The sequence below is a fragment of the Secundilactobacillus yichangensis genome (genome assembly GCF_016861565.1).
Taxonomy (GTDB): domain Bacteria; phylum Bacillota; class Bacilli; order Lactobacillales; family Lactobacillaceae; genus Secundilactobacillus; species Secundilactobacillus yichangensis.
Genome location: NZ_BOLK01000005.1, coordinates 57,672 through 172,291, shown reverse-complemented (window position 1 = coordinate 172,291; position 114,620 = coordinate 57,672). Strand labels below are relative to the sequence as shown.

The 114,620-nt window shown below is 45.2% G+C and carries 105 protein-coding genes, 2 pseudogenes, 1 riboswitch and 1 other annotated feature (1 of these 109 only partly in view); of the genes and pseudogenes, 30 read left to right on the top strand and 77 right to left on the bottom strand.

Features of this window, described 5'->3' with window-relative positions; genetic code table 11:
• Window positions 1–225: 225 nt before the first annotated feature.
• The 10 genes from JUE95_RS06470 to JUE95_RS06425 all read right to left on the bottom strand — a co-directional run bounded on the left by JUE95_RS06470 (window position 226) and on the right by JUE95_RS06425 (window position 12,282).
• Window positions 226–2,196 carry a KxYKxGKxW signal peptide domain-containing protein gene (locus JUE95_RS06470; RefSeq protein WP_203650079.1) on the bottom strand — a complete coding sequence of 657 codons (1,971 nt, stop codon included), beginning with the start codon at window positions 2,194–2,196 and terminating at the stop codon, window positions 226–228.
• A 229-nt stretch (window positions 2,197–2,425) separates the two neighbouring features.
• Window positions 2,426–3,844, bottom strand: a complete 1,419-nt coding sequence (locus JUE95_RS06465) for an NAD(P)(+) transhydrogenase (Re/Si-specific) subunit beta (RefSeq protein ID WP_203650077.1) — start codon at window positions 3,842–3,844, stop codon at window positions 2,426–2,428.
• Window positions 3,844–4,155 (bottom strand): NAD(P) transhydrogenase subunit alpha part 2, encoded by a 312-nt coding sequence (locus tag JUE95_RS06460; protein WP_203650075.1) that lies wholly within the window; start codon window positions 4,153–4,155, stop codon window positions 3,844–3,846. The genes JUE95_RS06465 and JUE95_RS06460 overlap by 1 nt, the downstream gene beginning before the upstream one ends.
• 1 nt (window position 4,156) lies before the next feature.
• Window positions 4,157–5,380 (bottom strand): NAD(P) transhydrogenase subunit alpha, encoded by a 1,224-nt coding sequence (locus JUE95_RS06455; protein WP_203650073.1) that lies wholly within the window; start codon window positions 5,378–5,380, stop codon window positions 4,157–4,159.
• Window positions 5,381–5,646: 266 nt separating this feature from the next.
• Window positions 5,647–7,122: an aldehyde dehydrogenase gene (gene aldA / locus JUE95_RS06450; RefSeq protein WP_268920907.1), complete on the bottom strand. Its 1,476-nt coding sequence runs from the start codon at window positions 7,120–7,122 to the stop codon at window positions 5,647–5,649.
• A 56-nt stretch (window positions 7,123–7,178) separates the two neighbouring features.
• Entirely contained in the window at window positions 7,179–8,300 is a 1,122-nt protein-coding gene (locus JUE95_RS06445) for an NAD(P)-dependent alcohol dehydrogenase (protein ID WP_203650071.1), read from the bottom strand.
• A 417-nt stretch (window positions 8,301–8,717) separates the two neighbouring features.
• The gene (locus JUE95_RS06440) at window positions 8,718–10,004 is read right to left on the bottom strand and encodes an MATE family efflux transporter (protein WP_308440893.1); all 1,287 of its coding nucleotides are present in this window, start codon (window positions 10,002–10,004) and stop codon (window positions 8,718–8,720) included.
• A 180-nt stretch (window positions 10,005–10,184) separates the two neighbouring features.
• Window positions 10,185–10,862: a type 1 glutamine amidotransferase gene (locus JUE95_RS06435; protein ID WP_203650069.1), complete on the bottom strand. Its 678-nt coding sequence runs from the start codon at window positions 10,860–10,862 to the stop codon at window positions 10,185–10,187.
• A 12-nt stretch (window positions 10,863–10,874) separates the two neighbouring features.
• A complete protein-coding gene (locus JUE95_RS06430; protein ID WP_203650067.1) occupies window positions 10,875–11,633 on the bottom strand; it encodes an ABC transporter permease in 759 nt (252 codons plus the stop codon).
• Window positions 11,626–12,282: an ABC transporter ATP-binding protein gene (locus JUE95_RS06425; protein WP_203650065.1), complete on the bottom strand. Its 657-nt coding sequence runs from the start codon at window positions 12,280–12,282 to the stop codon at window positions 11,626–11,628. Before JUE95_RS06425 ends, JUE95_RS06430 begins: the two co-directional genes overlap by 8 nt.
• A gap of 306 nt (window positions 12,283–12,588) precedes the next feature.
• Here JUE95_RS06425 and JUE95_RS06420 point away from each other — a divergent pair, with 306 nt between their 5' ends.
• Window positions 12,589–13,716, top strand: a complete 1,128-nt coding sequence (locus tag JUE95_RS06420) for an aminotransferase (protein WP_203650063.1) — start codon at window positions 12,589–12,591, stop codon at window positions 13,714–13,716.
• 250 nt (window positions 13,717–13,966) lie between these two features.
• Here JUE95_RS06420 and JUE95_RS06415 read toward each other — a convergent pair whose 3' ends face one another.
• Window positions 13,967–16,384 (bottom strand): KxYKxGKxW signal peptide domain-containing protein, encoded by a 2,418-nt coding sequence (locus JUE95_RS06415; RefSeq protein ID WP_203650088.1) that lies wholly within the window; start codon window positions 16,382–16,384, stop codon window positions 13,967–13,969.
• A 251-nt stretch (window positions 16,385–16,635) separates the two neighbouring features.
• The gene (locus tag JUE95_RS06410; protein ID WP_203650061.1) at window positions 16,636–17,253 is read right to left on the bottom strand and encodes a hypothetical protein; all 618 of its coding nucleotides are present in this window, start codon (window positions 17,251–17,253) and stop codon (window positions 16,636–16,638) included.
• Between the two features lie 213 nt (window positions 17,254–17,466).
• Here JUE95_RS06410 and JUE95_RS06405 point away from each other — a divergent pair, with 213 nt between their 5' ends.
• Window positions 17,467–18,369, top strand: coding sequence for a 3-hydroxyacyl-CoA dehydrogenase (locus JUE95_RS06405; protein ID WP_203650060.1), 903 nt, complete (start codon window positions 17,467–17,469; stop codon window positions 18,367–18,369).
• Window positions 18,370–18,482: 113 nt separating this feature from the next.
• Here the strand turns inward: JUE95_RS06405 and JUE95_RS06400 are convergent, their stop codons facing one another.
• The 7 genes from JUE95_RS06400 to trxA (JUE95_RS06370) all read right to left on the bottom strand — a co-directional run bounded on the left by JUE95_RS06400 (window position 18,483) and on the right by trxA (JUE95_RS06370) (window position 24,158).
• Window positions 18,483–19,655 carry an aminotransferase class I/II-fold pyridoxal phosphate-dependent enzyme gene (locus JUE95_RS06400; protein WP_203650059.1) on the bottom strand — a complete coding sequence of 391 codons (1,173 nt, stop codon included), beginning with the start codon at window positions 19,653–19,655 and terminating at the stop codon, window positions 18,483–18,485.
• A 241-nt stretch (window positions 19,656–19,896) separates the two neighbouring features.
• The gene (locus JUE95_RS06395) at window positions 19,897–20,439 is read right to left on the bottom strand and encodes a phosphoribosyltransferase family protein (protein WP_203650058.1); all 543 of its coding nucleotides are present in this window, start codon (window positions 20,437–20,439) and stop codon (window positions 19,897–19,899) included.
• A gap of 233 nt (window positions 20,440–20,672) precedes the next feature.
• Complete coding sequence (locus JUE95_RS06390; protein ID WP_203650057.1) at window positions 20,673–21,626, bottom strand: alcohol dehydrogenase catalytic domain-containing protein; 954 nt, start codon at window positions 21,624–21,626, stop codon at window positions 20,673–20,675.
• Window positions 21,627–21,645: 19 nt separating this feature from the next.
• Window positions 21,646–22,095, bottom strand: coding sequence for a MarR family winged helix-turn-helix transcriptional regulator (locus tag JUE95_RS06385; RefSeq protein ID WP_203650056.1), 450 nt, complete (start codon window positions 22,093–22,095; stop codon window positions 21,646–21,648).
• A 266-nt stretch (window positions 22,096–22,361) separates the two neighbouring features.
• Window positions 22,362–23,321: a ribosome small subunit-dependent GTPase A gene (gene rsgA / locus JUE95_RS06380; RefSeq protein ID WP_235995258.1), complete on the bottom strand. Its 960-nt coding sequence runs from the start codon at window positions 23,319–23,321 to the stop codon at window positions 22,362–22,364.
• 236 nt (window positions 23,322–23,557) lie between these two features.
• A complete protein-coding gene (locus JUE95_RS06375; protein ID WP_203650055.1) occupies window positions 23,558–23,797 on the bottom strand; it encodes a metal-sensing transcriptional repressor in 240 nt (79 codons plus the stop codon).
• A gap of 43 nt (window positions 23,798–23,840) precedes the next feature.
• Window positions 23,841–24,158: a thioredoxin gene (gene trxA / locus JUE95_RS06370; RefSeq protein ID WP_203650053.1), complete on the bottom strand. Its 318-nt coding sequence runs from the start codon at window positions 24,156–24,158 to the stop codon at window positions 23,841–23,843.
• Between the two features lie 174 nt (window positions 24,159–24,332).
• Between trxA (JUE95_RS06370) and JUE95_RS06365 the strand changes: the two genes are divergently transcribed.
• Window positions 24,333–26,804 carry an FAD-dependent oxidoreductase gene (locus JUE95_RS06365; protein ID WP_203650051.1) on the top strand — a complete coding sequence of 824 codons (2,472 nt, stop codon included), beginning with the start codon at window positions 24,333–24,335 and terminating at the stop codon, window positions 26,802–26,804.
• A 73-nt stretch (window positions 26,805–26,877) separates the two neighbouring features.
• On the opposite strand, the gene JUE95_RS06360 is transcribed toward JUE95_RS06365, so the two are convergent.
• The 3 genes from JUE95_RS06360 to JUE95_RS06350 all read right to left on the bottom strand — a co-directional run bounded on the left by JUE95_RS06360 (window position 26,878) and on the right by JUE95_RS06350 (window position 30,015).
• Window positions 26,878–28,221, bottom strand: coding sequence for a PFL family protein (locus JUE95_RS06360; protein ID WP_203650050.1), 1,344 nt, complete (start codon window positions 28,219–28,221; stop codon window positions 26,878–26,880).
• Window positions 28,222–28,234: 13 nt separating this feature from the next.
• Entirely contained in the window at window positions 28,235–28,504 is a 270-nt protein-coding gene (locus tag JUE95_RS06355) for an ACT domain-containing protein (protein ID WP_203650048.1), read from the bottom strand.
• A gap of 77 nt (window positions 28,505–28,581) precedes the next feature.
• Window positions 28,582–30,015 carry an aminotransferase-like domain-containing protein gene (locus JUE95_RS06350; RefSeq protein ID WP_203650046.1) on the bottom strand — a complete coding sequence of 478 codons (1,434 nt, stop codon included), beginning with the start codon at window positions 30,013–30,015 and terminating at the stop codon, window positions 28,582–28,584.
• A gap of 113 nt (window positions 30,016–30,128) precedes the next feature.
• Between JUE95_RS06350 and pdxS the strand changes: the two genes are divergently transcribed.
• From pdxS to JUE95_RS06325, 5 genes are all read left to right on the top strand, one after another.
• Window positions 30,129–31,013 carry a pyridoxal 5'-phosphate synthase lyase subunit PdxS gene (pdxS, locus tag JUE95_RS06345; RefSeq protein ID WP_203650044.1) on the top strand — a complete coding sequence of 295 codons (885 nt, stop codon included), beginning with the start codon at window positions 30,129–30,131 and terminating at the stop codon, window positions 31,011–31,013.
• A gap of 15 nt (window positions 31,014–31,028) precedes the next feature.
• The gene (gene pdxT, locus JUE95_RS06340; RefSeq protein ID WP_203650042.1) at window positions 31,029–31,601 is read left to right on the top strand and encodes a pyridoxal 5'-phosphate synthase glutaminase subunit PdxT; all 573 of its coding nucleotides are present in this window, start codon (window positions 31,029–31,031) and stop codon (window positions 31,599–31,601) included.
• 323 nt (window positions 31,602–31,924) lie between these two features.
• A complete protein-coding gene (locus JUE95_RS06335; protein WP_203650040.1) occupies window positions 31,925–32,755 on the top strand; it encodes a homoserine O-acetyltransferase/O-succinyltransferase family protein in 831 nt (276 codons plus the stop codon).
• A gap of 238 nt (window positions 32,756–32,993) precedes the next feature.
• The gene (locus JUE95_RS06330; protein ID WP_203650038.1) at window positions 32,994–33,509 is read left to right on the top strand and encodes a hypothetical protein; all 516 of its coding nucleotides are present in this window, start codon (window positions 32,994–32,996) and stop codon (window positions 33,507–33,509) included.
• A 2-nt stretch (window positions 33,510–33,511) separates the two neighbouring features.
• Window positions 33,512–34,876, top strand: a complete 1,365-nt coding sequence (locus JUE95_RS06325; protein WP_203650036.1) for a HEPN domain-containing protein — start codon at window positions 33,512–33,514, stop codon at window positions 34,874–34,876.
• A gap of 1,053 nt (window positions 34,877–35,929) precedes the next feature.
• Here JUE95_RS06325 and eutJ read toward each other — a convergent pair.
• Window positions 35,930–36,787 (bottom strand): ethanolamine utilization protein EutJ, encoded by an 858-nt coding sequence (gene eutJ, locus JUE95_RS06320; RefSeq protein ID WP_203650034.1) that lies wholly within the window; start codon window positions 36,785–36,787, stop codon window positions 35,930–35,932.
• Window positions 36,788–37,361: 574 nt separating this feature from the next.
• Between eutJ and JUE95_RS06315 the strand changes: the two genes are divergently transcribed.
• Window positions 37,362–38,084 carry a matrixin family metalloprotease gene (locus JUE95_RS06315; RefSeq protein WP_203650032.1) on the top strand — a complete coding sequence of 241 codons (723 nt, stop codon included), beginning with the start codon at window positions 37,362–37,364 and terminating at the stop codon, window positions 38,082–38,084.
• A gap of 791 nt (window positions 38,085–38,875) precedes the next feature.
• Here JUE95_RS06315 and JUE95_RS06310 read toward each other — a convergent pair.
• From JUE95_RS06310 to helD, 20 genes and pseudogenes are all read right to left on the bottom strand, one after another.
• Window positions 38,876–40,078 carry a tyrosine-type recombinase/integrase gene (locus JUE95_RS06310; protein ID WP_203650031.1) on the bottom strand — a complete coding sequence of 401 codons (1,203 nt, stop codon included), beginning with the start codon at window positions 40,076–40,078 and terminating at the stop codon, window positions 38,876–38,878.
• Entirely contained in the window at window positions 40,065–40,283 is a 219-nt protein-coding gene (locus JUE95_RS06305; RefSeq protein ID WP_203650030.1) for a DUF3173 domain-containing protein, read from the bottom strand. The genes JUE95_RS06310 and JUE95_RS06305 overlap by 14 nt, the downstream gene beginning before the upstream one ends.
• 79 nt (window positions 40,284–40,362) lie before the next feature.
• Window positions 40,363–40,776, bottom strand: a complete 414-nt coding sequence (locus JUE95_RS12905) for a replication initiation factor domain-containing protein (RefSeq protein ID WP_373305670.1) — start codon at window positions 40,774–40,776, stop codon at window positions 40,363–40,365.
• 29 nt (window positions 40,777–40,805) lie between these two features.
• On the bottom strand, window positions 40,806–41,393 hold the full coding sequence (locus tag JUE95_RS12900) for a replication initiation factor domain-containing protein (protein ID WP_203650029.1): 588 nt from the start codon (window positions 41,391–41,393) through the stop codon (window positions 40,806–40,808).
• A gap of 41 nt (window positions 41,394–41,434) precedes the next feature.
• The gene (locus tag JUE95_RS12820) at window positions 41,435–41,569 is read right to left on the bottom strand and encodes a hypothetical protein (RefSeq protein ID WP_268920906.1); all 135 of its coding nucleotides are present in this window, start codon (window positions 41,567–41,569) and stop codon (window positions 41,435–41,437) included.
• A 273-nt stretch (window positions 41,570–41,842) separates the two neighbouring features.
• Complete coding sequence (locus tag JUE95_RS06290; RefSeq protein WP_203650028.1) at window positions 41,843–42,241, bottom strand: DUF3021 domain-containing protein; 399 nt, start codon at window positions 42,239–42,241, stop codon at window positions 41,843–41,845.
• 2 nt (window positions 42,242–42,243) lie between these two features.
• Window positions 42,244–42,495 (bottom strand): annotated as a pseudogene (locus JUE95_RS06285) (LytTR family DNA-binding domain-containing protein); the annotation flags it as partial.
• 4 nt (window positions 42,496–42,499) lie between these two features.
• Window positions 42,500–43,072 (bottom strand): annotated as a pseudogene (locus JUE95_RS12740) (ABC transporter permease); the annotation flags it as partial.
• 18 nt (window positions 43,073–43,090) lie between these two features.
• Complete coding sequence (locus JUE95_RS12735) at window positions 43,091–43,369, bottom strand: hypothetical protein (protein WP_235995248.1); 279 nt, start codon at window positions 43,367–43,369, stop codon at window positions 43,091–43,093.
• Window positions 43,369–44,229 carry an ABC transporter ATP-binding protein gene (locus tag JUE95_RS06275; protein WP_203650027.1) on the bottom strand — a complete coding sequence of 287 codons (861 nt, stop codon included), beginning with the start codon at window positions 44,227–44,229 and terminating at the stop codon, window positions 43,369–43,371. Before JUE95_RS06275 ends, JUE95_RS12735 begins: the two co-directional genes overlap by 1 nt.
• Window positions 44,230–44,540: 311 nt before the next feature.
• The gene (locus JUE95_RS06270; RefSeq protein ID WP_203650026.1) at window positions 44,541–44,939 is read right to left on the bottom strand and encodes a phenylalanine--tRNA ligase beta subunit-related protein; all 399 of its coding nucleotides are present in this window, start codon (window positions 44,937–44,939) and stop codon (window positions 44,541–44,543) included.
• On the bottom strand, window positions 44,940–45,188 hold the full coding sequence (locus tag JUE95_RS06265) for a hypothetical protein (protein WP_203650025.1): 249 nt from the start codon (window positions 45,186–45,188) through the stop codon (window positions 44,940–44,942).
• A 213-nt stretch (window positions 45,189–45,401) separates the two neighbouring features.
• Window positions 45,402–45,965, bottom strand: coding sequence for a response regulator transcription factor (locus JUE95_RS06260; protein WP_203650024.1), 564 nt, complete (start codon window positions 45,963–45,965; stop codon window positions 45,402–45,404).
• A 57-nt stretch (window positions 45,966–46,022) separates the two neighbouring features.
• Entirely contained in the window at window positions 46,023–47,237 is a 1,215-nt protein-coding gene (locus tag JUE95_RS06255; protein WP_203650022.1) for a sensor histidine kinase, read from the bottom strand.
• Window positions 47,238–47,379: 142 nt separating this feature from the next.
• Window positions 47,380–48,099: an ABC transporter permease gene (locus JUE95_RS06250; RefSeq protein WP_203650020.1), complete on the bottom strand. Its 720-nt coding sequence runs from the start codon at window positions 48,097–48,099 to the stop codon at window positions 47,380–47,382.
• Window positions 48,100–48,128: 29 nt separating this feature from the next.
• Entirely contained in the window at window positions 48,129–49,025 is an 897-nt protein-coding gene (locus JUE95_RS06245; protein ID WP_203650018.1) for an ABC transporter ATP-binding protein, read from the bottom strand.
• Window positions 49,026–49,040: 15 nt separating this feature from the next.
• A complete protein-coding gene (locus JUE95_RS06240; protein ID WP_235995246.1) occupies window positions 49,041–50,042 on the bottom strand; it encodes an ABC transporter ATP-binding protein in 1,002 nt (333 codons plus the stop codon).
• 870 nt (window positions 50,043–50,912) lie between these two features.
• Window positions 50,913–52,463 carry a glutamine-hydrolyzing GMP synthase gene (gene guaA, locus JUE95_RS06235; protein ID WP_235995244.1) on the bottom strand — a complete coding sequence of 517 codons (1,551 nt, stop codon included), beginning with the start codon at window positions 52,461–52,463 and terminating at the stop codon, window positions 50,913–50,915.
• A gap of 196 nt (window positions 52,464–52,659) precedes the next feature.
• On the bottom strand, window positions 52,660–53,583 hold the full coding sequence (gene coaA / locus JUE95_RS06230; protein ID WP_203650015.1) for a type I pantothenate kinase: 924 nt from the start codon (window positions 53,581–53,583) through the stop codon (window positions 52,660–52,662).
• A 141-nt stretch (window positions 53,584–53,724) separates the two neighbouring features.
• Window positions 53,725–56,019 (bottom strand): RNA polymerase recycling motor HelD, encoded by a 2,295-nt coding sequence (gene helD, locus JUE95_RS06225; RefSeq protein ID WP_203650013.1) that lies wholly within the window; start codon window positions 56,017–56,019, stop codon window positions 53,725–53,727.
• A 104-nt stretch (window positions 56,020–56,123) separates the two neighbouring features.
• On the opposite strand from helD, the gene JUE95_RS06220 reads away from it, so the two are divergent.
• The gene (locus JUE95_RS06220; RefSeq protein ID WP_203650011.1) at window positions 56,124–57,980 is read left to right on the top strand and encodes a cation:proton antiporter family protein; all 1,857 of its coding nucleotides are present in this window, start codon (window positions 56,124–56,126) and stop codon (window positions 57,978–57,980) included.
• 17 nt (window positions 57,981–57,997) lie between these two features.
• Window positions 57,998–58,660, top strand: coding sequence for a histidine phosphatase family protein (locus JUE95_RS06215; RefSeq protein ID WP_203650010.1), 663 nt, complete (start codon window positions 57,998–58,000; stop codon window positions 58,658–58,660).
• Window positions 58,661–58,757: 97 nt separating this feature from the next.
• Here the strand turns inward: JUE95_RS06215 and JUE95_RS06210 are convergent, their stop codons facing one another.
• Window positions 58,758–59,945, bottom strand: coding sequence for a metal-dependent hydrolase family protein (locus tag JUE95_RS06210; RefSeq protein ID WP_203650008.1), 1,188 nt, complete (start codon window positions 59,943–59,945; stop codon window positions 58,758–58,760).
• Window positions 59,946–59,967: 22 nt separating this feature from the next.
• Window positions 59,968–61,575, bottom strand: a complete 1,608-nt coding sequence (locus tag JUE95_RS06205; protein WP_203650007.1) for a peptide ABC transporter substrate-binding protein — start codon at window positions 61,573–61,575, stop codon at window positions 59,968–59,970.
• 60 nt (window positions 61,576–61,635) lie between these two features.
• Window positions 61,636–61,921: a binding site (T-box leader), on the bottom strand.
• Window positions 61,922–62,139: 218 nt separating this feature from the next.
• On the opposite strand from JUE95_RS06205, the gene JUE95_RS06200 reads away from it, so the two are divergent.
• A complete protein-coding gene (locus JUE95_RS06200; protein ID WP_203650006.1) occupies window positions 62,140–63,918 on the top strand; it encodes an ABC transporter ATP-binding protein in 1,779 nt (592 codons plus the stop codon).
• Window positions 63,919–64,049: 131 nt separating this feature from the next.
• Here the strand turns inward: JUE95_RS06200 and JUE95_RS06195 are convergent, their stop codons facing one another.
• From JUE95_RS06195 to JUE95_RS06175, 5 genes are all read right to left on the bottom strand, one after another.
• Window positions 64,050–65,018, bottom strand: coding sequence for an ABC transporter ATP-binding protein (locus JUE95_RS06195; protein ID WP_203650005.1), 969 nt, complete (start codon window positions 65,016–65,018; stop codon window positions 64,050–64,052).
• Window positions 65,018–66,115, bottom strand: a complete 1,098-nt coding sequence (locus tag JUE95_RS06190; protein ID WP_203650004.1) for an ABC transporter ATP-binding protein — start codon at window positions 66,113–66,115, stop codon at window positions 65,018–65,020. The genes JUE95_RS06195 and JUE95_RS06190 overlap by 1 nt, the downstream gene beginning before the upstream one ends.
• Window positions 66,116–66,128: 13 nt before the next feature.
• Entirely contained in the window at window positions 66,129–67,151 is a 1,023-nt protein-coding gene (locus tag JUE95_RS06185) for an ABC transporter permease (RefSeq protein WP_203650003.1), read from the bottom strand.
• Between the two features lie 15 nt (window positions 67,152–67,166).
• Window positions 67,167–68,096, bottom strand: a complete 930-nt coding sequence (gene opp3b / locus JUE95_RS06180) for an oligopeptide ABC transporter permease (protein ID WP_203650002.1) — start codon at window positions 68,094–68,096, stop codon at window positions 67,167–67,169.
• Window positions 68,097–68,250: 154 nt separating this feature from the next.
• Complete coding sequence (locus JUE95_RS06175; RefSeq protein WP_203650000.1) at window positions 68,251–69,879, bottom strand: peptide ABC transporter substrate-binding protein; 1,629 nt, start codon at window positions 69,877–69,879, stop codon at window positions 68,251–68,253.
• Between the two features lie 481 nt (window positions 69,880–70,360).
• On the opposite strand from JUE95_RS06175, the gene hflX reads away from it, so the two are divergent.
• The gene (gene hflX / locus JUE95_RS06170; protein WP_203650084.1) at window positions 70,361–71,638 is read left to right on the top strand and encodes a GTPase HflX; all 1,278 of its coding nucleotides are present in this window, start codon (window positions 70,361–70,363) and stop codon (window positions 71,636–71,638) included.
• Between the two features lie 197 nt (window positions 71,639–71,835).
• Here hflX and JUE95_RS06165 read toward each other — a convergent pair whose 3' ends face one another.
• The 9 genes from JUE95_RS06165 to JUE95_RS06125 all read right to left on the bottom strand — a co-directional run bounded on the left by JUE95_RS06165 (window position 71,836) and on the right by JUE95_RS06125 (window position 78,328).
• The gene (locus JUE95_RS06165; RefSeq protein WP_203649998.1) at window positions 71,836–72,489 is read right to left on the bottom strand and encodes an amino acid ABC transporter permease; all 654 of its coding nucleotides are present in this window, start codon (window positions 72,487–72,489) and stop codon (window positions 71,836–71,838) included.
• An 11-nt stretch (window positions 72,490–72,500) separates the two neighbouring features.
• Complete coding sequence (locus JUE95_RS06160; protein WP_203649997.1) at window positions 72,501–73,139, bottom strand: amino acid ABC transporter permease; 639 nt, start codon at window positions 73,137–73,139, stop codon at window positions 72,501–72,503.
• Window positions 73,136–73,969, bottom strand: a complete 834-nt coding sequence (locus JUE95_RS06155) for a transporter substrate-binding domain-containing protein (protein ID WP_203649995.1) — start codon at window positions 73,967–73,969, stop codon at window positions 73,136–73,138. Before JUE95_RS06155 ends, JUE95_RS06160 begins: the two co-directional genes overlap by 4 nt.
• Window positions 73,970–73,987: 18 nt before the next feature.
• Window positions 73,988–74,728 (bottom strand): amino acid ABC transporter ATP-binding protein, encoded by a 741-nt coding sequence (locus JUE95_RS06150; protein WP_308440892.1) that lies wholly within the window; start codon window positions 74,726–74,728, stop codon window positions 73,988–73,990.
• Between the two features lie 485 nt (window positions 74,729–75,213).
• Complete coding sequence (locus JUE95_RS06145; protein WP_203649993.1) at window positions 75,214–76,158, bottom strand: DUF6681 family protein; 945 nt, start codon at window positions 76,156–76,158, stop codon at window positions 75,214–75,216.
• 14 nt (window positions 76,159–76,172) lie between these two features.
• Entirely contained in the window at window positions 76,173–76,679 is a 507-nt protein-coding gene (locus JUE95_RS06140; protein WP_203649992.1) for a hypothetical protein, read from the bottom strand.
• 106 nt (window positions 76,680–76,785) lie between these two features.
• The gene (locus tag JUE95_RS06135) at window positions 76,786–77,223 is read right to left on the bottom strand and encodes a Fur family transcriptional regulator (RefSeq protein ID WP_203649990.1); all 438 of its coding nucleotides are present in this window, start codon (window positions 77,221–77,223) and stop codon (window positions 76,786–76,788) included.
• Between the two features lie 104 nt (window positions 77,224–77,327).
• Entirely contained in the window at window positions 77,328–77,891 is a 564-nt protein-coding gene (locus JUE95_RS06130; RefSeq protein ID WP_203649988.1) for an AAA family ATPase, read from the bottom strand.
• Window positions 77,892–77,902: 11 nt separating this feature from the next.
• On the bottom strand, window positions 77,903–78,328 hold the full coding sequence (locus JUE95_RS06125) for a bis(5'-nucleosyl)-tetraphosphatase (protein ID WP_203649986.1): 426 nt from the start codon (window positions 78,326–78,328) through the stop codon (window positions 77,903–77,905).
• 200 nt (window positions 78,329–78,528) lie between these two features.
• Between JUE95_RS06125 and JUE95_RS06120 the strand changes: the two genes are divergently transcribed.
• Complete coding sequence (locus JUE95_RS06120; protein ID WP_203649985.1) at window positions 78,529–79,935, top strand: amino acid permease; 1,407 nt, start codon at window positions 78,529–78,531, stop codon at window positions 79,933–79,935.
• A gap of 62 nt (window positions 79,936–79,997) precedes the next feature.
• On the opposite strand, the gene JUE95_RS06115 is transcribed toward JUE95_RS06120, so the two are convergent.
• Window positions 79,998–81,143 (bottom strand): cation:proton antiporter, encoded by a 1,146-nt coding sequence (locus JUE95_RS06115; protein WP_203649983.1) that lies wholly within the window; start codon window positions 81,141–81,143, stop codon window positions 79,998–80,000.
• Window positions 81,144–81,272: 129 nt separating this feature from the next.
• Here JUE95_RS06115 and JUE95_RS06110 point away from each other — a divergent pair, with 129 nt between their 5' ends.
• Window positions 81,273–83,672 carry a Xaa-Pro dipeptidyl-peptidase gene (locus JUE95_RS06110; protein ID WP_203649981.1) on the top strand — a complete coding sequence of 800 codons (2,400 nt, stop codon included), beginning with the start codon at window positions 81,273–81,275 and terminating at the stop codon, window positions 83,670–83,672.
• 50 nt (window positions 83,673–83,722) lie between these two features.
• Window positions 83,723–84,634, top strand: coding sequence for a proline-specific peptidase family protein (locus tag JUE95_RS06105; RefSeq protein ID WP_203649979.1), 912 nt, complete (start codon window positions 83,723–83,725; stop codon window positions 84,632–84,634).
• A 69-nt stretch (window positions 84,635–84,703) separates the two neighbouring features.
• Here the strand turns inward: JUE95_RS06105 and JUE95_RS06100 are convergent, their stop codons facing one another.
• Window positions 84,704–85,291, bottom strand: a complete 588-nt coding sequence (locus JUE95_RS06100) for a L,D-transpeptidase (protein WP_203649977.1) — start codon at window positions 85,289–85,291, stop codon at window positions 84,704–84,706.
• Window positions 85,292–85,378: 87 nt separating this feature from the next.
• The gene (locus tag JUE95_RS06095) at window positions 85,379–86,926 is read right to left on the bottom strand and encodes an ABC-F family ATP-binding cassette domain-containing protein (RefSeq protein ID WP_203649976.1); all 1,548 of its coding nucleotides are present in this window, start codon (window positions 86,924–86,926) and stop codon (window positions 85,379–85,381) included.
• Between the two features lie 418 nt (window positions 86,927–87,344).
• Between JUE95_RS06095 and JUE95_RS06090 the strand changes: the two genes are divergently transcribed.
• From JUE95_RS06090 to JUE95_RS06070, 5 genes are all read left to right on the top strand, one after another.
• Window positions 87,345–87,728 carry a VOC family protein gene (locus JUE95_RS06090; RefSeq protein WP_373305668.1) on the top strand — a complete coding sequence of 128 codons (384 nt, stop codon included), beginning with the start codon at window positions 87,345–87,347 and terminating at the stop codon, window positions 87,726–87,728.
• A 25-nt stretch (window positions 87,729–87,753) separates the two neighbouring features.
• Window positions 87,754–88,428 (top strand): CPBP family intramembrane glutamic endopeptidase, encoded by a 675-nt coding sequence (locus tag JUE95_RS06085; RefSeq protein WP_203649974.1) that lies wholly within the window; start codon window positions 87,754–87,756, stop codon window positions 88,426–88,428.
• 458 nt (window positions 88,429–88,886) lie between these two features.
• Complete coding sequence (gene trpX, locus JUE95_RS06080; protein WP_203649973.1) at window positions 88,887–89,882, top strand: tryptophan ABC transporter substrate-binding protein; 996 nt, start codon at window positions 88,887–88,889, stop codon at window positions 89,880–89,882.
• Complete coding sequence (locus tag JUE95_RS06075; protein WP_203649972.1) at window positions 89,879–90,787, top strand: ABC transporter permease; 909 nt, start codon at window positions 89,879–89,881, stop codon at window positions 90,785–90,787. Before trpX ends, JUE95_RS06075 begins: the two co-directional genes overlap by 4 nt.
• Entirely contained in the window at window positions 90,780–91,553 is a 774-nt protein-coding gene (locus JUE95_RS06070) for an ABC transporter ATP-binding protein (protein WP_203649971.1), read from the top strand. Before JUE95_RS06075 ends, JUE95_RS06070 begins: the two co-directional genes overlap by 8 nt.
• A gap of 58 nt (window positions 91,554–91,611) precedes the next feature.
• Here the strand turns inward: JUE95_RS06070 and JUE95_RS06065 are convergent, their stop codons facing one another.
• The 6 genes from JUE95_RS06065 to JUE95_RS06040 form a co-directional block, all read right to left on the bottom strand.
• Complete coding sequence (locus tag JUE95_RS06065) at window positions 91,612–92,478, bottom strand: NAD(P)-dependent oxidoreductase (protein WP_203649970.1); 867 nt, start codon at window positions 92,476–92,478, stop codon at window positions 91,612–91,614.
• A gap of 12 nt (window positions 92,479–92,490) precedes the next feature.
• Complete coding sequence (gene trxA / locus JUE95_RS06060) at window positions 92,491–92,811, bottom strand: thioredoxin (RefSeq protein ID WP_203649968.1); 321 nt, start codon at window positions 92,809–92,811, stop codon at window positions 92,491–92,493.
• Window positions 92,786–93,553, bottom strand: coding sequence for a TerC family protein (locus JUE95_RS06055; RefSeq protein WP_203649966.1), 768 nt, complete (start codon window positions 93,551–93,553; stop codon window positions 92,786–92,788). The genes trxA (JUE95_RS06060) and JUE95_RS06055 overlap by 26 nt, the downstream gene beginning before the upstream one ends.
• An 85-nt stretch (window positions 93,554–93,638) precedes the next feature.
• Window positions 93,639–94,265, bottom strand: coding sequence for a glycoside hydrolase family 73 protein (locus JUE95_RS06050; RefSeq protein ID WP_235995237.1), 627 nt, complete (start codon window positions 94,263–94,265; stop codon window positions 93,639–93,641).
• A gap of 85 nt (window positions 94,266–94,350) precedes the next feature.
• A complete protein-coding gene (locus JUE95_RS06045) occupies window positions 94,351–95,328 on the bottom strand; it encodes a linear amide C-N hydrolase (protein WP_203649962.1) in 978 nt (325 codons plus the stop codon).
• Window positions 95,329–95,332: 4 nt separating this feature from the next.
• On the bottom strand, window positions 95,333–95,581 hold the full coding sequence (locus JUE95_RS06040) for a hypothetical protein (RefSeq protein WP_203649960.1): 249 nt from the start codon (window positions 95,579–95,581) through the stop codon (window positions 95,333–95,335).
• A 217-nt stretch (window positions 95,582–95,798) separates the two neighbouring features.
• Between JUE95_RS06040 and JUE95_RS06035 the strand changes: the two genes are divergently transcribed.
• Complete coding sequence (locus JUE95_RS06035; RefSeq protein ID WP_203649959.1) at window positions 95,799–98,513, top strand: MMPL family transporter; 2,715 nt, start codon at window positions 95,799–95,801, stop codon at window positions 98,511–98,513.
• Window positions 98,514–98,574: 61 nt separating this feature from the next.
• Here JUE95_RS06035 and JUE95_RS06030 read toward each other — a convergent pair whose 3' ends face one another.
• The gene (locus JUE95_RS06030) at window positions 98,575–99,012 is read right to left on the bottom strand and encodes a MerR family transcriptional regulator (RefSeq protein WP_203649957.1); all 438 of its coding nucleotides are present in this window, start codon (window positions 99,010–99,012) and stop codon (window positions 98,575–98,577) included.
• A 234-nt stretch (window positions 99,013–99,246) separates the two neighbouring features.
• On the opposite strand from JUE95_RS06030, the gene JUE95_RS06025 reads away from it, so the two are divergent.
• Entirely contained in the window at window positions 99,247–99,735 is a 489-nt protein-coding gene (locus tag JUE95_RS06025; protein ID WP_203649956.1) for a C40 family peptidase, read from the top strand.
• A 79-nt stretch (window positions 99,736–99,814) separates the two neighbouring features.
• Here the strand turns inward: JUE95_RS06025 and JUE95_RS06020 are convergent, their stop codons facing one another.
• Window positions 99,815–100,240, bottom strand: coding sequence for a GNAT family N-acetyltransferase (locus tag JUE95_RS06020; RefSeq protein WP_203649955.1), 426 nt, complete (start codon window positions 100,238–100,240; stop codon window positions 99,815–99,817).
• A gap of 115 nt (window positions 100,241–100,355) precedes the next feature.
• Here JUE95_RS06020 and JUE95_RS06015 point away from each other — a divergent pair, with 115 nt between their 5' ends.
• Complete coding sequence (locus JUE95_RS06015) at window positions 100,356–101,285, top strand: VOC family protein (protein WP_203649954.1); 930 nt, start codon at window positions 100,356–100,358, stop codon at window positions 101,283–101,285.
• 108 nt (window positions 101,286–101,393) lie between these two features.
• On the opposite strand, the gene JUE95_RS06010 is transcribed toward JUE95_RS06015, so the two are convergent.
• Entirely contained in the window at window positions 101,394–102,050 is a 657-nt protein-coding gene (locus JUE95_RS06010; protein ID WP_203649953.1) for a histidine phosphatase family protein, read from the bottom strand.
• Between the two features lie 201 nt (window positions 102,051–102,251).
• On the opposite strand from JUE95_RS06010, the gene JUE95_RS06005 reads away from it, so the two are divergent.
• Complete coding sequence (locus JUE95_RS06005) at window positions 102,252–104,387, top strand: LTA synthase family protein (protein WP_203650082.1); 2,136 nt, start codon at window positions 102,252–102,254, stop codon at window positions 104,385–104,387.
• Window positions 104,388–104,441: 54 nt separating this feature from the next.
• Here JUE95_RS06005 and JUE95_RS06000 read toward each other — a convergent pair whose 3' ends face one another.
• Entirely contained in the window at window positions 104,442–105,443 is a 1,002-nt protein-coding gene (locus JUE95_RS06000; RefSeq protein ID WP_308440891.1) for an NAD(P)/FAD-dependent oxidoreductase, read from the bottom strand.
• Between the two features lie 12 nt (window positions 105,444–105,455).
• On the bottom strand, window positions 105,456–106,475 hold the full coding sequence (locus tag JUE95_RS05995) for a PrsW family intramembrane metalloprotease (RefSeq protein ID WP_203649951.1): 1,020 nt from the start codon (window positions 106,473–106,475) through the stop codon (window positions 105,456–105,458).
• 264 nt (window positions 106,476–106,739) lie between these two features.
• Here JUE95_RS05995 and JUE95_RS05990 point away from each other — a divergent pair, with 264 nt between their 5' ends.
• Entirely contained in the window at window positions 106,740–107,699 is a 960-nt protein-coding gene (locus JUE95_RS05990; protein ID WP_203649950.1) for a nucleoside hydrolase, read from the top strand.
• Window positions 107,700–107,770: 71 nt separating this feature from the next.
• Here JUE95_RS05990 and JUE95_RS05985 read toward each other — a convergent pair whose 3' ends face one another.
• Genes JUE95_RS05985 through pyrF form a run of 4 tightly spaced genes read right to left on the bottom strand, consistent with a single transcriptional unit; the run spans window position 107,771 to window position 110,808 of the window.
• A complete protein-coding gene (locus tag JUE95_RS05985) occupies window positions 107,771–108,571 on the bottom strand; it encodes a Cof-type HAD-IIB family hydrolase (protein WP_203649948.1) in 801 nt (266 codons plus the stop codon).
• A gap of 53 nt (window positions 108,572–108,624) precedes the next feature.
• Complete coding sequence (locus JUE95_RS05980) at window positions 108,625–109,431, bottom strand: Cof-type HAD-IIB family hydrolase (protein WP_203649946.1); 807 nt, start codon at window positions 109,429–109,431, stop codon at window positions 108,625–108,627.
• A gap of 19 nt (window positions 109,432–109,450) precedes the next feature.
• Window positions 109,451–110,095 carry an orotate phosphoribosyltransferase gene (pyrE, locus tag JUE95_RS05975; RefSeq protein WP_203649944.1) on the bottom strand — a complete coding sequence of 215 codons (645 nt, stop codon included), beginning with the start codon at window positions 110,093–110,095 and terminating at the stop codon, window positions 109,451–109,453.
• A 2-nt stretch (window positions 110,096–110,097) separates the two neighbouring features.
• Entirely contained in the window at window positions 110,098–110,808 is a 711-nt protein-coding gene (gene pyrF, locus JUE95_RS05970) for an orotidine-5'-phosphate decarboxylase (protein WP_203649942.1), read from the bottom strand.
• Between the two features lie 270 nt (window positions 110,809–111,078).
• On the opposite strand from pyrF, the gene JUE95_RS05965 reads away from it, so the two are divergent.
• The 4 genes from JUE95_RS05965 to JUE95_RS05950 all read left to right on the top strand — a co-directional run.
• The gene (locus JUE95_RS05965; RefSeq protein WP_203649940.1) at window positions 111,079–112,302 is read left to right on the top strand and encodes an MFS transporter; all 1,224 of its coding nucleotides are present in this window, start codon (window positions 111,079–111,081) and stop codon (window positions 112,300–112,302) included.
• Between the two features lie 67 nt (window positions 112,303–112,369).
• Window positions 112,370–112,459, top strand: a riboswitch (TPP riboswitch).
• Window positions 112,460–112,565: 106 nt separating this feature from the next.
• The gene (locus JUE95_RS05960; RefSeq protein WP_373305669.1) at window positions 112,566–113,138 is read left to right on the top strand and encodes an ECF transporter S component; all 573 of its coding nucleotides are present in this window, start codon (window positions 112,566–112,568) and stop codon (window positions 113,136–113,138) included.
• A 15-nt stretch (window positions 113,139–113,153) separates the two neighbouring features.
• On the top strand, window positions 113,154–114,593 hold the full coding sequence (locus tag JUE95_RS05955) for an ABC transporter ATP-binding protein (RefSeq protein ID WP_203649936.1): 1,440 nt from the start codon (window positions 113,154–113,156) through the stop codon (window positions 114,591–114,593).
• On the top strand, window positions 114,590–114,620 hold the beginning of the coding sequence (locus JUE95_RS05950; protein ID WP_203649934.1) for an energy-coupling factor transporter transmembrane component T family protein. The gene runs 626 nt beyond the window's last position; the window shows 31 of its 657 coding nt (coding positions 1–31); it begins with the start codon at window positions 114,590–114,592; its stop codon lies off the right edge, out of view. The genes JUE95_RS05955 and JUE95_RS05950 overlap by 4 nt, the downstream gene beginning before the upstream one ends.

Genomic DNA, 114,620 nt, shown 5'->3' with positions numbered 1-114,620 from the left:
ACTCGGTGAAATTCCAGATTCCACCAATTGAATACACGCTAGTTTTTCTGCCAGCGTGTATCTGGATCCTTTCTTTCCCATACAAAAACTCCCTCTATAGTACACAAGCTTTAATTATTTGCTTGTCTACTATAGAGGGAGTATAGCCAGCACTAAGATTAGCCCAAAAGAAAACACCATCCCATAATAATTGGAATGATGTCCACTTTCATTGATTAATTTACCTTATTCATCGTGCCCTTTTCGCCGTTTATCTGCTAAGCCGAATAAGCTGAAAAGACTAAAGATTCCCATACCGACTGCTGCCCAAACATTAGAAGGCGCTTCACTAGTTTGTGGCAAAGTTCCCTTCGTAATTTGACTGTTACTCTTAGCTGCTTGATTAGCACCAGTAGTGGTTGCTGAAACTGCCGTACCGCCATTGCTTGCATTGTTCAAAGTTGATACACGGTTACTGCCCGTCGCAGTGGCATTACTATTATCCGAAGAACTGTTTTGAGCACCGCTCTCATTCTTTCCAACTGAAGCGGTACCGGGAACAGTCATCGTTTCAGTGTTAGAAGGGTTGGCTGCTTCGCTATTAGAACTGCTGGTTGCATCGCTGTTAGAATTATTGGCTGCATCAGTATTTGGAGTCGTTGTTGGTTCAGTATTAGAATCCGTATTATTGGTATTGTTATTATTAGTCGCATCATTAGCTGATCCCTGGCCGCCATTGTTTCCAGAGTTTGAGCCGCCTTGATTTGGCTGCCCCGCTACAATGTAAGTAATAACCGTATTCGTTGATTGCTGGTTAACGTTACCATTCAAAAGCGTATCCTTAGTGATGATATTCTTAAATGATGCAGTGTATTGATTACCATTAGCCGTTGATTTAGGCGAAATAAGCTGGTTAACCATTAGCTGCGCCATTTCTGAAACTGTCGCTGGATTTTCCGGATTATCAGCATGTGCTTGTGTGAGGCTTGCGATGATAGCCGGATTCTTTGAGTAATCAGTTGTCACTTTTTCGCCCGTAGCGGGATCAATGCTGGTTGAAACGATATTACCAATCCCAGTACTTGGATCATAGGTTACAGTTGTGACTGTCTGGTCAAGGTTAGTCGTATCCACAAGCTGAATGCCTGTCAAATGGTAACCATCCGGAATGGTATCCGTTAAATCCTTATAATCAGTGGAAGTAACAGAAAGAATCGAGCCATCATCTGAAGCACGGACAACGTAAGTATTAGTCGCATTTTGAGAATTCAAGACGGTACCATCAGTTGTTTTAACTTCTGTTTGATATGGTTGTGATACCGTCTTAGTCTGAGCAGTATCAGCTACGATAAAAGTAAACTTATAGTTGGTATAAACACTGTTCCGAGGATCACTCTGATACGCAATTGTAAATTGCTGACTTCCTTTACCATCAAGGTTTACACCTAAATCGGCAAATAACGCCTCAGCTGCTTCATTAAGTTTGTCCTGCGTGACGTCCCCGGAAACTAAATCAGCAGGGGTAACTGTTGCAGCCTTCTTAATCACATCGTAATCCAGCGTTAAACTCTGATTATCTGCGGTTGTAGCCGTTAGAGAAACGTCCTTAAGGTCGTAACCACCCGGAATGGTAACGGGGATTTGACCAATTTTTGAACTATTAACTGACTGAATAACGTTGTGGTCATCAACAGTCACATTGTATACGTTGCTGGCGTTTTGATTTGATAGAACTTGTCCAGCATCGCCATCGGTTTTAACTGTGGCATTAAAATTAATTGTAGTTTCCTTAGTACTCTCTGGTGCTACTGCTGTTAAAGTCTGTGCTTTACCAGTATCTTCGTAAGCAGCTGTTGCCTTAGTCTTTGCAGCTGCAACTCGTTCTGTAGTCGCATCGCCTAAATTGGTTGTCACTGGTGCAGTTGTCTTTGCTGTCGTTGCAGCAGTATTTTCTGTTTCTGCGGCTGATTGTTCAGTATTAGTATTCGATGTTGAATCAGTCACAGGAGTTGCCGTTTCAGTAGTTGTTTTCTCAGTGGCGGGAGCCGCTACTACCGGTGTTTCAGTCGTTGCAGCTGAAGCTGTCACTGTATTTAGACCCAGCACACCTAAGCCAAGACTGATTACAGTTACCCCTGCAACCAGCCATTGGCGTCCTTTTTTATACATCTTAAAATGAGTCTTTGCCCCATAAAAAACGTTGTTAAACTTATTCATATTTATCCCCTCCAAAGGATTGTAAAAATTCAAACTTACCCCAAAATATTTAATGCTTAAATTCACAAGCTAATATTAACATAACTCAGGTAATTTGTGCTGATTTTTTGAAAGTAATTTCGCAATACCATAACGAAAATCAAAGCAGCCTGCCCGTCATCATTAAATGATAACAGACAGACTGCTTTCGATTAAAGTTTAGAAAACATCGTTAAACCGACACTTAAGGTTATTGATCCAGATACTCCTTAGTAGAAGCAACAATTTCTTGCAGCCCCTTCTTAGCATCCGAGAAGAACATGCTGGTCTTATCGTTAGAGAACAATGGGTTTTGAATACCAGCATAACCAGTACTCATAGAACGCTTGATAACAACGATCGACTTCGACTTATCAACGTCCAGAATAGGCATACCGGAAATTGCGGTATTTGGTTCACGTGCTTCTGGGTTGGTAACATCGTTGGCACCGATAACCAAGGAAACATCCGTATTTTCAAACATGGAGTTCGCTTCTTCAAGCTGCTTCATTTGATCGTAAGGAACATTAACTTCGGCCAACAGCACGTTCATGTGACCAGGCATCCGTCCGGCAACCGGGTGAATGGCATAGTTCACATTGATGCCATTATCAGTCAACAACTTAGCCAATTCAGCAACTTCGTGTTGGGCTTGAGCAGCAGCCAGACCATACCCAGGAACGATCATGACGTTCTTGGCGTAGGCCAGTTGCACCCCAATATCATCAGCAGACGTTTCCTTAACGTTAACGGGAACGTCATCAGCAGCACTAGTACCGCCACTGTCACCAGTACCGAAACCACCGGCAATAATGTTAGCAACAGAACGGTTCATGGCAGCAGCCATTTGTAAGGTCAAAATGGTACCAGCAGCACCAACTAAGGCACCGGCAATGATCAAAACTTGGTTGTCGATAACGAAACCGGCCATGGCAACCGCCAAACCAGTGAAGGCGTTCAACAGTGAGACCACAACGGGCATATCGGCACCACCAATAGGAATGGTCATTAGGATACCGAAAATGAGGCTGGCAATAATTGCTGTAACTAAGGTCCAAACGTTAGTTGGGAAGCCAACCGTCAAAACGATGGCAGCAATAATAATCAAAACAACAATACCGTTTAATAACTTAGCGCCTGGAAAGGTAATTGGCTTACCAGAAACTTTACCGGCCAACTTACCAGTGGCAATCAGTGAACCTGAGAAGGTAACACTACCGATGATCAGGTCCAAAATAACGGGCAGTGAGAACGCAACGGCTAAAGAAGCGCCGTTTGGCTTACTCAAATAATCAAAGGTCCCAATAGCAGCAGCGGCACCACCACCAACGGCGTTAAACAGACTAACCAGTTGCGGCATGTCGGTCATTTTAACGGTTCGAGCGCGGTAAACACCATAACCGACTCCGAGAACCAAGGCAACCAGCAAGACAAGCCATGCAGCCATCGTCGTATGATTCTTTTCCAGAACGATCAGGAAAGTCATGATAACGGCAATGATCATACCGACAAATGATAACCGGTTACCGCTACGGGCCGTCTTAGGCGTCCGCATCATGTGCAGTCCCATAACGTAGCAGATCGCACTGATCAAATAACATAGGGAAACAAGTGTCATTAAACCAGTCATTACTTGTCGCCTCCTTTGTTACCCTTGTCCTTAGGCTTCGAGAACATTTCAAGCATCCGGTCGGTAACCACGTAACCACCGGAAACATTGATGGCACCAAGAAATGCCGCGATAAAGGCAATGACATAAAAGGCTGGCGTATCAGCTTCCAAGGCAACCAAAATGGCACCAACAACAACCACCCCGTGAATGGCGTTTGCACCAGACATCATCGGTGTGTGCAGCGTCGCTGGGATTTTACTGATAACTTCAAAACCAACTAATAAACTTAATACAAAAATGGCAAGATTCGTATATAATTCCTGACTCATTCTACTCAGCTCCCTTCGACTCAGCTGGTTGATCAGCTTTTTCGTCGGTTTCGTCCTTAGCCGGTTCATCCTTTGGCAGCGGATCAAGCTTAAGGGCTTCACGTAACCGTGCGTTAATAATTTCACCATTAGTCGTTGCAGTCAGTCCGCTAAAGACATCGTCCTTAGGATCAATTGCCAGGTTGCCATCTTTATCAACCATGGCATTGATAACCGACTGAACGTTCTTGGCAAAGAGTTGTGAAGCTGAGTTGGAAAGCTCACTGGCTAAGTTGTTACCACCGATAATCGTAACTTGCTTGTCGGTCGTCACCGTTTCGTCAGGTTTGCTGCCGGCAACGTTGCCACCAAGGTCACTGGCGGCTAAGTCAACAAAGACGGTGCCTGGCTTAGCGTTATTCACGTTGTCTTGCGTAACCATCAGCGGTGGCTTATGACCAGGAACTTGGGCAGTGGTGATAATCACATCGTTATCCGCGATAAAGCCGGCTAATTCTTTTTGCTGCGCGGCGGTTTCTTCGGGAGTCAAAGCCCGGGCATAACCACCTGAACCAGCACCGTTAGAAACTGAGCTGGTTAGGAACGTAGCACCCAAGGACTCAACTTCACCCTTAGAAGCAGGCCGAACATCGTAACCGGAAACAATCGCACCTAACCGCTTAGCAGTCCCAATGGCTTGCAAGCCGGCAACACCGGTACCAAGCACGAGTACTTTAGCTGGCTTAACGGTACCAGCGGCAGTGATCATCATTGGGAAATACTTAGAATAAGCATCACTGGCAACTAGGGCAGCTTTATAGCCAGCAACACTAGATTGTGAACTTAACACGTCCATCGTCTGAGCCCGGCTAATCGTTCGCGGCAGGAGTTCAAATGATAACGCGGAAACCTTCTTATCAGCTAACTGCTGCATTTTTTCGGGTTTGATCAACGAACTTAAGAGGCCTAAAAGCACTTGGCCTGATTTCAGTTGATTTAACGTTTCATCACTAGGCAAGTTAACTACAGCAACAATATTAGCTTGTGACACCGCGGTCTGTCGATCAACCACCTCTGCCCCAGCTTGCTGGTAACTGTCGTCATTGTAATAGGAAGCCACTCCGGCACCCTTCTCGATCAAGACTTTCATACCGGCTTTAATCAGTCGTTTGGCAACGTCTGGATCGATGGCAACCCGTTTTTCATGGGGCTGTTCTTCTTTTAAAGCAGAAACCACAATACTCATCAATATTACCTCCACTTCAAAATTTGGAACGTTTTCTGAAAACCTAGCTTCTGGCAATCACTAACTCTGCCCAATAGAAGTTGGCGATTGAAAAAACTGGCTGACACAGAAGCTAAATTCGCCTGTTTATGCCATTCCCACAGTTTTCATCAAATGAAAAATTTGCGGTTATGACATGCAAGCGGTTCCACTTCTAGCTTAACAGAAAAGGTACCTAGAGACAATCACCCCTAGATACCTTTTGTGCATTATTTAACTTGATTGAACTATGCTTTGGTGTTCTCAGGGTGACCCTGTAAGTAAATAACATGAGTGTTCAAGAATTCATCGATACCGTGACGACCATCGTCACCACCGATACCTGATTCCTTCCAGCCTGAGTGAGAACCATTCATAGCTTCGAAGTTGAACCGGTTGATGTAAGTTTCACCATCTTCCAATTCGTTAGCAGCACGTTGTGCAACATCAATGTCCTTAGTGAAGATTGATGAAGTCAAACCGAAGTCACTGTCGTTAGCCATTTCAATGGCATCATCCAACGTCTTGAAGGTAACAACTGGCAGAACTGGTCCGAAGATTTCGTCCTGGATGATTTCAGAATCCTGCTTAACATTAGTGATAACCGTTGGTTCGTAGTAGAAACCATTTTCGATTTGAACTTTGTGACCACCGGCCGTGATCTTGCCGCCTGCTTTAACAGCGCGGTCAACCATACCGGAAACCTTGTCCAAAGCGGCTTGGTTAATCAGAGGACCAATGCCGGAGTCTTTATCAGTGATTGGGTTAGCAACCTTGATAGCAGACATCTTGTCACTGAGCTTCTTGATGAATTCGTCAGCAACCCCTTCTTGAACGTAGATCCGTTCACAGTTGTTGCAAAGTTGACCATTGTTGTCAACACGTGAATCGATAATTGATTGAACGGCCAAATCAATGTCAGCATCATCCATGACAATGGCAGGTGCTTTACCACCTAATTCCAATGATACTTTAGCCATATGGGTAGCAGCTGAAGCCATGACACGCTTACCAGAGTCAACAGAACCGGTCAAACTAATGATACCGACCTTCTTGTTCTTTGATAATTCATCACCAACAACCGAACCTGGTCCAGTAACAAAGTTAACAACACCGTTTGGAATACCAACTTTATCGACGATCTTAGCAAATTCGAGGGCTAAGTTTGGTGTGTCTGAACTTGGCTTCATTACAATGGTGTTACCAGTTACCAAAGCCGGACCCATTTTACGAGCAATCAGGAAGAATGGGAAGTTCCACGGGAGAATCCCAGCTGCAACACCGATTGGTTGCTTTTGAATCATAATGTTTTCGTTAGCGTTGTCAGATTGAAGGATTTCACCTTCATAAGTCCGGGCAGCGGAAGCCATGTAATCGAAGTAGTCTGCTGAGAACATAATTTCAGTCGTTGCTAATGAACGAATCTTACCCTGTTCTTCTTGCAGCATATCGATTAAGTGGTCAGCATCCTTACGAACTTCCGTAGCAACATCATGCAAGTACTGGCCACGGGTTGCGGCTGGTACGAACTTCCATGATTTTTCAGCTTCGTAAGCGTCATCGATGGCCTCTTGGGTTTCCTCACGGGTTGCGCTTGGAACAGTTGAAATCTTTTCCCCGGTTGAAGGGTTGATAACAGTTAATAGCTTACCTGATTTAGAATCCTTAAATTCACCGTTAACGTACATTTGATAATGCTTTAAACCTTTTAACGTTTCTGACACGATTATTGCTTCCTTTCAAAATTAAGGTACATTTTGAAACCCATAATCTGAATCAATTACTTACCTGGTACGTAGTCTGGATCGATAACCAAAACTGGCTTGATGGTCTTACCACTACCTGAATCAGCGTTGGCTTCGTTAATTTGATCGAACTTGTAGAACTTTTCGGTCTTATCAAAGTCGAACATGCCAGCCTGGTAGAACTTGATCAAACGAGGAACATCGATCTGTGGAACAGCATCGCCCATGTTAACACCGATGACTTTACGATCGCTGACACAAAGGTCGTTCCAAGTATCCAAATCAACGTGGTTAGGGGTAACAGCGATGCAAGCTGAAGTCCCGCCTTGATCCAAGGCTTGGATGGAATCTTCCATAACCTTCTTAACACCGGTAGTATCAACAGTAAAGTCAACGCCATAGCCACCAGTTAATGACTTGATCTTTTCAACGGCATCTTCGCTCTTGCTGTTGATGACATCCGTAGCACCTAATTCCTTAGCCAGCTTCAGACGTGAGTCAACAACATCAACGGCAATCACGGTCGTGCAACCAGAAATCTTACCTGCCATCATAGCAGCTAAACCAACGGCACCAGTACCGAAGACGGCAATGGTCTGACCTGGCTTTGGCTTCAACGTATTAAGAACGGTACCACTACCAGTAACATAGCCGCAGCCCAGAGGTCCTAATTTACGTAAGTCAAGATCCTTAGGAACCTTAACCGCGTTACGTTCACGAACAATGGTGGTTGTTGTGAATGATGATTGGTCAAACATATCAGCGACTTGTTTGCCATTTTCAGTGAAGTGAGCACTTCCATCTGGACGAACACCTGACAGGTTATTTGCAGCGTAGTTCAAGCACTGTGTTGGAACACCTTTCAAGCAGTTAACACAATTTCCGCAGCCATAGAAGGAAAGAACTACGTGGTCACCGACCTTGAAGTTTTTAACTTCTGGGCCAACCTTTTCCACGATTCCTGAACCTTCATGACCTAAAATAATTGGGTAACCAATTTCGGCGTCACCTTTACGCAAGGCTTCATCGGAATGACAAATCCCTGAAGCTACCATATGAATCTGCAAGTCATCTGCTTGCATTGGTGCTAATTCGACGTCATCGCGCATTTCAAATGAAGCACCCTTTTTATCAACAACTGCTGCTTTGATACGCATAACTCCATCATCTCCAAATGATTAATTTAAAAATTAAACAAAATAATTTGATGAAAGTTGAAATGAAAAGTAAGTTTGCAAGTTTCTGCTTTTAGCTGATAATTATAATAAAATAATTATAATTCCAGTTGGGCTTTGAATGGCTTGTGAACCTTTTCTCATTTGCTTACAAGTCTGTTATAGTTCTTTTTAATCAAAAAATAAAGCGTTTGCAGTCAATTATTCGATTATATTTTTCTAAGAATTATTTGAAGATTGTTTTTTTAATCACATGATAATTTTCATTTAAAATGAGAATTCCATTTAGTTTATAATTATTGTTTACCTCTAATCACGCTAAAAACAGCCTGTACAGCAAGCCAGAATTGACTTGTTATACAGACTGTTTTCATTATTTTATTATTTTATGAATCTTAATTACCAGTTTCCAATCGCCTTACCATGGGGGCCAAATTGACGATAATATAATCCTAAACCAATGATTGCTGTAATCACGTCAGCAATCGGCTGTGCCACGATAACACCCTGGTACCCCATAATGGCAGCCATGATGAAAATAACGGCGGCAAAAATCACGCCTTGACGGGAAACTGACATGACGAAGGCATCCAGTGGATCATTGATTGACTGAAACATCGTGGTAAAGACCATGGCAGCCCCAATAAACGGCGTCGTAATCAAGAACCAGCGAAGCATGTAGCTAGCCGCATGCACAACACTTTGGTTCTTCATGAACAATCCGCACATTTCTGGTGCGACCACCATTAAACCCAGCGCAATAATAAAGGCGAAAACAACGTTCACCAGCAAATCAAACTGAATGATTTTCTTTAACCGGTCCTTATTCTTAGCACCGTAGTTATAACCAATCAGCGCTTGAGAACCAAAGCAGAAACCAACCAGTACCATGATAACAATCGTTTCAACTTTAATGGCGATCCCAAAACCGGCAACTTGGGCCGCGCCATAAACGATCAAGAAGTTGTTCATCAAGGCTGTTCCAAGCATGGTCATGAGGTTAGTTACCGAAGCTGGCAGACCAATCACCAGCACATCCTTAATCTCCACGGCAGGAATCTTCATCTCATGGATCCGCACGTGAAGGTAACGGGCACGCCGATTGGTGTAGCCAATTAAAATCGTATCCGTCACTATGTATCCCACTACGGTTGCTAACGCGGCACCCGCCGCCCCTAGATGAAAACCGAAAATAAACAGCGGGTCGAGAAAGATTTTCAGAATTGTTCCTGAGGCAGTCCCCAGCATAGACTCCTTAGCCAAGCCTTCAGTCCGCAGCGTGTTGATTGGCACCAGCGAAATAATGATCAAGATACAGGCTGCGGCCATAATTTCGTAATAAATGGAAGCATACCGGTAAGTGCTAGGCGTTGAACCTAATATACTCAGCGCCTGATTTTTAAAGACAAATAAGCAGATCGTAACCACAACGCCCAACGCTAACGCACTGTAAAAACAAAAACTATTGATTCGTCCCGCTAAGTCATACTTTTTCTGTCCCAATAACCGCGAAATTGCGGAACTGCCACCCAATCCAAAGATGTCCCCCAAAGCAATCATCATTGAAAATAGCGGCGTGCAAAGTGTGATCCCAGCAACCAGATCCGTATTTTGAGTCTGGGCAATAAAAAAAGTATCCGTTAAGTTATAAATCATTGAAACGACAGTACCAAAAACAACTGGCAATGCCAGCGTAAAGTAGGCTTTTGGTATAGGCGCTTTTTCAAACAGCTCAATGATACTATCATCCCCCTAAATTTGTTTAATACCATAAATAATATCACAAAATAGCCGTGATATTTCGTAAAAATGACACAAAAAACACGTTTATTCACTAGTCATAAACGTGTTTTCAATGCACTGGTATTAATGCTGCCGTACTAAATAATCAAAAATAGCATCAACAGCAGTTTTATTTTCAAGTGGTACAGCAGCTTTTAAAATTTCATCCGGGGTTTGTTCCAAGGCATTATGGTCATTGGCATAGTTACCGTCATTGACCACCATGGTCCGGACATTAACTGCTTTAGGCTCTAGGTGAAACTGCAAGCCAATCACGTTGTCACCCAAAATGAAGCCTTGGTTACGCACCAGATCACTGGTAAATAAGAGCTGGGCTTCATGAGGAACCTCAAACATTTCTTCATGCCAGTGAAGCGCCGTTAGCTTCGCAGGCAACTCTGGTACAACGTCAGCCTGGCGATACACCGGCGCCCAGCCGACTTCTTTATGCGGGGCTTTCAACACTGAATACCCCAGTGTTTTGGTAATCTGCTGCGCACCAAAACAGGCACCGAAGATCGGCTTATGCCGTGCCAATAGCTGTTTGATAAGCTGTCGTTCAGCATGAATCCAGTCCACGTCATCATTGGGACTCATTGGACCGCCTAGAATGACCAATAAGTCCGTTTCGTCAGCAGTTGGTAACACCCCGTTAAACTGATAAGGATGATAAATATAAAGCTCATGGCCGTGATCTTCCGCCCAATCGGCAATACTGCCTGGCCCTTCACTGGGAGTATGCTGCAAAACGTTTATTCTCATAAAAATTCCCCCCTATCTTAACTGCATGTCACTATTATAATACCGCGGGTAAGCAAGATAACAAGCAATCACGCTGCCGATACTAGTAGCCGCCAGCAGCATAAAGGTCACCATAATTTGATACATAATCGCCTTAGTGGGATCAACACCCGCGAAAATCAAGCCGGACATCATCCCCGGTAAGCTCACGATTCCCACCGTTTTAGCGGAATCAATGGTGGGTGCCATGCCGGTACGAATAGCCATTTGAACAATGTGTTTGGAGGCCTGTTTTAAATTAGCTCCCAGCGCCAATCGTTCCAGTACGCCCTGCCGCTGGTCGTGAAAACTGGTATTCATACTGCGATAAGCCAGCCCAATCGCTACCATGGCGTTACTGGCAATCATTCCTGAAATTGGTACGATTTGACTGGGTGTGAACCGAACTGCACCAGCCAAAACTAGCAGAAAGATTGTAATCAGCGTTGCTGTCGCGATTGCCAGTAAACTGATCACGAAGGCGTGGGGAATTCCATTCGCGCGTTTATTGGCATTCAGTGCCGCATTGAAAATAATGATTGCCACCATTAATCCGGTTAACCAGATACGGTCAATTTTAATAATGTAGGTCAGCACATAGCCCACCACTGTCAGCTGGATAACCGCCCGAATAACACCAATAATCATATCGCGTTCCAGACCGATCTTTTCTTTTAGGTTAATTGCCAGCGCGATTACTACCAGCACGATAGCAAACGCCAGCGCCGTGGGACTTACGATTAAATTATTCATGAGCAGGCACCTCAAGTTTTCCGCCGCGAATTCTCAGTAAATCATCCGCAACCGCAATTTCTGACTCATCGTGGGTCACTGATAAAACGGTGACGCCACTTTCCCGGTACGACTGAATTAAGCGGTGGACGACGCCTTTAGTATCCACATCAAGGCCGGCCGAAATTTCATCCAGTAATAGTACCTTGGGTTTGAACAATAAGTTTCTCACCAAGGCAACCCGCTGTTTTTCACCACCAGATAGCTCAATGATTGGCTGGTCTAACATCTCCGCTGACAACTCCACCGAATCTAAGGCAGCCAGTGCTTTTTGTTCATCAAAAGTTTGATCACGAATCTCAAACGGGAACTGCAGGTTGTCCCGCACCGTTTCACCGAATAGTGTCGGTTGCTGGAAACAGTAAGAGACCTGCTGACGATAAACCGGCTTCGGATACGTGGACTGTTTTTTACCAGCGAACTTCACTACCCCAGCCGTGGGTGTCAGCAACGTCGCCAGAATTCTTAGGAAAGTGCTTTTACCGGATCCTGATGGGCCGGCAATCGTCATGTTAGCACCGGCTTCAATTTGTATCGTAATGTCCCGCAAAATTTGGTGTTCCCCGTTACGATACCCTAGCCCCTGAACGTCAAATATTGGTTCTGTCATATAAATCCCCCCGAATATTATTCTTGGCAATAGTTTATCGTAGATAATTTCAATTTGCTAGCAACTCGCAACGAATGACAGAAAATTTTATTGTGTACAAAGTTTAAAATGCTAATTGACTTTTAAATGAAGCCATGCTAGACTCATTCCAATTAAACAAACTTGGTCGGTATGTCACCGGATATACCAGACTATAAGAATGAAGGTATTCATTATTCTACCCGTAGGTACGGCGCTGTAAAGCGTTACAAGGGTTGAATGGTGGGTACCTTTTTTCCTTTAAACATTTTAGAGGAGGAACAAATTATGAAAATGAAAACCTTTGGTGTTGAACAATGGATGAACGAATACGAAACCAACGCTACCTATAATTTGGGTGAAACTTGTGTCTCTCCACTATCACTGCATGCTTTATTGGACTTAACGCAAACTGACGAAAAAGCCTTTACCGAAAAAATGCTGAATACCCGGCTGACCTATGGCGACATCGTGGGTGCCCCCGAATTACGCGCCGGTATCACACAGCTCTACCAAAATCTAGATCCCAAAAACGTGGTCACCACCCACGGTGCCATTGGTGCTAACAGTCTGGCATTAACCACTTTAGTTGAACCCGGCGATGAAGTGGTGGTCGTTACCCCCACTTACCAGCAGCTGCAATCCATTCCGGAGGCCATCGGCGCTACAGTGCGCTTATTAGCCCTGAAGCCCGAAAACGACTACTTACCTGACATCGACCAATTAAAAGCACTAGTAAACAACAAAACTAAATTGATCGTGCTCAATAACCCCGACAACCCTTCAGGCTCCTTGATGCCCCAAGAACATCTGCAACGGATCATTGACGTAGCCAAATCCGTGGACGCCTACATCCTCTGTGACGAAGTCTACCGTCACTTAACCCAAACCGACGACTATTCACCTTCCATCATTGACCTGTATGACAAGGGCATCTCCACCAGCAGTATGTCAAAGGTCTTCTCACTAGCTGGTTTGCGGTTAGGCTGGGGCGCTACTCACGACGAAGCCTTCATGCAAACGATTTTGTCACACCGTGATTACAACACCATCAGCTGCGGCGTACTGGACGAAATGGTCGCTGAAGTCGCCCTTGACCATAAGGATGATTTACTCAAACGGAACCGCGGTATCGTGCGGAAGAACTTAGCCATTTTAAGCGACTGGACGGACTCACAAGAACATATCAGCTGGGTCAAACCTCAAGCGGGTACTACGGCTTTGCTGCACTACGACTTCGACCTGCCAAGTGAACAGTTCTGCGACCAATTATTTAAACAAACTGGTGTACTCTTGGTACCAGGAGCTGAATTCGACGTGGAACATACTTTACGGATCGGTTACGCCTTTGAGAGCGAAGAACTGCAAAATGGATTAAACAAATTAAGCAATTTTATGGAAACAATTAAATCGTAGATTGTATAAAAGAGGACATGTGACATAAGCCTATATCGACAAGGATTTAATTTAATCGCTCGACTCAAACACATCCTAAAATTTGCTGCAGTTCATTACTTGAATATAGCCTTAACCTGTTCCACAACTCATTCCGGCCATATAACACCAAAAGACGCCACCCCGATAAAACCCATCGGAATGACGTCTTTTGGTGTTATATTCTGAAATCTATCGAGTTGTGTCACAGCTTCCTCAATACCGCAAGTGATCAGTCGCGACGCTTCTTTTTAATTCCTAAAAATCCTAACATTGACATCAACGCAACGCCTAGCATACTCAAAGCACCGTTATGAGGTTCATTTGTTTGGGGTAATTGACCGCTCTTTGTAGTTGAAGACTCTACGCTGGCTTGTTGTGACCCCTGAACAGCACTTACCGTGGTTGCAGCACCAGCCTGCGTCCCTTGAGCTGCGCTAATGGTCGTTGCGACACCAGTTTGAGTCCGTGAACCATTATTGGTTGATACAGCCGTACCATGATTTGTACCAGTTGTAACCGTGGTCTTCCCGCTCTTTCCTGTTGGCGGCGTTGGCACTTTATTGTCAGTAGTGACTTTTGTCGTGCCATCATTGGTTGGTGGCGTAGGCACTTTCCCAAGCACGTCGGTTGGTGTAGTTGGAGCGCTTGGCTCAATCGGCGTACCCGGTGTCCCACCGCCATATTCAGTAGGCAGCTTATCATAGTTAACAGTTACCCTCTCATTATTCGGCATGCCGGTAGTTGCGGGTAACCCTTCTTGTGCCACCACTGTCGCTGGCTGGCCACTAATAGTTGCTGAGTAACCCGGAATAGTTGGAATGACATATTGATCGTAACCATTTTGAGGTGTGTAACCTGACTTACCGGTAACTGAGTTAGTCTGCTTTTTGTACCAAACCGTCTGAGTCACTGGATCCATGTTCACACTGCCATCCGAGCTGGTAAAGTTAATTACTCGAGTCACTGGAACATAGTTAACATCCATTTTTGGCGTGTAGATGTAGTAAACGATTCTGTGCATGGCATCATAGGTACCGGTTGACTGGCCGTATACTTTGTTCGTAAATTCGTAACCTTTTCGCTCCAGCGTTGGCTGAACTGCCGTATTAACATCTGCTGTATTGTATTGCCCAGATGGTAATTTACCATTTTCAGGGTCAAAACCGTTATCTGTCCCATCAGTCGCTCCAGTATACGGCTCTTGCTGAATAACTTGCCCAGTTGAATCATCCAGAAAGACAACTTCAACGGGTTGGTTAGGAATATAGTCTACCCATGCCGCTATGTCGGGACGATCGTCGCTATTCAGACCAGTTGTCCCTACTATCGTGTAATTAGGATACTGAAGGACCCCATAACCGTTCATAGTCGTGCCATCACCATTCACTGGATTGGTCCTTGCAGCTTCGGTAAGTACCACATGGGTATACGCGACACCAGATTTAGTCTTATCCGAAGCGTCCGCTACATCGCTTGCATTCAAAACAGTATGGGCAATATACAGTGCTCCTGGACCTGGATTGGAATCAGAAGCCGACTTCTTATAATAGACATTTAAAATGACCGGCTTTTGATCAGTTTCATCGAGTGACTTAAAACCGTTTCCCTCCAATGCGTTAGTCGCCTGAGTTTTTTGCTCATCATAGGTGTAACCGTTGAAAGTTGGTATAAGGTTAAAGCTATACTCTGCACCACCGCCAATGAAACCATCCGTATCCTGTGCTTCAAATTCCATTTGAAAAAGGACATCAGACGGATCATCCTCGTTCACGTAATTAATATAAACGGGTGCCAGTTTCTCATAGTAAGCTTTAATCGGCGTTGCTGCTTGGCCTAGGGGTGCAAAATTGAGATTGGTCGTATCATTGCCCACAAATTTATAGCCAGCGATTTCAGCCTGAGCAACCTTAGTTGGAACTTTCAGCTGACCAAAATCAGCCACAGGTGCCGTTGTTTGAGCGATATAGCTGCCGTTAATTTGAGTCGGCTTAAGAATAGGAAGTGAAGAGTTTTTACTGTTAAAGTCAATTGGCTGGTTAGTGTCCTTATCCAGATATTGAATCGTCACCTGCCCAGTCACTGCAGCTTTTGGCGTAGTCGCTGATGTTGCCGTTACAACTTGCGGTTGTCCAGTTTGGGCATACTGGGCGCTGGCGGTTGCCTTAGCTTGGGCAATTTGACTACTGTCTGCGTTTCCTAAGTTTGTCACTTTAGGTGTGACAGTCGCAACGTTACCACTTGTTGACTTAACTGTACTTGAACCGTTATTAACAGCCGTGGTCTTAGCCGGCGTCGTTGCTGATGCTGTCTGTTGTGGATTGCTGCTCTTAAGCTGATCAGCAGACGTACTGTTGCCGTTTGCTGCCGGCTTCACGGCTTCAGATGTTTCTGCCGGTACATTATTAGTTGATGCTGTATCTTTCACAGTTGTGCTAGCCGGTACCGTGTTTGTCACAGCGGTACTTGTTGGTGCTGTTTGCGCACTAGCTACTGGCGTTCCCATTAACACCGCAATTCCCAAAACTGCAGTAGTCATACCTGCAACTATCCAAAGCTTTCCGGCCTTATACAGCTTCACGTGATACGCCAGTTTCCTCTCATCCTGAAGAAGGCACTGACGCTTTTGATTCATTTCATCATACTTCATGTTTCTCCCCCCCTAGAGTAATCACTGATGCAGAATCAATTAAATAAAATTTTCCCCAAAAGTAATGTATTATTTAACGAAACCTTATTCCAATCTGTAACTCGTTATCCCTGCAAAACAAGTCTAAATAATTCATTAACCTTTGATTAACCCCATTTTAATATATTTATCGCAAAATGGAAGGACTTTCCTCAAAACAATTAAATTTAACTATTTTAAACGATAGACATAGACAAAGTTTTTTAACTTACTCAACTTAATTCATCAACATTGATGCACCATGCATTCTTGTCATAATATTGCTGTAATTTAGTTGATTCTTCAATCAGGCCATTCTTATAAAGCTGTTCTAAACTAAAGAAAAACAGTGGTGAAGCAGTTGAGAACCGTTTCATTACTTTTCTAATTGTTTGGTATTCTTCATCCGATAATGGCACCAGCTGTTTTTGATGCTTCTTCAAATGAGCCGCTCCAGCAGTACTGGTCAGTAAATTGCTACTCCAGACAATTTGTTTAATCACGTCACAACCGTTTTGTTTCGCGTCCTGAACCAGATCAGTTGCGGTGCCACCGGCCTCAATAAAATTAGCCAGCCAGAACGCATACCGATTGCGGAGAAAAATATTATGTAGTGGCAGCGCACGTAGCTGCTGCAGATAAGCTGACAGCGGAACTGATTGCGACACTAAATGAGCTTTTATAGTCGTCAGGATTTGATTCATAGAAGCATAGGCAGCCTCATTGAATTGTCCCGCGAAAAATCGTTTTTCATCCGCCGGTGCCAGCCCAATTAGTTTAATCAACGCACGATTAGTTAAACCAAGCTGGCGTTGGCTCGTTCTGATCGTTTTAAGGTTTTCAGCCTTCATTCCTATCGCACCTCCTGTCCAGTTGTGCCAAATATACCATAGTGCCGACAGTATTTTACTTCACGGAAATTAATCGCTATTATTTATCAAACATATTAGTTATTTCATCCCATTTTTAGCTTTAAATAGCCATATTCTTTGACTTTGAAATCGCTTCCAAATTATACTTGGCATAGTCAAAAATAACTTTTTTAATTTTAAGGAGACCTGACCATGACAAGCATTACCAATGTAACTGTAGCCGGTTCCGGCGTTTTGGGCAGCCAAATTGCTTACCAATGTGCTTACCGCGGCAAGCAAGTCACCGTCTACGACATCAACGACCAAGCGATTGAGAAAGCCAAGTCACGTATTGCTGGTTTACAGCCAAGCTATAAACGTGATTTAGGCACTTCAGCGCAAGCCTTTGCTGAGGGCCTATCCCGAATCTCATATACTGCCGACTTAAAAGCAGCTGTGAAGGATGCTGATATTATCATTGAAGCGATCCCCGAGAGGCCGCAAATTAAGCATGATTTTTACGTTCAACTATCGGCCATTGCGCCGGCTAAAACGATCTTTGCCAGTAACTCCTCCACGCTGGTACCAAGCCAGTTCATGGCAGATACTGGTCGGCCAGCACAATTCTTGAACCTCCACTTTGCCAACGAAGTTTGGAAAAACAACACTGCTGAAATCATGGGCTCACCTAAAACCGATTCGAATATCTACGATACCGTAGTCGAATTTGCTAAAGAAATCGGCATGCTGCCAATCAAACTTAAAAAAGAACAGCCGCGCTACATCCTGAATTCCATTTTGGATCCTTATCTGGACGCTAGTCTAACTCTTTGGGCCCGTGGCGTTGCCGATCCGCACACCATCGACCAAACCTGGATGAAGGCTACTGGTGCGCCAATGGGTCCCTTCGCTATTATGGACCACGTTGGACTGCGAACTGAATACAATATCCACTCAGTTCTAGCGAAAGAATCAAACAATACCGATTTGATCAAGGCTATGGACATGATCAAGGCAATGGTCGACGATGGCCACCTTGGCGTTGAATCCGGTGAAGGCTTCTACACTTATCCTAACCCATTATACGAACAAGATTCATTTTTAAAAGCTGAATAAACCAAATATCCCGCAACTGTTATGCAGCAGTTACGGGATATTTTTAATGAAAGAAACGCGTGGTTCCGGCAACTGCTCGGTGCTCTAGGACCTGCACGCTTAACACTTTAATTCTACTTAACTAGCGCGCCAACCCTGGTAAGCTCCTTAGTTAACGCGTCTACTGCCACGTGAAGATTTTCGTTACTGGAAGCATAACTGATGCGCAGCGCTTGCGGATCACCAAATGGCGTTCCCGGCATCAGTCCGACATGGTAGGTTCTCGCTAATTGACGTGCGAAGGCAAAGCTTTCTTGGTGACAGGCTTTTGGAATTTTCGCGAAAACATAGAAAGCACCTTTTGGCTCGACGTACGACATCCCTAACTTGGTCAATGAATCGGTCAGGTACTTACAACGCTGTTCGTAAACTTTTCGCATGGCAGCCGCGTCATTTTGACCGTGTGTCAGTGCTTCAACCGCCGCGTATTGAACGATTGAAGTCGGCGTGGTGACCTGGAACTGGTGCGCTTTGGCAATCTGGTCGATCACCCCGGCCGGGCCAAACACGAAGCCAATCCGCCAGCCAGTCATAGCATGAGATTTAGACAGACCATTGATAATAATCGTCTGTTCAGGCAGCCATTGGGATAGTGAGTAATGCTTCACTCCATAAGTCAATTCACCGTATATTTCATCACTGATGATCCAAATCTGATGGTCACGAAATACTGGTACTAGAGCTGACAGTTGTTCCTTCGAATATGCCACGCCAGTTGGATTAGACGGATCAGTAATAACAACCCCCTTGATCTTCACATCCGAATGTGCCGCAATCGTGTCTGTCACTTCTTGAGGTGTCAGAATGCATCCGGTGCCAGTGGTATCCACCATGATTGGTACCAGATGGTTGATGACCGCCAAAGCCTTATAAACGGGATAGGCTGGCGCCGGAATCAAAACCCCGTCACCAGGATGAAAAAGCGTCTTGAAAGTTGCTGCTAAGCCTTCGGTAGCCCCAACGGTACAAACAATTTGATCTGCTGAATACTGATAGCCGAATTTATCACGGTAATAGGTTGAGGCAGCCTCACGTAACTCCTGAATCCCCCAATAATAGGGATAATGCGACTGATCGGCATTGATTGAATCAATGGCCGCCTGCTTAATATGCTCTGGGACATTAAAGTCCGGTTCACCAAGTGTGAGCTTAACCATATCGGGATCCTCACTAATTTCGTGATCAAATGCCCGTAACGCTGATGGCTTAACTGCCAAAACATCCGGGTTGAGTTCATCTATTTCCATAAAACCGACACCTCCAAGTGACTTATGTACACCAATTAACATGATCATATTTTGATCTATTCTGCTTAGCATTAGCAACCGCCCATTATTAAATAGTGATTAAGTTAGCTATAACGGTTACGATTGCTCATCATTATACTAAATATAGCAGTATTTCAGAACTATTTCCAGCTGCTATTCCAATCAAATTTTAATCAAAAAAAAGAATGTACCCTAAAAAGTACATCCCTCAAATAATCATTCAAAATAACGGCAGTATGCCTAAATACCCAATATCATTACGGTCTTTCGCCGAGCCCTCAGCCAACACCGCTAGCCGGTTAACCACTGTAGCACCTGCTTTCGTCAGTAACTGTTCAGCTGCCTGCAACGAACCGCCTGAACTGATCACATCATCCACAATGATCACACGCTTACCCTTCAGTTTGGCAGCATCCGTGCCATCCAAAACCAACTGCTGACTTGCTGAGGTAGTAATGGCCTCCACTGGTACGGTAAGCGGTGAAACCATGTAATCCTTAATTGCCTTACGCAGCACAAAGTACCGCTTCCTACCGCTTAGCCAGGTCATCTCCTGAGCTAACGGAATCCCTTTACTTTCTACCGTCACAAAATAATCAAAATTAGTTTCCCGCACCTTTTCGTTCAATCTTTCAGCCGCTAAATGAGTCAGTTCAGCATCACCTAGCAGAACAAACGACGCGATCGTCACCCCATTGGGCAGCGCCATCACCGGCAAATCACGGACAAGTGGACCAAGTTGCAAGCGGTAAGTCTTTGGCATGAAAATAACTCCTTTGCTAGTACCTGTTTTTATCAATAATTACACCCATAGCGTAAAACATTTATCGGGTAAATTAAACTATTTTCACAAAAAAGGCTCGCAATCGCGAGCCTTTCGACTATTTAAAATTTAAGCTAACGGCACCGGCACTTCCAGTCGAGACCAACCGTTTTCTGGCAAATCAGGATCAGTCTCCCCAGCAATCGTTAATGCCAGCATTAGCAACCGGCTTATTAAGGCAGAACCACCATTTTACCAAAGCTGTCACTGGCCTCTAGTGCGGCCTGTGCGTCACCGGTATGGGCTAAATCAAACGTCTTCGTTGGCTTTACGTCAATGTGGTGCGTTTCGATGATGTTTAACATATCGTTGAACGCTTCAGAGCTGCTTGCCACGCCAGACTCAAACACCGTCAAGCTGGCACCGTTTGGAAGGACAAACGCGCTGAAATCTGGCACGGTCCATTGATCACCTAAACCACCCGTCATGCAGCAGTAACCGAACTGATTGAGATGCGATAACGAATCATTCAGCGTTGCGGGACCAACTAACTCAACAATGGTATCGAAGTGGTCTTCTGTTTGAACTTGATTACTTTTATCTAAAACTGGGTTATCGCAACCGATGGCTTTCAGCTCATCAAATTTTTCCGTATGACGGGTACTACCACTGATTGTAACGGCAGGATTCATGGCCTTAGCTAATTTAATTGCTGCACTGCCAACACCACTGGTAGCACCACGAACCAGCAAGCTTTTAGCTTGGTCGATATGGGCGTTCTTTAACGACCCATAAGCGGTGAAGTAGGTTTCGGGAATGGCAGCCAGTTCAGCCCACGATAAGTTGGTGTTCACTGGGTAGATCTGCTCGTTTGGCAATAAGGCGTATTCGGCATACCCGCCGTCAAATTCACGGCCCATGCCGCCCATGATGCTGGCAACCTTCTGACCAACAGGCAGCCGTTTAGCATCCGTAGTGTCAGCAACTTCACCAACACATTCAATACCTAGGATCCGTGGAAACTTAACGGTTGGTGATTCGCCTTTGCGAGTATAGATTTCGGAATGGTTGATGCCAAAGCCCTTAACCCGAACCAAACTCCAGCCCGGTTTCACCTTTGGGGTTGGTACTTCCTTTAACTTCAAAACTTCTGGACCACCTGCTTCTTCAATTACGATAGCTTTCATTTTAATAACTCCCTTTCGTTCATTTTTCCGTATCTCCATGAAGACGGGCAAATGACTGTAAAACTCGAACCAGATGCTCGGTATCAAAATCCGGGAACTGCTTTTTAGTGACTTCATTAAGCTGTGCTTCTTCTTGATCCAAAATGGCTTTGATTTCCGGATAAACTTTCTGCCCCTCAGCCGTCAGCTGCAACTCTTGGGCCCGCTTATCTTTGATTGATCTGCGCCGATCGACCAAACCTTGATCAACCAGCTGTTTGATTGCGCGAGTGACGTTACTGGGATTAATGAACTCAGCTTCAATCAGATTCTTTTGCGTCAATCCTGGATTATCCTGAATCTTCAGCAAATAGAAATACTGACTAGCACTCACATGGATCCGGGCCAGCTGCTGCCCCAAGTGCTGGCTACTTTGACGGCCAGCAATTATTAGCCATTTAACGATCGAATCATCGCCGGTATCGATCACTTAATCAGCTCCTTATAACCAGTTCATTATATTTTGCCACAGCCATAGTTTATCACCGTTTAATTGCGCCCGCAAATAAACGGTGTGTACTTTATCAATTCAAATAAAAAAAGAAATCAGCCCATTATTCGAGCTGATTCCTTTAAGGTAAAGCGATTACCGGCGCTTTCGCCGAACTGCTTTCATAAACGACTTCATCTGTTTTTTACTGCCAAACATCCGGTTGATTTTAGCGTTCTCGCGTGCTTTGCCACGCAATAGATTACTCACTGTTCAGCCTGAAGCTGCTGATAACTCACCAACCGTTCTTCAGAAAGTTCACCATCCACAATTGCCTGCTGCACCGCACAGCCAGGTTCATGCTGATGAGTACAGTCGCTGAACCGGCACTTCTTAGCTAATTCAGCAATATCCGCAAAGGTATTATCAATGTCCGCGTCTAGTAATCCCAGTTCACGCATTCCCGGCGTATCGATCACCAAACTGCCATTAGGTAATTTGATTAGCTGCCGTGCCGTTGTCGTGTGCCGACCATGCGCGTCATTTTCCCGAACTTCATTGGTTGCTAAAGTCGCCGTCCCCAGCAAATGATTGATCAGCGTTGTTTTGCCAACACCGGACGAGCCGAGGAAAGCATACGTCAGCCTAGGCTGCATAAAGGCGGTCAATTCTGTCAATCCGGTATCACGAGTGGCATCGCAGACAATGACCTCCGAATCGCCGCTGACATCCGCAACCGCTGCTAACTGTTCCGCTAACTCACTCGTTTTATCCGCTTTCGTAAGCACGATAGCCGCTTGTGCACCCGACGCTGCCGCAACGGCTAAATAGCGTTCCAATCTGCGAACGTTAAAATTAGCATCCAATGCCATGCATAAGAAAAGCCAATCAATATTAGCAGCCACTAATTGCGCGTCTGATCGCCGGCCAGCTGCTTTACGCAGAAAAACCGTTGTCCGGTCATTTAACCGCTCAATCGTCGCAGCATCTGCCTGATTGTCGGGCAACCTAACCTGCACCCAATCACCGACAGTTGGAAAATCTTCAGCCTCAGTAGCCATATTCAATAATCTGCCAGCCAGCTGTGCCCGGAACTGACCGGAATCAGTCACAATCGTGTACTGCTGATGGCTGGTAGCAATAATTCTGGCTAAGTCTAGACCGTTAGCCAGTTCTTGCGCCTCACTGGCGCCATATTCTGTTAATTGAATTGTTTTGTCCTCCATAACCGCGGAGGACTAAGCTTTGTAGTCCTCCAGTGACGTAGCAACGCCCATTACAATGCCCAACATATGCGTTCATCCTTTCTGTCGGCGATTAATTCGCCTTATTGCAGTTATTGTATCAAAGTCGCTGTAAATCACAACCCCATTTTTTCAATATCCCTAGGATACACAAAAGCGCTGGATCAACCCATTCAGGTCAATTCGACTCTTTTGCTAATGTTTTCGGTTAGCTATACCTACAGTTTCTGAATCAGTTTCAAAGAAGTTTGCAGCTCTTCATCTGGTGTTTTCGACAGCTTTTGAGCGATATTTTCGGTAATAATCATACCCATTACGCGCTTGACGCTAGCCTCTACCGCACTTAACTGGGTAACGACCTCGGCACAATCTCTGCCCTCAGTCATCATCGCCTGAATACCACGAAGCTGACCTTCCGCGCGCTTTAGGCGATTGATTAATTTGGGATCACAAGCCATTTGGGTTACCTCCTAGAAATTACTTGGTACCACTATAGCATACTTAGTCAATATATTGGGAAAGCCGTGACTTAAACGCTGGTTCTGGCGTGAAACCAACGATCCGATCAACGATCTGGCCGTCTTTTTTGACGATAAAGGTTGGAATACCCTGAACTTGCATCTGCATCGCGGTTTGTTGATTTTCATCTATATCCAACGATTTAAACGACACTTTATCCGCTAAATCGTCCGCCATCTTCTCAACGATTGGATTCATCATTTTACATGGCGGGCACCAGGTTGCATTAAAGTCGATTACAACGAGTCCCGAATCGGTTTCACTATTAAAATTTTGGTCATTAATTGGTTTTACTGCCATATGAACGCACCTGCTTCCTTAATTGCTGAATTCATTATACCCAGTATAGGTATATTATTCAACTATCTAGATTTAGCTTTAAAATCAGGGATTTTTATTTATATTGACAATATACGGTCATGGGGTATAATGATTTCAAGATTAAAATATTTATTTCACAAGGAGGAACAAACCATGTCCGAACGAATTATTATTGTTGGCGGTGTCGCTGGCGGTGCATCCGTCGCTACTCGTCTAAGACGGTTAAATGAAGATGCTGAGATTACGATATATGAGGCTGGCCCCTACATTTCTTTTGCTAACTGCGGTTTACCTTACTATGTCGGAAAAACCATTGCGGACCGTGAGAATTTATTCGTGTCCACCCCTGATGATATGCGCAATGACTTTAATATCGATATTCACGTCAATAGCGAAGTCACCGCAATCGATTCAGCAGCCAAAACAATCACCGTACAAACTCCTGAAGGCAGCCAGCAGGACCATTATGACAAACTGGTCTTATCCATCGGTGCCAGCCCAGTTATCCCTCACTTTCCGGGGCTAGTTGACTCACATAATGTATTCACCGTTCGGACAGTTCCTGACGTTGATCAGATTACCGAGTATATCGAAAAGAATTCGTCAAAACATGCTACCGTGGTTGGCGGTGGATTCATCGGCTTGGAAATGGTTGAAAACCTACGCCATCGCGGTCTAGAAGTTACATTGGTGGAAGCCACACCTCAAGTCATGCCGAACCTCGACTTTGAAATGGCGCAATTTTTGCACGAGCATTTAGCTATCAATGGTGTCGATCTGCGGCTCAACACCAAATTGGAAGCGTTTACTAATTCCGGCCATACACTCAAACTAGCTGGCGGTGACACCATCAACACAGACTTAGTCATCTTAGCAATCGGTGTTAAACCAAATTCACAGCTGGCAAAAGATGCTGGGGTTAAGACCAACGAACGCGGCTTCATTTCTGTCAACAAACATTTTGAGACGAATCTCCCTGATGTTTACGCGATCGGCGATGTCATCTCCGTTGAAAATGCCATTACCAAACAAACCGTTTCAATTCCGCTGGCAGGTCCAGCCAACCACCAAGGCCGCTACCTAGCAGATGACTTAGCCGGCTTTGACCGTGAAAATCCAGCAGTGCTTGGCACTTCGGTGGCAAAAGTATTCGCACTGACCACCGCCTCAACTGGCGCTAACGAATGGCAGCTAAAGGCGCTGGACATTCCTTATCAAGTGATTCATCTGCATCCGAATTCAAGTGCCGGATACTATCCGGGGGCTGCACCGATTGAACTTAAAGTACTCTTCTCACCTGATGACCAGATTCTTGGGGCTCAGGCTGTGGGTACAAAGGGCGTTGCCAAACGAATCGACGTCATTTCAACGGCAATCCGTTTCCACGCAAAAGTGGCCGAACTAGCGGATATCGAAGTTGCTTACGCGCCGCCATACGCCTCCGCCAAAGATCCCGTTAACTTTGCTGGCTACATGGCGGGTGATATTCAGGATAAGTTAGTGACCACCATTCAATGGCATGAAGTAGATGGTCTGCTTGCTAAGGGTGCTTACTTCCTGGATGTCCGTAACCCAGATGAGCTATTAGCTGAGCCAGCACTTAAAAATGCCGTTAACATCCCACGAAGTCAAATTCGTCAACGACTGGCAGAATTGCCAACCGATCAGCCCATCTACGTCTACTGCGCTGCTGGTCTTCGTGGCTATAACGTTGCCCGAGTACTGAATCAACGTGGCTTCAACGCCATTAACTTGGACGGTGGACTGAAAACTTACCGAACTGCAAAATACCAACTGACTCACCCGAACCATAAAACGGCTAAGTCAGCCGTCCAGCAAAAGGAGCCCCAAGCAGCGCCAATTCAAGACACTGCTCAAGTTGAACTGGACGCCTGCGGTCTGCAATGCCCTGGTCCCATTCTAAAGGTTAAAACCGCTATGCAGGATTTAGCCGACGGTCAGCAGCTTAAGGTAACTGCTTCTGACTTTGGCTTTTACAAAGACATTGACGCTTGGGCTAACGCCACGAATAACACTGTTGTAAGTAACGAAATTCAAGGCGATAAAGTAGTGGCAACCGTTCAAAAGGGGCAGGATACGGCAACTTGCCCAAGTAGCGCAACCGATCCCGCTCCAGCTACCACGGTCAAAACAAACGAAGAAGGCACAACGATTGTCGTTTTCGACGGTGACTTTGATAAAGCAATCGCCAGTTTAATCATTGCTCAAGGGGCTGCGGCGATGGGGCAGCCAGTCACCATGTTCTTCACCTTCTGGGGACTGAACGTCATCAAAAAGCCGGGTGTTAAACTTCGTAAGAAAGGCATGGCAAAGATGTTTGATATCGCCCTGCCTCATGGCGCTCAAAAGTTACCGCTATCCAAGCTCAATATGCTGGGTGCCGGCAGAAACATGATGAAAAAGTTAATGCACAGCAATAACGTGGATCAACTGGATACCATGCTGCAAAAAGCGCAGGACGCCGGCGTCAAAATGGTTGCCTGTACGATGAGTATGGATCTGATGGGCGTCCAAAAAGAGGAACTGATCGACGGTATCGAATTTGGTGGTGTGGCAGCCTACTTAGGTGATGCTCGCCAGCGGAATACCAGCTTGTTTATTTAAAAATCAAGGATACACCTCTCCATTCACGTTAATAAATAAGCGTTACCTCCAACTGTGAGGTAACGCTTATTTTTTAATTCTTAAACGCATGAATGGGCGCTGGGATTCTGCCACCGCGGGCAATGAATTCAGTTGGCTGACTAGCGCTAACCTTCATCACGGGCGCGTGGCCGAACAACCCACCAAAATTAATATCGTCACCCACTTTTTTACCCGTAGCAGGAATGATCCGAATCGCGGTGGTTTTATTGTTGATCATACCGATTGCAGCTTCATCCGCCAATATACCGCTGATAGTCTCGACTGTAGTATCGCCTGGGACTGCAATCATATCGAGGCCAACCGAACAAACCGCCGTCATCGCTTCAAGTTTTTCAATACTCAATTGATCAGCTTCAACCGCCTTGATCATACCAGCGTCCTCGGAAACGGGAATAAAAGCGCCAGATAAACCGCCGACGTGGCTGCAGGCCATGATTCCGCCCTTCTTCACCGCGTCGTTCAGCATTGCCAAAGCCGCCGTTGTTCCGGGAGCACCAACGCTATCCAGTCCGATTTCCTCCAAAATTTCAGCTACGGAATCTCCTCGGGCCGGTGTTGGGGCTAGTGATAAGTCAACGATACCAAAGGGCACGTTCAGTCTTTCAGACGCAATTTGGCCAACAAACTGACCAACCCTGGTAACTTTAAACGCCGTCTTTTTAATCGTCTCAGCCACAACGTCAAATGGTTCGCCCTTAACGCGTTCCAGCGCGCGTTTAACAACTCCAGGTCCGCTGATTCCCATGTTAATCACGCAGTCCGCTTCGCCCACACCGTGAAAAGCGCCCGCCATGAAGGGGTTATCTTCCACCGCGTTACAAAACGCCACTAGATTCATACATTTTTGAGGATCAACACTGGCAATCTTTTTAACGACTTGGCCAACTTCGCGCACCGCGTCCATATTGATACCGGCCTTTGTTGAGCCAACGTTAATTGATCCACAGACCCGTTCCGTACTCTCTAATGCTTCCGGCAGAGAATTGATCAATTTGTGGTCGCCAGTTTGATACCCCTTCTGGACCAAGGCTGAGAAACCGCCAATGATATCAATTCCTAAATCAGTTGCCGCCTTGTCCATTGTCAGCGCGTATTCGACATAACTATCGCTGGCACTGGCAGCGGCAACCAAAGCAATCGGGGTCACTGAAATGCGTTTATTGACGATTGGAACACCATACTCCCGCTGAATGGCTTCTGCCACTTTCACCAAATCTTTTGCCTTGTTCGTGATTTTATCATAAATGCGCTGACAGGCTTTTTTAGCATCGCTATCAATGCAGTCCAGTAGCGAAATACCCATGGTGATCGTCCGAATGTCCAGGTGTTCCTCTTCAATCATTTGAATTGTATCTTGGATTTGCTTAGTTTCCATAAGGTCATCTCCCTTATAGCTTCTGAATAGCGTCAAATAATTCTTGCCGCTGCGTGTGAATCTCAACGCCAATAGACTTGCCTAACTCGGTAAGTGCCTTTTGAACGGTATCAAAGGCCGTTTGCTCGGGCGTAAATTCACCCATTAACATCATAGTAAAGCTGCCATGCATCAGGGTTTGAGACATATCAGTGATATTCACGTTCAGTTCAGCTAACTGTTTGCTGACCGCGGCCACGATACCGACTTTGTCATTGCCAACAACGGTAATAATAATCTTCATAGTACTGGCTCCTCTGCTTTAAATTAACACCCATTATATCGAAATCAATTCAAAATGGTAGGGAAGATATTGATTAACTATAACGTTGCGAGAATTAATTGCAGCCGCTCTTGTAACTGCGGTACCTGAGTGGAATCCAAGTTGGCAAAGCCCACCCGAACGTTGTTTTGATGCGAGCCAAACAGGAAGTCTGGTCTGACCAGAACCCGATGCTTAAGAAATAAATTATAATCCGTGACGTTTAACTGACGCGTCGCCTGTAAATGCGTCCAAAGACTATTACCGCTCACCGGTAATCGATAGCTGATTAAGCCCTGATCAACAAAGGGCTGCAAAGCATCCTGCATTAGTTGCTGTTTTCTTCGCAGACGAACAGCCTGATGTTGAATCTGCTGTGCCAAATCTGACTGAGCTAAAAATTGCGCCGCAATGATCTGCGGGAAAATGCTCATGCCGGATTCCATCTGCTGACGGATATCAGCTAGTTGATTCACCACAAACGATGGCGCCAGCAGCCAGCCGATTCGCGCTTGATTGCCGACTAATGAAGACAATGAACCCACGTAGAGCACGTTATCGGGATCCAGTGCTTTTAACGGTGGTACTAGCCTATTAGCTGACACGGCGTTCGTAATTCCAAAGGGATCATCTTCAACAATGGGAACTTTCAATGCCTGACAAACGCGGAGCAATTCCTTTCGCTTGGTGAGCGGCATCATTTGACCAGTGGGGTTTTGCCCGTTGGGGTTAACAAACAGGAAGCGAAACCGGTGCTTATAGTACGCTTGCTGGAGATACTCTAAATCAAGGCTGCCATCTTCCAGTAAGGGAATCCCGTAAACCCGAATACCGGCCACCTGAAAGAGCGTCAACTGGTAGAAGTAGGATGGTTTTTCAATCGCAATGGCATCGCCGTATGATAACAGGCCCTGAGTAATTAAGTAAAAGGCCTGCTGCGCACCGGAAGTAATCAGCAACTGATTAGAAGTGATGGGTTGTTTCAATAACGGTGACAGCCGCTCCGTCAACTGTTGCTTCAGTACCGCAGCCCCACTGATATCAACGTGATTTTCCTGCTCTACCAGCTGTTTAGCTGAAACATGGTTTAGTGAAATTGGCAACGCCAACCGATTAGGAATGTTGAAGTGTGCCAAGTTAATGGCCTGCGGATCGGACTCCAGGGTCCGCAACTGTTTTAAATAACTTTCGGGATCACCAAACCGGTTGGCTGCCAGATAAGTACGCCAATTGACGTTTTCATTTAAAATCCCCCACTTATCCATGCTGACCCAGGTTCCGCTGCCACGTCTTCGGGTCAGTAAACCGCTGCTGACCAGTTCGTTTAACGCGCGTTGAATCGTCGATCGGTTAACCTTTAATAATTCAGCTAGCTGCCGTTCTGACGGTAACTGCTGGCCAGGTAAAAGCTCACCATTATTAATCGCTTTAGTAATCAGTGTGATCATTTTGATATATAACGACTGCCTACCGCTGGGAAGCTGCCAATTCATGCTGTCACCCCTTTTATTTAAATTGGGTGGATATTTTACCATCCAATTGGTTGTTTTTATTATAGTCGCTGTGCCGTACGATGTAACTAATTTTTAGAGATGGAGGTTTGACTATGACACAAACAGGAACAACAGCGGTTAAACGAGGTATGGCACAGATGCAAAAAGGCGGCGTCATCATGGACGTGGCCAACGTGGAACAGGCAAAGATTGCGGAAAAAGCCGGCGCGGTTGCCGTAATGGCACTGGAACGGGTACCTTCAGATATTCGGGCAGCGGGTGGCGTCGCCCGGATGTCTGATCCAGCCATGATCAAGGCAATTATGGATGCTGTCACGATTCCAGTCATGGCCAAGGTCCGGATCGGCCACATTGCTGAAGCCCGCATTCTGGAGGCCATTGACGTTGACTACATAGACGAAAGTGAAGTCTTGACGCCGGCAGACGATAACTACCACATTAATAAAACCGACTATAAGGTCCCCTTCGTTTGCGGCTGCCGGAATTTAGGCGAAGCACTCCGGCGAATTGGCGAAGGCGCTTCAATGCTGCGAACCAAGGGTGAACCCGGCACTGGTAACATCATTGAAGCCGTCCGCCACATGGAAAAAGTCAACGAACAGATCAACCACGTGGTTAGTGCAGATCCTGATCAGCTCATGACCATCAGCCGTGATTTAAGAGCACCTTATGATTTGGTCAAACAAGTCCACGATTTAGGTAAATTACCGGTCGTTAATTTCGCTGCTGGTGGCGTGGCAACACCAGCTGACGCGGCACTAATGATGAACTTGGGTGCGGACGGCATCTTCGTTGGCTCCGGTATCTTTCATTCTGAAAATCCGGCTAAGTTTGCCAAAGCCATCGTAACCGCGACGGCTCACCCAACCGACTACGCGCTGATTGCCAAAGTCTCCGAAAACTTGGGTAAGCCAATGAAGGGCATTGATATTTCAACGTTAACGGACGACCAGAAAATGGCTGACCGCGGCATTTAGAAGGGAGACTTGCACGTGATAATTGGTGTTTTAGCACTTCAAGGTGCGGTTAGCGAACATATCAAGATGGTGACTGATTGCGGTGCAACCCCACGACCGGTTAAAACCAAAGCAGATCTGCAAGATCTCGATGGGCTGATCATTCCCGGTGGCGAAAGTACCACGATCCGTAAATTACTGGTTCGTGAACAGCTGTTAGAACCACTAAAGGCACTGGTTCAGCAGGGATTCCCAGTATTTGGCACCTGTGCAGGACTAGTTTTGTTAGCTCAGTCGGAATCGTTGGCTGGCTTGAACGGCACGGTAGTTCGTAACGGTTTTGGCCGTCAGCGTGAAAGTTTTGAAACTGAATTAACTGTTAAAGGCTGGTCAAAACCATACCACGGGATCTTCATCCGCGCCCCTTACCTTTCTGAGGTACAGCAGCCTGCTAAAGCTTTGGTTACCTTAGCTGATGGCCGAATCGTGGCTGCCCAGCAAAACCATGTCCTAGTCACCTCGTTTCACCCAGAGTTGACGGACGATACCCGATTCCACCAGTACTTTATTGATCAGATAGTTCGGCCATTGAAGACTCAGGCAAGCTAAAATTTGACGCCAAGTGATATCGGTGTTAGATTAAGAACTAATTAAAAAATGAGTCGATGATAAGAAGAGTAGTCACTTTACCTAGAGCAAGAGAGCCTTGATAATGCTGAAACAAGGCCGGGTAAACTGATGAAGATGAGCTTAGAGATTGGCGGGGTCTAACGGCTACCGTCACGGGGCACCGATATCTGCTGAGTATGTTTACTCTTGAGGCGACAGCTGTGAAGCTGTTGCAAAACTGGGTGGTACCGCGTCAAAAACGTCCCTAGCTGTTTAATGCAGCTAGGGACGTTTTTGTATTCTATTCGAAGGAGGATATGAGGATGACAGTGCAATTAAATAATGGTTTTCTAAAACAGCAAACAGGCAACACAATTCAGATTGATCAACCAGTGAAACTTTTGGTGGTCAACCTGATGCCTAACAAACTGGAAACTGAACGGCAGTTTGTCCGTTTATTCAGCCATTTGTCGCTGGACGTGGCAGTCACCTTCTTACGGATGGCCTCGCATCACAGCAAACACATACCAGAAGCTAAACTGCAACAGACTTACGCCACTTTAACCGATGTCTATGATCAGCAATTTGACGGCATGGTCGTCACCGGTGCGCCGGTAGAAGATATCGCATACGATGCTGTTGATTATTGGCCTGAATTTAACACCTTGCTTAATTGGCGTCATGATCATGTCCGCCAGTCAATTTTGGAATGCTGGGCCGCACAAGCTGGCATTTACGTGGACTTCGGCATCAATAAACGCGTCATTCCTAAAAAGCTGTTCGGCGTTTACCGTTGCGAAATTGACCAAAAAACGGCACTGACCGCTGGATTCAACCAGCTATCAATGCCGCAATCTCGCCATGCTACACTTGGTCACATCAATGATCCTAGATTGGCCGTACTCGCCAGTGACCCAGAAGCCGGCCCAGTGATTTTGGCCTCCAAGCAAACGCATTCGACGTATATCAGCGGCCACCCAGAATATGAAACTAACACACTGTTTAATGAATTTAACCGTGACCGGGAAAAAGGACTCCCCATCCAGCTGCCGAAGAACTATTTTTCAAAGGATAAGCCGACCAATACTTGGCAGAGAGATAGTATTCATCTTTATGATAATTGGGTGCATAGTTTGAAGAAAGTAAAGGTTTAAAAGAATTAAAAATTCAAGCGCAAGAAACAATCACCCACGCATGGGTTTCAACCACCTAAATTTACAACAAATCTTTGATTCAGTGACTTCCTGCTAATTAGTAGTCCATTATTTTGAGTCTCTAATGCCTAACTGGCAGTCACTTGCGTAGTACTTAAATCTACATTTCAGTAATTTTATACTTCAATCGATACGTTGTGCCCACATCAATTTATAACTGAATTCAGGAAGCAACTTTATGAACTATGAAGAGCAAATCATTAAACAATATCAATCGGAAATTATTGATATCAAAAATAAAATGCGTTTATGTAAAAATAATGTAGAACTACTGAGTAGTCTACGCTCTATTCTGAGTTCAACAACTTTTTCTTTACATTTGATGACCCATTACAAAATAATTCATTCTCACCCTATCTATATTTACGACGAAGAAATGATAGATTACTTTTTCTATAAAAATCTCATAAAGCGTGGGAAAAGTATTCATAAGCTGACAGCATATCAATACCGTTTACTTCGCTATTTATTAACTTCTCTCAGAAAAATTGATAGAGAAGTTTTATTAGAAAAATGCAAACGTAATATTTCAATTCGTAATCTCGCAATAAAAAGTGGAAAATCCATTGGTTATATTGATTATCATTTATACCATGCTATCAACAGCTGTCGCAGTCTAGCCCAGGCAATGCCATATTCAATGCTAGAAAAAGATTCTAATGAAATAATGAACCAATTAAGAAAGGACAAATAGCTATGAATAATAAAATATCTCAACAATGTTCATTTACAGTCAATGCATCATTTGGGACAGAACTTGATAAGCTAAATACCCCTGGAAGTTTAGAATATAACTCTTCAGATTTATTTATTTCAAGTAATAGCCATAATCTACAAAAGCTAGTTGCAAGTGGTCAACTAGTATATGGCATTGGATCTCTTCTTGGTACCGACGAAAATCAAAAGGAAATCATTACTCCTGTGCATTTAACTCTTGATGGTTTTTCACCGCTTATTTCTAGAGAAAATATAACTGATGTTGGCGAAGCAACATTTAATAAGTACCAGATACTTTCCTCGTTCATTGGAGACTTTTTTGTAAATAAAGAGACCAAGTTTAAAGACATAATTGCTTATTTAACAAATTTTTCAAACTGGTTAAGCAGCGATTTAAATAATCCAAAATATTCTCTCCAAGATCACGACAAATTCCTGGCAACAGTAAAAACTCCTGATACACCTAATATGATTGCTAAATCCGCACAAAATAAAAACTTACAGTTGATGCGTGGAGACTCTGCTTTTAATGCAAAGAATAGTCTTACTTCCGTAACTTCAAGTGTTGTAGTAAACAATTATATACAATTAAAAGCTATTAACGGCTCCATTTCTCAGCTACTATTAGTGAATCAGCAAATTAATAGCTGGTACAATCTCATCACAGGAACAACTGAAAAAGTATATAAAATTATCGGTACAAGAGATGACCCTTCTCATAAAGCACCTCAGGAAGTACAATTATTTAATTCTAATTCTTGCAAGGTTAACTTTAACGACTTTTCTTATATCACAACTTTCATTCGAAGAACCAAAGATTTGTATCAAAATTGTATAGACTCCTTAAATACATGGATCAATTCTTATGACGCACTTATTTCTATATACAATTCAATTAAACCAAATCAGCCCGGAGAACTGGACCAACAGTTACAAAACGAGTGTGTAGCTTTACAGTTAATCTTTGATACTTTTTATGAACCCGAATATCGTAAAAAGAAATCTCTTTCTAAAGACCGTAAAATCAATTATAAATGTAAAGTTAACTACGTGCTCAAAGAGAAAATTGATTCGGACATGTTAAATAAAGCCACAAAAAAATATGAACCCATTTCAAATGATAAAGATTTCATCACTCAAATCAAAGATATTCGAAATACACTTTCACATAGTTCCACGACAAGAGAACATGTTCCTCTAGAAAACAGGTCTGTATTGCATGCTCTCTTACGCATCATTATTAGAGATTGGTTACTATCAAAAATTGGTATCCAAAGAAATTATATTAATGCAGAGTATTTCGTTAACAAACCTTTTAATTTTTCAGTCATTCATACTTGGTAATATTTCATGTAAACTTACTAATAAACAAGCAAGATTAGTCTTGATATCAATTATTCTCGTCAATAAATATTAAGAATAATTTTGCTTATTTTTAATGGATCTCATAAGTAGGATAAGACCATCACTTTACTGTAAACCAAATAATAAGGTGACAAACGTGTTGAAACATAACCATTAAGACAAACATAATATTCCTGGCTTCAGTACATCCCAACACTACGATTTAATAGTCTATAACACCTACCCAATGCCCATAATGATGCGTCCGATACAAGGTATGTCCGTTATTTTCAAAAAGATCCATACATGTTCGCATGTAGTAATGCCATGAATACAATGCCCTTTTCGATGGGCAACTGCTCATTCTGCTTGATGATGAATGCGAACTCGTGCTTGTGCTGTTGTCAGTTGATTATGACTGATACTTCACCAATTTTCAAAACTAATGCAACTGCACTAAAAATAATACTTTTAGTCCAATTTACAATCTAAGTGCAAAACCCATTGTGTTAAAAGAAGTCCATTTCATATTCTATTAGCATCTTTGAAATGAAAAAAAACACGTAATCTTAAATTACACGTTTGCGTGTACAAATTCACACTTTTAATTTTTGATTGAGCTTAGGTATTAGCATCCTGTCAGAACGCGTTTTTCAAAAAAGCTTATAGAATTGCATTTTACCAACTAATTCAGATCTCACAAAAAGATTGATATAGTCAGATGAAAGAAAATAAAGCTACCGATTGCTAACCCGTACTTCACCAAAACCAAAAACATAATGGAAAGTATCGATTTATTATCATACCAAAAAGTCAGCCCTGATTTCTCAGGACTGACTTTTTTTGTTACTTAAGTGGCTTTAACTTAAGAAACTTAGTCTAAAAATCACCTTTATATTAGTATGCTTTTGTACAATAGATTTAAAATTAATTAACCTAAAAGATTTGACAAACGCTTCAAAGTACGCATGAACTTTATAATTATTTTTATAAAATGCATATCCTCAAGTCACTTTTCAGAAGACAAGAATCAAATTTGCACCTCTACTCCACCTAATCCTTATGATCATACATCGCAATACCTAACGGCGTCACAAACTGCGGAAACGCCGGCTTAATAGCGTCGAACTTGAGTGTCTTGCTGAACGCCTTGATGAAATCTTTGAAGTTAGTGGCCCCACCAACAACGACAACGGGCTGCTGTATCTGATTAGCCGCAGCTTCTTTTGTGATTGTCGCCATTTTTTCAACAACTGGCCGGATAATTGGAAAGACTTCATCTTCCTTAGATGAGTCACGCTTCAAGAGCTCAGCTTTATCAGAAGCAATGTGGCGATTCCCCGCAAGTACCAACGTCATGTGAAAACCACCCGTTGCTTCATCAACAACTTCAACAAGCTTACCGTTCTTAAAAATACTGATGCCCGTGGTACCACCACCAATGTCGACCACTGTACCAGATGAAATATGCAAAAACTTAGCGGCCGCGGTTGGTTCATCAACAACGCTTAAACATTCAAGTTCTGCGGCTTCAATCACATTAGCAACCACTTTTTTACCACCATCGCCAGTTTTGGGTGGGATAGCGCCGCAAGCCGTAGTAAGTGTGGTACCTAAGACTGATTCAGCCTTTTGTTTCAATCGCTTTAAAATGCGAATACTCTCAAGATAATCAACCACCATACCATCACGAACTGCATGATCATATTCAAACGCACCATACAGCGGATTATCGTCTTTATCTAAGACTGCCAGTACAATTGACGACGTACCCAAATCCACGCCAACTCGCAATTCCTCGTCTGGTTTTACTGGACGAATTGCATGATCACCGTTAACGATCTTTGCAAATTTCTTCAGTTGTTTATTAACCTTTGTTAAGTCATAATTCGTATCTTTAGCCATGTCCATCCCTCATTTTCTGCTAGTCAGCTGTAGTCAGTTAAATTCTCGTACATTGGTGTGTTGTAAGCGCTTAAATTTTCTTGAAACTTGTTGGCCGCCCCGTCAGAATTCAGCCCCTAAACCCTGACCGGACGTTATCGTAAAACATGCCAATTCTAAATAATTTAATTCAACACCTCTAATTTATCACAATAATCAGCTAAATATCAACTAAGTTCGTTTTATTCATCACAAATGGCTCACTAAGCAACCGTCAATTAGCTTCATGAATCTTAGTTTTCCTGATCGAATTTCCGGCAATAAATTATAAACTGCAGAACTGAAGTAAACACAAGATCCTTATCAGAACGGGTAAAGCCCGTTCTTTTTGCGTCCTGTTAAATTGCTCGCTACCATTTTTATCACACGACAATGATAACAAGCCCCTCATTTTTCATACACTCTAATCACTTATGTATTAATTTTCACAAAACAATACATAATTGTGGAACTACACTTTTCCCAGTGCTATACTCCTATCCGTAATCATGATTACAGCTGTTATGTCACTTGGGTTAGTTTTACTTTGGAGGGTTTTACTATGATAAAAGTAGAAACAAGCTCTATCCCACAGGTTTCGAGCATGGTTGTTCTCGCCGCTGTAACGGCCATGCTTAGTTGCTGTATAACTCAACCGGCTTTTGCTCATACCGCTCCCCACATGACCCCGTTTAGCTCTTATCGTTATGAAGTTCCCAGCGCTACTATTCAGCTGGATGATAGCAAGACCAAGACCCTTTGGAAGACAGCTATCAACAAGTGGAATGGTACCCACGCGTTTACTTTTAAAATCGTCAAATCAAACGGTCAGGTCCATGCGGACAGCTTTTCAAGCATGAGCAAAACTTTCAGCACAACAACGGGTATAACCTACTCGAAAATCTGCGGCTCCCAATTGCTATCGGCTCACGTTCGGCTCAATAACGCTACTTTGACTAAATACAAGTACTCATCTTCTCAACGAACGAACGTCGCCGAACATGAACTCGGTCACGCGATGGGTTTGTTACACAACCCCAACGAAAAGAGCGTGATGTATTATAAAAACCGGTACGTCTCGGTGCAGCCGGTAGACGTACAGGCCATTGAAAAAGACTACCGCTTTTTGGAGTTTAGTGATACTTTAGGTGCTACCCCCGTTCAAGAACACACCTTTTACGACCCCATCACTCCCCAAAAAGCAACACTCCAATCAGATAATGTATTCGTTCTTACAAACACTCATGACCACGTCGATTTTACCAAAGTGACTACTGGTAAATGACCGTATATTTCACTTCAAGCCTACAAAATAACTTTCTAAATAATTCACAACTGTTTTCCCATAGAGTACCAATTACTTCAACTGTTGAATTACTCACTCCAAGTATTCAATCATCAATCAGGACTATGGTTTCGTTTTCTACCCCCCCTCGTGAATCAGTCTCTCCGCCATAGTCCTTGATACACAAATAGAGCCTCGCAATCCGGCCAGTGGATTGCGGGGCCTTTTTCAACTAATCATATATGGTAAACTACCGCTGTTAGTTGAAATAAAAGGGCCTCCATCTTGCAGTCAGATCAATTTACTCAATTACATATTACCGAAGGCGTGCGGTTCAGACGAACCACTGGTTATAACGCCGACTGCCTAAAATAATCCGTAAATACGCTGACAACAGTTGATGGCAACCAGTCTCCGTGATACACAAATAGAGCCTACAACCCAGAACTTCTGGATTGCGTGGCTCATTTTATCATCTATTTAAATCTTTTAACATAATTTTTATTTATATGATATAAAGATCAAAATATGTTTGAAAAATAGAATATTATTCAGTGGCTATTTAATTTTTCTCAACTCAAATGCGCCCACTACTTTTGTGAGTAAGACACAATCAGCATGGTTAAAAAGTGCAAAATAAAAGCCCCATCACATAACGAGGCTTTACTTTTATTAATCTGATTTACCGAGCAGGAACCTTATTCCCACTCGACGTGAGTTGGTCTCCTTTAAACGCCTTTATATCAACGTTTTGAGGACGCCAAACCCACTTTTGGCAGAATTTTGGCAGGCTAGTATTTTATCGACTGATTACCATTGAAATCGACTCCTGATTCAGTTGCCGATTCAAATTTGATGTTACCACTCATCTTTTCCGCAAGCTCTTCATCGCCACGGCTCCACAGATGCGAATAATGTTTCAGCGTGATCTCAGGGCTAGAATGGCCCAACCGTTTTGACACGTGCAAGACATTGGCATTGAACTCATTGATGAGATAGCTAACGTGTGAGTGCCGCAGTCCCTTGCCTTGAATATCCGCCACATCTGCTAATTTTGCATATCGTGAGATTACCCGCATCACCGTCGAGCGGTAAGTGGGCTTGTCTGTCGCACCCATCACGAAGTGCTTTACTCCATGCGCTTCCTGAACAGCTTTCCATTCGGTCAATACTGCTACTGTGTCATCATCCAGCGAGATTGTCCGCATTCCCTCAACTGTTTTCGTATAAGGTTTGCGTGTCCAGTTATTCTGGTTTCGCATGTCCAGCGTATGATGGATACGCAGCTTCTTATGTTCAAGATCGACATCACTCCACCACAGCGCCAAACCCTCGCTAACTCGAATTCCAGTCATGTAATAGACCCACAACATCACGAAGCACATATGCTCATAAAAGTCGTCACAATACACCTTAGAGAGCACTGCCTCGAACTCATCCTTCGTCCAGAATCCAACAACAGCTTTTCCTTTTGGAATCGCCTTAGTACGCTTAGCGATGTTTTGTGGCAAGAAGTTTAACGTTACCGCGTAATCCAGCGTTGTCCGAAACATGGTATACGTCAGGGACGAATAGGCTTGCGAGTAAGGAGAATCATTCAACAGCCAGATTCGGAATTGCTCGCAATCACCGCCCTCGATATCCCGCAACTTCATCTCGCCGAAACGGTCAGTCAAAATCTTCATAGTCGGCTGGCGCGAAAGCCAGGTACTATTTTCAACAAACGACTTGTAATATGGTTTGTATGTCTTCTCGATGAATTCGCCATATGTCAGGTTGTAGTTGATTAAGCCATTAGACAGCTGATACTCATGCTTAACGCGGATCAGTTCTTTGTGCGCAGCATACGCTGTGGCAAAAGGTTGTCCCTGCGCGTCTCTTCGACTCTTTCGCTGAATCCGCTCACCGGTAGCTCTGTCCACCCCCATTTCAATTTGATAAAAATACTTTCCTTTGGCGTCTGTGTAGACGCCAGAATATTTAGTTTTCCCCATTGTCTGGGTCCTCCTGTAAGAGAGAACAGCCAATGATTTCTTCGACGACACTAAGCGGAACATCGCCTAGCCGACGATTATTGTAAAATGAGTATCCTCTTTCTACCATAATTTGCTTGGCCTGTCGAATCACCATCATCGCCGTATGCTGGCGAAAACCGGCAAGACGCATCAAATCAGCCTTGTTGATTGTACTAGATTTCATCATTACCTCACTTGTTGTTAGTTCCCCGCCTGTGAGATAATCAAACCAGATAGGAGCCAAATCTTATCTGCAGAGGTGACTACTTGCTTTCGTCGGCGTAGTCGCCTTTTTGATTATCTTCTAAAATGTCATTCAGTAACGCCTTATGATGGTCGCTTAACTCCGCCTCATTAATCATCTCTTGCAGTTGATCAGTACCCAAGGCCGAATCGAGATTCTGAATCATCTTCAGGGTCGGCGCGACCTGTTTACGCAACCAAACCATTTCCTTGTTAATCGTGACTGGTTCAGGCTTCATAAACAACTTAATGTCATTGCGATTGGCGCCAATGAACGTCTCCCACTCTGGATCAAGTGGCCATTCAGCCTTGTCCTTAGACTTGATCGGTATTACAAATCGTAGATAACGATTGATAATGCCAAAGACGATTTTCTCTGGAAGTTCACCACTCATAAAATGCTCGACGGCTTTATCCGCAAGCTTATTCTCCAGCCGAATCTCAAAGCGATTTTTGATTGGTGCTAGGTCGATTTCTGACCATTCTTCTGATATTGTTCGATATCCTTCTGATAGATCACAAATTGAATATCACTTTGCGGTGATCCAAACTGCAGCGTCGCCCCACGACGTTCTTTCTTCATTTGTCCAAAGTCCCGAAAGGATTTGAACGTTGAGCCAAACTCGTCTCGCTTGGCTTTCTCGATCCAACGCGGCACATCGATAATACCTAACGTGTCGTTGATGGCAATATCGAGCCGTTTGAACTTCGCATTAAGCTCACTGCAATCATAAAAGAAGCTTACCCAATCACGATGATCACGTGCCAACGCCAGTTCCAGTTGGCGACAGCCACTACTATGCATCTCAAGTAGAGTCCCTAACTTTGACCCTGGGTCAGAGGTCATAATGCGAATGTCATCTCGCTGATATGACTCTCTATACCCATACAAAGCCCGCTCACTACGGTAGAAGGTCTTAAGATTCAAATACATCAGCTCTGTAATCAAGTTTTCCGCTGTTGCAAACTCAAATCGTACTCGTAAATAATCAACGTGGCAGAAAAGTGAATCTCGCTGGGTCAATCTAATCATGCCGTGTCCAATCTTCAATTTCACCTCCTCAGTAAGTAGATAACCATTTAAAACCCGATTTAACTGCCGTACTGAAATTCCAATCGTTTAGCAAGCTGCACTTGCGTAATACCGGCTTTCTTCATCTGTCTCTTGAGTTGTTCTGCCCAAGAGTAGGCGCTATGTTTAGCATCGCGCATCAATCTGTCTGTCATAAGTTCCTCCTGTCATGTTTTCGTCTGACCTGACTGTAATTCCGAACACATATCTCCCACGAATGCTGTAGGATTCTACCTTTGTCAGGATTGCTTGTTCTATTGGTACCCCCCTGTTAGAAATTGCGGAATGGCTAGATCGACGGTATCTGAATCAGTATCTGGCAAAAATGCAAAAAGAAGTCCGAACAGCAATCATTCAGAATTCAAAATAAATGTGTCTCAGTACCAAGAATTATTCTGGGGTCATTGTTCTGTGTTTCCCTTGTGAGCCTATTTATTTTCCAACTTCTGTGACCGCTTCGCGATTGCTGTATTGATTCGATCGACCTGAATGGCCTGCTGTATGCGAATGATTACCCAAATGACAATGTACAAGGCCACGAACACAATCCAAAATAGTGGAACCAATGGCCAGTGGTTGAGTCGCATCATTATCGCGACAAGCAAGAATGTACCGACAAAGTGAATTCCTAATTCGGCGATCCACGGCAGTGCATCACTATCAAATACCAAGGAAATCCAGCCGATACCAGCACTCATCACGAGAACACTAATGATGTTAGTGGTTGTCGGCATCGTGGTTTGAATCTTGAATAGTAGAACCAGAATATACGCAAATGAACCAAAGCCAATCCCAGTGATGGTGTTGCGAACAATTTTCTTCAACATAATTACACCTCCAAGCGCCGCATTAGTTCTTTGACATATTTACGGCTGACCTCGGTCTTCGTGCCGTTGGTCAGTCGTGCCGACATACTCCCGGAGAAGCTGTCTGCCAGTGACAGCAAGTGATCGAGATTCAGTGCAGCATGCTTGGAAACCTGGACAAAGTTTGGGTTCGCTGCCCGTCCCAGAAAGTGACTGAGGGTCTCATTGGTGTTGACGATCCCGTCGCTTGTCGTCAGAAGTAGCTGGCTCCTTTCGTGCCTATGCCGTCAGCTTGCGGCGCTGTCTTCCAGCAATCAGCTGTGGTATTAAGGCTAAGGCCATAGCTACGATTAAGGTTACGACCACTATATTCAAAGTTTCTTGACGGGTCAGCAACCCGCCCCAGTCAAGACGCACGCCGAGCAGCTTCTCAAAATGGTGCTGCATCGCTAAGTGACCATCGAAGGTATCAGTCAGCTTGCCACTCATCAGCACTTGCCGGTTCAGGGCCGCAATATAGCTACCTGGCGTAATTTTGATCAACTGTTGCGCAACGCTGGGAAGCGTACCGATCGGAATTAGGCCACCTACCAAAAAGCCAGCAGCAGTCCCTATCACTGTAGACAGGCTAGTCAGACTGCTCATATTATTTACAAAACTAATGATGATGGCATTGATGGCTGAGGAAAGTACTGCATTGAGCAGCATCAAGGCAGTCAACAAGCCCACCTGTTCCAAAGTGACGTTCAAGCTGTCTTCAAGATGGAAGTAACCGAACATGATGGCAAACATGACGACCTGCATCAAAAATCCAATCACACTGGCACCCACTAAGTAACTAATCGTCAGCTGAGAATCACTAGTATCAGTCTACAACAGGTCTTCGCGTACTTGCGATTCCCGATCAGAGACGACTTGGATCAATCCGGCTAACGTTGTGGTGATCCCAGTGATTGCGAGTGTTCCACCAATCAACCACTGATCGAGTAAGATGTCACTGCCGGGATAAGACTTCCAACCGGCCTGGATCGTGTTTTTCAAGAAGACCAGGTACAACACGAATGTAATCATCGCTCCCATCAACGAAAAGAGCACTCGAGAATGGTTGCGGAAGTATAGCAGTAAATCACGTTGAATCAAGGCTATCATTAGCGAACCTCCTTGCCAGTCAAGGCAATAAATGCGTCGTCCATCGTTCCGGGGCGAAACTGAAAGTTTTGGACCAGTTTCTGATTATTCGTCAGCAATTTCAAGGCCTCTTGTGCAGTCTTCATCTCAAAAACGAAGTCACCACCTTCGACCCTAAAAGTGCTGTCAGAAACTCTAGAACGTAACCGATTGCTATCAACCGGCGTGATCCGTAGCTGGTCCGGTGCATATTTCGTCTTAATGGTGGCGGCGGTACCGTGGGCAATCACCCGTCCGTGGTCGACGACGTACACACTGTCAGCAGAGTCGGCTTCATCCAGGTAGTGAGTTGTCAGCACGATCGTCAGTTGGTGCTGCGTTTGTAAGTCATGCAATAGCACCCAAATTGCGTTACGAGTCTGAATATCCAGTCCAGTCGTCGGCTCATCAAGATATAAAATGTCTGGCTCGTTGAGCAGAGCACGAGCGATATCAACGCGACGTCTCTGACCACCGGATAGCGTGTGATAGCGCTGCTTAGTAAATGTAGATAAGCCGAGCTGCTTAATGAGCTGCGTGATTCTTCCGGGTTCTACGTTCTTGTATTGTTTGGCGTGAATCGTCAAATTCTCTCGCACAGACAAGTTGGCATCGAGGACGCTGTCTTGAAAGACGATGCCGACTTTAGTGTCTGGAGCGTATGTGATTGTGCCGCTGCTTGGTCTAAGGCTTCCAGTCAGCAAACCCATGGTGGTCGATTTACCAGCACCATTTGGGCCAAGAATAGCAGTGAAACTACCGCGCTCGATGTCGAGATCTAATCCGTTCACAGCCACCTGACTGCCGTAAGCTTTCGTGAGACTTCTTGTTGTTAGTAACATGATTTCGTACCTCCGCAGTTGAGCCTATCAATTCGTTGCGAAACTGTACGCAAAAAGCCGGTTAGTGGTCAGATACGGCCCCTAACTGGTCAAATTGCTACTATGAAATGAAGACCCAACTTTCGATCAACTCACAAACTATGCATCTTTGCATCCTAAGTTGCCTCAGAATCACGCTCTGACGCACGGAGTCCTTACCCAATATGCATGTTGTTTGAATATTGATACAACGACATATGCCGACGGACAATTCTGTTGCGCTAAAAACAAAAAAATCCCGTCAGAGACGGGAGTACAACCGATGCGCTGATCTATTTGACGATTTGCTGACTGACGACCGTGCAATCATCGAGAAAGTTCCTACAGGCATCGGCCACGACATTCTGGATCGTGTCTTCATCAACCTTACTAAAAGCATATACGACGACTAGCGCGTGGGTGGTCTCTTCTTTGATCATGGCCCGCGTTGAATCCGCCGTTGGGCTGCCAAAGAAGCCGTTCTGATCTGCTAACACCAGCCCATTCGCCAAATCAATCGCTGCCTTGCCGATTCCCGGATACGTCGCCCCTGCTGGCGCCACAGTATAAGTCAACGGCGAAGTCAGCTGATCCAGATCATCACTGCCCAGTGGCAAGTGCAGCCGCAGCGACAAATCATTGTTGAGATCAACCAGCGTATTCACCTGGCAAAGACCCTTACCCTTGATCACTCACCGCCACAAACTATCGCTGGACGGCCGATACCGGCTTGGGTCTTTGCCGACATGCTTATATCCGGCTTTAGTCGCCTGAATAGCGGCATTATCTCGTAAAGTCTCCAAGGTGTCCTCTTCGGCTATCTTTTGAATAAGTGGGTCTAGTCTCTCATGCCAAAGCCTGTCACTGTGAGCTGAATTCTTGAACCTAATCTCTGTGATTGCCAGCTCCCCATCGATTGCCGGATCAATTGTAAACTTCAAAGCGTTACCTCCATAGATTAAATAATATCTGATTAGTATAACTCACTGCGCTTACCGGCATAAGTCAATTTGAAGACTCACCAGCACCCCATCGCTATCTGTTCACGCTACGCAACTAAAAAGGCAGTCACTTTCGACTGCCAATGTCCTCTAATCTAGATTTCCATCATAAAGCAGCGGCTTGCCCCCTGCCGATTGGTTCCCCGACATCTCCTACTTTAAATCGATCAAACCATCGCGCAAAGCGGCCGCCACAGCCTCGGCGCGAGTGAATACGCCCAGCTGATTATAAATCTCGGTGAGATGTGCTTTAATTGTTCGTTCACTGAGGTGCATGGTCTTGGCAATATCAACATTGCGTGAACCTTCAGCGACCATCGTCAAAATCTGCTGATTGCGTTCATTCAACTTCGGCTTCGCTGCAGCTGGCGCCGCAAATGCCTTGCCCATCAGTGACGGCTCCACATACACTTGGCCGTTTATGGCACCTTGGATCGTCTTGATAATGGTTGCCTTGTCGGCGTCTTTGAGCATAAAACCCTTAGCGCCGAGTCTCAAAGCCTGCTGAATCGGCTCTTGGTCATCAAATGTCGTCAGTACCACTACCGGTAGTTCCGGATGAGTCTGTTTCAACTCACGCAACATGGCAATACCGTCCATCTTTGGCATGCGGATATCGGTCAGCACGACATCGGGGTGCAGTTCCTCGACCTTGGCCAGACCGTCTTCACCGTCAACCGCGCTTCCCACTGCTTCGATACCGTCTGTCGTCTCCATAATCAACGAGCCCTGTACGTAAAATCTGATGATCGTCTACGATCAAAACCCGAATACTCATAATTGCTCCTTCTTGGTCGTCGGTAAAATCAGGCTGACGGTGGTTCCTTCACCCGGGGTACTAATCACAGTCAAGACACCTTCAAGGGCTGCGGCTCGCTCATGCATGCCTTGCATACCAAAATGTCCCTTCTTCGTCTTGACCGTATCACCTTCGCCAAAATCAATCACTTGCAAGGTGAAAACATCATTCTTCGTCTCGCCGCGAATGATTGCCTGTGACGTATTGGTGTGTTTGACCACGTTAATTAAAGCCTCAGACACGATCCGGGTAATTTCGGCCAACTGCACATCAGAATAATCCGGCACATCTTTGAGATTGACATTGGTCTGCAAGCCATAATTCTTCTTAAAGGCATCTGCCAAAAGCTCAACCCGCGCGCCCAAGCTCTTCTCAGATGTCGATCGCAAATCCGTCAACGTGAGCCGTGAGTCGCGTAACGTTTCCCGCGCAATATTGGTCGCACCTTTGATAACGTCCAGTGCCCGCTCATTCTTGCCGCTTTCAAGAAACGCTTGTGCCGCTTCCAACTGCATCACCGTGCCCGCCAATCCTTGCGTTAGGGTATCGTGCAGTTCGCGGGCGACTCGCTGACGTTCAGTCCGAACGGTCGATTCTTCGACTTGTGCATACGCAATCTTCAACTCTGCCAATAAATCTTCGGCGTGCTGTCGCTGATTCAACTGTGCCTTAAACATACGCCAGTAAAACCACACCACAAACAACACGAATACCAAGCCTTGCAGCGTCACCAGCGCCAAAAAGGCCCCGTTGTAAAGTCCATACAATCCCCACATCAGCAATACCGCCACTCCCAGCACTGCTAACGGCCGTCTGGGCTTCGGGTAAAGCATAATGATCTCGATCCCAACGACTGGAATGACCCCGATCATCACAACCGGCATTTCCCCCGTCAGCTGGATCGTCGTCAAAAGTCCAAACGCCAGCTGCGGCAAAATCAAAGCCAGCGGGTGCCAGTGAATGAGCCTTGACCCAAACCACAACAATATTTCTTCGACAACTAACCAGCCGACAACGATCAGCGACTGCCAATCACTCCCGATTCCAACGCTGGTGTGCAACCACCCGCTCCCGCCAACGAGTCCCGTTGCACTTCGCAGCACGTAGATCGATACAAACCCGATCAACACCAAAAACAACATCAAGGCCAGTCGGCCTGACTGATAAGGTGTCCGCTTATCTCTTTTCATTTTATTCTCCTTAACCGGCGTCGCTGAAGCACACGCAAGACGCTGGTTAAAACCCTCGTCATTATTACTTGAATCATAGCATTACCTGACTGCGCTGACAACCAAAAAATGCCCGTTAACCGGGCATTTTGATTTAATCAAATTACAGTGGCAAATCCTTCTTGGCAAAGACAGTTGTTCCTATTCCGAAGGTTGCGACCGCCACCCCTGCTAGGCCAGCCAACTTCGGTAACCACTTGCTGCCTTCAAGCATGATGTTCTTAAAGTCGAACAATGAAACAATGGTCAGATTCTGAACGGCGTCTAATCCCTTGACCCCATAATTGGAAAATGAACCAATGATTGCCAACAGAATAAAGGCAATGATAAGCAGGCCACCAGTCCCCATCGCGTACTTGGTCCGATTGAAGATGGCACTTGCTGCAAACATGATCCCGGCAAACGCTAGGGCGACCATGAAGGCCCCAAAATTCAGGTTGACCAATACTGCTGTCTTGAAACCTGCATCAACCAAGTGATTGACCGCCACGGCAACGACCGTCATGATCCCATAGGTTGCGATCAAGGACCCAATCATGTAAACCATCTGCGTAATGGCAACCGTTGTGCGTCTGATCGGGGCGGTCATAATGTAAGCCATTGAGCCTTGATCAACCTGACCCGCAAGGATTCTATTGCCCGCGATCACAACGAACAAGGCGACTAACGCCGGTGCCAACATTCCGTAAAACATTGGCCCAACCAAGGTGACCGTTTCTTTCATGGCCATCAGCTGGCCGAGCAAGATACTCATAATTAAAGTGGTTAACCCCCAAACGGAAAAGTTGGCTTTAAAGGTCTGTTTCAGTAATGGAAAACTCATGTCTGCTCGCTCTCTTTCTATACTTGGCTTTAGTGCACTGCAAGTTCTTTTTCAAAGTAGTTATCCAGCGTCTGGGTATCGATACTGATGTCGCTGATGGCGACATCTTCCAGTTGCTTTAACAAGGCTGGCATCTGATCGCGCTGAATCAGCACCGTCACCTCTCGACTGTTTGGTTCAGTCTTCACTTGCTCAAAGCGGCTCTTCACCAGCAACTTGTAGCCTGCAGCATCAATGGCTTGAATCGTGACACGCTGATGGTTGTGAATTTCTTTGAACTTTTCCGGCGTGATCGTGTCGACGATCTTGCCGTCCCGCAGGAACAAGATGCGATCACAGGTCCTCTCCAGTTCGTTAAACATATGACTGCTCAGGAAGACTGTCGTGCCGTTGGCTTTGACTTGCAGGATCAAATCGATGAAGGCATCACGCATCACCGGGTCTAGACCTGTCGTCGGCTCGTCCAGCAGCAACAGCGGTGCACGGGTCATGAATGCACACACCAGAGCGGTCTTTTGCTTCATGCCTTTACTCATGCGCTTAATCTCAGCCGTCAGATCGATCTTGAAGCGCTGAATCAACTCATTGACATACTGATCTTTACTGGCGCGTAAGAGTGCCAATTGGTCGTTTAAGAATGTTTCGCCGCTTTTCGTGTCTGGAAAAGCAATCTCCCCTGGAACATAGCCGATCAGCTTCTTGGTTCGTGCAGCCTCGGTCCACGAGTCGAGTCCGCAAATTTCACTATGGCCGCCAGTCGGGTGCAGAAAGCCCATCAAAAGGCGCATTGTCGTCATTTTGCCAGCGCCGTTCTTACCGACAATGCCGACGATTGTCCCCTGCTTAATGTTCAAGTTCAAATCAAATACGCCGCGGTCTTGCTTGTAGTCCTTTGTGAGATGCTCAGTTGCGATCATCGAGATCATCCTGTTTCCTCCTCATTAAATCGTCTTGAAGACTTTATCGGTGCGATAGAAATCCAAGAAATACTTTTCCAAGTCAAACTTCACTTCGTTTAACCGTGTCACCTGACGGCCCTTCAACTGTGAGTTGAAGAACTGGGTAAGCTTGTCGTTAGGAACTGTCACGTCCAAGTGGTCATGTTCGATCGTGCCGCCTAGTTCATTGCCCGCCTGCTGTAGCGCCGCTTGGTTTGCAAAAAACAATTCGAACGTCTTCTTATCTTTGCTCTGCAACTTATTGGCATCGACCTGTGACACGATCCTGCCATCTTTGATGATGGCGATCCGGTCACAGGTGGCTTCGACTTCTGGAAAAATGTGACTGGATAACAGAATCGTCTTGCCTCGGCGCTTCTCTGAGACCATGAAGTTAATGAATGTCTCCTGCATCGCTGGGTCCAGGCCTGAAGTCGGCTCATCAAGGATCAAGATCTCCGGATCGGCTAAAAACGCTGCAATCACTGCGAGCTTTCGCTTGTTGCCAAGGCTCATTTGCTTAGTATTCACGCTCAGATCTAGGTCAAACATCTCAATCAGCTTCTTCAGATAACCGTCGTCCTTGACGTGACGCATTTGTTGCGCCGTCTTGATGAATTTCCAGCCGGTCACACTCTCTGGCAAGGCGACTTCGCCAGGCAGGTAGCCAACATGTTTCATGACTTGGCTATAAGCAGTCGTGGCGTCAAGACCTTGCACAGTCACACTGCCGTGCCCCGGTTTGGTGAAACCCATAATGTGACGGATCGTTGTGGTTTTGCCGGCCCCATTAGGACCGAGAAAACCGAAGACTTCACCGGGGTAAACTTCGAAGCTGACGTCGAAGATCCCGCGGCCATGTCCGAAATCTTTCGTTAGATGATCAATTTTTAGTGCTGCTTGTGTTTTCATTCGTCTCTCCTTGATTGACTTAACTGATGGAACCAGCATATCCTGTACCGCGGCTCTTGCCATCGTCTGAACGGGCAGACTTTCTTTGCCCATTCGGGCAGTTTCCGGATCTGGTACTTACTTATTGCGAATGACCCAACCTAGAATCGTACCGATCACGGTCAAAACGCCAGCGATAATCACGTACTTCAGTGGCACTCTCTTCTTGGTATCTGACATGTTGTCTGCTCCTTTGATTGACTTGATGAATACAGCATATCGGTAATCGCACTCCCTGCCATCGTCCGAACGGGCAGACATTCTTTGCCTATTTGGGCAGTCAGAGTACCTGCCATTAGGGAAGTGCCATGCCTAGTCCGAAATGACTTATATAATGCTTTTAAGCAAAACAAATCCCCTCCTTCCGCCACCTGTGGTTTGCAAGTGTACGGAAGGAGGGGTTATATGAGAGTATTGGGAACAGGCCAGTGTCTACTGAATTAAGGTGACGCATTATTCTCCAGAATATATGTCAACGAACTGCACACCGCAACCTCTTCCCAATCAGATACTGTCGAACAGTCTGCGACGGCACCGCCAAAACGAGCTGTCAGGTTGGACCCTAGGATCAACACCAATATCTGATTGCGAATCTGCGTGGGGCAATTTATCTATTTTTGATATATAAATGGCAGGAATAAGTTAGCCACCCAGATCGAGCTGGGTTAAGTTACCTGTTATCTAAGGTGTGGCGTTGGTTAGCTAGCCGCTGTCAACTTGGGAACACAGCCACGGTGATGACTAATTTGATTCTAAAACGTGAATGAAAAAAGCCATCAGTACCGACATTTGATGTCTAAGTACCAATGGCTCTTTTGGCAGGAAGTTGGCAGGGAACCACTTCAATTTTACCTATTTCAACTCATTTTACTTAATCGAAAACGCCGTTAAATCAGGCTTTTCATCTCAAATGTCACCTGCAACTTATTCCCACTCAATTGTCGACGGCGGCTTGCTCGTCACATCATACACGATTCGGTTAACGTGATCCACTTCGTTTACGATTCGTGTCGAAATCTTAGCCAGCACGTCATAAGGAATGTGGGCAAAGTCCGCGGTCATCCCATCGATGGAAGTTACCGCACGGATACCAACGGTGTAGTCGTATGTCCGGCCGTCACCCATAACACCGACTGAACGGATACCTGGTAAAACAGTGAAGTATTGCCAGATGTCGCGGTCTAAGCCGGCTTTTTTAATCTCGTCACGGAGGATAAAGTCGCTATCACGGACGATTTCAAGTTTCTCAGGAGTGATTTCACCAATGACCCGGATACCTAAACCGGGACCTGGGAATGGCTGACGCCAAACGAGGTCTGAAGGCATACCTAATTTCTCACCTAATTCACGAGCTTCATCCTTAAACAAGGTCCGCAATGGTTCGATCAATTGGAAATGCATGTCTTTTGGTAAGCCACCAACGTTGTGGTGAGACTTGATGGTTTGAGCCGTATCAGTCCCAGATTCAACCACGTCGGTGTACAGGGTACCTTGAGCTAGGAAGTCGATACCGTTCAGCTTTTTAGCTTCATCGTTGAACACCTGAATGAACTCGTTACCGATGATCTTCCGTTTCTTCTCAGGTTCGCTGACACCCTTCAGTTTGGATAAGAACCGATCAGCAGCGTTGACTTCAATAATGTTCAAGCCAAACTTGCCTTTCAGACTTGCCATGACCTGTTCAGCTTCACCTTTACGCAATAAGCCGTGATCAACGAAGATGGAAGTCAGCTGATTACCGATAGCTTTGTGCAGCAGCACACCCACAACGGAAGAATCCACACCGCCAGAAAGCCCCAGCAGGACCTTTTTATCGCCGACAGTTTCGCGAATATGCTGAATCTGCAGGTCGATGAAATCATCCATTGACCAGTTAGCTTCCGCATGGCAAACGTCAAAGGCGAAGTGCTTCAAAATATCGTTACCGTAATCGGTATTACGAACTTCAGCGTGGAATTGAATCCCATAAAAGTTCCGTGCGGTATCCTGCATCGCGGAAATTGGACAATCAGTGCTAGTTGCAACTTCCGTAAACCCTTCAGGTACTTTGGTCACTAAGTCACCATGACTCATCCACACGTTTTGTTTCCTAGGCGTATTGGCAAATAACTTGGCGTCATCGCTGGTCACCGTAATGGCTGCACGACCGTACTGGCCGTTATCAGACTTCACTTGACCACCTAAATTGTAAGCCATCAACTGCATCCCATAACAAATTCCCAAAATAGGAATGCCTAACTTGAAAATCTCAGGGTCGACCCGCAGCGCGTCTTTTGCGTACACACTGTTAGGACCACCAGAAAAGATGATTCCCTTGGGATTAAGAGCTTTAACTTCGTCTGCCGTGATCTCATGGGACATTAATTCAGAGTAAATCCCGATGTCACGGATCCGACGGGTAATGAGCTGATTGTACTGTGAACCGAAGTCCAGCACAATGATCTTATCAAAGGATGATAAATCCACCTTTGCCAATCCATTCACACCTTTCTTAATATAAACAGGACTTGAAACCATTAGTTATACTATACAGATTCTTCTAATGCCGGTCAATCAAAATTAGGAAAGTTTAATTGTTCGGATTTTATCGAATAATTTCAATAATTACAAGTGATTATGCTTAATCGTCCTTGTATTCGCTAACCATTTCCATCCAGCAAACCAATCTCAGTTATGACTTTCGCAGCATCACTTGATCAATAATATGCTGCTCACCCTTATGGATGATCATGTCAGCACGACTGCGCGTAGGTAAAATGTAGTCCTCCAAATTAGGCAGGTCAACGCTGTACCAGATATTCTTAGCCGACTCCACCGCGGCATCTAACGGTACCTTAGTATAGGAATGATAATAGTTATCCGGATCATCCTTTGCCAGCTTCAGTAACGCCTTAAACCGTTCCAAATACCATTCTTCGATGAGTTTCGCCCGCGCATCGACGTAGATGGAAAAATCAGTAAAATCGGAAACGTAAATCTGCTCAGAACTGGGCAACTGTAACGTATTAATTCCTTCAATAATCAAGACATCCGGCCGTTCGATTTCCTGAACTTCATCGGGTACGATGTCGTAACTCTTATGGGAATAAACCGGCACCTCCATGAGCTCTTTGCCTGATTTAACGTCGTTCAAAAACGTGATCAGAGCTTTCATATCATAGCTTTCAGGGAACCCTTTTCGTGTTAGCAGGCCACGCTTTTTTAATTCCGCCGTGGAATACAAAAAGCCATCCGTGGTCAGCATTTCAATCCGCTGATCGGAGAAGAAGTGGTTCATCAGCACTTTCAAAAGCCGCGCGGTCGTACTCTTTCCCACTGCCACACTACCGGCAATTCCAATGATATAAGGTACGTGCCGCGGTGTCTGCCGCAAAAAACTGGCCTTGGAAGTCTGCCAGTCATCAAAATGCTGAATCAGCAGTCCGAGATAGTGAATCAAGGGAATGTAAATGTCCTGAACATCCTGCACGGAGATCTGGTCATTAAAAGCCTTGATCTGTTTCAGACTTGCCTGAGTCAAAGGCACCGATGCTTCCTGATAAAAATCGCGCCATTCATTTTTGCTAAATACATCGTAATTCATCAAATCAGTCATTCGTGTCCGCCCCATACATTCCGTAAGTACTAAATTGATACCATTATACACGAGCTATCTAGTAAGCGCTATATCTTATATCTAATCGTTGAAATATTTAAAAACGACTGAACCACTAATGGATTCAATCGTTTACTAAGCTTATTCTTTAACGTATTCGTCTGACGGTACGGTATTAAACAGCGGTGACAGCTTACCAGTTGCCAGCACTGTCAGCTGATGCATCGCCCGGGAACAGATGGTGTACAGCAATTGCCGCTCATCATCGTCCCGGTAGTTTTCAGCCGATGCTTCCCAGACGATTACCGCATCGAACTCCAGCCCCTTGGCCAGGAACGACGGTACGATAATCACACCGGGTGCCAGCCGCTGGTTCTCTGATTGAATCAGCGTGGCTTTAACGCCAGCATCGTGTAACTGGCCTGCCAAGTCACGGCAATTAGCCAATGATTTGCCAATAATCGCCGTAGTTTCCTTAGCGTGGTTATTATCCCGTAGCTGCTTGATCAGCCGTTTCAACGTTGCTTGCCGGTCTGGCTGAACGCTGATTACCGGTAACGCGCCGTTACGCTCAAACGCTTTGACCGCTTCGCCATTCACCAGAATGTGACGGGTAAAGTCAGTGATCTGTTCGGTTGAACGGTAAGACTGCGTCAGTTGCACCACCCGCGTCTTTTCAGGATCAAACATGGTGCTGAGTTCACTAAGCAGCGTCTTGCTGTTTTCCTTAGTGAAAATGGCTTGGTTCAAGTCACCTAACAGGGTGAACTTAGCCCGTGGAAAACTGAACTTCAGGTACGCCAGCTGGAACGGCGTGTAGTCTTGAATTTCATCAATAAAGACGTAGCGCATTTCCTTTTCACCCTTGTGGCCGGTCATCTTGTCATACAGGTACAGATAAGGTGAAATGTTGCTCAACGTCATCTTAGACTGCTTAATGTCCGCAATGGTCCGTTCAACGCTGGCCTTCCAGTCTTCCTTAGTGATGCCATAATCATCAAGGCTGATAATGGCCGGAATGCTACGAAGCATGTGCACCATTTGACCGTTGATACTTAAGAACCGGTTGCGGACAACTGCCTCGCGGATCGGTGCAAAAGCCTTCATCACAATTTTACGGGCATAGAATTTGTATTCTTTATCCGCGTCTTCGATTTCTTGCGGATCTTCACCCTTCATTTGATTCATTTCTTCTTGGCTCAGATCCTGCACGGCCTCTTCAACCCACTTAGCCCGCATCTCGGAACTGATCCGCCGGTTAAGCATTTTAATCAACCGCTCACGAGTACCGTCTAACCGGTTAAACAAGCGGTAGTTATCATTAAAGCTATAATATATTTCGTGAATTTTTTCCTTAGTAAAGAACGGTTTCCCCTTGAAGTTGATGTTCCGGAAAATCATGTCCTCTTTTTCCAAATGATTAGCGTACACCGTAACGGCGTTGTAGAAGGCCAGGCTGCCCTTCAGCGAGTCGATCCGCTCCTCAGCAACCGTATAGTCTTCACCAAACCGCTGCGCCAGCGTCTCCACCGCCATCTTCGGTAACCGGTGGCCGGTATACTGGTAGTACGTCATTTGGACCATGTTCTGCTCACCGAGCTCGGGCAGCACTTGGTCGATATAGTCGTTAAATAACTGGTTTGGTGAGAACAAGATCACTTGACCAGAAGTCAGCTTGCCACGGTAACGGTACAGCAAGTAAGCAACCCGTTGAAGCACGGCCGCCGTTTTCCCAGAACCAGCTGCCCCTTGAACGAACAGCAAGTCGGACTTGGTATCCCGGATAATCTGGTTTTGTTCTTTTTGAATGGTTGTCACGATACTCTTCATCTTAGTATCAGACTGTTCACTCAACGCATCCAGCAGCATTTGGTCCCCAACGGCTTCTTCGGTATCAAACACCGTTTTGATCTTGCCGTTTTCAATCTGGAACTGACGCTTCAGCTTCAGGTTAACCGTCTGCTCCCCATCGGGCGTCTGGTAGGTGACGTCGCCAAGACCGCCATCGTAATAAACACTAGAAATCGGTGCACGCCAGTCATATACTAGAAATCGATCAGGTTCATCGGAAAAGGAAGCCAGCCCAATGTAGATCGTTTCCGTTTTGGGTTCGCCCTCTTCATGGAAATCAAGCCGCGCGAAATACGGGGTCTTTTCCATTTTCTTCAGCGTATTCAGTTCGTCAGTGGCATGCTGCCAGCTATTTTGTCGCTCATTAAGCTGCTGTTGCTGCTGATGAACGGACAGTCCGGTTTCCATCATGCCTTCGTACGAATCGGTTTTAAGCCGTAATTCGTTGACCAGGTTACTACGAATGCCAGACTCATCTGACTTTGCAGTATCGATTCGCTCTTGCGATTTAGCCTGAGCAATTTTGATTTTATCAATTACTGCATTTAAGTGTGCTTGTTCTTGCTGTTTAATCGTATCTGCCATGGCGCCCTCCAGTCGTAAATTCGATAGTAAAGTATAGCACTAATTGCATCCGATAAGAACAATATAGCTTCATTAAATCCCTATAAATGATTCGAGGTATTGTTATGGATCAAATCTCATTGGTTATTATTCTGTTAAGTGCGTTGGCCATTCCTCTGATTATGGCACGGTTTAAGCTGACCTTGCTGCCGACCGCGGTGGTGGAAATTATCGTCGGAGTGATCTTAGGTCCCAGTCTGCTAAACATCATTCACGCAAACGATACACTGAGCATGCTGAAGGATGTCGGCGTGATCGTGCTGTTATTCCTCAGTGGGCTGGAAATCGACTTTAGCCTCTTTAGCCGGAAGCGCAACGACCTCACGCCGCTGGAACAAAAGCAGTCGGCGAACGCGCCGAAGTATTCTCCCGTGATACTGGCGTTTATGAGCTACGGTGCCATCGTTGTCGTGTCGATCATCATCGCTTTTCTGCTGAAACTATCGGGCATGTTCGCCGATGTTTGGCTGGCTACGATCCTGTTTATGACCATTTCATTGGGTATCGTCATCGCCGCGCTGAAGGAAAAAGAACTACTGAGTAAGCCCTTCGGCCAAACGATTTTGTTGATCTCAGCTCTAGGCGAAGTGGTGCCCATGATCGGGTTAACCTTTTACGCCTCGGCCTACAGTCCCGCCGCTAAATCACTATGGCTATTATTATTGATTCTGCTGGCCGCGGGTCTGCTGGTTTGGCGCTTTAAAGCCTTTTTCAAGTTCTTCGACCGAATTAATAAATCCACCACCCAACTAGATGTTCGGCTGTCATTTTTCGTCATCGTGCTGTTAGTCACCATCGCCGAATCGGTGGGTGCTGAAGGTATTCTAGGTGCTTTCTTAGCTGGGATCGTCATCAAGTTACTGCAGCCCCACGAAGAGACCAAGGTGCGGCTGGATTCTATCGGTTACGGCTTCTTCATCCCGATCTTCTTTATTATGAGTGGTGTAGGACTAAACCTGCGAACCCTGCTGGCCGACCCGAAAACCTTAGTTTTGATTCCGGCCTTTCTAATCGCCTACCTAGTTGCCAAGGTAGCTGTGTACCCGATTTTACGGTTACGCTTTAAAAATGGGAACGCCTTTGCCGGCACTGCTATGAGCACCACCACGCTGACCGTTGTTTTAGCGATCTTACAAGTTGCTGAGCATTTGCACCGCATTACCGCTCAGCAGTCAGGGGCTTTTCTGTTAGCCGCTATCCTGACCTGCATTATCGGACCGGTCACTTTCAACCGGCTCTACAGTACTGAAGCGGCTGATGCTAAACCACTTAACGTCCACTTTATCGGCACTAACCTGCTCACCGTACCAGTGGCCCAGCAGTTAACCAAAAACGGCTACGATATTCACATGTATACCGACCAAGAACGTAACTACCGCGCCTTTAATAGTGAAATCGACGTGCATTTACTGAAAAATCTGGTGCCCGACGACCTGGTAGCTGATGACGTTTTTGACACCGACATCATCGTCTTGGGTCAGAGCAATTCGAAGGAAAACTACCGTCTGGCAAAGTCCGCCAAACAGTATGGCGTACCACGGGTAATTGCCCGCTTTGAGGATCCCAACATTCTGGACGAACGTAAGGATACCCTGATGAAAATGGGTGTGGAAGTGTACAGTACCCCTGACGTCCAGATCAGTATGCTCCGCAGTTTGATTGAAACGCCATCAACGCTGGAACTGCTCACTTCCACCGATGCATCCGTCTACGAAGTACAGCTGCGCAACCACAAATACGTCGATATTCAGGTCCGCAACCTGCCATTTATTGATGACATTACCATTGCGCAAATTTATCGTGAGCACCGGTTCGTACGTCCTAGTGGCGATACACCGCTGAAGCTCAACGACCGGATCCTCTTCACCAGCAGCAAACAGCAATCCGCTCAAATCCGTCGTGAATTGGGCAAATTAAACTAATTTTTGGAGGCAATTTCTTGGCTAATTTTGATATTTACTTTGTTCGCCACGGACAGACCGTTCTGAACAAATACCACCGCATTCAGGGCTGGATCGACGCAGCTCTCACCGATAAGGGCGTAAAGGATGCCCAGTCAGCGGGTAAGCGACTGGCACACATTCCGTTCACTAAGGCTTACACCAGCAATTCCGAGCGTGCACAGCACACCGCTGAATACATTTTGGCAGCCAATAGCGGCACGGTTAAAACAGCCATCATCAACCCTGCCTTTCGGGAAGAAAACTTCGGTTACTTTGAAGGCAATGATGAAAACCAAACCTGGCACATGATTGGCGGCCCTGACGGTAACATTACCTTTAACGCGATGATCTCGGCCTACACCATTGAAGGCGTTAAGGACCGCATCGCTGCTCAAGACCCCTTCAACGATGCCGAAGATAACGCCACCTACTGGGCCCGGCTGCAACCAGGGTTCGATACCTTGATGCACGACTGTGTTGACGGCGATAAGGTCCTGGTGGCCAGTCACGGCACCACTATCCGCAGCATCGTTTCACGTTTCCAGCCAGACATTAACGTTGCCGTTTCAGCATTGAACGGCTCCGTAACTAAGTTAGAAGTTCGCGGCAGTGATATTTCTGTAGCTTACTATAATCATGTAGATGATCAGTTAGATTAATTCATTTAGAAAATAGCACTTACTCCGTGCTCTCGGGGTAAGTGCTATTTTTATCTGCTTATTATTTCGTCGGTACCGCTTCATTCAAAGACTAACTTTAGAATTCTCGCTGACCGCCAAGATAAACCTGCTTGTCTTTTTGCTGAACGTTCTTCACGTCAGCCAACGGATCAGCCTTTAGAACTTGGAAATCGGCTTGCTTGCCAACTTCCAAGGTGCCGTACTTATCAGCAACCTCGCAAAGCGCGGCTGAATTCAAGCTAGAACATTGATAGGCTTGAGCGGGTGTCATGCCAACCTTAGTTAACAGTTCGAATTCTCTAGGCGTCATGTCGAACCCGTTAAACGGTGTCCCGGCATCCGTCCCGCAAGTAAACTTCACGCCCATTTTAAAGGCCCGCTTGAAGTTCTTGTAAGTGTCATCCAGAGCGTCCGCGCATTTCTTAACTTCCCAGTCGGGTAAAACACCCTTGCCATAGGCTGGAATCGTCCACTCCGCAATCAGCGTTGGTGTTAAATAAGTACCCTGATCAAGCATTTGCTGGGCTTCAGCTTCAGTGACGTAAAAGCCGTGTTCAATTGAATCAACTCCTGCATCCAGCGCGTTTTGAATCCCGGGATTACCTTCGGCATGTGAAGCTACCTTGCGATGCTTATGATGGGCTTCCACCACCCCAGTTTTCATTTCGGTAACCGACAGCTGCGGATCGTCCATGAAGTCACCGGGCGTCATAACCCCACCGGTTGCCATCATTTTAACCACGTCAACGCCGTTTTTAAGGGCCGTCCGGACACCTTTTCTCATTTCATCCGGTGAGTCAACCGTCCAGCCACCGTGGGGTGAATCCCCATGACCGCCCGTCATCGAAAAGGCTCTGCCGGAAGCCTGAAAGTGCGGCGTATGTGCTAACAGCCCCTTCTTTTGCATCCGTTTGAGCTTTACATCAACGTCATAGTCGGTCCCTAGCTGTCGCGCAAAGGTAACACCGGATTTTAACAGCTTCTGTAAGTTTTGGTAGGCAAAGACTGCTGATTCGGCTTCTGAATCACCAAAGCGACCGTCAAACGCATCCGGATTACTGGTGACATGGGTATGAACGTTTAAGAACCCTGGCATCACGTACTGACCATTCAAGTCAACCGTTTCATCGGTTTGCGGGTGCTGACCCGTTCCCCGTTGTGTCAGCGCGCCGGTTTCAGTATCCACCGTAAACCAGGCGTCCGCTTGGTTTTGATCACCAGTTCCATCAAATAAAGTAAAGTTATAAAAAGTCTTTTCTGTCATTGTTTTGTCCCCCAATTAACTATTATTTCCAATATGCGTATTGATACTGTGCTTCATTCAGTAATGAATAATGAAGGCCGCCAACCTTTGAACTCACTAACTTAGCTTCAGAAGGCTGATAAAGCGGCACGAGTCCTTTTACTGCCATGAGGCGCTTATTTGCTTTAACTAAACCATCGTAACGTGCTTGACCAGTTGCTTTATCCGCAGCTGTCATTAATCGATTAAACTGATTATCATTCCAGCCGGTAAAGTTAACGGTGTTGCCTTTAGCTGCAAGACTCAAGAAATCAGCTGAGTCCAGCCAATTAGTGCTCCAGCCGGTGAGGTTCATTTCAAAGTTACCCGCAAAGTCACGTGAAACGTGTTGTGCGTGAGGCAATGAAGTCACTGTCACTTTCGCACCCTTAAAGTACTTTTTCATATTTGCTTGGATATAAGCGCCAACGTGCTTATCTTCATCAGTGTCATCCGTCAATAAATTCAAAGTAACGGTCTTTTTACCGGTTTCCTTGAGGTACTTATTCCAGTAGCTCTTAGCTTTTTCCAGGTTATATGGCAGTAAGTTACCCGTTTCAGTCGCCATATCCTTACCGTTCTTTGGGTTTGTCTGATCACCCCGCGGCACCATGCTCAGTGCTGGTTTGGAACCATCTTGAAGCACTTGTTTAGTCAATGCTTGTCGGTTAACCACGTAGGAAACAGCCTGACGTAAGTTTTCAGAGTTAGTTTGCGGTTTCTTGTTATTGAAGTACAAGTACTGCAGCCGGCCAACTAAGTGGGTTTGTAAGTTTTTGTTATTTGCATTAGCCCGAACGTATTGACCTGAGACGGTAGTTTCCTGCACTTTACCACTCTTAAACAGATCTTGTGCGGTATTTTCATCCTTGGTTGCTGTAACTTTAACCTTAGGAATTTTAACTTGTTTAGCATTCCAATAATGATTGTTCTTCACGTAAGACCAACTAGAATTACTGCCCGTCCAGCCAACCAGTTTGTATGGGCCGTTGGTCATAGTCTTCGAAGCACTCGTACCATACTTCTGACCGTACTTTTCAACAAACTCCCTGTTTAGCGGCATGTATTTGGATGCAATCAAATTATTAAGGTATGGAACTGGTTGCGTCAATTTAAACTGAAGTTTGTCTTTACCTAAAGCTTTTACACCTAATTGACTTGGGGAAACCTTACCTGCTTGTACCTTGTCATAGTTGACGAAATACTGAAAAACGTTAGCGTATTGAGCCTTGGTCTTAGGATCTACTTGACGTCTAAATGAATAGACGAAATCTTGGGCAGTGACTGGATCACCATTAGCCCACTTAGCATTCTTTTTAAGATTGAACGTATATGTTTTACCATTATCCGTTGGCTTAACAACCTTCGTTGCCACGCCAGGAACAAGCTTATTGTGCTTATCATATGTATATAAACCTTCCATGGTCTGATAAATCAGACTGGCACTATTAGTATCCGTGTCTTTATTAGGATCCGCGGTCGCTGGTTCACTTGGCAGTGTGACATTCAACGTTTTATTTTTAGTCGCCTGCGAACTGCCGCTGCTGCAGCCTGCTAAAGCAACTCCCAACAAACAAACTCCCAAACCTGACAATAACATTTTCTTCTGCATAATCAATTCCTCCTAGTTTAACCAATAATTGAATTAAAAAAGCCCTTCAGAGCAATTGCTCTAAAGGGCGCATTGATTTGCACGGTACCACCTTTTTTCGCTGTAACTAAATACAGCCTTACGTGAACGGTAACTTCCTAGTTGAATCACTCACCGAGCTAGGATCCCGACGTTTGATTCAAAATTACGATTCACTGCACTGATAACGGGTGCCACCGGTGAGACTTACTAAAAATTCAGCCCACAGCTCAAAAGGGATTTTCTCAACGACTTGACCGACCCGCTTTCACTAAACCGGGCTCGCTAACGGCGCCATCGTCGATACTTACTTCTTCAACGCTTTTAATTTTTTAATCAATTATTAATTAAAAAGTTTAGCACTGTTTTATATTTTGTCAACAATGCATCTGAATTTTTAATATTTTAACAGTATTGCCATAACGTTAATGACCAGCATTCAAAATTGCACTTAGGCCTATCAACCCTTTTGTTTGCAACCAGTTGCCCACCGTGCTACATTAGCTGACAGATTAAAACCGAGTAAATCACAGGGGGGGAAGATTCATGGCGGATAAGCAAGCGGAATCCCAAGCGAATGGTTCGTTGATGGAAATGTTTCGCTTTGTCTTCAGTAAAGTCCTTAAAATGCGCTGGTTATTGATATTAAACATCTTAGCATTAACCGTAATCACCTTGCTGCAGTTCGTGATGCCGCAAATTGAACAGTTTATTATCGATAAAGTGATCCCGCAACACAATTTTCAGTGGCTGATTGGCGCCATTGCCATTCTTTTAATAACGGCGGTCGTACTGGGCGCGTTCACCTACATTTCAACTTATTACATGTCCGTGATGAGTCAAAACGCCATTACTGACCTGCGTAATCAACTGTACGAATACTTGTTAAAATTAGACACCAGTTTCTTCGAATCCAGTAAAACCGGTGACCTGATGACCCGACTAACCAGTGACATCAATAACCTGCAAAGCCTCATATCAGCCAACATGCTAAACATGATTGGCAACCTCTTCACCTTTATTGGCGTGCTGGGACTGATTTTCTACATCAACTGGCAAATGGCGTTGGCTGTAAGCCTCACTTTTCCGCTGATGTTCATCGTCTACCGGGTCTTTCGGGTACGGATCCGAACTGCTTTTATGAACGCTCGGCGGTCACAAGCCCGGATGTCAAACCAGATGCAGCAAACCCTGACGCAAATCGACCTGATTAAAAGTTTCAACAGTGAAAATATCGAAGCCCAGCGGTTCGACCATTTTGCCGCTGCAAACCGGAAAGACATGATTTCTGCTGGTCAAAATCAGGCTATTTTTTCACCGCTAATCGATGGGATCAATACGCTAGGAATCGCAATCGTTTTGGCATTAGGTGCTTACTTTATTATCAAGGGTCAGCTCACCGTTGGCCAGCTGGTAGCCTACTTGAGCTACGTGGCAATGGTGCAGTCACCCATTCAGGCTTTTACCCGACTGCTCAACCAGCTCCAGCAGTCGCTGGTTTCCTATGGTCGGATCCAGTCAATCCTGCAGGAGAAGCCACAGGTGTTAAATGCGGTCGATTCTAAGCCGTTTCCAAAGTTTTCTAAGGGAATTACCCTTAGTCATGTTAACTTTACTTATGACGCTACTAAACACCCTGAAACATATGACGCCACCCTGAAGGATATTAGTTTTACAATTCCCTACGGCAAAACAACTGCTCTGGTTGGCCGGTCGGGTTCTGGCAAAACGACCATCACCCGGTTGATCGACCGATTTTACGATCTGGAAAGCGGCAGCATTACCTTTGACGGCTTACCAATTCAGTCCATCGATATTTCTTCGCTGCGCCAGCATATCGCCATCGTTTCCCAGGATATCTTTATTATTGACGGCAGTATTCGCAACAACATTCTGTATGGCCGGCCAGATGCCACCGATGATGAAGTCTGGGAAGTCGCCAAGTTAGCTGACCTTGATACCTTTATCCGTGAATTACCGGATCAGTTAGATACCCAAGTTGGTGAGCGGGGCGTCAAACTTTCCGGCGGGCAAAAGCAACGGGTGTCAATTGCCCGTGCTTTACTGAAGAACGCACCCATCATCATTTTAGACGAGGCCACCGCTAGTCTGGATAACCAGTCTGAAAAAGCAATCCAGCACGCGTTAAATAACCTGTTGGAGTCTCGTACATCCCTGGTCATTGCACACCGGTTATCGACGATTCATGATGCTGATCAGATCATTGTACTGGAGAATGGCCGGGTGGTTGAGACTGGGACTCATGAAAGTCTTTTGAAGGCGGGCGGGGCTTATAAGAAGCTGTATGATGCACAATTTGAGTGAGAGATGTTCACTTTTTACACTTTTACGTAGCCGTAACGCGTTCAAGAGCCCAGAGTCCGGCCATGCAAGCCAAATAAAGCAGGTTCCCAAAGTTCACGGGAACCTGCTTTATTTGGCTTACATTCTGGACTCTAACCGGGCTCTTTCACGCTCAATCCCATCTCTTTAGCCCTCTCCTGATACATCGGGATCTCATCCTGACTGCATTGGACATAGTGATGGGGGACGATTTCCACTAATTCACGTTTCTTGGAACCATCTTCGTACTTCGGATCGTACTTAATCTGCGTCCGGGTACGCTCATACTCTGGATCCGGCACCGGCACGGCGGAAAGCAGACTTCTCGTGTAGTCGTGCAACGGGTGATTGTAGACCTCATCCGAGGTGCCCACTTCCAGCATCCGGCCATAGTGCATGACACCGATGCGGTCGGAAATGTACTTCACCATGGATAAATCATGGGCGATGAACAAGTACGTCAGCTTCCGCTCACGCTGCAGCTTCTTCAGCAAATTGACCACTTGAGCTTGAATGGAAACATCCAAAGCGGAAATGGGTTCGTCAGCAATGATGAACTTCGGTTGCACAGCAAGTGCCCGCGCAATACCGATCCGTTGCCGCTGCCCACCAGAAAATTCATGAGGATAGCGGCTGGCGTGGTCACGGTTTAAGCCAACAGTCGCCAGTAAGTCAGCCACCTGCTTGCTGCGATCAGCGTCGTCTTTTGCTAAATGATTAATGTCGATACCCTCAGCCACAATGTCCTTAACCTTCATCCGTGGATTCAGTGACGCATACGGATCTTGAAAAATCATCTGCATATCACGCCGAAACTGCTGCATTTTTTTGGCATCTTTTAAGCCAACAATCTCCTGTCCATTAAACTTAATGGATCCGCTAGTTGGCCGGTACAAGTGAATAATGGCTCGACCAGTAGTGGTTTTACCCGAACCGGATTCACCCACAAGTCCAAAAGTTTCACCCTCATAAATATCGAAGGAAATATCGTCAACAGCCTTAACTTCGTCGCGCTTGCCAACGTTGAAATACTGTTTCAAATGGCTGACTTCAAGCACTTTTTTAGCGTTATCAAGCTCCATTATTGCTGTTCCTCCTCTTCTTCGATTTGATGGTGCTGCGCTTTAGCCAGGGCTTCTTTTTGCATCTCAGCAAACTTCTTTTGCCGTTCAACAATCTGGTCCGGCGGCGTTACCTTTGGTGCATCGGGATGCAATAGCCAAGTAGCAGCATAGTGCGTATCCGAAACCTTAAAGAATGGCGGTTCCATTTCCGTATCGATTTTTAGCGCATACGGGTTCCGTGGCGCAAAGGCATCGCCCTTTGGCGGATCTAGCAGATCCGGCGGCGTCCCGGGAATCGAAGCCAGTTTTTCACCGTTAGTATCCAAAGTCGGCATGGAGCTCAAAAGGCCCCAGGTGTACGGGTGCTTTGGATTATAAAAGATTTCATCAACCGTCCCGTATTCAACAATCTTACCTGCATACATCACCGCAACCCGATCAGCCATACCGGCAACGACCCCTAAATCATGGGTAATGAAAATAATCGAGGTTGCAATTTTATCCTGCAGTTCGCGCATCAAATTCAAAATTTGAGCTTGAATCGTCACGTCCAGCGCGGTAGTTGGTTCATCGGCAATCAGAATCTCCGGATAGTTGATCAGCGCAATGGCGATGACGATCCGTTGACGCATCCCACCAGAAAATTGGTGTGGATAGTCGTTGATCCGATTTTCAGCATCAGTAATACCAACCAGCTTCATCATTTCCAAAGCTTGCGCCATGGCTTTTTCCTTTTTAACACCCTTGTGAATCATTAAAGGTTCGGCAATTTGACGGCCGATACGCATCGTTGGATCCAGTGAGGTCATTGGATCTTGGAAGATTTGGGCGATTTTAGCGCCACGTAAACCTTCCAATTCTTTCTGTGACATTTTTAAAACATCTTTATCGTGAAATTGAATGGTGCCACCCTCAACCACCGCGTTATTAGCCAGCAAGCCCATGATTGAACGGGTAGTTACCGTCTTACCAGAACCGGATTCACCAACAATGGCTAAGGTTTCGCCCTTTTTCAGGTCAAAACTAACGTCACGGATGGCTTTCACAGTTCCGGCGTAGGTGTTGAAGTTGATTTTGAGGTGGTTGACCTTCAAAATAGTTTCTTTACTTTGCATGATTTAACTTCACCTACTCTTTCGTTTGCGGATCAAAGGCGTCACGCAGACCATCGGCGAAGATGTTAAAGGCAATCATAATCACTGACAGCACGATAGCTGGATACCACATCTGATATGGTAAAAATTGAAAGTTCTTTTGACCATCGTTCAGCAACGTCCCTAATGATGCCTGAGGCGCACTGATCCCAATCCCAACGAAGGACAGAAAGGCTTCGAAGAAGATGGCACTTGGGATGGTAAACATCGTTTGAATAATAATAATACTAGATAGGTTAGGCAGTAAGTGCTTAAAGGCAATCTTAATTGAGCTTTCACCCAGTGTTTTAGCTGCCAACACGTACTCCTGCTCCTTTAATTCCAACGTTTGGGCCCGTATCAGCCGCGCCATTGTCGTCCAGCTAGAAAACGCAATGGCCAGCGTAATTGACATCATGCCGGGTTTTAAAATCAAAATCAACAAAACAACCACAACCAGTGTTGGAATCGACATGATAATTTCAATCACCCGTTGCATGAAGTTATCGATCCAGCCGCCCTTCCAGCCGGAAAAGAGACCAAAGGTAACACCAATCAACAAGTCAACGGCGGTTGCCACAATGGCAACCGTTAAGGAAATCCGGGTCCCAAAGAGAATTCTGGATAACATATCACGGCCCAGATAGTCAGTCCCTAACCAGTAGTGAACGCCAGCACCGGCACCAGCTGCCTGATAGGCATTAACCCGGCTGCCAGCCTGCTCCAACGTCCCGTTTAACCCGTTAATGTGAATACCCGGCCATTTCGGCGGTAAGTTCGCGTACTGCGGATTAACCGCGTTGGGATTATGCGGTGAAATAAACGCGGATCCAAATGCTAAAACAAAGAAGATCACGAGAATAATCATCGCAATAATCGCACTTTTATTCTTTTTTAAGCGACGCCATGCATCCTGCATAAAAGTCAGATTAGGCGCTGCAATTTTTTCACTGTCGAGATGTTTTGACTTATCAAGAGGTTCAAAACTATCTGCAGGAAGTTTTACTTCGTCAGCCATTTATTTACCTCCTAATTAATTGCTTTTGCCAGAGATTCGAATTCGCGGATCAATAATTCCGTAAACGATATCGGTGATCAGCAGAACCACCATCAGCATGACACTGTACACGATCGTAACCGCCATGATGGTTGGGTAGTCGTTGGTCAGAATCGACTTAACGAATTGTTCACCAATCCCAGGAATGGAGAAAATATTTTCGATAACCATTGACCCGGTCATGATATTGACCGCCAATGGTCCAATGATCGTAACCACTGGAATCAAACTGTTTCGCAGGGCATGATGATAAATGACGCCCCACTTACTGAGCCCTTTGGCCCTAGCCAGTTCAATGTAATCGGAATTCAATACGTCCACCATTTCCGTTCTGGTAAACCGCGCCGTGTCCGCAAACGGTGACGCAGCCAGCGCGAGGGTTGGCAAAACGGTGTAGGCAAATCCGCCCCAATCAGCAATTGGGAACCAGTGCAATTTTAAGCCAACAAAGTATTGCAGCAAAACCGCCAACACGAAACTTGGGATTGAAATTCCTAAAATAGAAATGATCGTCGCGCTAGTATCAACCCAGGTGTTTTTCTTGATAGCACCCAAAGCACCAACCAGGATACCGGGAATAACACCCACGATCATTGCTTGAGTCCCCAGCAAAAGTGATGGCCCAATCCGGCTTGAAATCAAGTAAGAGACTGGCTGATCACTAAACTGGAAGGAAGTCCCAAAATTACCTTGGAACACGCCGGCAACATAGGTTAAATACTGCTGCCAAATGGGCTTGGTCAGTCCGTACTGCTTCAAAATCAGGTGCTGCTCAGATGGTGAGAGCTTTTGCTGGTTTTGCAACGGCGTCCCAGGCAATAATTTCATTAGAAAAAACGTCACGGTGATGACGATGAATAAGGTTAACAGCAGATAAAAGATCCGCTTTAATAAATATTTCGCCATGAAAATACCTCACATTCTAGTTACTTAGATTATATCATTACACTTTTCACCTAATATGTAAAAGTAAGAGAGAGGAACATTCCCCGTTCCCTTCTCTTACTTTCTCAAAACACAATGTTACTTATTCCCATTTATTTACCAATCATAGCTTAACTTATTTCTTTGACAAGTAAGCATGACTGAAGTCCCATTGTGCACCGGTTGGAAAGTATTGAACACCATGAACTTTCGACTTCAGCATTTGAGCCTGAGTTTGTTGATAAAGCGGTACAATACCTTGCTGTTTCATCAACGTCTTCTCGGCGTCTACCAAATCGTTCCAACGTGCAGTAGCGTTGTTGGCATCCTTACCTTCAGCGTTCCTAACGTCCGCATCATAGGTACTGTTCTTCCATTGACCACGGTTGTACGCGTTGTTTGAAGTAAACAGTGAACTAAATGAAATTGCGTCTGGGAAGTCAGCAATCCAGCCACCGACAACCATATCGAATTGACCCTTAGTTGAACGGCTCAAACGAACGTTAAATGGTACGTTAGTTGTTGTTACTTTTAGCCCTGGCAACTTGTTCAATTGACTTTGAAGGAATTCTGCGGTCTTCTTGCCAGCTGGGGTATCGTCTGCAAGCAAGTTAAGTTTCATGCTTGAACGGCCAGACTTCTTAAGTGCTTTCTTCCAGTAGGATTTAGCTTGACTCAAGTTGTACGCTGTTCCTGACTTAACGTAAGCAGCATCCGCAAAGTCCTTGCCGCCCTTCTTAGCGAGATTCGTTGGCACTAATCCCTTTGGCGCTTGAGAGCCATCAGCTAAGATATCCTTAGTCAGCTGACCATTGTTGATAGCCAGGTTAACGGCCTTACGAGCATCAAGGTTGTTCTTGAAGAATCCTTTACGTTGGTTCATTTCAAGGTAGAAGGTCGATGCAGAGTTGCGGACATGCATTTGTTTGGAGTTCTTCAACTGCTTGTACTGCGTCCCATCAGTGATTAATTCATCAACCTTGCCACTTTGATATTGACTAAGCCAAGTTCCTTGATCCTTGATGACCTGGAACTTAACCGCCTTTAGCTTGGTTGCTTTAGCATCCCAATACTTACTGTTCTTAGCTAAAGTCCAAGTATTGTTAGTTCCAGTCCATCCCGTCATCTTAAACGGCCCGTTATAAACGGCCTGCTTTGAGTTGGCAGCGAACTTGGAACCGTATTTCTCAACCACTTTCTGGTTCTGTGGGAAGAACGCTGGTGCGCCAACAATGTATTTGAAATAACTTTGAGGCCGTGCCAACGTAACAACCACTTTATAGTTACCATCCGCTTTGACACCTAACTTGGACGGAGCCATTTTGCCCTTGTTGACCGCACTGAAGTTCTTCACATGATCATATAAGTAAGCATATTGAGAAGCCGTCTTCGGCTTAACCGTACGTTGCCAGCCATAAACAAAATCTTTGGCAGTCACAGGATCACCATTGCTCCACTTTGAATGACGCAAATTAAAAGTCCATGTCTTACCATCCTTAGAAACCTTGTAAGTCTTGGCAACACCAGGACGGAGCTTTGACCCCTGACCAATCCGAAGTAATCCTTCATCCACATTATTCAGTGCAGTACCACTAACAATATCAGTCGACTTTGAAGGATCCATTGTTGGCAAGTTAGCTGTTTCAACCCAGTTTAGAGTTTGATTGGTTGCCAAACTCTTGCTGTTCTTAGAACCACAGGCAGCTAGCAGTAATATTGATGCACCTGAAACCGCACCTAAAGCTAAAATTTTATTAAACTTCATCTGCAACACTCTCCTCTTATGGCATATTCGGATAAAAACTTAATTATGTACCGTGAAACTGGTCTTATTGTATATTAGGAAACCATCAAATTCAACTGTGTTTTATCATTTTTATGACATAAATCGCTTAAAATAGCGAATTTATGGGTATCTATTCTTGAATATTTTTAATTATATCGAATAAAATCACTATCTTTTACCTTTTTTGGACGAAAAACCACTGATGTTTATTCGTTTAACCTAAAGCCCTGAAAAATTAAATTATTTTAAGCTTTAACGTTTAGAAATAATTTGGCTGCTAGTATCCTGTTATTAACACATGCAATTATTTTCAGAAGATACGCATAGATATCCAATTTCAAATACTGCCAGTTACCTATCATTTCTGGCATACACTTAATGTCGCCAGTCAATTGTCCCCCTGCCCTATGTTATACTGAAGACAATCAATTTGAAGACAAAAGTTAAGGATGGTGACAACATGGATAACAGCGAACTTGTGCCGGTCATTAACATTGGCCTTAATACAGGACGCTATAACTTTGATTATGCCATGGAAGAGTTAAAAGCTTTGTCTGAAGCCAATAACATGAATGTGGTAGAAACCACCGTACAAAATCTCAGTCAGCCCGTTGCTGGGACTTATTTTGGGACTGGTAAAGTTGAAGAACTACGTGATATTGTCGTTGATACCGGTGCCGAAATCGTGGTGGCTAACGATGAATTAACCCCAAGTCAAATTAGAAACCTAGAAAAAATCGTTAAGGTTCCCGTGATGGACCGTACTGGATTGATTCTGGCAATCTTTGCCAACCGGGCGCAAAGCCGCGAAGCCAAGCTGCAAGTACAACTGGCCAAGCTGCAGTACCAGATGCCCCGGCTGCACACCGCTATGAACCAGCGGCTGGACCAGCAAACCGGGACCAGTTCCGGCGGTGGTTTCACCAACCGTGGTGCCGGTGAAGCTCAAATTGAATTAAACCGTCGAACCGTTCAAAGGCAGATCAATCATGTGCGTCATGAACTAAAGGACGTTGATAAATCAGCTGAGGTCAAGCGTCAGCAGCGAGAAAAGATTCAGCTGCCTAACGTTGCCCTGATTGGTTATACCAACGCCGGCAAGTCCACCATCATGAACGAACTGATCAAACGCTACGGGATGAACGATGACAAACAAGTCATGGTGAAAAACATGCTGTTTGCTACCTTGGATACCAGTGTCCGGCAGTTGCAGTTTAACGATTCAAAGAAACTGCTGCTGAGTGATACGGTTGGCTTTGTTTCACAGCTGCCCACTACCTTAGTTGAAGCTTTCAAGTCAACTTTGTACGAAGCTGCCAATGCCGATCTCTTGATTCAAGTCGTCGACTACTCCAGTCCTAACCGGATTGACATGATGTCGACAACTAAAAAGACTTTAACTGAAATTGGTGTGCCTGACCTGCCAATGATCACCGTTTATAACAAAGCCGATCTGACAGAAAACAACTACCCTTCCCGGGAAGGTGACGACATTGTTGTTTCCGCCAAGGATCCTGCTTCAATCGACTTGCTGGTTCAAGTCATCAGGGAAAAAGTCTTCAAGAACTACGTGACCGCAACCTTCTTGATTCCGTTTGAAAAGGGCGACGTCGTTTCCTATTTAAATGAGCACGCCAGCGTTAAATCAACGGACTACTTGGAAAATGGGACGAAGATCGAAGCTGAAGTCACAAACGTTGATTACCAGCGTTTTGAAAAATACGTTTTAGAAAAATAATTTCAACGTTACAAAAAACGTCATCCCAACAAAGACATTGGGATGACGTTTTTTGTACTATGCCACATTTTCTTAAACGTGCTCAAACAAGCAGAGACTTGCATCTAAGGCACCCCTGACAAAAATCCAAGACCGGGATTTCCGTCAGGGGTGCCTTAGACTCCAGTCTCTAAACGCTTGTTTTCACACTCTCTACATTAACTCATTCTTCTATCCAACGACCGTGACAACAGCGACAACGCGTAACATACAACGAAGTACATGACCGCGATCATCAAGAACATTGGTAAAATATACGTTGAATTTTGACCGTAAACGATTTGCGCATTGTGCATCAAATCTGGCAGCACGATGATAGTCGCCAATGAAGTATCCTTAATCAATGAAATAAATTGACTGACCAAAGCTGGAATCATTTTTTTCATCGCTTGCGGCAGGACAACATGATACATTGCCTGTCCGTATGATAAGCCGTTAGCTCTGGCACCTTCCATTTGACCGGGATCGACAGCCGCAATTCCCGACCGCACAATTTCGGCGATCATCGTTGATTCAAAGACTGTCATGGCTAAAATCGTGGCCCACACACTACTTGGACGGAAACCTAAGTTTGGCAGTCCGAAGTAGGTAAAGAAAATGATCAGCAGCAATGGTAAGTTACGAATAATATCGATGAATAAACCGACAATTGGTGAAACGACCTTAATGTTCACGTAACGAACGATTCCTAAAATTGAGCCTAAAACGTAGCTGCCCACAATGGAAACCACGGATACAGCCACGGTGATCCACAGGCCTTGAAGCAAGTAATGGATGTTGATCCATGAATATGCATTAATAAAGTCTTTCATGACTGCACCCCCTAGGCTAATTTCTTTTCAAGATAACGCATCCAGTAACTTAGCGGTAACGTGATGATCAGATATAAAATACCGATACAGATGTAAGTGCTCATGGTATTTAGCGAATCTGACGCAATCACGTTGCCTTGATACATCAAATCAAAACCCGCAACGAAGGCTAGGACCGATGAGTTCTTAACTAAGTTGATAAACTGGTTGCCCAGCGGTGGAATCACGTAACGAAAAGCCTGCGGCAATACAATGTGGCGCATGGACTGCCACCAGGATAACCCGTTGGCCCGGGCACCTTCCATTTGACCAGGATCCACTGAATTGATCCCGGAACGAACGGTTTCAGCAATAAAGGCTGAGGTGTAGATGGTTAAACCAATCGTCCCAGCGGTAAAACCGTTAATTTTCGCAACAAACATGGGAATGACCACAAAGAAGAACATGGTAATCACCAGCAACGGGATATTCCGAAATACTTCAATGTAGATCCGTGCAATCACCCGCAAAAACTTAATTGGCGTGGTTTCAAAAATGGCAAACATTGATCCAATAATCAAACTAAAAACCAGTGCAATCACACTGCACAATAAGGTTTGACCGAATCCCTGGAGCAATAGACTGCCATAGTTATGAAAAATAGCTATCATCGTTCCATCTCCTTAACGTTCATCCCAGGTACGTTACCAAACCACTTCTTTAAGATCCGGTTATACTGACCGCTCTGTTCAACCTTAGTCAAAGCGTGATTAAGATCATGCTTAAACTGCGGCTGGCCCTTATTGATCGCGATCCCGTATGGTTCCTTGGTGAAGGCTCCACCCGTTAGAACGTAACCCGGATTTTCAACCGACATCCCAGCCAAGATACCATTATCAGTTGTTAATGCTTCACCTTGACCCGACTTCAAAGCCGTCATAGCCTGGGCATAATCGGAAAGTTGCAGCACTCTGGCTTTCGGTGCAAACTTGGCAACGTTTTGAACGGAGTTAGAACCAACCACGCCAAGAACAGTTGCCCCTTTGTGATTAAGATCCTTAACGTTTTTAATTGGACTGCCTTCTTTAACCAGCAATGACTGCCCAGCATCAAAGTACGACCGGGAGAAGTCAACCTGTTTCAACCGTTCCGGGGTAATCGTCATCGTCGCCATAATGGCATCAATGTTCCCGTTTTTCAGTAACGGCATCCGGGTCGAACTCGTCACTTGAACAAAGTCCGCTTTCCCTTTGGGTCCTAAAATCTGTTTAGTGAGCGCCTTAGCCATATCAACTTCAAAGCCTTTGATCTGACTGTTTTTAACGTCCATTAAACCAAATAATTTCGTATCAGCTTTAACACCCCAAGTAATCGTATTGGTCCGCTTAGCACGTGTCACTACGTTTTGATCTGCCAAAGATTTTGATCCGCAGGCAGTCAAAACAAGCACTAAGGCAAGACTAGAGATGATAATGCTGACCAATCGGAATATTTTCTTCATGCTCACATCTCCTGACTTTTAATGAGTGATAATCTTGCTTAAGAATTGACGGGCACGTTCGTTGCTTGGCTGCCCATCGAAGAATCTCTCCTTGGTATCGTCTTCAAGAATCCGGCCATCTGCCATGAAAATAACCCGGTTAGCCACTTCACGGGCGAAGCCCATTTCGTGAGTCACCACTAACATGGTCATTGACGAGTCACGTGCAATGTCCTTCATGACGTTAAGCACATCGTCAATCATTTCAGGATCCAAAGCACTGGTAGGTTCATCGAATAGCAGTGCTTTGGGTTTCATTGCAAGTGAACGGGCGATGGCAATCCGTTGCTGCTGACCACCAGAAAGCTGTGCCGGCATCTTCGGTGCCTGATCAGCTAATCCCACTCGGTCAAGCATGTTCATGGCAATCTTTTTATTTTCTTCTTCTGGCCGTTTTAAAACCAGTCGAGGGGCTAGCATAATGTTTTCCAAAATCGTTTTATTAGCATATAAATTGAAGTGTTGAAACACCATTCCGACGTTTTTACGAATCCGGTTCATGTCCGTTTTCCTGTCAGCTAAATCTTGACCATTAACGATCAGCTTACCTTCTTGGATCCGCTCCAACCCGTTAACTGTCCGAATCAAAGTCGATTTACCAGAGCCTGATGGGCCGATCAGCACGACAGTTTCACCAGCATCAATAGTTAGGTTAATGTCATGCAAAGCATGGAACTCGCCGTAGTACTTTTGAACATTGTGAAATTCAATCATTGACATGTTTTTTCCCCTCCGCCTTATGAAAAATAGCGACCAATCTCTAAAGTAGTCTACAACAAGATAAGCGAACAAGCTGCATGGTCGAATAGAGGCATACAGCCTGCTCGCTTAATGGCTGAAAATCAATAGATAGTTGGTTCGCATGAGTTGTACTTTATTGAAAGTATCCGTTTCGAAGCATTCAAATATTTTGACTAATTTCATATGCTTCTAATTTTGACTCACTTTAAATATTAAACCATATTCACGCATTGGTCAAAGTAATCCACCGCTTGAAGTGCGTCATGTCGGCTTGCATTGAGTCTAAAACAGCGTTAAATCAAGCGTAAACAAGGGCGATAATTTTTTCATCAAACGGTAGAATATTCACTCTTCCTGAAAGCCTAATTTACTATTATGAAATTTTCATTAGGTCGTAAATCATATAAATGATTGCGTAATCAGACAAAAAAACGAACGCCTTGGACGTTCGTCTTTTTGTCTGATTAGTGATAGCGTTTCATCCGTGAAGCTGGTGCATCCGTCGTCGGTCTCGTCGTGGAAATACCCGAGTGTGGCAACGTATCCGCACTAGTCTCGCGCGAATGCGACGGCTTATCACGTTCATAGGCCAACTGAACCCGAATCGTATAGGGTGCCTGTTTTTCAATGGGTTCGTTACGCCCCATCTCCATGTATGGTCCACCTACTAAAATGACGTTTGCTAAGTAGAGCTTCACCTTATCGTACACGTCTTCAATCGGTTGCAGTCCCACCGTCGTAATGCGGCCCATGGGTGCCTTTTGTGCCTGGTTCATACCAGCATAAACGATCATCTGCTGACCGTCCTGCTGAAGCTCAAAGTAGGGAATGTTAACGCCTAAGCCAATGGCGTAAACCGGCTTTTTATTCTTATTAAGCTGCTGTGCCAGCTCCCGTGACCCTAAACCACCGTAGTCCGGTGCCATCAGCTTCATTTGCTGCAGCTGATTGGCCAGCTGGGCAATGTTGCTGCTCTGTTCCGCATTAACTGCTACTTTACCGGGTAAAATCTTTTTACTGTCAAAATAACCATTAGCGGGAATATTAGCCCCGTTTAACAGATTGTTGCCACGCTGTTCTCTGGCCCGTTGCGCTTCCTCACGGGTTGGCTCATTACCACCTAGGGTTTTCCCCAGGACTTTTTCAATCTTAGGTGAAATATCCAGCGGTGCCTGCTTATCAGTGAAGTAGTAAAAAATATTCATCACGGAGAAGTACGCTAAGATAATGGCTACTAACAAGATCAAACTGCCGCGCAGTGCAAAGCCGTTTCGAATCCAGCGCACCGAAACGTACAGTAAGTAGACAACACCAATGACGCCAAGAATGGTGTAGATCCGGTTTTTCAACTTGACGTTTAAATTCACATACCCCAGGTAGTGGTTGATCATATCTAAGAAACTAAACAAACGGTGTCGCCTCCTTATTGACCTGATGTCTGATTAGTATTGCCGGTGTTGCCGGTGTTGCCAGTATCACCGTTATCCTCAGTACCAGCTGAATCGTTATTGGTTTGCGTGTTATTAGTTTGTGAAGAGGCCGTGGTCGACTTAGAATTATTCGTACCGCCATTGTTCGTTGCTTCGCCGCCAGTTGATTTGGATCTGTTAGAGGTTTTATTAGCATTGCTTGTCGCGGTCTGCGGAGTTGACGACGTGGTGCTCGTGTCGTTTTGACTGTCCTTTGAACTAGAATCCTTTTTCTTTGAACTATCACTGCTAGAATCCTTTTTATCCGAGGATTTACTATCAGAATCAGACGACTGCTTAGTCGAATCGATCACTGAACTATTGGAAACAACCTGAGAATTAGCTGGCTTTCCTTCGTTGGAGTGACTGACTGAGTTAACCACCACGTTGGTCGCACCAAGTGCAAGTGCGATTGAAACGATTGCAAATGGTGTGATGAATGGCGGTGTCCGATATGCCATGATCAATTTCCTCCTTTTAACTGCTTATTAACCATTAGTATCTCAAATTATTATTAATAAACAACAAAACAAACCTTAAATATTAAATAAGGTTTGTTTTGTCATCTTATTTTGCCAGTAGTTTCTGACAATCCGGACAAATGCCGTAGAGTTCAATCCGGTGGCCCACAATATCATAACCGGGCAGTTGTGCCGCAAAAACGTCCATGGGGCATTCTTTAAGCTCCGTTACTTTACCGCAGTTCTGACAGATAAAGTGGTGATGGTGGAGATGATAGAAATCACACTGGTATTTGACCCGTGCCTGATCGCCTTGAACCTGCTGTTCCACCATGCCGGCTTCTTCAAACTCCTTAATATTACGGTAAATCGTATTGTGACTCATTCCGGGAAACTGCTTTCGCATATAGTCATCGACAAGGGTCACATCATGGTAGTGATCCTGATTTTGAAGTAAGTACGTTAAAAGCGCTTTACGCTGCTTAGTCACCTTTAAATGGTTCTTTTTCAGTTCTGTTAACGCCTGTGTAAGTTCCGCTTGCATGTGATGGCACCTCTTTAAGAGTTTCGTCCGTTTAAATAATAATGATTACGCTTAAGATAGTGTATCACAAATATATGAACAATGACACATATGTCCCCCGCTTTTTACAAAGAAGATGCTCGCAAGGCCGACACGATTTGCGATAGTTTTTCCTGCGTCCGTTGCCAGTCGTCATTTTGGATCACGGTGGCAATACCCTTTAAATCCGCAGGCAGGGTTAAATCACGGCTATACTCCTTGCTCTTGATCCGCGACTGAATCATTTCCAGCTGATCACCGCGGTCCTTGAGCCGTTCGTGGAGAATGGTCGATTGACCTACCGTTAGGAACAAAATAAACGCTTCATCTTTAAGTTCATGAACGTAAGTCTCGGCACCCTTAGTATCAAGAACGATACTGACTAAGTCGGACTTTTCAAACGCCCGCTGAAGGCCCTCATACGAAGAACCATAGTGATAACCGGCATAAATCACCGATTCCAGGTAATGATTATTAGCAAAACTGGTGTCGGTTTCAAAATAGTAATCAACCCCGTTCTGCTCACCAGGCCGCATTGGCCGGGTGGTGTGCGTAATGATCCGCGGTATTTGATATTTAGTTTTTAAATAGGTACTCACCGTTGTTTTACCGGTTCCCGTTGCACCCGTAATGACAATGACGTGTTTCATGATTTCCCCCACTATTTGGCTGCAATCTTCGCTGAAATATACTGGTGTGCCCGCTTCATTAGCTGTTTTAAATTGTCGTAGGTCAAACGATCGACCGCTTCGGCTTCCGTAAACCAGCCGTAATTGCTGATTTCAATATCCTGCTTGGTCACCTTAGCATCCGCTGGCACTTCACTGGTGAACAAATGGACTTCCTTGTGGTTGCCATTAGCCATGTCATACTTCAGTTCATCGTGATAATGAGTATCAATTTGAACGTGCAGCTGAGTTTCCTCACGAATTTCTCGTACTGCCGTTTCATCCAGCTTCTCGTCACCCTCCACGTGGCCCTTAGGGAAACCCCAGAAATCACTGGTCGCACTCTTCAGCAACAAATATTCCGGCTGCCCATTTTGAACCCGGTAAACCACTGCACCACTAGCTACTTCAGTTGTCATTTTAAAATCATTCCTTCCGAAAACGTTAATAATTCTTATTTTAGCCTAATCAGCAAAGCAAGCAAACTGCGAAATACCTGTTTTAGGTAATTTTTTTGAAAATTAACCCAGCTGCTTTCACATGACCAATTGCTTTTAAAGGCCAACATGGTTAAGATAGACTTAAAATTCTTTTCAATATTTAATTTGGAGGAACCTATATGTCATCATTTGTTTCGCGTTTGTTTCGCCGGGAGAAAGTCGACCGCTACTTGGAAACTGACAAGAAATTCGTCAAAACCATGTCAGCCGTTGATTTAATCTCACTTGGAATCGGTGCCGTGATTGGAACCGGGATCTTTATTCTTCCCGGCACCGTAGCAGCGACTAAGGCCGGTCCAGGAATTATTCTATCTTTCGTTCTGGCCGCTGTTGTCTGTTCAACCGCTGCCATGTGTTACGCGGAGTTTGCTTCCGCATTGCCCGTCGCCGGAAGTGCCTATTCATACGGTAACCTGGTCTACGGCGAAATTATTGGCTGGATCCTCGGCTGGGCCTTGATCCTGGAGTACGTATTGGCCGTAGCCGCTGTTTCCAGTGCTTGGGGCGCCTACTTCAAGTCCTTTATGAGCGGTTTCGGTGTCGATATTCCAGCATCCATCGTTGGTCCCTTAGACATTGCACATGGTTCTTATGGCAACTGGATTGCCATCATCATTGTGCTGATTATTTCTTCAATGCTGGCACACGGCGTAAAGTCATCCGTCCGGCTAAACAACATTATTGTTTTCGTTAAAATTGCTATTATCTTGCTGTTTGTCGTCGTCGGTGCCTTCTTTATCAAGCCAGGTAACTGGCACCCCTTCATGCCGTTTGGTTTCCACGGCGTTTTAGCCGGTTCGTCGGCGGTCTTCTTCGCCTATCTGGGTTTCGACGCGGTTTCAAGTTCTGCCGCTGAAGTTAAAAACCCGAAAAAGAACATGCCCATCGGCATCATTGGAACACTGATCATCGCGACTTTGCTTTACGTGTTAGTTGCCATCGTCCTCACTGGGATGATCAGCTACACCAAGTTAAACGTGGCTGACCCGGTTTCCTTTGCATTGCAGGTCGTCCACCAAAACTGGGCTGCCGGCATCATCGCGCTGGGGGCTTTAGCCGGAATGTTTACCATGATGGTCACCATGATCTACAGTTCCTCCCGCTTAATTTATTCGGTGGGCAGAGATGGTCTGCTACCGAAGTTTTTGGGTAAATTAGACCGTCGCGGCAACCCAATCAATAGCCTGCGCACCATTACCGTTGTGATTGCCGTCATGGGCGGTTTCGTACCGCTGGATCAACTAACTAACTTGGTTAACATTGGTACGCTGATTGCTTTCTTGTTTGTCTCATTCGGGATTATTCCCCTGCGTCACAATAAGGAAATTGAAAACAATCAAGGCTTCCAAGTCCCGTGGTACCCTGTACTGCCGGTTATTTCAGGGTTGTTATGCATGTTTATGCTGACTCAGCTGCAAGCTGAAACTTGGATTGCATCCGGAATCTGGTTCTTATTCGGCCTGATTCTCTACTTCAGTTATGGCGTTCGCCACAGCCGCTTAAATAATCCGGATAACGTTGAGTAGATCAATTCTAAAAGCCACAGAAATCTCAAACGGTTTCTGTGGCTTTTTGTGTCTATTTAAATTCATTCCAAGCGCGCAATAGCGTGCTTTAACAGTAATGGTGCAATCACCGTGCTAAGAATAATCACGACGATCAATTCCGAATACAGCTCTGGTGCCAGCAGTTTAGCTTGATAACCGATTTGGGCAATGATCAACGCCATTTCTCCCCGCGAGACCATCCCGGCACCAACGACGTAAGCACTGTTGAAGCTAAACCCTAAGAGTTTGGCACCCAGTCCGCCACCAATCAGCTTGGACAATACCGCGACAATGGTCATGCCCAAAATCAGTAAAATGTTGCTCCAGAAATGGTCAAAGCGCATTTCCACGCCAATGCTGACAAAGAAGATGGGAACGAAAAAGGCGTAGCCGATGGGACTGATGTTAGTTTCAACTTCATGGCGGGCATTAGTCTGTGCAACCGCAATCCCGGCGAAGAACGCCCCAATCACAGCACTCAAACCGGTTAGATCAGCAATATACGCCATTCCCAGACAAATGATCAACGACATGATCGGTACGGATTGCGGTACCGGTAACCGTTCAAATAAACGAATCAGAATCGGGGCAACCCAGCGGATCACCACGTAAACCATGACGAAGTAAGCTAACTGTTCGAGAATACTCAAGCCTAAATTCGGTTCGCCACGGCTGCCGCTGGAAAACATGCTGACGAAGATACTAAGAATCAACACCGCCATAATATCGTCGACTACGGCAGCACCAAGAATGGTAGCACCCTCTTTGGTGTTTAATTTCCCAAATTCACGCAGGACTTCAACTGAAATTGATACTGAAGTAGCCGCGAAAACAACACCCCAGAAGATTGCCCGCTCGAAGTTTTGGTGCATCACTATTCCATAAAAGTAGAAACAGATCATGGGTAAGATCACCCCTAGCGTGGCAACGCTAATAGCAGGTTTGAAGTATTTCTTTAATAATTTCAGGTCACTTTCCAGTCCAGCCATGAACATTAAAATAATCACGCCGATTTCCGCTCCGGCGGTTAGTAACTCCCCCGACCGGATCCAGTTCAGCAACGCGGGGCCAAGCAAAATCCCCACTAGCAGCTGCCCGATCACGCTGGGGATCCCAATTCGCTGGCTCATGGCACCCGCAATGGTGGTGGCAAATAAGATGAGAGCAATTTCACCGATATAGTTCAAGTAAACGTTCCTTTCTGTCCGTGTCCGCAATATGATTATTTCTAGTGTATCATGACTCAAACATCCCTGGCTATCAGCCCGCCTGCGTTATAATGAAATCAATACTCGACTGCAGGAGGTTTTTACTTAATGAAAATCAATCAATTTGCAATTGTACCAACTACTTTGGCCGATGAAAAAAAGGAATTGCAGCAAATCCAATTCATCCGCCAATCTGACTTACAGCTATCACCGCACCGGCTATTGCGCCGGCTGCTGCAGCAAAGTTTCCCGGAAGTCACTAGTCATGAAGCTGCGGATAGCAAAATCGCTAACTTGCTGGCAGCTGACCAGTTAGATGCTTTGTCGCTGACTCAAATGAGCGATGACATCAAACCGTTACATATTGACAACCTGATTTTGCAGCTGCTAGGTTTTGAAGTCGGCCGCGATTTCCAGATTAACGCGCCGGAAAAGATCACCTCTAAAGTCAATCTGCCTGAATTCGACCACGACGCGTTAACCAACGATGATTTGGTTCACGCCTGGTATCAGCTGCTGATCACTCACACAACTACTGGTCAGACCTTCCTTGATCAATTAGCTGGTCGCGGCTACTACCACCGGTTAAAGGATCTGCCAAAACCGCTATTCTTCAACGGTAAAGCTCAGCCAGTCTTCGATACCTCGAAACTGATTCATGAAGTGGCCTATGTCGAGTCCTCTCAGGACAGCGACCACGATGGCCTGCGCGATCTGCTGAAAGCTGAAATCACCCGGCCAGTGGAGTCAAATCAGCAGTCGGTCCCCGTCCTTTACACGGCTTCACCCTATAATCAAGGGACCAATGATGCTGATGGCGATGCACTGACCCACAATGTCAACGTATCGTTAACAGAGAAGCCGGCAACTGCCAATACCCTTGGTGACAGCCAGCCGGCTCCGGCTAAGATTCCCGACCCGCGGGTGGTCAATAGCCATACTAAACAGGCTGATGAAGGTTTCGGCAATACCTTTGATTACAGTTTGAACGATTATTTCCTTGCCCGCGGTTTCGCGGTGGTTTACGCTGCCGGCATCGGCACGAAAGAATCTGACGGGTTGCGTACCACCGGTGATCCGGCAGAAACAACGTCGACTACGGCAATCATTGAATGGCTAAACGGCAAGGGGACTGCCTTTACTAACCGCACCTCTAATATTGCCATTGACGCGACCTGGTCAAACCGCCACGTGGCAATGACCGGCCGTTCTTATTTAGGCACACTGGCTACTGCTGCCGCAACGACTGGCGTGGACGGCCTCAAAACCATTATTTGCGAAGCTGGGATCTCCAGCTGGTATGACTACTACCGCGAAAACGGCTTGGTAATTGCTCCCGGCGGCTTTCCTGGCGAAGATGCTGACGTACTGGCCGAAGAAACTTTCTCCCGCCAGCAGCAAGCAGGCGATTATGACCGCATCAAGGATAAGTGGCAACACCAATTAACCGCAATCAAAGATGGTCAGGATCGTGACACCGGTAACTACAATGATTTCTGGGACGCCCGGAACTACCGTAAAAACGTCAAGAATATCAAAGCCGACGTCATGATCGTCCACGGTCTTAATGACTGGAACGTTAAACCGCGCAACGCTGAAAAATTATGGCGGGCAATCCACAACTTACCCATCAACCATAAAATCATTCTGCATCAGGGACCGCACATTTACATTAACAATTTCCGGTCACTGGACTTCTCTGACATGGTCAATCTTTGGTTATCCCACGAACTCTACGATTTGGATAACCACGCTGAAAAGATCTTGCCCGACGTTTTGATCCAGGATAATGCCAGTGCTGAAAACTGGCAGGCCTATCCGGATTGGGGTGCCCCCGCTAACAAGACGACTCAGTATCACTTAACGCCGAATGGTCTTTCTACTGACACATCCAGCCAGGAAACGGTTCAGTTTAATGATCAGCTGGATAAGCCGACCTTTCAGCTGTATGCCAAGGATAACGCTCGGTGGCAGCAGGATTTAATTAAAGCTTCTTCACCACTCCAAGGTCATCGGCAGTTTTTCCAGGCACCTGCGCAAACAGATGAACTGGTTATCGATGGCTGCCCAATTTTGCACCTCGATGTTTCATCCGACCAGTCAATTGGCCTAATCAGTACTGAACTGGTAGATCTCGGTAACTTCAAACGGCTGAAACCACTGCCAACCACGCTAGCTAGACAAGCCATGGCGTTGGGCTATCACTTCCGTAAAGAAGATTTACGGGAATATGAACTGGCTAAGAAGGAAACGCCCTATCAGCTGATCTCAAAAGCCCACATGAACTTACAAAATCGGCACGCATTAACCCAGGTCGATACGGTTCAACCAGGGCAGACCTATTCTATCAAACTGGAACTGCAGCCCACTCATTACCGGCTAGCAGCGGACCATCAGTTGGGTCTGAACGTTTATGCCACCGATTTTGGTATGACCGTTCGCGGCAACCAAAATATCACGTACACATTATCACTGGCAAATAGCTGGCTAGAACTTCCCCACCTATAGACTTCGTGATATTATGGTAACTAACTTCAATTTGAAACGAGGTAATTCACATGAAACAAGGCACCACGATCATTACGCTAGATAACGGCTATCATCTGTGGACCAACACGCAGGGTGAAGGCGATATTCACCTGTTAGCATTGCACGGCGGCCCCGGCGGCAACCATGAATACTGGGAAGACACTGCTCAGCAGCTCAAGAAGCAGGGCCTCAACGTTCAGGTTCACATGTATGACCAATTGGGTTCATGGTACTCAGACCAGCCCGATTACAGTGATCCTAAAATCGCTGAAAAATACCTGACTTATGACTACTTCTTGGACGAAGTTGAAGAAGTCCGCCAAAAGCTGGGCTTGGACAACTTTTACTTGATCGGCCAGTCATGGGGCGGCGCGTTAGTGCAAATGTACGCTGCTAAATACGGCAAGCATTTAAAGGGTGCCATCATTTCCTCAATGGTCGATAATATTGACGAATATGTCACTCACATTAACCAAGTCCGTGAAGAAGCTTTGCCAGCTGATGCCGTGGCTTACATGAAGAAACAGGAAGCTGCCAACAATTACGACGATCCGCAGTACCAAAAGTACGTGGACGTGTTAAATGACGGCTACGTTGACCGTAAAAAGCCAGCCGCTATTTCCCACTTGATTCCAACCATGTCACGCCCCGTTTACGGTGCTTTCCAAGGTGACAACGAATTCGTTATCACTGGTAAACTGAAGGAATGGCAATTCGAACCGCACCTGAAGGAGATCAAAGTACCAACTTTGCTGACCTTTGGCGAACACGAAACCATGCCGATTTCAACGGCTAAACGCATGGCAAAAGAAATTCCGCACGCCCGCTTAGTTACTACGCCTGAAGGTGGCCATCACCACATGATCGATAACGCGCCAGTTTATTACGATCACTTAGCAACCTTTATCCGCGACGTTGAAAACAACAACTTTAACGACTAATCATTGGTCTTGGACCAAACAAAAAGATTTCGAACTCATTGAGCTCGAAACCTTTTTGTTTGGTATCGTTTAATTAATCACAACTTTAGTCCCGTAGGTAACGTTGTCGTAGAACCACTTAGCATCTGGAACTGCTAATCTCACGCAGCCGTGAGAATGGGCAGCTCGTCCCAGCATATCTGCTTCTTGGACGTTAAACTTACCGTACTGATCAGTAGGTACCGTGTGGAATAAATAGATCCCGTGATCTTTGAACGAGACCCAATCTTTGGCACCTTCCTTAGACTCCGCGTTGTAAAAGAATTTACCGCGCTCAGCCTGAATGTGGAAGGTCCCCCGTGGTGTTGAATTATCAACGCCAGTTGAAGCATACATGGTATAAACCGTCTTCGAACCGTCTTTGATGAAAACCCGCTGCTGTTTAACTGAAACGTGAATCCAAGGATCCTTCAGCTGTTTCCACTTGGGATACGGTTTGTTTTCAGACGGTTCACGCCAGTTAATATGAGTTGGTGCCGCTTTTGTAGGGGCGGCCGCCTTCTTTGTCGTTTGCGTTGCTGCCTGATCGCGTGTATCAGGCGTCATTAAGTGGTTCGCCGTGATACCCAGTACAGTAATGGCAATAATGACAGCAACTATTTGCAAAACCCGCTTCATAAATTAATCTCCAAACATGACTTAATAACATTATTGTAGCATGTGAATGTTTCAAGAAGATAACATTTAGTCGATGGTAGGCCATTATTACTGATTCTTAAGACTTAATTTTTCAACGTTCAGCACTTTATCGGCTAATCCATCGTAGAAACTGACCTCATGGCTGACCACGATGGCGTTGCCAGGAAACTTGTTAATCGCATCCTTCAGCGCTTCCTTGGTCTCCTCATCCAAATGGTTGGTCGGTTCGTCCAAGATTAGAAAATTACTTGGTTCAAATTCCATCATGGCTAATTTAACCTTAGTTTGTTCCCCACCAGAAAGCTGCCCAATGGGTTTCATAGCGTTAGCAGCATCCAGACCGCACTTTGCCAACTTGGTCCGAATGGCTTTTTGAGGCAATTTTTCATACTTCGCCTGAATAATTTTCAACGGCGTTTCCTGATCGTTTTCCCATTCCAAGTCCTGGCTGAAGTAACTGACCTTAGCCGATGGTGAAAATTGAGCTGAACCGCCCTTAGATTTGATCAGACCAAGAATTGTTTTGATCAAAGTTGACTTACCAACCCCGTTAAACCCTTCAAAGCCAACTTTTTCGCCGGTATTTACCGAGAATGTAACGGGCTTCAGCAGTGGCCGGTTATAACCAACGGACAGATGGTCAACGACTAACGCGTTTTGCGAACCAGTATCTTCATACGGGAAGTTAAAGGTTGCTTGGATATTACTCGAAGGCGGATCCACCAACTCCATGTGCGACAGCTGCTTCTCACGGGACTTAGCTTGTTTAGAACGCGTCCCAGCCTTAAACTTTGCAATGAATTTTTCGGTTTTTTCAATCTTAACTTGCTGTTTTTCGTATTCTTTACGCTGTGCTTCTTCACGTTCTGCACGCTGTCTCATGGCTGATTTAAAACTGCCACGGTACTTGGTGATCTTGCCAAACGCAACGTTAATAATACAGTTAGTCACTTGTTCCAGAAAGTCATAATCATGGGAAATAATCATGGCTGCCCCTTCAAAACCGTTCAAGTAATCAACTAACCAGGCAATGTGGGCCACGTCCAGGTAGTTTGTCGGTTCATCCAGTAAAATAACGTCGGGATTTTGCAGCAGCAGTTTGGCTAAAATGATTTTAGACCGTTGGCCACCAGACATTTGAGCGACTTCGTGGTCCCGGCCAATATCATCCAAGCCAAGACCGGTAATGATCCGTTCAATCTCAGTTTCGATGTCGTAAAAATTGCTGGCTTCCAATTCTTCTTGAATCCGGCCAGCCCGTTCCAATAACTTATCATCCGATGTTTCTGCATAATCGGTATACAGCTGCGTCATACGGTCGTTTTTATCGTATAAATCTTGAAATGCGGTATGCAAAAAGTCAATCAGTGTCATACCTTCTGGAATATCTGCGTATTGGTCCAGATAACCAACGTGAACGCCACGCTGCCATTTAACGGACCCGGACAGGGGTAATTCATCCCCGGTCAGCACCTTGATCAGGGTTGATTTACCAACCCCGTTTTGACCGACGATTCCCATGTGTTCACCCTTATTTAGCTGAAAACTTGCATCATCGTACAGCCGTTTGTCAGCAAAAGCCATACTAAGGTTTTCAACTTCTAGTAAAGACATTTTTTAATGTACCTCCTTTAATTGTGTGCAAAGGTAGGCTTTTAAAGCATATCTAAGGGACTTTCAACAAACTAAACGCTACTTAGTTTGTCAAAAGTCCCTTAGCTGTAACTCTCAGCTTGCCGGAACACCATCATTTAAACAGCCCTTTAACGGCTAAATTTAAGATCATTTTCATTTTTTCACAACACTTTACATTATCACGAAACTTTTTTAATAGCAAGAAATCAAGCCCTAATTAGGCATGATATCGGGGTTTCTAAAACACAGTTTTAACTTTGTTCGATTCAGCTTGTGAAAGAAATGGTTCCGCTTGCATTTTAATTTATAATTTTTTTCGAAATCACTATCCCCTGAAAGTAAATTAGTCTTTTAAGTCCTGTGGTATAATGATTGCCATACTACAATCAAACAAAGGATGACAAAATTGAATATTAAAGATATTGATAGTCTGACTTTAACTGTCAGCGATGTCAATCACGCCATGCGTTTTTACCATGAAGTCTTTGACCTGCCCATCATTAAGAATGCTAAGCAGCCGAGTTTACGGCTTGGTCACCACCGTTTAGAATTTCGAACAACGGCTGATCAAACTACGATTACCGCTCACGTCGTTACACCAGGCAGCGCCGAATTAGCTTTAGAAACCCATGATCCACTGGAAAACACCCTGTCTCATTTAACGAACTACGCGGTTGAAATCGCTGATGGCCCGGTACCGTACGAAGGTGCAAAGGGTTCGGCAACTGCACTGTGGGTGCGTGATCCAGATCAAAATCTAATCAAAATCATTACCTATTAATTAAACTAGAAATGGGGTGCCGAACATGTCATACATCAGACGACAGGTGTTACGTATCGGTGCTTTTATTTTACTATTGGCTGCATATCTGACTAATTCCACTCTGCTGGAGTTTGCAACCAAGTATGCCGGTAAAAACGCAGCGTTAGCCAGTAAATTCATTGGCGCTATGCTGATCATGGTGGCCGCCGTACTAGTCCTCTTTACATGGCTATACCAGCGACAGCTTAAACGTTATAATCCCAGGAATTTTGGTCATTGGTCCTTTAACCGACACCGTATAAGCCAATTGCTAATGTTCTTTATTCTGATGCTGGCCGTTCAAATCGGCTGGTCGCAGCTAATCGCCCATCATCTGCTGCCAATGCCAAGCAATCAGTCAGTTCTGGAGAATGAAATTCAGCAGCTGCCCCTTTGGAATAACGTGTACGGCGTTGTTATTGCGCCCGTTTTTGAAGAATATTTGTTTCGCGGGTTCTTTTTCAATTTCTTCTTTTCAAAAAACTCCCGTTGGAGCAACGTTTTGGGCGTACTAGTCAGCGGCGCAATTTTCGGTTACCTGCATACCCTGTCATTTTCAGTAACTACCTTATTTTATGCCTCACTGGGCTGGGTACTGGCTGGGGCTTACCTTTACTTCAAAGATATCAGTTACAGTATCGCACTGCATTTCCTGAATAATCTCTGGGCAGTTGTCTGACATGAAAAAAAAACATATTCTTGTTTCTATATTACAAAGCATGGTGTATAATATAGTCACGATAACTACTAATGTAGTTCATCAAGCACGAAGGGACTCAACCTCGTTTACGGGGTTGGGTCCTTTTGTTTCACCAATTTTTACACTGCAGCCGAAAATAATGAAACTCAAGTGAGACTTGCGCAACACGATTACTGTCTTTATAATAGTAGATATTCTAGTTCGGAGGAATTCAAATGACAAAGTACGCTAAGCAATTTAAATCTTGGCAGTTCCGGTAATCAAACCGCTTTTTGATGCGGTTTGAACAACATGTTCAGTACACGCGTCTTGCCGGTTACTTTGTGATATGAGTGACGCTGCATGACTAACCTTGCACGTCGCGCTTCCTAGACGACTTCTGTAAGGAGTCGCCTTTTTTATTTCATTTATTATATTTTAGATTGGGGAATCGAATCATGAAGCGACTATACGCATTAATCGCTATTATTGTTATTTTTCTAGGTTTTGCCTTCGTTGGCGAAGGCGGAACAGGCAAACCAGCCAAGGTTGCCAAGCCAACCGTCGGCATCTTGCAACTTATGTCTCACCCTGCCTTGGATGCTATTCATCACGGGATCATTCATGGTCTAGCAGAAGAGGGGTATCATTCCGGTAAGAACATCAAAATTGATTTTCAAAATGCTCAAAATGATCAAAGTAACCTAATGACCATGAGTAACCGGTTTGTTAACGAAGACGCTGATGCTACCATCGGTATCGCAACGCCTTCGGCTCAAGCTTTAGCAAATGCAACTTCTAAAATTCCCATCGTTTTAGGTGCCGTTACCGATCCGCAAGGCGCTGGTTTAGTGAAGAATAACCAACGGCCAGGCCATAATATCACCGGTGTTTCAGACCAGGCACCATTAAAGGAACAGCTTGGTCTAATCAAACAAGTGATGCCGAAGATGAAAACGCTAGGGATCTTCTACACCTCCAGCGACGATTCAGCCGCTGCCCAGTACAAGCAATTCAAAGTACTGTGTGCACAAGAACACATCAGATTAAAAGCTTACTCCATCTCCAACACCAACGACGTGGATCAAGTTTCACAGCAAATGGTTCAAAACGTGGACGCAGTATACGTGCCAACCGATAACACGGTGGCTTCCGCAATGCAGACGCTGATCAAAAACTCTAACGCTGCTAAAGTCCCCGTTTTTCCAGCTGTCGATACCATGGTTAAAAGCGGTGGCTTAGCGACTTATAGTATCAATCAATACAAACTTGGTGTTCTAACCGGTAAAATGACTGCTGCCATCTTAAAGGGCAAAAAGCCGGCTACCACGCCAGTGAAGTTTATCCGACACGGTGATTTGATCTTGAACATGAAAGAAGCCAGACGACTAGGAATCACCTTCCCGAGCTCACTAGTCAAACAAGCCCAAAAGAAGGGGGAAATCATCAAATGACATTTGGATTAGGCGTTTCCGCCATCGGTCAAGGCCTGCTGTGGGCAACCCTTGGTTTGGGACTATTTCTGACTTTTAGAATTTTAGACTTCCCTGATATGACCGTTGAAGGGACTTTCCCAATGGGAGCAGCTGCTTGTGTTGCCGCTATCAACAATGGTATCAACCCTATTTGGGCAACCTTAATCGCCATTGGCGTCGGCATGCTATGCGGGTTAGCAACGGGTTTGCTGTACACCAAGGGCCGGATTCCGATCCTGCTAGCCGGTATCTTAGTCATGACCGCAGCCTACTCCGTGAACTTGCGGATCATGCACGGCCGCTCAAACTTAACCTTACTGAATAAACCCTCATTATTAAAACTGCCAATTTTTGCGCACTCACCAATGTACTTTGACAGTGTTTTTCTTGGCTTTACGGTCATCGTCATTCTCACGCTAGTTTTAATTTACTTTCTGCAGACCGACCTTGGGCAGGCCTTCATTGCAACTGGTGATAACGAAAAAATGGCTCGATCATTAGGCATTAAAACCGATAACATGAAGATTATGGGCCTCATGGTCTCCAACGGTGTCATTGGTTTAGGCGGCGCGCTGGTTGCACAAAACGACGGCTATGCTGACGTCAACATGGGGATTGGGGTCATCGTTATTGCGCTGGCTTCCATCATTATCGGTGAAGTCGCCTTTGGTGAACTGACCATGAATCAGCGTTTGGTAGCCGTCACTCTAGGGTCGATCCTGTACCGGTTTGTTCTACTGATCGTCTTGAAGTTAGGCTTCAACACCAACGATTTAAAACTATTCTCATCCGTTGTTTTAGCCCTTTGCATGATGGTGCCAGTCTTCCGGGACATGTTCGACTTCAAACGCGTTTGGAAACGGGGGATTTCTACTCATGACTAAGCCAATTTTAGAATTACGTCACGTGGTCACTAAAGTTAATCGCAACACACCTGAAGAACTCACCTTACTGAAGGATTTAAACCTCAGTATTAACGAGGGTGACTTCATCACAATCCTGGGTTCTAACGGTGCTGGTAAGTCCACGCTGTTCAACACTATTGCAGGTAATCTGACCATTGATTCCGGTGATATTTTGCTACGGGGTCAATCCATTGCTAACGAATCTGAAGAACGACGAACCCGTTTTCTGAGCCGAGTTTTCCAAGATCCTAAGTTGGGGACCGCGCCCCGCATGACCGTTGCTGAAAATTTACTGCTGGCAACTAAGCGCGGTGAACACCGTCATCTGACGCCCCGTCACCTGAAACAGCACATGGCCGAATTTAAACAAATGACCAGTGGCATGGGTAACGGTTTAGATGAACGGCTTTCGACACCAACCGGCAGCCTATCTGGCGGTCAGCGGCAAGCCCTGAGTTTCTTGATGGCAACTTTGAAAAAACCGGATATTTTACTGCTGGATGAACATACGGCAGCACTGGATCCGAAGACTTCTCAGGAATTAATGAACGCCACCAACGAACGCATCACTGCTCAAAACCTCACCTGCCTGATGATTACCCACCATCTAGATGATGCCTTAAAGTTTGGTAACCGGTTAGTAGTTATCAGCGATGGTAAAATTACTTACGATGTTGCTGGTGAAGAAAAACAGCAGTTAACGCAAGAGAAACTGTACAGTTTCTTTTCAGATCTGCAAGAATAATGGGTAAATAAAAAACTAGTGAACGTTATTGTTCACTAGTTTTTTGTTTGCTCATAAATTAAACATTCTCATACAATTTAATCAATCCCTGAGTACCATCATTACCGAGGCCCCTCTCATCAACCATAGTTTCATACAGTTGCTTAGCCAGTTTAGTAGCCGGCAGATTCAGTTTCATCTTGTCGGCCTCATCCAACGCGATCCGCAGATCTTTCAGGAAATGTTTAGCAAAGAAACCCGGGGTATAATCACCCTTTAAGATTCGGGGCGCGTAATTATCCATGCTCCAGTTATCAGCACCGCCGCTGCTAAGCGTATCTAACACATCGTTCATATTTAATCCAGCGTGCTTAGCATACACCATCATTTCTACGGTTCCCGTCATCGTGCCGGCAATCATGATCTGATTGGCCATCTTAGTATGCTGACCCTTACCCGCTGGCCCAAATAAGTGAACCTTTTGACCCACCAGTTCAAGCAGGGGCTTCACGGCATCATAAGTGGCTTGATCGCCACCAACCATCACTGTCAGTGTCGCGTTTTTGGCACCGACATCGCCGCCTGAAACGGGCGCGTCCAATGCGTGAGCGTTCAGCTTTTCGGCTTTAGCTGCAATTTTCTCGGCTAAGGTCGGCGTGCTGGTGGTCATATCAACCACCGTTTTACCAGCTGTCAGCGCACTAAAAATCCCCTGATCACCAAAGTAAATATCTTCAACGTCTGCTGGATAACCAACCATTGAAAAAATAATATCTGACCGCTGAGCCACTTTAGCTGGTGTATCCGCCCAAGACGCTCCCTTTGTCACTAGCGCATCCGTTTTCGACTTAGTCCGGTTATAAACAACTAAATCGTGTCCGGCATCAAGTAAATGCCCCGCAATGGCACCACCCATGACACCCGTACCAATAAATCCTAATTTCATTTTAAAAGCCCCCTAATTGGTTGCTAGTTTTCGGTCTAAATACTTTGCTAATTTCTCTTTCGGGTATAGTCCAGTCACCTTTTCAACGGCTTTGCCGTCACGAAAAAGAACCAGACTTGGAATACTCATCACTTTATAGTTCATTGCTAAATCCTGGTTATTCTCCACGTTCAGCTTACCGAATTTGATTCGGTCGCCATACGTTGTTTCCAACTGTTCAAGAATTGGATCCATCATTTTGCACGGGGCACACCAGTCCGCCCAGAAATCAACGAGGACTAATCCCGTAGCGGTCTCTTCAGCTAAATTAGCCTTTGTTATCGTGACTGCCATCTGCTGTTCGCTTCCCCTTTCTTCGAATCACGTGAATGATCAAGGTGAGCACAACTGCCGCAAGGACGATAACGCCAAAGGCGGTGGCTGGAATCTCGACGTCGATCATTGGAATACTGATAAATAGTTTGATTGCAATCAGTGCAATTAAACCATAAGCCATCGGTTCAAGCTCAGGAATGAACCGCATTAACCGCATAATAAGTTCAGCAACGCCACGCATGGCTAAAATACCAATCATACCACCAATCAAAACGATCACTGGATTTGGTGAAATTGCTAGTGAAGCTAAAACTGAATCAATAGAGAAAACAATGTCCATCATTTCAATTTGAATCACCACGGACCAAAACAGCGGGATATGATGCTTCTTATCAGAAACTAATTTGTGCGTATGCTTTACCCGCGATTTTGAAAAATATTGAATGGTCAGGAAGATTAAATAACCCGCGCCCAGCACCTTAATTTCCCAAAAATTAATCAGATATACACCCATTCCGATAATTAAAAAGCGAAAAATATAGGCGCCCCAAATCCCATAGAACAAGGACTTTTCGCGTAGCTCTTGAGTCGGCAGTGCCTGCGTTTGAGCAGCCAGCACAACTGCGTTATCTACTGAAAGCAAACATTCAATCAGCACCAGTGAAAAAATCACCAGCCAATCGCTTCCAGAACTGATGACGGTTTCCCAATTATGAAGATCAAAGAACGGGCCGTAAAGTTTCCCTATTAGATCAAACAATCTCACACATCTCTCCTATCATGGTTTTGATATTCGTATCATACAAAAATCAGCTAACGGTATCAAGTGGCAGGTTCTATAACTTCTAGTAGCCGTCGAACCGGTTTAAGCTATAAGTGTTAATGACATTGATCAATTTCTTGGCGTAAGTAGGGTCAGTTGCGTAGCCATTTTGCTGCAATAATTTGGCCGCCATGCGGTAGTTAGTCACGTGAGCCGGCAAAAATTGCTGGGCAACCACGGCATCATGATCTAAAATAGCCGCCTGCAGATTGGGATAAACCCGAAAGTTGGCATTGATTCGTTCTTCTTTCCCATTAACGTACTCGTTCGTGGGAAACGATTTAGTATGCCCGTTGTAGCTGCCCTTGATGCCGAATGGATTATTCGCCTGCTGATACAGCTGAGAGTGGCCCCAATTGGATTCAACAATCGCCTGTGCGACCACGATACTCGGCAATACCTGATGATTATCTTTGTACACATTAACTGCTGGCTTAGCTACAGAATTAATAAAGCGGTGCTGCTGGCGCTGCTCAGGAGTCTCTGAATCAGCTGGTTTACTAGTTTGAGCCCTCTGATCAGCAATGTAATTATTCATCACGTAACGGACACCCATTCCGCCACCGATAACAAATAGTGCCAGCAGGAAGATGATTGTTGCAACCCCCTGTGAATTTTTCTTTTTACTACGGCGTCTTTTCTTGGCCAAAAAATGTGTCTCCATTCATTAAAATTATGATTACCTCTAAATTTAGTTTAACATGTGATTTCGTTGATTATGAATTAATAATTCATTAATTTAATTTGAAGGTCCTTAATTTATCGGGGACCTGGTAAAGCTCAGGCTCTTTTCGTGCCAGCATTGCCGGTGTCAGCTGCAGTTTAACGACCCCCAGCCGATTATACGGCTCAAAATAGTAGGAAAGTGTCTCAGTTACAGTTGCTGCCCGGTAAACCGAATAGTTCTGCTGATAAGCCGTGCTCTTAGGGACACTGACACCGTTTAAGAGGTGCCACATGCTGACAATTCCGGCCTCTTCATCGGCGGGCCGATCCGTTCTTTCCTTATAGTAGGCAGCCCGGATGAACCGGGAACCTGGCGTATATGATCCAGCCGGAATTTTCTTCCCGGAAAAGCTGCCAGTGGTGACTCGTGGTGTATTTAGAGGCACCGTACCTGCTTCAAACTCTGGCGTGAAAGTCATGTAATCTTTCAATTGGTTAAGCTGGCGTTCAAAATTATAGGCATTTGTCAGAATACCTAACGGATTTTCGTAAATTTTGAGTGGCTTTGCCGAAGTTTCAATGGCCACGATTCGGCCCGTGGCATCCGCAGCAACGTAGTGCAATTCGGGATAGCCATAGGGTTTAAAAGCCCGCTCGCCGCTCATTAGTTGAATCTCATCCATGTGCGCTTCAATTTCAGCAATTGATTTGAAACGGCCCAGTAAGTAGAGGGGTAATTCAAATGGCGCGATAGAATGCTTATCAAGGTCAGGTTCATGATCAAAAAGCGCACCGTTAGCAAACGTCAGCTTCTGAACGCTCAATCCAAATTCATTGATGCCATCAGAAATATCAATTTCATCATCATGGGCACCGCCGCTGCCGATGATGGCATACTCGTTTTCGTACGCTTGATTATCGTAAACTGAGCGCCACTGAAATTGACGGGGAACGAAAACCGGGCCGGCACCCAATGCATGCCAGTCCATGGTTCGGCCTAATACGTGGGTGCCATCCAGTGAAATTTGGTAGATACTGGTGCACATCCTATCACCCCTTTTTTACCTGACTAAGCTGTGTCAGCTTTTGTTCAAACTGCTGATCGATTTGTTTTTGCACTGTTTCTGAAATTTGTTTTGCGGGCTGACTCTTTGCGAGGATCGGTTCTGCAATTTTTAGATAAGTAAATAAAACTTGGGTGACATCTAAATGATAATCAGCAGCTAATTGTTTAGCAATTGAAAAACGCTCATTTGTATTTAATCCGGCATACCGGCTTTGGTACTTTTTTACCATCATCTTTTCCACCCTTCGTTGCAAGAAGTCTAATTATAAGCAATCTTAAACCACAATCATAGTAATTTGAATTCAACTCAGTTAAAAGACATCCATTAGGCTGATAATGGTGAATTATTTCAATTTTAGGAATTGAAATACAAACACTTATCAGCTATGTTAATATAGTAGTTATATATATGCGCCTTCGATGGCGACATTCTAAGGGAGATATTATTCAATGAAAGAGCGGATACGTCAGTTACACAGTCAGCGAATCTTCTCATTGCTGTTTTGGCTCATTGCAATCTTTGTTGCAATCGTCATGATGCCTAACACCTCTGATATGATTCAATCAAAGGGTCAGCCCCAATTGGCTAACGATAGCCAGCCGATGGTGGCCCGAAGCATGCAAAACACCTGGGGAAGAAACATTTCTGGTACCTATCAATTAACAGCGGTTTTCAACAACCCCAACGGTAACCTGACAGCAACGCAGCAGTCCAACATTGATAAGACTGTGCAGCGCTTGTCTGAAAAGCAGAAAACGTACGGCATTCAGTCGATTCAAACCATGGTCACGAATCCGACTGCCAAGAGCCAATTTTTCTCAAAGGATGGTTCCACAGAAACTGTCCAGCTAGCCATCGCTCAAAATCAGGGCGATTCACGAGTCCTTGCCAAACAGTTAAGGTCACAGATTCGTACCGCTGGTGTCTCCACCTATCTGACGAGCCCTGAATTAGTCAACGATGCTGCCAACGAAAACATCAGTCATGTGACAACCTTTGCTGCTGTCCTTGGCTTCATATTAAGCCTGCTGATTATCGGTGTCATCTTTAAATCGCTGATTGCACCGTTAATATCAACCTTATCGATGCTGATGATGTACGTGGTCTCATTAGGACTGGTGAATAATTTAGCTAGTCATACCAGCTTCCCATATTCAGAGTATTTGCCATTATTAACACTGCTACTGACGCTCATTCTCGGAACGTTAGGCCACTATTATCTCTTTAACGCCTTTAAGCAAAACGTGGCTGATGGTCAAGATCCAGCAGATGCCACCACCCACAGTGTCCACTCGATTCGCAACTTCCTGCTGATTCTCGGCGGGACACTAACCATTATTTTCGCCAGTTTTTACGCCTTTAGTTTTTCGACCATCCGTGCAATGTCCGGTTTAGCAATCGTCACGATCGTTACCATCATCGGTCTTCACACGATTGCCCCAATCTTCATGCAGCTCTTGGGTGAACGCTTCTTTTGGCCAGCTGTTGATTTGCCAACGCGGCCACATCGCTTCTGGAACTGGATGGCACGTTTCGGCCTCTGGCAACCATTTGTTGCAATTATTGCCGTGCTTTATGTGGTTGGTCCCTTTGCGATTTTGTACCGGGATAACCTCAACTTTTCAGCAGCTAAAACGGTCGCGCCAACTAACGAGGCAGTGGCAGGTATGCGCGTGCTTAACGCTCACTTTGGCGAAGGCAAGGCCACACCAGTCACTGTTTACGTTAAAAGTAAAGACCGGGTCGATAACGAAAAGGCCCTGCTCCAAATCGATAATTTAACAACTAAATTAAAGTCGATGCCAGGCGTTGCTAGTGTAACCTCATTGACCCAGCCAAACGGTCAGCCAATGAATGAGTACTACGTGAACACTCAGTTAAGCCAAATGAACATGACCCTTAAAGGGGCCACTGATCAGCTGACTCAGTTGCAGTCCGACTTGAAAGGTAACCGATCAGATTTAAGTCAAGTTAAGTTAAGTGATTCTGCTGATAAACTTGATAGTTTAGTTTCAAAGACAAACCGTCTTGCCGATGACACCAGTACGGTTCGTTCACAAGTTTCACAAGTTGCCGGGCGAACCAGTGTTTCACAGAGTTCCTCAGCATCTAAACGGGTTAGAAACTATCAACGACTGCTTAGCTTAGTAAGCAGTCAGCTTCAGACTGTTGCAAGCAACATGCGGGTACTGAACGATGAAGCCACTGCCGCTGGTAACGACGGCCAAACTGTTCAAAGTACCGTTTCAGACTACGCTTCCCAAGTTTCCTCTGTTCAGAGCAGCTTAAAGAAGACCACTAATAGCATGAACGGCCTGATCAAGTCATACAACAATATTTATAGTTATCTATCAGCTCTGCAGGCTTCAGACGCTGCCAAGGTTTATTACATTACACCCGAACAGCTGACCGGCATGCAGTTCCAGCAGTCTTTGGTAAACAACACCAGCCAGGACTATAAAACAACCCAGCTGCAAGTTTATCTCAAGAGTTCAGCTTCGAGTCATAATAACGCTGCTACCATCAAACAGTTACAGTCCGAAGTTAAAACTCAGCTTCAAGGCACGGCATTAGGCAGTGCCAAGGTTGCTTATACTGGACAGCCCATCGTTCAAAATACGGTTGAACATTCCGTTAGAGCAAACGCTGGGTGGTTAATGTTAACCGTTGGTGTGATCACCTTCCTGATTATTGCCCTTCTAAGCGGATCCGTCTTACAGCCGATTTACTGGTTAGCTAGTCTGGTGCTAGCAGTTATGGGTGGTGTGCAATTGGCACAGCTCACTAGCCACTTTATGTCTGGCGACCCAAGCTTCAATTGGCAGGTGCCGCTGATTGCATTTGTGCCGCTATTAGTTATCAGTGCAAGTTTACTGATTCAACTTGCGATTAGCTACCGTTTCAAAGATGTCAGCCTCACAGACTGGTTATTGCCTGGTGTTAGCTCAATTGGCCACCTGCTACGTTACCAAGTCTTTACAACGGTTGTGATCTGCTTGGTTCTGTTCAGTGTCAACTTCGCACCACTGACACAAGCCGGCTTGATCATCTTGTTTGCAACGGCCATCTTCGATATTATCTTGCCAATCATCGTGACATCAGTTGGTAAACTGACAGTGACCCTGCCTTCAATGCAACCGCACTTAAAACGTCACGCAAAATAGTTTCAAACACTAAATAAAGGAACGCCCTAAGCAGTTGCGACTGCTTAAGGCGTTCCTTTATTTAGTGTTCATTAACTGGGCGAACCTCATAGCTGGCTTCACCATTTTCAAATAAGCCATAAAGTCGCTTCGTCTTAGCCTTATCAAAGTAACCTAGGTTCAAAAACATCTTGCCATCGATTACTTCAACACCATCAAACGCAACTTGGAAAAACTTTCTCGACAGCGAAATTTCTTCTTCAATACTGCGCATCTTTTCAACGGCCGCGGGCAAGCGATATCCCTCATCCTGCAGCTTCTTAATAATGCTAACTTGAATAAAGGTATGGAAGTCGTAGACGCGCGCCTTATTTTGATCATCACGAGTAATAGCTGAAATATAATCACGCTGCTCCCAGTAACGAAGCTGACGGGAGGATACGCCAGTCATCCGGCTTAACTCACCAATTCGAAATACAAATTTATCGAAATTTACTAAATTAGGAATTCGATATTTCATTTCATAACCGCCTCTCAAAGTTTGCAACTTTATTATTCCACATTCTGCCGTAATGAGCAAAATTAGCTGCTTAAATCCCTTGAATAAGGGTAAATGACATTATTGTTACGTAAGTTACAGTTCAAACGAGATTGTTTAACGTCATTGACACTGCTTTGTTACACGATTGAAATAATTAACTCGTACACTAATCATTGTACATAAAAGACGGAATAGTTAGGGGTTTCTAGTTCAATGAAGAATTTATTAAAAAAGAGTATTATCGCCGTAGCGGCATTCTTTAGTTTAGCAGTTGCCGGTGCACAAACAACCACTGCACAAGCTGCAAGCACGGACGTATCTTACAGTACCGTTTATAAGACAGCAAAGCAAAATTTAGGTAAGCCATATGTTTGGGGTGCCACTGGTCCTTACGCATTTGATTGCTCAGGCTTTACCGGTTACGTTTACAGAAAAGCAGCTAAGATTACCATTCCACGGACAGCACAAGCGCAATACAATGCTTACAAGCACGTCAGCGGTGCTAACGTCCAAAAAGGTGACTTGGTCTTCTTCGGTTACGGCACTGGCAGCATCAGCCACGTTGGCTTATACGTTGGTAACGGCAAGATGATCGATGCTCAAAACCGCGGTGTGGTCAAAGAACGGGTTCATGCACCATGGTGGCACGTTGTTGGTTACGCACACGTTACAGATTTCAGTACTAATGCATCACAAAATTAAAACACACATATAGCAAAAGCCTGACTGCCAGTTCAACTGGTAGCCGGGCTTTTTTAGTTACTACAAAATTAAAGGTCAATTATGACAATTGTTTAACCATTTTTATGTGTTTAATGCCCACTTCTTCAAATGGCTTGCCTACCTGTTTAAAGCCCAGTTGCTGATACAAGCCAATGGCTGTGGCTTGAGCATTCAGCTCCAGACTTGTTCCCGGAGCTATTTCATCAATGACACGCTGCAACAGCATCATGGCATACCCATGATGCCGGAACGCCTTTAAAGTCGCTACCCGCTGAATATGGGCAATCTGATCCTCAAACCGGATTCTGGCAGTGACAACCGGCTGATTGTTTACATAGCCGACGTAATGCGTCACTTGATCATCCAAGCCATCGAACTCTAACTGAGCCGAGATTCCCTGTTCTTTCACAAACACTGCTTGGCGAATGCTGACCGCATCCGAATAGACTTGACTTTCGGTACTTGCCGCTGACTCAATTTTCATGTTTCACACTCCTCATAAGTTATATTATACCCTATTTATAACAAGCGAAATGCACGAGTTTTTAGTGTCCCTATGCTATACTTGGTGCAATTAATTACGAAGGCAGGCGACAGTCGTGCAAACTCATCACATTTCACTTTTGACAAAAAACGCTAAACAAAATATTCACTTTTACACCCGTGTTTTAGGTTTACGGCTGGTCAAAAATTCTGTGAACCAGGAAAACATCCACATTCGTCACTTATTCTACGGTGACTACTTAGGGACTCCCGGTTCGGTCATTACCTTCTTCGTTCTACCGCTCTTGGGGCACCGAACGGACGGTAATCATTTTATCAACGGCATCCGCTTAGCAATACCAGATGGCAGTAAAGCCTTTTGGCAGGAACGGCTATCCAACTCAGGAATTACGGTAACTGAAACTGGCGATGGCTTGTTATTCGACGATCCAGATCAGATTCCCATCACCATGGTTGAAACTGAACAACAGCTCACTGAATGGCAGATTGTACCCAATAACGGCATCGAACCGCAGTTCCAGATTAGCCGCCTATTAGGTACAGAATTGCACGTCCCAGATGTCAGTGCGTCACAGGTTTTCTTCGAGAAATTATTACATTTAACCGTCACCGATAGCGTCGTGAAGTTAGAAGGTGCTGAGCAAATCAAGCTCGTCCCCACTACTGATTTTAGCGAGATTACCCGCTTTGGCCGCGGTTCAATCGACCACGTTGCATTACGGGTAGCAGACGAAGCTGAACTATTAAACTATTATCATCTGGCTGAAGAACAGGGCTGGAATATTGAAATGTACCGTGATCGCGGCTGGTTTAAGAGCCTCTACATCCGTGAACCAGGCGATAACCGTATTGAACTCGCGACCCCTACCCCAGGATTCAGTCTGGATGAACCGATACTCACCCTGGGCAATAGTTTAGGTTTGCCCCCAAAATTTGAATCGTTACGGCCAACCATTATGGATTACTACGCTAAACAGGGCGTCGATTTCAGTGATGATGGTGATCTTAGTTGGCAGGATAATTAAACTGCTTTATTGGAGGCTGTACGAAGGGCGTCTCACCAGAGTTCCTAAATTTACGGAATTCCGGCAGGACGCCCTTATATTTTGCACTTTTACCGTTTAATCTATTACCTACTTGTTATAACTCTCCACTACCACATCGTTATCCGTCAGCATGAGGTTAGTCAGGCTGCCATTAGCTGGACGCACGGTCAGATCATACTTACCGCCACCATAACGTTCCATTAGGCTTAACAAGGTGTTCCCATGGCTGATCAGCAAAACATTATCGCCGTCTTTCAAGTCCGGATTACGACGAATCAAATCAAAGCCTTGATCTACCCGTACCCAGTACTCCGCATTATTTTCAGCTTGATGGAAAGGATCAGCTTCCTTCAAGTAATCCTTAGCTTTGCCAATCGAATACTTGGTCACAATATCCTTAAAAGTTGGCAGTCCATGGGGTGCTCCGGCTAAATACCATGCTTGGGCCATATCATTGCCCTCGTAATAACCGTAAAACTCTTCCCGGAAAAACATGGCAGTTTGCGGTTCCTTAACTTCTGATGCCTGATTTTCCTTTAAAATGAGTTTGGCAGTATCCATTGCCCGGGTGGTATCACTGCAATAAGCAGCCTCGAAGTGGACGTTGGCTAATCGCTTACCAGTTGCAACCGCGCCATCGATTCCTTTTTGAGTCAGCGGTGAATTACTCCAGCCCTGCAATTTATTATAAATATTAAAGTAAGTTTGCCCATGACGGACAACGTATAAATTGAGTTTAGTCATTAATTGGCACCTCATTTCTTTAGTTAATTCAAGTATATCACCATCCGTAAGGAACTAAAGCGCCAAAGCGGATGCCCCATTCAATGGTAGTCACTTCTTACATTTTGATAAATTTTGCTCGTAATTCGGCACAACGCTTGAAAGTCTGCTAAACTAATGGACATTAATACGTCGTTAAAAGGAGTCATTATTTTGCAGTTCATAAAGCGCTTATGGCAAAAAACGGACACGCGGCTTGGTTTTGCGACCTTGTTACTCGTTTGTTTTTGGTTAAAAACACTGCTGGCATACTTCGTTGATTTTCACGTCCCGCTCAACGATCCGCTGCAAGTTATTTTATACATTCTAAATCCAATTCCTACCGCAATCATATTCTACAGTCTGGCACTTTACATCAAGCGCACCCGGCTGTTCTATACGTCAATCATTGTGCTGGATATTTTAAATACCGTTTTACTTTACTTAAACGTTATTTACTACCGTGAGTTTACCGACTTCATGACCGTGGCCACCATGCTGGGTTACAACAAAGTCAATCAGGGACTCAGTGGCAGTTCCGCTGCCCTCACCAGCATTCACGATATTTTCTTCTGGCTGGACTTAGTCATTATCGTTGGCCTGTTACTCACTAGAAGAATAAAGACTGACGATCACAAATTGAACTGGCGGGCAGGCTTTGCCGTTACTTCAATTGGTTTTTTAGTCTTCGGCTTTAACATGGCCATTAGTGAAATGAACCGGCCTCAATTACTGACCAAAACCTTTGACCGCTCTTACGTGGTCAAATATCTGGGCCTTGATTCATTCACCATCTATGATGGCCTCAAAACTCAGCATAACAGTGATGTGCGGGCAACAGCGAAAAAATCTCAACTCACTGACGTCTTGAAGTTTGTCCATAAACACTATGCCAAACCCAACTCAGCTTACTATGGCAAAGCGAAGGGTAAAAACGTCATCGTACTGCATTTAGAAAGCTTCCAGCAGTTTATGATCGATAAAAAAATCGATGGCAGAGAAGTCACGCCATTCTTAAACAAGCTTTATCACAGCCAATCGACTTATTCTTTTGATAATTTCTATCACCAGGTCGGTCAGGGGAAAACTAGTGATGCTGAAAACATGCTGGAAACGAGTACTTATGGCTTACCTCAGGGTTCACTATTCGCTCAGCTTGGCAGCGACAACACCTTCCAAGGCGCTCCATCGATTCTGAAACAAAAGGCCGGTTATACCAGTGCCGTGTTCCACGGCAACGTGGCTAGTTTCTGGAACCGGAATAACACGTATAAAAATCTCGGCTATCAATACTTCTTCGACGCTAGCTACTACGACACATCTGGTGATAAATCGCTTGGATTTGGTTTAAAGGATAAACTGCTGTTTAACGATTCAGTGAAGTATCTGCAGCGCCTCCAGCAGCCATTTTACGTTAAATATCTAACGGTCACCAACCACTTCCCGTTCTCGCTGGATAAGGAAGATCAAGATGACGGCTTTAAGGCACCAAATACTGGTGATAAAACCGTTGATAACTACTTTAAGACGGCCCACTATTTGGATGAATCCATTAAAGAATTTTACAGCTACTTGCACAAAACCGGTTTGGATAAAAAGAGTATCATCGTTTTGTATGGTGACCACTACGGTATTTCTAACTCTGAAAATACTAGTCTTGCGAAGGTTCTGGGCAAGAATCCAAGTACTTGGAATGACTTTGACAACGCACAGCTGCAACGGGTGCCGTTAATGTTCAACATGCCCGGCACTAAGGGCGGCTACATTGATCATACCTATGGCGGAGAAATTGACGTTCTGCCAACGTTGCTGCATCTGCTGGGAATCAGCACCAAGCAGTACATCCAGTTTGGAACTGATCTCTTCTCCAAGCAGCACGATACGGTGGTTGCATTCCGAAATGAGGACTGGGTCAGCGATAAGTATACCTGTCTATCCGGCGTGGTTTATGATAACAAGACCGGTCAGGAACTGCATCCAAATAAGAAGTTACAGGCCAAAATCGATCAAATGCAGGCCAAAGTCAAACTGGAACTTAGCTTGTCGGATTCCCTCAACCAAAAGAATTTACTGCGCTTCTACCATCCCAAGGGACTAAAAGCCGTTGATCCCCGGAAATACAATTACGCCGATGGTTTAAGCAAGGAAATCAACATTGAACGCCGTTTGAAGGGCAAGTCAACCAGTCTCTACAGTGAAAATGGCAATAAATCAACTCAGTCTGATTTCAAAACGGACGCGCCAGAAGTACACCACAAATCAACGGATACTAACCGAATCAAGATTACTAACCCGGACGATACGAGTGGCGATAAGTAAATAAAAAGGTGATGGACAGTCAAAAAAACGGCTGTTCATCACCTTTCTTGTTACTTATTTCTGTTTGATAATCGATGAAGAATGCATCGGCCCGCGACGATCCGGATACAGGGATGCCATAATTGCGTTCACCGCAATCGGTGCCTCACCATAGGCAGTAGCAATAAGCGCCTGCTTACCAGGATAAGTCACCCCGTCACCGATAGCATAAATGCCCGGTACACTGGTTGCCATTTGCGTGTCAACTTTAAACAGCCGGTGATCAGTTGCCAAATCAATGTTCCAACCGTCCACCGTTTTATGATCAGAAGTAAACCCATAGCTGACGATCACGTCGTCAACTTCAATGGTCTCCGTCTCATCATCTGTGCGCATTTTCTTGATGGTGACCAACATGCCATCATCGGTCTTTTCAATGGCGCTGATCATATAAGGCGTCTGAATATCGATAGTTGAAGCTTTCACCTGAGCGACAGTATGCTCCAGTGCCCTGAATTCATTTCGCCGGTGAACCAAATGCACCGACTTAGCAACGGGTTCTAACATGAGTGCTTCATCTAAAGCAGAGTCGCCCCCGCCCGCGATGAGAACACGGTGCCCTTTAAAATGATTTAAGTCGGTAATTGCGTAAAACAGGCTCTTACCTTCAAACTCTTTCACATTATCAATGGCTAAAGGTCGTGGTGAAAAAGAACCATTTCCCACGGCAATCAGCACCGTTTTCGAATGAGTTGTTTCACGTGGCGTCGTCACCGTAAAACCATCCGCCGTCTGTTCAATGTTCGTGACGGTCTGGTCCGTTTTAACGTCGATTGGGAACTGCTTAAACTGTTCCAATTGCTGATCGATCAAGTGCTGTGCTTGAATGTTAGGAATCCCCGCTACATCCAAAATCCGCTTCTCGGGATATAAAGCACTGACTTGGCCGCCCAAAACGGGCAGACTTTCGATCAACTGCGCGGACGCTTCCCTTAAGCCGGCATAAAAGCCCGCAAAAATTCCCGCAGGGCCACCGCCAATAATGGTTAAATCGTATTGTTTATCCAACTTTGACACCTCTCCAAACGTTTAATTAATAATGTGCTGTCCCTGCAATGTTCGAACTTCACGCAAGCCAGCATTGATCAGAACAAAAATTGCAATCCAGCCGGCAACGATGATCAGCCACTTCTGAATATCAAAGTCCGATAGAAATGGGGTTGGTGCCTGCCAGTCCCAGGCCGCATGAAGTAATACCGCCAATACGTAGAACCGCAGGAACCTTGGCCGGACCATGGTTTTGCCTTTGACGGGTTTATGACGTCCCTTTGCTAAAATGATGGCCGCACCAATAATCGCTGACCAAATCGTATGGGTGCCAATGGCCTGCCAACTACGGACAAACAACGTGACTAATCCAAACTCACCGGTATAGCCGGAAGTCTCAAAAACCGCGAAGCCCGCACCAACACAAGCACCAATCAGCATACCATTAAAAATGTAATTTACCCTGAAACTATTGATGAAATAGCCGATAATCAGCAATTTACCGGTTTCTTCAATAAAACCGATGGCTAACGCCGAGCCTAGATCCACGCCGTTTCCAGAAGGAATGATTTGGTACAGTACCATGGTGGCAATTAACGACGCAATGCCGCCAATAAGGAACACCTCGGTAGCTTGAAAAACGGAAATATTTTTATAAACATTAATTTCAAAAAACATAATGGCTAATGAAAACGGCACGGCTAACGAACCGATAAAAACCATCCCAGGAACTGCTTTATCACTATGAAAGGCCAGAAATAATAATGTGAGTAAACCAAAGCTCAAGCCTAATAATGCTAACACCCGGGAGAAAACCCACGGCTTCACGGGTGCCGATGACACCTCAGACAAACTTGGTGTGGTCGTCTTGGTCCCAACAATAAAGAGCGCATCCGCATCATCTTTATTATGGCGCTTGAAAACTTCGGAAAACATCCGAAACAGATGAATCTCAACGGCAGTATCGTCACCAGTCCACTCGTTGAGCTCTTTGGTAGCGTCGTCTAGGAGGTTTTCTCTGCGCTTCTTTTTTAATTGTTCCCCTGATAAATTCTGAGTCATCGCGACCTCCAAATCCATAATTCTTTGATGGTGCTGAACAAAAATATTGTACCACATGTCACTCGCAGCCAGTAGTCAGACGTCACTAGAGCCAGTTTTTGACAGTGCCATTAAAACCTCACCAGAACGGTAATCATCAACCAGAACTATTCGTAAATTTCTTGTATTTCAATGACTCATCACTTATCATTAAAGGGTATAGTGCAGCGCTTTCAACAATATCAAAGAATGACCTGGTATAAGTCACTCGATGGAGGTTTTCTGATGGCTACAAAAAAAATGATTTTGGATCTGGATACTGGTATCGACGATTCACTGGCAATCGCCTACGCTTTAGCAGCTCCAGATGTTGATTTAATTGGTATCATTGGCTCTTATGGTAACGTCTACGTTAAAGAAGGCGGGATCAACTCACTGAAGATTTTGGAATTACTCGGTGCCCCTGACGTCCCCGTTTATCTTGGTGAAAGTCACTCCCTTACAAGTGACCACTTCGACCGGATGCAGGTCAGTGCTCGGATTCACGGTGAAAATGGGATTGGTCAAGTTGAACTGCCAGACCCTAAGCGTCAATTAGAGACTGCTTCAGGCGTTGACTTTTTAATCGATTCCGTTAAAAAGTACGGTAAAGACCTGACCTTAGTGCCAACCGGCCCAATGACCAACTTGGCTAAAGCACTTGAAAAAGCACCTGAAATTGCCACTGAAATCGGTAACGTTACCTTTATGGGCGGTGCTTTGACAGTGGAAGGCAACGTTAACGCCTACGCCGAAGCAAACATCAACCAAGATGCTGAAGCTGCTAACGCCGTCTTCACCAGCCCAATGCAATTAACTATGGTTGGCCTGGACGTTACGCTGCGGACATTGCTAACTCGTAAAGAAACGTCACAATGGCGTGAACTGAATACCAAAGCCGGTACCGCCTTCGCGGATATCGTTGACTACTATATTGAAGCCTACGAAGAAACCAACCCGCAAGTCCCTGGCTGTGCATTGCATGACCCATTGGCCGTTGGTGTTGCCCTAGACCCTAGCTTTATTACCACATTGGGCTTGAACATGTTTGTTTCTACCGATAAGGAAACTTACGGCCGGACAATCGGTGACCAAGCTCGCCTAGATCAACCGAAAACTAACGTTAACGTTGGTATTAACGTTGATGCTGACCGTTATTTAGCAACCTTCATGAAGTACTTAACGGGATTATTCGCTAAGAATTAAACCTATTGAATAGCTAAAAAGAGGCACCTTGATTTTCCGTCGAGAAAATCAAGTGCCTCTTTGTTATACCACTAGCTTAATTTAAAATACTTATCTACAAACTCTGCCACACCGTCTTCTTCATTAGTTCCAGTATGGTACTTAGTAATCGCCGTAATTTCGGGAATGGCATTAGCCATGGCAACCCCAACTGAAGCAGCCTTTAACATGCCCTCATCGTTTTCAGCATCACCAAAGGCCATCAGGTTGCTTTCATCCCAGCCAAAGTGCTGCAATAGTGCATGCAGGCCAACCGACTTATCAGTTGTAGGACTTAAGAACTCCAAAATATGCGGTTGTGACCGCGCAATATGGTACTGCCCGTGAAGCTCAGGCGTTAATGCCGCAACCATTTTATCCAGAATTTCTGGTTTCTGAGCAGCAACCACTTTCGCATACAAATGATCAGGCAGCTCAGCGAATGTCATGGGTTCGAACTTAATGCCACCGCCAAGCTTATAAATTGATTTTACCAAATCCGTCACTGGATAAACCTGATCAAAATCCAAGATATCCATTGGATAGCGCTGAGCTTTACAAAAGTCGTGCAGCGGTACTAAATCAGTTTTGCTCAACCCCTGCTTGGCTAATGAGTCACGACTCGTATTGTTGATCACTAATGCACCATTAAAGGTAATTGTATAATCGTCAGCGTTCGTCAAACCCAACTGTTCAAGATAGTGCCAAATCGCGTTAATTGGCCGCCCCGTACACAAGACGACCTTGACGCCAGTCGCAGCTAATTTCTTCAGAGTCTGTTCGTTCACCCGACTGATCTTTTTATCATTCGTCAGTAAAGTATTATCCAAATCCAGGGCTACTAATTTAATCATTTTATCCACCTCGTCAATTTCTTCACAGTAGTTTTAGTATAACTCATATCAAACTATTTGAGGAAATCTTCAATCACCGCAAGAACACCGTTATCATTATTAGTCAACGGCGTAATGAGACTGACTTGCTGTCGAACTGATTCCGGGGCATTTTTCATGACGTAACCGTACTTGGCCTTTTGCAGCATTTCCATATCGTTACCGCTATCACCAAAGGCCAACGTTTCATCGCGGCTGACCTGCCAGCGTTCCTGAAGCTTCGCCAGGCCATACGCTTTATTAACATGAGGCAAAATCACATCAATACCGCCAAATCCGCTGGAGGTTGCCCGTAATTTTCCCGCAAAAGCGGTATTAACCAGCGCTTCCTGTTTAGAAACATCGAAGGATGGCCACGTAATGTCAACCTTGTAAATGACATCAGTGACTTCGGCCAGATCCATGACGTGTGTTAAATTGCCATAAAAGTAACTGGATTTCTTAAACCGTTTAGCCGTCGGCAGGATTTCAGTCCAGGCAGCCTTACGGCCAGAAAGCAAAATCCACGCGTTTTTAAACAGCGGCTGAGATCTCATCCACTGTACGAACTCGTTTAGCACTGGTTGGGGAATCACATCTTCACTGATTGTCTGCTCGTTTAATACGATATGGGCACCATCCTCAGCCAAGTAAGTGATTTCGCCAGTTAATCCTGTAAAATATTGTGGTAAATGCGGGTATTGATTACCGCTTGCCACGACAAAATGAACACCCTGTTCCTGCATTTTGGTTAATAATCGCTGGAACCAGGCATGGTCAAAATCATTATGATCGCTTAAAAAAGTACCATCCATGTCCGTGGCAATTAACTTGATGGACATACCGAATCATCTCCGTAGCTTATTTAGTTTGTGCCGGCAGCCAATGCCACGGATCCTTTCGCCACTGCTGCAATGAACTCAGCTCTTCTTGATCAATGTCATGGTTTTCGTTAGCCAACTGAACCAGCGTACTGTAATTTGTCAATGTATGCAAGGACAGCTCTGCTTTAGCGAAGTTCTCAGCGCTGTCTGGCAGTTCATACGAGAAGATTCCCAGAACACCTAATACCGTTGCACCAGAACGCTGAACGGCTTTAGCAGCGCCCAGCACACTGCCGCCAGTTGAAATAAGATCATCAATCAAAACCACTTTATCAGTAGCTAGAATTTGGCCCTCAATTTGCTGGCCGGTCCCATGATCCTTTGGCTTTGAGCGCACGTAACTCATTGGCAGTTCGAGCTTATCGGCAACGATGGCGGCGTGGGGAATACCAGCCGTAGCAACACCGGCAATCACCGTTGCTTCGGGAAAGTTCGTTTTGATGTAAGCTGCAAGCCCATCCGCAATGTGTGTTCGAACAGTTGGAAATGCAATCGTTCGACGATTGTCAGTGTAAATTGGTGCCTGAATACCGCTGGCCCAAGTGAAGGGTTCCTTAGGCGATAAGGTTACAGCATTGATTTCAAGAAGGTCATTTGCAATTTGACGCGCAATTTCTGTCATGATTATAACTCCCATTCTTTAGCAATTTTCTGATAAGCGGCTACCGGGTCTTTTGCTTTGGTGATTGAACGGCCGACTACCAGACCGTCGCTGCCTAGTTCAGCCGCCTGCGCAGGTGTAACCACCCGTTTTTGATCGTCGGCGCTATCGGTAGCCAGTCGAATCCCAGGATTAATACACAGGAACTCATCACTAGTAGAACGGTGGATCATCGGGTCTTCGAGCGCCGAGGAAATGACTCCGTCCGCCCCGCTAGCTTCCGCCAGTTGAGCATAATGCCGGACCGATTCCGTCAAACTGGCATTGACCAGCTGTTCGGTACGCATCTGTTCTTCAGACGTTGAGGTCAACTGAGTAATCGCCAGCAGTTTAGCCGGCTTCACACCAGCTTTTTGGCTACCACGTAGCAGACCCTGTTTTGCCCTGCTGATCATCTCCGCCCCGCCAGCCGCATGCACTGTAACCATGGAAACTTCCTGCTGTCCCAGCTGATACATTGCCTGTTCAACGGTGTTTGGAATGTCGTACAGCTTCAAATCAAGAAAAACTTGGATACCGCGTTTACGTAGTTCCAATAAGATTTTGGGTCCTTCAAAATAAAAGAGTTCCATCCCCACCTTCACAAATAACTGGTCTTGGTGATCAAACCGATCGAGAAAATTGAATACCTGCTCACGATCTTCAAAGTCTAACGCAATAATGATGGGTCGCATGTGAATCTCCTTTCTGCACAAAAAAGCCGTTTAGCTCGAGCGCTAAACGGTTCACTGATGCCACTAAAAGTGTGGACTTCTGCCGTAAACTTGTTAGTCTCTCTGGGCTAAGTTAAAGATATCTTGCATTGAGTTTACATCAGTCCGCTAGCCATCGTCAAGAAGTACTTGTAATCGTCAATAAATTATGTCACAATACCAGCGACGGTGAGAACCATAACCGCAAAAATAACAAGTGCCAGTGAGCACTTATTTTGGAGGAAACTGAATATGGAAACAACTGTACGACACCACGCACTAAGCAAGAACCAAAAGTGGACGATTGCTTCTACCTCGGCAGGATTCGCGCTGGAAAACATGGACGTTTTATTTCTCTCCTTCGCGCTTTCTTCCATCATCGCTGATTTAAACATCAACGGTGCTCAGGCAGGGCTGATTTCTTCAATCACTAATTTGGGTATGCTAGTGGGTGGTATTTTATTTGGGGTCATTGCTGACCGCTTTGGTCGGGTACGAACCTTCTCGCACACGGTCTTTATTTTTGCTTTTGCCACTGCAGCCATGTACTTCGCTAATAGTATTACTTTGATATACCTCTGCCGCTTTATTGCCGGGATTGGTGCCGGTGGTGAATATGGTGTGGGGATTACGCTAATTGCCGAAAACTTTAACCACCACAAGATCGGTAAAATGACTTCCATCGCCGCAATCGGCGGTCAACTAGGTGCTATTCTGGCCGCTATCTCAGCCGCTTTCATCATCCCGGCACTTGGCTGGCGAGCGCTGTTCTTATTCGGTTTGATTCCGGTTGGCTTAACTTACTTTATTCGTCGGCACTTACACGAAAGCAACGAGTTTTTAGCCGCCAAGAAAGCTGAAACCGATCCTAGTAAACGGGTTCGCGTCAGCGCGCTGTTTAAAACCCCGAAGCTGGCTTACCAAACCATTGCGCTAAGCGTCATGGTCATTGTTCAAATTGCCGGCTACTTTGGCCTCATGAACTGGCTGCCTTCAATCATGCAGCAAAAACTGCACCTGAGTGTTTCTGGCTCTTCCATCTGGATGATTGCAACCATCGTCGGCATGAGCATCGGCATGATGACCTTTGGCAGCATTCTCGATTACTTCGGGCCGCGGCTGGCTTTCGGTATTTTCCTGGTTTGCTCTGCCCTAGCAGTGTTCAGTATCACTTTAGCCGTTAATGAGGTCACCCTGTTAATTGCCGGTGCTGTACTGGGTTTCTTCTCCAACGGCATGTTTGGCGGTTATGGTGCTGTTATTTCCCGCCTGTATCCAACCGAAATCCGCTCAACTGCCAACAACGTCATCGTTAACATCGGCCGGGCAATCGGCGGCTTCTCCAGTGTGGTTATTGGCTTTTTGATGGACCACTACAGTTTGATCGTGGTCATGGGATTCCTGTCCGTACTTTACATCATCAGTCTTTGCACCATGCTGACCATTCCCAATTTAAAGAAACTAGGCCGGGCTTAAAGCCAACTTGCTCATGGTTCACTCGCTTGCAAATGCAGGCTATACCGTGTAAACTACACAATGAACTAAACGTTATCTGGGGTGCCTTTTGGCTGAGATACACCCATTGAACCTGATCTGGTTAATACCAGCGAAGGGAGCATAATGCACTCATATTTTGATATTAAAAAAGCCAAAAGGACGAGTCAAAGATAGCCGTTTATCTTTGACTCGTTTTTTGCACAGAAAATGTTTAGTAATAAGTGAGATGGAGGTTTTACATGATGAAATATTCAAATGCGTGGCATTTACGCGACATTATTCTGTTAACTTTGATTGCTATTTTCTTTGGGGTCATCTACTGGGTCGTTGGTCCTGTCTATAATATTTTAACCGTTGCCCTCACTCCAGTTGGCTTAGGGCCCGCTGCTAATGATATTCTGATGGGTGTCTGGGTCATGGCTGGTCCGTTAGCCGGTTACCTGTTTAAGAAAATCGGATCGGCTACCCTCGGTGAATTCTTAGGGGCAGTTGTTGAAATGTTTCTTGGTGGTCAATGGGGTGCCAGCACCATGATTTCGGGAGTTGTTCAAGGTATCGCTTCGGAACTGGGCTTTGCTTTCACCGGCTACAAACGCTACGACTGGTTCAGTCTGAACCTAAGTGTGCTCACCACGACCATCGTTACCTTTGGCTGGGACATGATTCGTAACGGCTACGCTCAGTATCACGTTGGCTTACTCATTGCATTATTTGTCATTCGTTTAGTTTCTACTTGGATCTTCGCTGGTGTATTAGTCAAAGCAATCGTCAAATTACTTGACCGGACACACTTAATGGAAACCCGTACTCGCTAGAATAGAGGTAACTTCATGGCAACTATTTCGGTCAAAAATTTATCGTTCTCCTACCCGACTGAAGACGGTCAAAAGCCTTTGACTTTGACAAATCTTTCGGCAACTTTCCCCAGTGGCGGCTTCTCACTACTAACGGGACCATCAGGCTCAGGCAAGTCGACATTGATGAAGATCATTAGTGGTCTCTATCCAAAATTTGGTGGCTTGGTGACTGCCGGTGAAGTACGGTTAGGCGATCAAAAAATTAGTGAGATTCCCGAACAGGATCGCGGTCAGCTGGTGGCAATGATGTTTCAAAATCCTAACCAGCAGTTTGCCATGGATACGGTTGAACGTGAATTGATTTTTGCGTTGGAAAATCAGTGTGTCCCACCAGCCGAAATGATGCCGCGGGTGGATCGCGCGTTAGACTATGTCGAAATCAGTCAGCTGCGACACCGCCAATTAAACAGTTTATCCGGTGGCGAAAAGCAAAAGGTCGCTTTAGCAGTGATCATCGCCATGAAGGCTGATACCATCCTTCTGGATGAACCTTTTGCTAGTGTGGATCCAATTGCCAGACAATTATTATTATCCAAGTTGGCGAAGCTGCAGCACGACGAACACAAAACCATTCTGATTTCGGATCATGACCTTGAAGATTACGATCAGTATATCGACCACCTCTTTGTCCTTAACGGTACTGGTGACTCGCTTAAGCTACTGGATAAAGACGCGGCCGAACGGAAAATGGCTAACTTCAAACGGCAGGATACTTCTAAACAATATTTAAGTTTGCCCGCTCAAACTGATCATTCGATTATTGAAGCCCATGATTTAAACCTCACCGCAGGAACCTCAACTTTACTGAACCAACCTAACGTCAGTTTTTTTCAGCACCACATCACACTGCTGACGGGAGCAAACGGGACCGGTAAATCAACCCTGCTGCTAGCAATCTCTAAACTGCATCCTTATCAGGGTACACTACTGCTTAATCAAAAAGAAATTGCCAAGATTCGCAATAAACAGCTGCTCCAAGAAGTAGTCTTAGTTTTTCAAGACGCTGACCAGCAATTTTTAAACGTGACGGTTACAGAAGAATTGGCATTGTCACTGAAAAATAGCCACACACCGGAATACTTTGAAAAGCGGTTGCCGGACTTTTTAAAACAGCTGCAATTAGCAGATCTGCAAGACCACGTTGTTTACACCTTAAGCGGTGGTCAGAAAAAGAAATTACAGATTTTGGAAATGTTAATTATGGCGACACCGGTGATGCTGTTTGACGAACCATTTACGGGATTAGATTTCAGCTCACTGCAAACTGTCATGGCCATTATGAAGCAAGTAGCTCAAGATTGTCAGCAAACCATGGTAATCGTTAGTCACCAGCTCTTCGGCTTGGACGCGCTGGTAGACTACCATGTCAAACTCGAAAATAAGCACTTACAGTATGTGGAGGGATTAGCGTGAATCCAAGTCTAAAATTCTTATTAGCGG

Bases quoted from the DNA above. Each gene is read 5' to 3' on its own strand.
- JUE95_RS06470 (WP_203650079.1), bottom strand. From the start codon at position 2,196: ATGAATAAGTTTAACAACGTTTTTTATGGGGCAAAGACTCATTTTAAG.
- JUE95_RS06465 (WP_203650077.1), bottom strand. From the start codon at position 3,844: ATGACTGGTTTAATGACACTTGTTTCCCTATGTTATTTGATCAGTGCG.
- JUE95_RS06460 (WP_203650075.1), bottom strand. From the start codon at position 4,155: ATGAGTCAGGAATTATATACGAATCTTGCCATTTTTGTATTAAGTTTA.
- JUE95_RS06455 (WP_203650073.1), bottom strand. From the start codon at position 5,380: ATGAGTATTGTGGTTTCTGCTTTAAAAGAAGAACAGCCCCATGAAAAA.
- JUE95_RS06445 (WP_203650071.1), bottom strand. From the start codon at position 8,300: ATGCGTATCAAAGCAGCAGTTGTTGATAAAAAGGGTGCTTCATTTGAA.
- JUE95_RS06435 (WP_203650069.1), bottom strand. From the start codon at position 10,862: ATGAGAATAAACGTTTTGCAGCATACTCCCAGTGAAGGGCCAGGCAGT.
- JUE95_RS06430 (WP_203650067.1), bottom strand. From the start codon at position 11,633: ATGAATAATTTAATCGTAAGTCCCACGGCGCTGGCGTTTGCTATCGTG.
- JUE95_RS06425 (WP_203650065.1), bottom strand. From the start codon at position 12,282: ATGACAGAACCAATATTTGACGTTCAGGGGCTAGGGTATCGTAACGGG.
- JUE95_RS06420 (WP_203650063.1), top strand. From the start codon at position 12,589: ATGAAAATGAAAACCTTTGGTGTTGAACAATGGATGAACGAATACGAA.
- JUE95_RS06415 (WP_203650088.1), bottom strand. From the start codon at position 16,384: ATGAAGTATGATGAAATGAATCAAAAGCGTCAGTGCCTTCTTCAGGAT.
- JUE95_RS06410 (WP_203650061.1), bottom strand. From the start codon at position 17,253: ATGAAGGCTGAAAACCTTAAAACGATCAGAACGAGCCAACGCCAGCTT.
- JUE95_RS06405 (WP_203650060.1), top strand. From the start codon at position 17,467: ATGACAAGCATTACCAATGTAACTGTAGCCGGTTCCGGCGTTTTGGGC.
- JUE95_RS06400 (WP_203650059.1), bottom strand. From the start codon at position 19,655: ATGGAAATAGATGAACTCAACCCGGATGTTTTGGCAGTTAAGCCATCA.
- JUE95_RS06395 (WP_203650058.1), bottom strand. From the start codon at position 20,439: ATGCCAAAGACTTACCGCTTGCAACTTGGTCCACTTGTCCGTGATTTG.
- JUE95_RS06390 (WP_203650057.1), bottom strand. From the start codon at position 21,626: ATGAAAGCTATCGTAATTGAAGAAGCAGGTGGTCCAGAAGTTTTGAAG.
- rsgA (WP_235995258.1), bottom strand. From the start codon at position 23,321: ATGGAGGACAAAACAATTCAATTAACAGAATATGGCGCCAGTGAGGCG.
- JUE95_RS06375 (WP_203650055.1), bottom strand. From the start codon at position 23,797: ATGGCTTGTGATCCCAAATTAATCAATCGCCTAAAGCGCGCGGAAGGT.
- trxA (WP_203650053.1), bottom strand. From the start codon at position 24,158: ATGGCAGTAAAACCAATTAATGACCAAAATTTTAATAGTGAAACCGAT.
- JUE95_RS06365 (WP_203650051.1), top strand. From the start codon at position 24,333: ATGTCCGAACGAATTATTATTGTTGGCGGTGTCGCTGGCGGTGCATCC.
- JUE95_RS06360 (WP_203650050.1), bottom strand. From the start codon at position 28,221: ATGGAAACTAAGCAAATCCAAGATACAATTCAAATGATTGAAGAGGAA.
- JUE95_RS06355 (WP_203650048.1), bottom strand. From the start codon at position 28,504: ATGAAGATTATTATTACCGTTGTTGGCAATGACAAAGTCGGTATCGTG.
- JUE95_RS06350 (WP_203650046.1), bottom strand. From the start codon at position 30,015: ATGAATTGGCAGCTTCCCAGCGGTAGGCAGTCGTTATATATCAAAATG.
- pdxS (WP_203650044.1), top strand. From the start codon at position 30,129: ATGACACAAACAGGAACAACAGCGGTTAAACGAGGTATGGCACAGATG.
- JUE95_RS06335 (WP_203650040.1), top strand. From the start codon at position 31,925: ATGACAGTGCAATTAAATAATGGTTTTCTAAAACAGCAAACAGGCAAC.
- JUE95_RS06330 (WP_203650038.1), top strand. From the start codon at position 32,994: ATGAACTATGAAGAGCAAATCATTAAACAATATCAATCGGAAATTATT.
- JUE95_RS06325 (WP_203650036.1), top strand. From the start codon at position 33,512: ATGAATAATAAAATATCTCAACAATGTTCATTTACAGTCAATGCATCA.
- eutJ (WP_203650034.1), bottom strand. From the start codon at position 36,787: ATGGACATGGCTAAAGATACGAATTATGACTTAACAAAGGTTAATAAA.
- JUE95_RS06315 (WP_203650032.1), top strand. From the start codon at position 37,362: ATGATAAAAGTAGAAACAAGCTCTATCCCACAGGTTTCGAGCATGGTT.
- JUE95_RS06310 (WP_203650031.1), bottom strand. From the start codon at position 40,078: ATGGGGAAAACTAAATATTCTGGCGTCTACACAGACGCCAAAGGAAAG.
- JUE95_RS06305 (WP_203650030.1), bottom strand. From the start codon at position 40,283: ATGAAATCTAGTACAATCAACAAGGCTGATTTGATGCGTCTTGCCGGT.
- JUE95_RS12820 (WP_268920906.1), bottom strand. From the start codon at position 41,569: ATGACAGACAGATTGATGCGCGATGCTAAACATAGCGCCTACTCTTGG.
- JUE95_RS06290 (WP_203650028.1), bottom strand. From the start codon at position 42,241: ATGTTGAAGAAAATTGTTCGCAACACCATCACTGGGATTGGCTTTGGT.
- JUE95_RS12735 (WP_235995248.1), bottom strand. From the start codon at position 43,369: ATGATAGCCTTGATTCAACGTGATTTACTGCTATACTTCCGCAACCAT.
- JUE95_RS06275 (WP_203650027.1), bottom strand. From the start codon at position 44,229: ATGTTACTAACAACAAGAAGTCTCACGAAAGCTTACGGCAGTCAGGTG.
- JUE95_RS06260 (WP_203650024.1), bottom strand. From the start codon at position 45,965: ATGGAGACGACAGACGGTATCGAAGCAGTGGGAAGCGCGGTTGACGGT.
- JUE95_RS06255 (WP_203650022.1), bottom strand. From the start codon at position 47,237: ATGAAAAGAGATAAGCGGACACCTTATCAGTCAGGCCGACTGGCCTTG.
- JUE95_RS06250 (WP_203650020.1), bottom strand. From the start codon at position 48,099: ATGAGTTTTCCATTACTGAAACAGACCTTTAAAGCCAACTTTTCCGTT.
- JUE95_RS06245 (WP_203650018.1), bottom strand. From the start codon at position 49,025: ATGATCTCGATGATCGCAACTGAGCATCTCACAAAGGACTACAAGCAA.
- JUE95_RS06240 (WP_235995246.1), bottom strand. From the start codon at position 50,042: ATGGGCAAAGAAAGTCTGCCCGTTCAGACGATGGCAAGAGCCGCGGTA.
- coaA (WP_203650015.1), bottom strand. From the start codon at position 53,583: ATGACTGATTTGATGAATTACGATGTATTTAGCAAAAATGAATGGCGC.
- helD (WP_203650013.1), bottom strand. From the start codon at position 56,019: ATGGCAGATACGATTAAACAGCAAGAACAAGCACACTTAAATGCAGTA.
- JUE95_RS06220 (WP_203650011.1), top strand. From the start codon at position 56,124: ATGGATCAAATCTCATTGGTTATTATTCTGTTAAGTGCGTTGGCCATT.
- JUE95_RS06210 (WP_203650008.1), bottom strand. From the start codon at position 59,945: ATGACAGAAAAGACTTTTTATAACTTTACTTTATTTGATGGAACTGGT.
- JUE95_RS06205 (WP_203650007.1), bottom strand. From the start codon at position 61,575: ATGCAGAAGAAAATGTTATTGTCAGGTTTGGGAGTTTGTTTGTTGGGA.
- JUE95_RS06200 (WP_203650006.1), top strand. From the start codon at position 62,140: ATGGCGGATAAGCAAGCGGAATCCCAAGCGAATGGTTCGTTGATGGAA.
- JUE95_RS06195 (WP_203650005.1), bottom strand. From the start codon at position 65,018: ATGGAGCTTGATAACGCTAAAAAAGTGCTTGAAGTCAGCCATTTGAAA.
- JUE95_RS06190 (WP_203650004.1), bottom strand. From the start codon at position 66,115: ATGCAAAGTAAAGAAACTATTTTGAAGGTCAACCACCTCAAAATCAAC.
- JUE95_RS06185 (WP_203650003.1), bottom strand. From the start codon at position 67,151: ATGGCTGACGAAGTAAAACTTCCTGCAGATAGTTTTGAACCTCTTGAT.
- opp3b (WP_203650002.1), bottom strand. From the start codon at position 68,096: ATGGCGAAATATTTATTAAAGCGGATCTTTTATCTGCTGTTAACCTTA.
- JUE95_RS06175 (WP_203650000.1), bottom strand. From the start codon at position 69,879: ATGAAGTTTAATAAAATTTTAGCTTTAGGTGCGGTTTCAGGTGCATCA.
- hflX (WP_203650084.1), top strand. From the start codon at position 70,361: ATGGATAACAGCGAACTTGTGCCGGTCATTAACATTGGCCTTAATACA.
- JUE95_RS06165 (WP_203649998.1), bottom strand. From the start codon at position 72,489: ATGAAAGACTTTATTAATGCATATTCATGGATCAACATCCATTACTTG.
- JUE95_RS06160 (WP_203649997.1), bottom strand. From the start codon at position 73,139: ATGATAGCTATTTTTCATAACTATGGCAGTCTATTGCTCCAGGGATTC.
- JUE95_RS06155 (WP_203649995.1), bottom strand. From the start codon at position 73,969: ATGAAGAAAATATTCCGATTGGTCAGCATTATCATCTCTAGTCTTGCC.
- JUE95_RS06150 (WP_308440892.1), bottom strand. From the start codon at position 74,728: ATGTCAATGATTGAATTTCACAATGTTCAAAAGTACTACGGCGAGTTC.
- JUE95_RS06140 (WP_203649992.1), bottom strand. From the start codon at position 76,679: ATGGCATATCGGACACCGCCATTCATCACACCATTTGCAATCGTTTCA.
- JUE95_RS06135 (WP_203649990.1), bottom strand. From the start codon at position 77,223: ATGCAAGCGGAACTTACACAGGCGTTAACAGAACTGAAAAAGAACCAT.
- JUE95_RS06130 (WP_203649988.1), bottom strand. From the start codon at position 77,891: ATGAAACACGTCATTGTCATTACGGGTGCAACGGGAACCGGTAAAACA.
- JUE95_RS06125 (WP_203649986.1), bottom strand. From the start codon at position 78,328: ATGACAACTGAAGTAGCTAGTGGTGCAGTGGTTTACCGGGTTCAAAAT.
- JUE95_RS06120 (WP_203649985.1), top strand. From the start codon at position 78,529: ATGTCATCATTTGTTTCGCGTTTGTTTCGCCGGGAGAAAGTCGACCGC.
- JUE95_RS06110 (WP_203649981.1), top strand. From the start codon at position 81,273: ATGAAAATCAATCAATTTGCAATTGTACCAACTACTTTGGCCGATGAA.
- JUE95_RS06105 (WP_203649979.1), top strand. From the start codon at position 83,723: ATGAAACAAGGCACCACGATCATTACGCTAGATAACGGCTATCATCTG.
- JUE95_RS06100 (WP_203649977.1), bottom strand. From the start codon at position 85,291: ATGAAGCGGGTTTTGCAAATAGTTGCTGTCATTATTGCCATTACTGTA.
- JUE95_RS06095 (WP_203649976.1), bottom strand. From the start codon at position 86,926: ATGTCTTTACTAGAAGTTGAAAACCTTAGTATGGCTTTTGCTGACAAA.
- JUE95_RS06090 (WP_373305668.1), top strand. From the start codon at position 87,345: ATGACAAAATTGAATATTAAAGATATTGATAGTCTGACTTTAACTGTC.
- JUE95_RS06085 (WP_203649974.1), top strand. From the start codon at position 87,754: ATGTCATACATCAGACGACAGGTGTTACGTATCGGTGCTTTTATTTTA.
- trpX (WP_203649973.1), top strand. From the start codon at position 88,887: ATGAAGCGACTATACGCATTAATCGCTATTATTGTTATTTTTCTAGGT.
- JUE95_RS06075 (WP_203649972.1), top strand. From the start codon at position 89,879: ATGACATTTGGATTAGGCGTTTCCGCCATCGGTCAAGGCCTGCTGTGG.
- JUE95_RS06070 (WP_203649971.1), top strand. From the start codon at position 90,780: ATGACTAAGCCAATTTTAGAATTACGTCACGTGGTCACTAAAGTTAAT.
- JUE95_RS06065 (WP_203649970.1), bottom strand. From the start codon at position 92,478: ATGAAATTAGGATTTATTGGTACGGGTGTCATGGGTGGTGCCATTGCG.
- trxA (WP_203649968.1), bottom strand. From the start codon at position 92,811: ATGGCAGTCACGATAACAAAGGCTAATTTAGCTGAAGAGACCGCTACG.
- JUE95_RS06045 (WP_203649962.1), bottom strand. From the start codon at position 95,328: ATGTGCACCAGTATCTACCAAATTTCACTGGATGGCACCCACGTATTA.
- JUE95_RS06040 (WP_203649960.1), bottom strand. From the start codon at position 95,581: ATGATGGTAAAAAAGTACCAAAGCCGGTATGCCGGATTAAATACAAAT.
- JUE95_RS06035 (WP_203649959.1), top strand. From the start codon at position 95,799: ATGAAAGAGCGGATACGTCAGTTACACAGTCAGCGAATCTTCTCATTG.
- JUE95_RS06030 (WP_203649957.1), bottom strand. From the start codon at position 99,012: ATGAAATATCGAATTCCTAATTTAGTAAATTTCGATAAATTTGTATTT.
- JUE95_RS06025 (WP_203649956.1), top strand. From the start codon at position 99,247: ATGAAGAATTTATTAAAAAAGAGTATTATCGCCGTAGCGGCATTCTTT.
- JUE95_RS06020 (WP_203649955.1), bottom strand. From the start codon at position 100,240: ATGAAAATTGAGTCAGCGGCAAGTACCGAAAGTCAAGTCTATTCGGAT.
- JUE95_RS06010 (WP_203649953.1), bottom strand. From the start codon at position 102,050: ATGACTAAACTCAATTTATACGTTGTCCGTCATGGGCAAACTTACTTT.
- JUE95_RS05995 (WP_203649951.1), bottom strand. From the start codon at position 106,475: ATGACTCAGAATTTATCAGGGGAACAATTAAAAAAGAAGCGCAGAGAA.
- JUE95_RS05990 (WP_203649950.1), top strand. From the start codon at position 106,740: ATGGCTACAAAAAAAATGATTTTGGATCTGGATACTGGTATCGACGAT.
- JUE95_RS05985 (WP_203649948.1), bottom strand. From the start codon at position 108,571: ATGATTAAATTAGTAGCCCTGGATTTGGATAATACTTTACTGACGAAT.
- JUE95_RS05980 (WP_203649946.1), bottom strand. From the start codon at position 109,431: ATGTCCATCAAGTTAATTGCCACGGACATGGATGGTACTTTTTTAAGC.
- pyrE (WP_203649944.1), bottom strand. From the start codon at position 110,095: ATGACAGAAATTGCGCGTCAAATTGCAAATGACCTTCTTGAAATCAAT.
- pyrF (WP_203649942.1), bottom strand. From the start codon at position 110,808: ATGCGACCCATCATTATTGCGTTAGACTTTGAAGATCGTGAGCAGGTA.
- JUE95_RS05965 (WP_203649940.1), top strand. From the start codon at position 111,079: ATGGAAACAACTGTACGACACCACGCACTAAGCAAGAACCAAAAGTGG.
- JUE95_RS05960 (WP_373305669.1), top strand. From the start codon at position 112,566: ATGAAATATTCAAATGCGTGGCATTTACGCGACATTATTCTGTTAACT.
- JUE95_RS05955 (WP_203649936.1), top strand. From the start codon at position 113,154: ATGGCAACTATTTCGGTCAAAAATTTATCGTTCTCCTACCCGACTGAA.